The organism is Nocardia sp. CDC160, from assembly GCF_035818795.1.
Lineage (GTDB): Bacteria > Actinomycetota > Actinomycetes > Mycobacteriales > Mycobacteriaceae > Nocardia.
On the sequence record NZ_JAYKYT010000001.1, the window covers coordinates 1208776 to 1324118 of the forward strand.

The following is a 115343-nucleotide window of genomic DNA, read 5'->3' on the forward strand; positions in this document are numbered from 1 at the left end:
ACCTTGGCCTCGTCCTCGTGCCGGGTGGCCGACACGAACAGGGTGGCCTCGGCCATGCCGTAGCACGGCTTGATGGCGGTCTTGGGCAGGCCGTAGGGCGCGAACGCCTCGTTGAACTTCTTCATCGACTTGGTGGTCACCGGCTCCGAGCCGTTGATCAGGCCGATGACGTTCGACAGGTCCAGCGACTCGCCCGGCTTGGGCAGACCGCGCACGGCGGCGTGCTCGAAGGCGAAGTTCGGTGCGGCGGCGAAGGTTCCGGCGCCGTCGGAGACCGCGGCCAGCTCGTTGATCCAGCGCGACGGGCGGCGCACGAACGAGGCCGGGGACATGATGGTGATGTACTTGCCGCCCACGGCGGGCAGGATCACCGTCAGCAGACCCATGTCGTGGTAGAGCGGCAGCCAGGTCACACCGCGCGAATTCTCGGTCAGATCAAGCGCGTTCACCATCTGCAGCACATTGGTGCCGACACCGCGGTGGGTGATCTCGACACCGGCCGGGGTCCGGGTGGAGCCGGAGGTGTACTGCAGGTAGGCGATGTCGTCGACCGCGATGTCCGGGCGGATCCAGGACTCGCCGACGCTGTCGGGGATGGCGTCGACGGCGATGATGCGCGGGCGCTGGGCCGCGGGCAGCGACCGGAAGAACTGGCGCACACCGGCGGCGGAGGAGCTCGCCGTCAGGATGGCCGAGGGCGTGCAGTCGCCGAGCACGGCGTGCAGGCGATCGGTGTGGCCCGGCTCGTCGGGATCGAACAGGGGCACGGAGATGGTGCCCGCGTAGATGGCGGCAAAGAAGGAGATGACGTAATCCAGCCCCTGCGGAGCCAGGATCGCGACACGATCGCCCCGCTTGGTCACCTGCTGCAGTCGGGCGGCCACCGCGCGCAGCCGCGTGCCGAACTGACTCCAAGTGAGGTCCTGGTACTCACCGTCGCGCTCGCGTGAGTAGTCGATGTAGCGGTAGGCCAAGTCATTGGCGTCATTACCGTGGGTGTGCTTCTCGACGTAGTCGACGAGGGTGCGGCCCTCGGGAATCGTGATGTTCCCCGTTTCGTCGAGGTAATCGTCGAAAGTCTCGTCCATTCCTTCTTCTCCTCCGAGGCACACGCGGCATGGAACGGCATGCATTGCCGCTGTTACCTGTGAGGCCCCGACTCTCTTCGCCCGCGGGAGCTCCATGCGAGAGCCAACCTGCAGAATTGTGTTGCGGTCTGCGCGGTGACCGTCTAATGGCTAGATGTTCTCAAACCAGGGACATGTTACAGAGCAGCTGCCCGGCCATGCTTCGGAGCGGCCGAACATCTCCCAGCTCACACCTCTGGACTATGGGTTCACCGGCGCGAATGCCTCCAAATGGGTGGGGAGCGCCCCACATAGGACACAACAAGGACAAGGATGTGAGTTGCCGCACGTGCCGGGTCTCGGCGGTGTCGCAACCCGGAGCACTTTACCGGGTGACCCCGAAACTGGGGGGTCGGTCGGTGGGGGTCACATACGCGGCCCGGTGCCCATCAACCATGGTGCGCCCGATCGCATAAAGATCTCTGAGCACGCGCTTATGAATGTGCCGGGTGCGGAGCGTTTTCGATCAGGCCCGAGGCCCAGTTGACGGTCCACTGCGTGGCGGTCGTGCCATTGTCGTCGACCTGGTAGCCGTTGTAGAGGCTGTGCACCGGATTGCCCGCCGCGCGCACCAGGATGTTCAGGCTGCCGAGGATATTGGCCGGATTGAGCGCCTGCCGGGGGGCGTCGCAGATCAAATCGCCTGCGGCGCAAATGGTGAACGTCCGGTTGGCGAGCTTGCCGAAGCCGCCGCGCGGGCCGGTCATGGTGATGCCCGGCACGTTCAGGCCCTTGAGCGCCACCTCCGCGCCGACACCCGGTGGGGTCGGGCCGATTTCGGTGGCCTCGCCCGGATCGCCGACATCGCGGCGGCCGTCGGCGATGGTGGTCACGCCCAGCACCAGATTCTCCGGTATGGGGCCCTTGCCCGCACCGATCTGGGCGGCGATATCGCCCACGATCACGCCGCCCTGCGAAAAGCCGGTCAGCACATAGGTGGTGAGCGGACAGTGGGCGTAGGTCTTGGCCAGCTGGTCGGTGGCGCGCTTGGTGCCCTCGGAACGGCTGTTGTTGTAGGAGGATTGGCCGTCCGGCGGAATGGCGACCGGATTGGAGAACTGCGCCACGTACGGGACGGTGTAGACCTCGAGCCGGTCGTTGGGGAATTTGGCCCGAATCGGGTTGGAGATGTTCAACATCAGCGACGCCGGGTTCGCGGTCGGGTTGTAGGGGTCGTCATTGCTGTTCGACTCCCAGGTGCCCGGCACCGACAGCAGGAACACGTCCGGGCAGTCGGCGGGTTGCGACACCGGAGGGCGCGGCCCCGGCGGCTTGGGGCCGGGCAGCCGCAACCGGCCCGCCAGCAGGTACCACAGCAGCAGCGCCACCACGACCACGAGCACGATCGCGGCGATGACCAGCAGCAGGCAACCCGCCGGGCGGGACCGGCGGCGTCCGATTCGGCGTCGCGTCGTCACTTCTTGCAGTAGCTCTTCGAGGCGACGTCGTAGTAGATCTTGCCCGCCTGTTCGACCGACATCTTGGACGGATCGAAGGACGGATCGGAACCGGCGATGGCGGTCACGTAGGTGACGATCTGATCCTGCGGCGCGTTCTCGGCCATGCCCTGGCAGACCAGATTGGCCGCAGTGATGGCGATATCGGAGGAGCCGGGGGTGATGCCCGCCTTCTTCAGGTCGTCGAGGAAGCCCTTCTCCTTGTCCGACAAGGCGGGCGAGCCGCTCGGGGTGGTGATGAACTGGCTCGGCACCGGCTGCGGACGCTCGGGCGAGGAGGTCGCGGTCGCGGAATCCGGCGCGGGCGCCGGGGCCTGCTGATCGGTGGACGACGGCGACCCGGCGGCCGGGGTCGTCGGGGCGGCGGCCGCGGCCTTCGTGGTGGTCAGCGTGGGCGTGCTCTTGGCGGTGGAGTCATTGCTACCGCAGGCGGCGAGCAGTCCGGCGGCGGCGATGGCGGCTACCACGCCGACTACCTTTCCACGGGTCCCGTGCATCTATTCGCTTCCTATATCTGTCCAAGGGCAAAAGGTCGCCCCCAGGCTAGCCGTAACCCGGGTCATAGTCCCGGGCCACAACGCATCCTCACCCAGTTCTTAGGGCCAATTAGGGCCGAGCGGTCTGAAAAGTCTCAGTTGGGACGAACCTCCGGACCCAGCGCGGGGATCGGCGCGGGTGGCGGCGGCTCGGCGGGCGCGGGCTCCGGCGCGGGAGCCGGAGCCGGGACCGCGGCGGGTTGCGGTGCGGGCGTCGCGGGGGCCTGCGGTGCGAGTTGAGGCAGGGCGGGCATTCCCGGCAGCGGGAGTGCGGGCTGCTGCGCGGCGGGCTGCGGTTGCACCGGATCCGGCTTGGGCGACTCACTGCCCGGGATCACGATGGGTCGACCGTCGAGGGTGGCCGCGCTCGCCTTGCCGTCGCGAATGGTGATGGTGCCGCCCTGGAAGGTCTGCTGCGCGCCACCGGGGATCTGGCCCTCGTCCGAGAGCGGATAGCCCAGCGGGCCGTTCTCGAATCCGGTTGCGCGCCAAGCGTCCATGATCGGACCGTTGCGCACGCCCCACGCGCCCGAGAGCGGACTCCAATAGATACTGCCGCCCTCGAAGGCCGAGTAGCGGCCGAAGTCGCGCAGCGGCTGCTCCCCCGCGATCGGGAAACCGTAAGGGCTGTTCTCGAATCCGAGCTGGGCGTACTTACCCAGGATCAGACCCTGCACCAGGTGCGCGCCGGTCTTGGCGCTGAAGTACATCGGCCCGTTCTCGAAACCCTGGACCACACCGTCCTTTTGGGGCGTGCGGGTCTCCTGCCCATTGGGGTATCCGGCCGGGCCGCGCTCGTAACCCTGCTTGGCCCATTCGTCGAAGATGGCCCCGCGTACGGCCTGCGCGCCGGTCTGCGGGGTCCAGTAGACCGAGCCGTGCTGGAAGGGCTGCAAGCGCCCGCGGCCGTCGGGCAGTCCGCCCTCCCCTGCGGTCGGGAAGCCCAAACCGCTTGCCGCGCCGCCCAGTCCGGCATAGCTGCCGCCGATCGCCCCGGCCACCGGCTGCGCGCCGGTGGCCTGCGAATAGAGCACCTTGCCGCCGCGGAAGTCCTGGACCACGCCACCGGGCACCTGGTATTCGCCCGACAGGCAGTCGCCGAGCCAGTTGTTGCCCTGCACCACCCCGGCGATCGCGCCGCCCACCTTGCAGTCCAGCACGGTGGAGTCCACGCCGATCGCGGCGGCGGTCTGCGGCCAGGACTGGCGCATCTCGAAATCCCAGTACGGCCAGGTGTGGGTGCCCGAGGGGCGGTAGTTCACCGAGACCGGAATGTTCAGCTTGTTGAGCTTGGCCACGAAATTCTGGGTGGACAGCCGCGACAGCACCTCCAGGCCCAGTCCCGCGTAATTGGTGGTGATGCCGGGAATGTCGGAGAGCGGATCGGTCGTGCCCGCGACGCCATTGCCGCTGGAGACGTAGAGGGCAATGCCCTTGAGCTTGTCGGCCAGCTCGTACGGGTCGTGTTCCTTCCAGGCCGGGCTGGTCGGCGGGCCGAACATCTTGCTGGAGTCGAACCCGCCCGCGTCGTGCATGGCGAAATTTACCGCCTGCGGCATGCCGAGCGAGGTCAGGGTGAGGAACCCGGAGTAGGAGGCGGCCGAGCGGACCCAGCCGGGATTGCGGGCGGCCAGCATCATGGCCGCGGTGCCGCCCATCGAAAGTCCCGACACCGCGCGCACATCGGTGGCCCGGAACTGGCTCTCGAGCAGCGGCGGGAGCTCCTTGGTCAGGAAGGTCTCCCACATGTAGGTGCGGCCGTTGTCGGGAGCCAGCCAGTCGGCGTAGAAGCTGGACTGGCCGCCGATGGGCAGCACCACGAGGGCGTTCTTGTCGGCGTAGAACCCGGCCGCGCCCGCGTCCTTGGTCCAGCCGTTCTCGTCGTCGGTGGCGCGCAGGCCGTCGAGCATGTACATCACCGGGAACCTGGCGTCCGGCTTGGAGTTCCAGTCGCGCGGCAGCAGCAACTGCACTTCGACCGGTGCGCCGGTGGCGGGCGAGTTCACCCACAGGGCCACGCGACGGTCGGTCATCCACGTCAGTTTCTGAATGCTGGCGGGGGCGGCGGCCGGGGCCTCGGGTGCGGCCTGAGCCGGTCCGAGACCCGCGAAAGTGCCCGCGGCCAGCGGAAATACCGCCGCCGCCGCGCACGCCAACCAGCGCACACGCCCTCGTTTCATCCCACGGACAACTCCAGCCACACATGTGTTGTACCTCCGGAAGGACACGACTCCCGGTAGGACACACGGAAACCGACCGCCTTACAGCAAACGACCAGTTTTCATATGGGAGGCGGCGTGTCGCGCTACGACACCCCGAGGGCGGCCAGGATGTCGGGCCGGGCGGCGGCGAGCTGGTCCTGCCAGTAGCCCCACGAGTGGGTGCCCCGCGTCGGCAGGCTGTAGTGCGCGCCGATGCCGAGCTGGTTCATGCGGGCCATGAAGGAGATGGTGTTGACCATCGACAGGGCTTCCAGGGCAACGGCATTGACGGTATTGAACAGGCCGATCGGCGAGTCCGGGTGGTCGTGCGCGCCCAGCACGCCCCAGGAGGCGGAGATGAACATGGGCAGATTGCGCAGCTGCGGCGCGAACACGAACGGGTCCATGCGCAGCCACGCCGGGCTCCACGGCCAGGCCATCGAGTCCACATTGAAGCGGCCCGCGTCGAGCATGGCGATGCGAATGGCCTCGCGCATGCCGGGCGCGGAGATGTTCAGGTAGCCCGAGAACGAGGACGCGTGCTTGAACTGGTCGCGGTGGAACGCGGCCAGCGCCAACGCCGCCGAGCCGCCCATGGACAGTCCGGCCACCGCGTTGTTGGTGCGCGAGACGCCGTAGCCCTCGAGGAAGGCGGGCAGCTCCTCGGTCAGGAAGGTCTCCCACCGGTAGGTGTACTTCTGGCCATTGGTGCTCGAGGGCGCGCGCCAGTCGGTGTAGAAGCTGGACTGACCGCCGACCGGCATCACCAGGGTGACGTTGTCCTCGGCGAACTGTTGCAGCGCATTGGTCTCGAAGGTCCAGGCATTGAAGTCGTCGCGGGCGCGCAGACCGTCGAGCAGGTATAGCGCCGCGTCACCACCGTGGCGGGCCCACTGCACCTGCACCTTGATCGGGCCCATGCTGGACGGCACCATCAACTCCTCGAACCCGCCCTCGGGGGTGCGATGCAGCGGATGCGTGGGCAGGGCCAGCGCGGGGCCGGCCAGACCGGGCAGCGCCACCACGGCCGCGGCGGCCACCAGGGCGCGCCGCCACAGGCGTCCGACGCGAGCGCGCCGGGATTTCCGAGCCGAACCGTTCTGCGGGCATGACGAAGCGCCCTGTACTGCCATAGAGATCGATCTCCTGAACCGCAGGGGGAAGCACGCCGACGTGACGGGAGTCACGGACAACGGTGCACTCTACCGTCGGCTCGGAACCAATCGACGGGTATCCCGTTCAGCTGGCGTGTATCTCGGCCTTCCCGTCGTGGAAAACGATGGTGCCGTGTTGAAAAGCCTGTTGCACGCCGCCCTGAATGGGCGTTTCGTCGGACGTGGGAAAGCCGAGTGTGCCAGCCGGTCCCGACGCGCCCTCGTACGCGCCGCCGATCATGCCGCCCACCGAATGCGCGCCCGTGGCGGCCGTCCACAGCACCCGTCCACCCCGAAAGTCCTGTGCCACACCGCCCGCCACCTGGTACTCCGCGGTCAGGCAGTCACCCAGCCACGACTTCCCCAGTGCCACAGGCAGAATCGCGCCCGCTGCGGCGCAGTCCGGCTTGGCCGCCTCCACACCCAGCGCCGAGGCCGCCTGCGGCCAGGACTGCCGCATCTCGAAATCCCAGTACGGCCAGGAGTGGGTGCCGGAGGGCCGGTAGTTCACCTGCACCGGAATGCTCAGCTTGTTCAGCTTGGCCACGAATTGCTGAGAGGAGAAGCGGGACAGCACTTCCAGCGCCATGCCCGTCCAGTTGGTGCTGACGCCCGGAATGCCCGAGGGCAGGTCGTAGACGCCCGCCAGGCCGCTGCCGCTGGACACATACAGGCTGAGGCCCTTCAGTTTTTCGGCCAGGGCGTAGGGATCGTGCGCCTCCCATTCGGCATCGGTGGCCGGACCGTACATGGCGTCGGCGTGGTAGCCGCCCGCGTCCCGCATGGCGTACGCGATCGCCTGCGGCATACCGAGAGTCGTGAGGGTGAGCATGCCGGAGAAGGAGGCGGCGTAGCGGACGAAGCCGGGATTGCGGGCCGCCAGCTGCATGGCCGCGGTGCCGCCCATGGAGAGTCCGGCCAGGCCGCGCACATTCGTGGTGCGCCAATCACGGTCCAGCAGGGGCGGTAATTCCTTGGTGAGGAAGGTTTCCCACTTGTAGGTCTTGCCGTTGTCGGGCTGCTTCCAATCGGAGTAGAAGCTGGCCGCGCCCCCTACCGGCAGCACCACGGTGACGTTCTTGTCGGCGTAGAACGCCTCGGCCCCCGCGTCTTTCGTCCATCCGCTCTGATCGTCGGTGGCGCGCAGGCCGTCGAGCATGTAGAGCACCGGGAATTTGGCGTCCGGCTTGGCATTCCAATCCCGGGCCAGGAGCAGCTGCACCTGGATCTGGGTGCCCATGGCGGGTGAGTCCACCCACAGGGCCACCCGTCTGTCGGTGAGCCACACCGCGTTTCGAATCGCGGGTCTGGTCGGTTTGGCCGGTTCGCCCGTTGGTGGCGCCGCCCCCGGTTCGGCAGCGGCGGTCCCACCCGTCAGCAGGGCTGTCGTGGCCATCGCGAGCGCGACCAGCGTTCTGCGGCCGCCTCTCCCCCATCTACCAATTGCCACAGCTGTCACAGTAGTTTTCTACCGTGTTGCGGCGAATCATGGGGAGGCATAAAAGAACCGGCCGCCCTTTCGGGTGACCGGTTCATTCGTTTGCGCTATGGCTCGGGCGAGCCGACTGCCAACTTTTTAGGCGAGTCCCAGGGCGCCGAGAATCTGCGGGCGGGCCTTGATCAGCTCGTCGTGCCAGTAGCCCCACTTGTGGGTGCCGGTGCCGGTGAAGTCGAACTGGGCCGGGACGTTGATCTGGCCCAGACGTGCCTGGAAGGCACGGGTATTCACCATCGACAGCGCCTCGAGCGCGATCGCGTTGCCGGTGTTGAAGGCGTCGCCGAAGGAGCCGACACCGTCGTAGCGACCCGGAATGCCATTGCCCGAGGAGATGAACATCGGCAGGTTCTTCAGCTGCGGCGCGAAGACGAACGGGTCCATGCGCAGCCAGGCCGGGCTCCACGGCGCGGCCATGGAGTCCACGTTGTAGCGACCGGCATCGAGCATGGCGATGCGGATGGCCTCGCGCATGCCCGGCGCGGACAGGTTCAGGTAGCCCGACATCGAGGTGGCCTGCTTGAACATGTCGCGGTGGTAGGCGGCCAGCATGAGGGCGGCCGAGCCACCCATGGACAGGCCCGCCACGGCCACGTTGTTACGCGAAACACCGTATCCGGCAAGGAAGTCGGGGAGTTCCTTGGTCAGGAAGGTCTCCCACTTGTAGGTGAACTTCTGACCGTTGGTGTTGGACGGGGACACCCAGTCGGCGTAGAAGCTGGACTGGCCGCCGACCGGCATGATCACGTTGATGTCGTCGTTGGCGAAGATGCCGGGGGCGTCGCCCTCATTGGCATTGGCCCACGCGCTGTGATCGTCCTGGGCGCGCATGCCGTCGAGCATGTAGATCGCGGAGCTGCCGCCGTTCTTCGCCCACTGCACCTGGACCTTGATCGGGCCCATGCTGGAGGGCACCATCAGCTCTTCGAAGCTGCCGGGCGCACCGCGATGCGCGATCCCGAAGGCCGGGGCGGCATTGGCGATGGACGGGGCGGCCAGGGAGGCGGTCGGGACAGCGAGCGCCGTCGCGGTGACGGCGGCGGCGGCGAGCCGTGTGCGCCAACCACTCTGCGCACGGCGTCGCGACGACACTCCCGGCACGGCGGACCTGCCGAAACGCATGGATACTGCTCCTTCTCTACCGCAGCACTGCGCTACTGCGGTGTCTTAAGTTGTCAATCGCCGCGTCTTCCAGGCATGACGAGGACACACCTGGACATGAGCGATCAGCACTCACAGCGAATCCCGACACTTCTCTGTGAGCGAAGCGCTACCACGGGTTGGTCACACTTGCGCTCGCTGGAGGGTATTCGACCCCCCGAGCGGTTGGCAAGGTCATGCTTAATGATTGGCGGAATCCCACCATCGCATACGACCGTAATGGTGCGGTGACCATATCGCGAATCCCTCGTGATGTCGCGGCAACGCGGAAATCGCTTACGCCGCACCCGGCTTCGCGGAATGGCTCACCCGAGGTTGGCGCTCAGATCCGGCAGCATGTTGTAGACCTGGTCGGCCCAGTACGGCCAGTTGTGCACACCGTTCGCGGTGAACTGGAAGACCGCATTGTTCGCGCCCAGCGAATCCATCCGCGCCTGGAACGCGCGGGTATTCGCGAGTGCTATCGCTTCCAGGCCCATGGCATTGCCGACGTTGTAGACGTCCAGCGGGGTGTGCACGACATCCCGCTGACCGGGCAGGCCGTTACCGCTGGAGATCCAGAGCCGGGTGCCGTGGTCGCGCAACAGCGGCGCGAAAACGAAAGGATCGTTGCGCAGCCACAATTCGCTCCACGGCGGGCCCCACATGGCGTCGATGTTGTAGCCGCCCGCGTCCAGTAGCGCGGCGCGCAGACCCTCGCGCATACCGGGGGCGGAAATGTTCAGATAGCCGGAATATGATCCGGCATAACGAAACTGGTCCGGATGATAGGCCGCCAGCACCAGGGCCGCGCTGCCGCCCATGGACAGGCCGAACACGCCGTTCCCGTGCGGATTGAAACCCAGCCGGGCCGCCAGGGCATTGCGCAGATCGCGGGTCAGGAAGGTCTCCCAGGCGTACGGGACGGTCTGGCCATTCGTATTGGAGGGCGCCACCCAATCCGAATAGAAGCTGGACTGACCGCCGACCGGCATCACCACATTGATGTTCCACGCGGTCAACACCCGCTCGATATCGGTATCGATCTCCCAGCCGGAAAGGTCGTTGCGCGCGCGCAATCCGTCCAGCGCGTACACCACCCGCTGGGTATTGCCGTCCGCGGCGCGAAAGACGCGCGACTTGATCGGGCCCATGCTCGAATCGACCCAGAAGTCGGAGCCGCCCGGATCGAATGCGGCGTGCGCGGGCGCGACGCCGACCATCCCGGACAGTGAAACGGTGACCGCCGCGGCCAGTCCCACCAGAGACCGCCACAGCATCCCGCGAAGCACCCGAACAGACCGCATCGACTCGCCTTTCACGAGGCGTGGTCACCGTTGACCACAGCCGAAATGCAGAAACTGCGAACGCTGGCTCTTCTATATGCCCCCACCCGGAGCCAACCGCTCTCGAAACACCGCCCGCGACCAAACCGTGATAGATCCCAACTCTCGGGAGACTCTCAGGGGCTTTGCCCCCGAACCCCCTGAAGATCTCGGGGGCTGCGCCCCGGAACCCCCCTCGAGATTTCACCGGCTGCACCCCCAAACCTCCTCGAGATTTCACCAGCTGCGCGCCCGAACCCGTCCCCGTTCAAATGCAATGGCCGCCGCTCGGTTTCGGGCGGCGGCCATTGTCTGTTCCTGCGGCGTCAGCCGATATTCGCGGACATGTCCGGGATCATGCGGTAGGCGTCGTTGGCCCAGTTGGTCCAGGCGTGGAGGCCGTCGGCGGGGAAGTCCCAGACGACGTTCTGGGCGCCGAGGGTGAGCATGCGGACCTGGAAGGCGCGGGAGTTGGCCAGGGCCAAGGCTTCCAGGGGGGCGCCGCGGATGAGGCGGTCGGCGGCCATGCCGATCGGGATGTTCAGGTCGTCGGGCATGGGGGCGCCGCTGCCCGCGGAGACCCAGACGCGGGTGTTGTTGGCGATCAGGGTCGGCGCGAAGACGAAGGGGTCCATGCGCAGCCAGGTCGGTCCCCAAGGCAGGGCCATGCAGTCCACGTTGTAGCCGCCCGCGTCGAGCATGGCCAGCCGGATGGCCTCGCGCATGCCCGGGGCCGAAATGTTCAGATAGCCGGAGTAGGAACCGGCGTAGCTGAAGAAGTCGGGGTGGTAGGCGGCCAGGGTGAGCGCGGCGCTGCCGCCCATGGACAGGCCGAAGACGCCATTGCGATTCGGGTTGAAGCCCAGGCGATTCGCCAGTTCCCAGCGCAGGTGGTTGGTGATGAAGTCCTCCCACGCGTAGCGGTAGCTCTTGCCCGGCCCGGCCCCCAGCGCCTCGGTCGCGCCCGAACCGGTGCCGTAGGCGGAGGATCCGGTGCCCGGCGTCAGGCCGAAGAAGGAGCTGGGCGCGTCCCAGTCGGCGTAGAAGCTGGACGGGCCGCCGATCGGCATCACCACATTGATGTTCCAGTCCGCCAGCACCTGCGGCACATTGGTGTTGATCTCCCAGCCGGACAGGTCCTCCTGCGCGCGCATGCCGTCCAGGACATAGGCCACCCGCTGCGTATTGCCGTCGCGCGCACGCAGAATGCGAGTCTTGATCGGACCCATGACCGGGGAGTCGACCCAGAAGTCGAAGATGGCGGGATCGAAGGCCGCGGCCGCCGGTGGCGCTTCGATCACCGCCACCCCGACTGGCATCAGGAGGGCGGCAGCGGCGACGCCCAAGACCTTTCGTGTGAAGCCTCGCACCCGCATCGACCCAGCCCTTCTCGGTTTGAGCAGAACATTGATCACCACGCAGAACTGATCTTCGCTACGGAAGAAGTATCGGATGACCAACTGGGCGTGTCCGGTGCTCTCCGCGCGGCGAGTCGCGAAACGATCTTCACTCGGGCACGAAAAAGCCCCCGCCCGAGTGGGCGGGGGCCTCGTCGAGGGTCGCTGTTACCCGATGTTGTTGGAGAGGTCGGGCAGCATCCGGTAGACCTCGGCGTTCCAGTTGTTCCAGTTGTGGACACCGGTGGCCGGGAAGTCGTAGGTCACGTTGTTCGCGCCCAGCGACATCATGCGGGCCTGGAACGCGCGGGTGTTCACCAGCGCGAGGGCCTCCAGCGGCACACCCTGGATCACCGGCATGATGCCGGTGACGTCACCCGCGGCCGGAATGGCGCTGGCCGCGGAGATCCACAGGCGGGTGTTGGCGTCGCGCAGGCGCGGGGCGAACACGAACGGATCCATGTGCAGCCACTGCGGCCCCCACGGCGGGGCCATCGAGTCGACGTTGTAGCCGCCCGCGTCGATCATGGCCAGGCGGATGGCCTCGCGCATGCCGGGGGCGGAGATGTTCAGGTAGCCGGAGAACGAGCCCGCGAAGCTGAACTGATCCGGGTGGTAGGCGGCCAGGGTCAGCGCGCCGGAACCACCCATGGACAGACCGAAGATGCCATTGCGGGTGCGGCTGAAGCCGAGTCGGCTCTGCAGGGCGCTGGGCAGGTCCTGGGACAGGAAGGTCTCCCAGGTGTAGCGGTAGCTCTTGCCGGGACCGCCGCCGAGCAGCTGGAAGGCGCCCGAGCCCGACGAGGAGCCCGACGCCGAACCCGAGGAGGACAGCGAGGACGAGCCGGAGGAGGAGCCGCCGTCACCGACGCCGAGGACGCTGCTGGGCGCGTTCCAGTCGGCGTAGAAGCTGGACTGGCCGCCGATCGGCATGACGACATTGATGTTCGCGGCGGTCAGCGCGTGGGTGATGTCGGTGTTGATCTCCCAGCCGGACAGGTCCTGCTGGGCGCGCATGCCGTCGAGCACGTACACGACACGGCTGGTGTTGCCGTCGGCCGCGCGGAACACGCGGGACTTGACCGGGCCCATCGACGCCGAGTCGACGTAGAAATCGAAACCGCTGGGATCGAGTGCCGCGCTCGCCGTACCGGCTTCCACCACCGACACCCCGAACGGCAGTGCTACCGCCAGAGCAAGTCCGACCACGGAGTTCTTGAGCCAACCGCGGGATCTCTGACGTCTATCGCCTCGCATTGATGTGTCCGGCCTTTCCTGTCGTTCGGTCTCACCGTGTGCTCGTGACCACGGCAGAGGTCTCGGGGACCCTATCGCGTGAGTGGTAACGGAGCGTTATCGGAACGTGACAAAAGTGACCAGCGCCACGGTTTGCCAGGAATGTGGCGCAGACCAGTGCCTGATTGCGACTCGAGAGGTGATTTACGCCCCTTCAGACCCATATCCATCCGCTATTACTCCACGCAGTTGCGCTCAGCCGATGTTCTTGGACAGATCCGGGAGCATGCGGTTCAGCTCGCCCTCCCAGTTGGGCCAGTTGTGCACGCCGATGGCCGGGTAGTCGGTGACGAGATTGCCGCCGCCGAGCGCCGACCAGCGCGCCTGGAACGCCTTGGTGCCGACCAGCGCCACCGCCTCGATGCCCATGGCCTGGACCACCGTGGTGTTGATGTCGGCGAGCGAGGCGGGCAGGCCGCTGCCCGCCGAGAGGAACAGGTGGGTGCCGTTGGCCTTCAGCTTGGGCGCGAACTGGAAGGGATCCAGGTGCTGCCACTTCATGTCCTTGGGCCCCGCCAGCGCGTCCACGTTGTAGCCGCCCGCGTCGACCATGGCCACCCGAATGGCGTCGCGCATGCCCGGCAGCGACAGGTCCAACGCGCCGGACATCGAACCGGCGTAAGAGAATTGGTTCGGGTGGAAGGCCGCCAGCATGAGCGCCGAGCCGCCGCTCATGGACAGACCGAAGATGCCGTTGCGAGACGCGCTGAAGCCCAGGCGATCTCGCAGCGCGTTGGGCAGGTCCGAGGAGAGGTAGGTCTCCCACTTGTAGGTGTACGACTTGCCGGGACCGCCGGAAAGCACCTGGGTGACACCGGATCCGGACTGCTGCGAGGCGGTGCCCGCGGGCAGGCCGAGGAAGGTGCTGGGCGCGTTCCAGTCGGCGTACCAGCTGGACTGACCGCCGATCGGCATGACCACATTGATATTGGCGGCGGTCAGGGCGTGGGCGACATCGGTATTGATCTCCCAGCCGTTGAGGTCGTCGCGGGCGCGCTCGCCGTCGAGGGCGTAGACCACGCGGGCGGTATTGCCGTCGGCGGCGCGGAAGACGCGATTCTTGATCGGACCCATGGAGGAGTCGACGTAGAAGTCCATGCCGTCCGGGCTGTAGGCGGCCTGCGCGGGAGCGGCCCCGAGGACCGACACCCCCAGCGGAACCATGGTCGCCAATGCCAAGCCCAGCACGGACTTTCGCAACCAGCTTCGTGCCCCACCCTGAACCGTCACGCCCCGCATATTCGGCCTTCCGTCCGTGCGCCCCGGGCCTCCCTGTCCACCCGCCCGGGTTCGTATTGCGACAACCGTTGCGGCGCAGGTGGTTTCCGGCTGGCAACGGGAGTACTCGCGGAGCTTATCGCGAAATCAGCGCCGGGGTGTTACCAAATCGAGACAGCTTCCCATATCTCGCGTCCCTACCGTGACCAATCGGTCAAAACCCCTTTCCGACAAGAGAAAACCCCGCATCCGGTATGGATGCGGGGTCTGCTCGGAGTGCTTACTTCGGCGGTGCGGGAGCCGCGGGCGGCGGCTGCGTCGGATCGACCAACCCGCACCGCTGGATCTCGTACTTGGGCACCCGGTCGATGCGGTACTTGGCGAAGTCCAAGGCCTGCTGCAGGTTGTGCCGCCAGCGGTCGAAGGTCAGCGGCGCGCGTGAGGAGGCCAGCAGGGCCTGGGTGTCCGGGCAGGACAGGGCCGTTCGCGCCTGGGTCACCCACTTCTCGTCCAGAAACGACGGCATCCACGGGTGCTTGTCGACCATGCCGGTATCCACGACGACCCAGTCGGGGTAGAGCGCCTTGTCGTGTCCGATGCGGCCATCGGTCAACCGGTCGGTATGCGCGGCAAGCGGATACGCCAGGCCCATCTGATCGAGCACGCGCACGTCCAGCGGAACGTTCATGCTGGTCATGCCGAGATTCAGGAAGAACACGACATGTTCGGGCTTGCCGTCGCTGCCCGGCTCGGGAATCGGGGCCGGATCGAGATACCAGTTCATGAACGACGGCGAGACGATCAACAGCGCACCGTCCGGCGAGTTGTTGATATCGCGGACCATGGCCCGCATCCACGGATAGTCCAGATAGTCGCTGGCCAGGATCGGGTGATCGTGGCCGGTGCGCAGGACGTAGTAGATGCGCTCGTCCACAATGCCGTTGGCGCGGATGGTGGTGCCGGTCTTGATCGCGGTGGTGTTGGCCGCGAACAGTGCCCAACCCGCCGTGCCCACGAACGCCGCCAGGATAAAGACGAACGCCCAGTCCAGTCGGCGCGCACCGGAGGCGGCCGCGCTGGGCAGTCGAATCGGCAGCACCGACACCGGCAGCAGCAACAGGAACAGCTGCGGCAGCAGCATGCGGCCGTGCATGAAGTCACCGCCGACGCGCAGCTCGTACACGACGAGCAGCACACCGCTGCCGAGCATGAGGGTCACCACCGCGGCCGGGGTGCGCAGCCATTCGCTGAAGGCCCGAATCCGGCCGCGCCATCCCGACTTTCGGGACTCCTCGGCAACCGCGTGGCCACCCTCGGCGCGGTGCTGGCGCATCAGCACGAGTCCGGCGGCCAGCAGGAGCAGCAGCGGCAGCCACAGCCAGTACGGGCCGACCAGATCCCAGAGGTAGGTGAAGCCGTGCGACCACTTGGCGCCACCGGCGTCCTTGGCCACGGCGGTATTCGGATAGGGCAGGCCGTAGTAGCCCATCCGCCAGATCTGGTAACCGACCGGCACCAGTCCGGCGATCACCACCACCAGGGTGCGGAACAGCCAGGGGCGCAGGCGCGTCGCGGGGACGGGTGCGCAGAACAGCATGAGCAGGGCCAGCGCGCCCACGACCGACATCTCCGGCCGGATCAACGGCGCCAGCCCGGCCCAGAACACCAGGCCGAAAAAGTTTGCCGGGCGCACCTTTTCGGCCTGCGACCAGCGCATCAGCCACCACCACAGGATCGCCAGCCAGAAGATGACCAGGCAGTTCTCCAGTCCGGAGGTGGCGTAGTCGCGCGCCGGGGGCAGCGCGATGTAGACCAGGGCGCCCGCGGGCACCAGCAGCGCGGACGACGTTCCGCCCCACAGTCGGGCCGCACCCAGCATGGCGAAGACGATGGCCAGCACCGACATGCTCAGCGCGATGCCGAGCACCACGTACTCCAGCCGGGCCTGGGTCAGCCAGCTGAAGAACCAGACCACATAGGTCCAGGCCGCGCTGGTATTGGTTTCGACCCGTTCGCCCGCGTTGAAGACCGGCCCGTTGCCCGCCAGCAGGTTTCGCACCGTGCGCAGGACGATCAGACCGTCGTCGGCGATCCAGCGGCGCTGCCACGCACCGGCCGCGAACAGCGTCGCGGTCAGCGCGATCCCACCGATGAACGTGGCGCGGGATAGTCGCGAGAAGCGGCCGACGGTCGCGTCGGCACGCCGACGGGCGCGACCGACCGGCAATTGTGCCGTCGGCGCGCCCTCTTCTCGCTCTTCTCCCTCTACCACGTCAGGTGAGATAGACAGCGACACCTACCGCTCCGATCAAGGCGATTGCGAGGAACTGGAGGACCCGGTCCCCCAGGGCGATCTCTTCGGGTTCACCCGCTTCGCCGCGGTCGACATCCACCGCGTACCGCATGATGGCGATGACGAAGGGGATCATCGAGATGGCGAACCAGATGGTGTCCTTGGCGCGATCCTGCTCGAACGCCCACAGACCGTAGAACACGACGACCGCGGTGGCCGACAGGGTCCACACGAAACGCAGGTAGGTCGGCGTGTAGTACTCCAGCGACTTGCGGATCTTGGCACCGGTGTCGAGCGCGATCTTCAACTCCGCGTAGCGCTTTCCGGTCACCATGAACAGCGAGCCGAAGGCCATGATCAGCAGGAACCACTGCGACAGACGGATATCCGAGGCGACGCCACCGGCGACCGCGCGCAGCAGGAAGCCCGAGGACACGATGCAGATGTCCAGCACCGCCTGGTGCTTGACGCCGAAGCAGTACGCCAGCTGGATACCGATGTAGACCGCCATCACCACGGCCAGATGCCAATTCGCGGTGAAGGACAGCAGGATCGAGCCGAGCAGCAGCACCACCGACAGGCCGTAGGCCAGGTTCACCGGCACCACACCGGCGGCGATGGGGCGGAAGCGCTTGGTCGGATGGGCGCGGTCGGCCTCGACATCGAGCGCGTCGTTGACCAGGTAGATGCCGGAGGCGGCCATGCAGAAGACCACGAAGGCGATGGCGACATGGCCGAGGACCGACCAGTCTGTAGCCACCAGGTCACCGGCCGCCGTCTTGCCCGCGGCCAACGGCGCGGCCAGCACCAGCACGTTCTTCACCCACTGGCGCGGGCGCATGGCCTTGATCAGGCCGCCGCCCAACGTCTTCGGCGGTCCCTTGATGACCGCCTCTGCTAGGTCGGTGCTGGTGGGCTCTTCGCTCATGTCAACGATGGCTCTTTCCTGGGCGGTCATTTCGCGAGTCTCTTTTCGGCGGCGAGCACGGCGGCGGCGGATGCTGCGCCGAGCGCCGAACCCGCGAGCACGTCGGAAGGGTAATGCACGCCGAGGACGACCCGGGAGAGCAGCATCGGCGGGACGAGCACCGCAGGCAAGGGTAGCCCGGTGAGTCGGCCGAGCAACACAGCCGCCGCCGTGGTCGAGGTCGCGTGCGAGGAGGGGAAACTCAGCTTCGACGGCGTCGACACGTTGACCTGCACCGACGGGTCGTGCGGGCGCTTGCGACGCACGACGCGCTTGATCACGACACTCGCGGCGTGCGCGCCGAACGCGCCGACGGCCACGCCCGCCCACTCGCGGCGGCGCGGCTTGTCCACCAGCGCGCCGACCGCGGCGATGCCCAGCCAGCCGAGCGAGTGCTCACCGAAATGCGACATGCCGCGCGCGGCCTTGATGACGGCCGGGCTCTGGCCGATAGTGCCCTGCACCAGGTTGATGATCTTGACCTCGGCCGGGGACGCGACCGGGCCCGCGGGGGCCTGGTCGGCGTCCGGGACCACGTGCAATCCGCGGTCGGGGCCGGAAGCGGGCTGTGCAGCCGTCATTTGGGCTCGTTCCTTGATTCAGTATCGATACCGAAGACGTTCTCCCACGCGGCCTTGCTGGTGAGGTGCGAGTGCGCGCGACGGTACTGCTCGCGCACCTCCGGGAAGCGCTCGGCCAGCTCCTTGCGCAGGCGCATCGCTTCCTTGAACAGCTCCATGGCCTTTCGCGGATCCCGCTTACGGTAGACGACGCCGCGGCCGTCGGCGGTGGTAACGGTGACGCCGTCGACCTGCGAGAGCAGGAACCAGCGCGCGTCCAGCGTCGGCACGTTCAGCTGCGGGGTCTCGTGGTGCTTCGGATTGGCCTTGCGGAAGTTGTGCAGCACGCCCTTGCCCAGGCGCGCCACCTTCGCGATCGGGTTGCCCGGTTCGCCGACCGCGCCCACCTCGGCGTGCGAGGCCAGCGGCAGTTCGGTGGAGGACGGCAGGATCACCGCGTCCGGGTACTCCTTGCGCATGGCGTGCACCTTGCCCAGCGCGGTGGGGAGCAGTTCGAACAGCTTCTCCGGACCCGCCAGGTAGTCGCGAATCGCCTCGTTCTGAATGGCGACCGTCGAATACTCCAGGCACAGCAGGTGTTTCAGCGTGGCCTTGATGGTGTTGACGACCATCGGGCGGCCGTCGTTGGGGAGATGCAGGGAGGCGACCACCAGGCGGTTGCGCAGGTGGAAGTAGGCCTGCCAGTCGATGGCGTCGTCCTTGTCGGACCAGGCCATGTGCCACACGGCCGCACCGGGGAGAGTGACGGTCGGGTAGCCGTGTTCCCTTGCGCGCAAACCGTATTCGGCGTCGTCCCACTTGAGGAACAGCGGCAGCGGCTGGCCGATCTCCTCGGCGACCTGACGCGGGATGACGCAGGTCCACCAGCCGTTGAAGTCGACGTCGATGCGGCGGTGCAACAGCTTGGAGTTGTCGCGGTCGCGCAGCGGGTTCTTCGCGAAGTCGTGGTCGTACTCGACATTCGGGGCCGCGGTCCACATGAAGATGGAGCGGTCCACCACCTCGCCCATGACATGCAGGTGCGAGCGCTCCTGCAGGTTGAGCATCTGGCCGCCGGTCAGGATGGGCGACTTGGCGAAACGCGAGAACGCCAGCGCGCGCAGAATGCAGTCCGGCTCGATCTCGATGTCGTCGTCCATGTAGACGATGTACTCGGCGTCGGTGGTCTTGAGCGCCTCGTACATGACCCGGCTGTACCCGCCGGAGCCGCCGAGATTCGGCTGGTTGTGAATGGCCAGGCGACCACCCAGGCGTGCCGCGGCCTCGGTGAAGCCGGGCTCGTCCACGACCTTCTTGGTGCCCTGGTCGGGAATGATGACGGCCTTGATCTTCTCCAGCACCAGCGGATCCGAGCCCAGGGCGGTCAGCGTCTTCACCGCGTCGGTGGGGCGGTTGAAGGTCGGCATACCCACCGCGATGCTGCCCTCACCCGGGGCCTCGATGGGCGCGTACCAACCGCCGCTGCGCATTTCGACGTGGCTGTCGGTGGTGATGTCGAACCAGATCCAGCCGCCGTCCTCGAACGGGCCCAGATCCACCTCGAACTCGACGAAATCCGCGGCCGCCGCGCCGTCGCCCGGGGTGCTGAACTCGTCGCCCTGCACGTGGATGCGCGAGCCGTCCGCCTTGGAACGGTAGACGTCCACGCGGCCGTGGCCGGACAGTTCGAGCCGCAGCACCACCGACTTCAGCACGCTCCAGCGCCGCCAGTAGCTGGCCGGGACCGCGTTGAAGTAGGTGCAGAAGGAGACCTCGGACTCCGCGCCGATGGCCAGCGCGGTGCGCGTGATGGCATGCGCGCGACGGGCATTGGTCTCGGATTCCTCGAGGTACAGCTTGCGGACGTCGAGCGGCTCACCCGGCCGGGGCAGGATGATGCGCTGGAGCAGGGATACGGCGCGAGTCTCGGTGCTCATGTCTTCCCGAGTGAGTTGGGCGGTCATTCGGCGGTGTCCACCAGCGGCGCACCGGATTCCAGGTGCGGGCGCAGCACATTGTCGAACATGCTGAGCGCCGCGCCGATGGCCATGTGCATGTCCAGGTACTGGTAGGTGCCCAGGCGGCCACCGAAAAGCACCTTGGCCGAAGCGGTTTCGGCCTTGGCGCGCTCGCGGTAGGCGAGTAGCTTGGCGCGGTCGTCCGGGGTGTTGATCGGGTAGTACGGTTCGTCGCCGGTCTGGGCGAAGCGCGAGAACTCGCGCATGATGACCGTCTTGTCGGTCGGGTAGTCACGCTCGGGGTGGAAGTGGCGCGGCTCGATGATGCGGGTGAACGGGACGTCGCCGTCGTTGTAGTTCATCACCGAGGTGCCTTGGAAGTCACCGGTTTCGAGCACTTCGGTCTCGAAATCGATGGTGCGCCAGCCGAGTTCGCCCTCGCTGTAGTCGAAGTAGTGGTCCAGCGGGCCGGTGTAGACGACCGGGGCGTCCGGGTTCTGGGCGCGGATCTCGTCGCGCACCTCGAACCAGTCGGTGTTCAACCGCACCTCGATATTGGGGCTCTCCGCCATCTTCGACAGCCAGGCGGTGTAGCCGTTCTTGGGCAGACCCTCGTAGGTGTCGTTGAAGTAGCGGTTGTCGAAGGTGTAGCGGACCGGCAGTCGCGTGATGATGCTGGCGGGCAGGTCCTTGGGATCGGTCTGCCACTGCTTGGCCGTGTAGTCGCGGATGAACGCCTCGTAGAGCGGGCGGCCGATCAGCGAGATGCCCTTCTCCTCGAGGTTGGTCACGTCCTTGCTGTCGATCTCCGCCGCCTGCTCGGCGATGAGCGCGCGCGCCTCGTCCGGGGTGAAGTAGCGGCCGAAGAACTGGGACAGCAGACCCAGGCCCATCGGGAACTGGTAGGCCTGGCCCTTGTGCATGGCGAAGACGCGATGCTGATAGTTCGTGAACTCGGTGAATTCGTTGACGTAGTCCCACACGCGCTTGTTCGAGGTGTGGAACAGGTGGGCACCGTACTTGTGGATTTCGATGCCGGTTTCCGGATCCGCCTCCGAGTAGGCGTTGCCGCCCAGGTGATAGCGACGTTCGACCACCAACACCCGCTTGCCCAGCAGGTTGGCGGTGCGTTCTGCGACGGTCAGCCCGAAGAAGCCGGAGCCGACAACAATGAGATCGAAGGGGGATGCGACGGTCACGGGAGCCCAGACTACCGGCACCACCCGTGAGCGCGCGTGGGCTCCGTCGGGGTGGGTTGGCAGGCTTCGCGGCGGGTGCCGCCGAGGCTTTGCCGGGACCGGCGGCCAACTCCGCGAGGGTAGGCCGCGCAGTGACCCGCGTCATCCCGGTGAATGGGATTGGTCGCAAGTTTTTTGCGCAAAGTTCACGAAATCGCAGACAGCTCGGTCATGAGAGCTGTATTACATATCCACTCGAACTGAACGTACGACCAGTTTTTGCCGTGGGTTAACCGCGGCCGTGCCACCCGCTCGACCCGGAAGACCCCTCACCCATGCGCTTCACACGCTTCGCCCCCTTGGTGGGCGCGCTCTCGATCACCGCCGTGCTCGGCACGGCCGCCCTGGTACCCGGCGCGGCCACCGCCCGCGCCGACGAGGGCGACACCCTGGCCGCCGCCGAGATCGCCGACGCGGGCGAGGTCTGCGGCAAGCCCGGGCAGGCCACCTTCGACGACATCATCACCGCGGCCGCCAGCGCCATTCGCACGGTCGTCCCGGCCGGGCAGCAGGCCGCCTACGACCAGTCCGTCAACGACTTCCGGCAGAACATCGCCTCGGTCCACGTGCATCGACAGGGCTTCCTGCCGCTGAGCCCGGACGAGGTCAACGACCGCACCCAGTTCCTCGACGATCCGATCGTCACCTACATCGTCAACAACCTCGATGCCATCCACACCGGGCAGGTGCACCGGGCCATCGCGCTCTCGCAGCTGAAGGTGCGCGATGTGGTCGAGGTGTTCATCCTGGCCACCCGCATCGTGAAGATCCCGGCGCAGTTCGCCGCCAGCCTGGTGCCGACCGTCGGCTTCGTGCTCAAGCCCATCGTGGGCGCGCTGTTCAATGGCGTGAAATCGCTGGCGCGCGCGGTGCAGTCGCAGCTGTCGGTGGGCTGCGGCGCGAACGGCGTCTACCAGAAGCTGCAGTTGGATCTGCCCGACGAGCACGTCGACATCCCGCAGCCCCTCATCGATCTGGCCAACCAGGTGATGAAGGCCGACGGCGCGTGCACCCCGATCGCCGAACTGAAGACCGCCGATCTGGTCGAGCGCACCCGCAACTTCCTGACCACCGCGTCGCTGCCGGTCGACCCGAACGCGGTCAACGCCAATGCCGATGCCCTGCAGGCGTTCCTGCGTGACAACCGGGTCGCCGACGTCATGATGCTGCGCCGCACCGAACAGCTCGGCCCGATCGTCGACGCCCTCGACTACGGCCCGCTCACCTTCCTGGCCAACCTCGGCTTCGACATCTACGAGGGCCGCGCGCTCAATACCGTCGCGCTGGCGGATGTGAAGGTGGAGAACATCTTCGCCCTCATCACCGTCGCCCTGGACACCACGAGCCTGCTGCTCACGATCGGCAATACCATCGCGGGCTTCACCGGCGTGGCCTCCACCATCACCACTCCCATGGGCATTGCCGAGACCATCGCCTTCGCCCCCGCCACCTACGGTGCGCCGATCCTGCGCGGCGTCATGCAATCCATGTGCGCCGCCTGATTCGCCACCGCCGCCTGATTCGCCACCGACCGGCCACACGACCGCAGCCCCTTCCGGCAATGACCGGAAGGGGCTGCGGCGGTGCGGTTTCGGCTACAGCTTGGCCGCGGTGTAGGCGCGGATCGCGTCGCGGACGTATTCGGCGGTGCCTGCGCCGTGCACGTCGTAGTTCTTCGCGAACCGCGGGTCGGCCACGTACATCTCGCCCAGGTTGTTGAAGTACTGGGCGCTGATCGGGCCACCGGTGGGGGTGGCGCCGAGCCAGTCGTAGTGGCGTTGGACGATGGCCTGCACCTCGTCGCTGTCGACCGGGAGCCCGGCCGCGTGGGCGCGGCCGTAGTCGGCGGCGATATCGAGGTGTGCCTGCTGGAACGCCTTCTTCTCGGCGTCGGTCTTGGACTTCCACCAGTTGTCACCGCTCTGCCAGGCGTCCTTGCCCCAGCGTTCGATGACCTCGTCCTTGTACTGCGTGTGGTCGAATCCGTCGAATACTTCATCTGCCATCAGTTGTTCACCTGCTTCCGTCTTGCGCAATGTGGTTTGCACCGAGGCGATTTGGCGCGCGATCCGGTCCTGCTCGTTTTTCAGCAATTCCAGATGCGTGCGCAAGGCGGCGGCGGTGTCCTTTTGCCCGGCGAGGACTTCGGCGATGGCCGGGAGGCCGAGGCCGAGTTCTCGGAGCAAAAGGATGCGCTGCAACCGCACGAGGGATTCCTGGTCGTAATAGCGATAGCCATTGGATCCGATCCGGGTGGGCGGCAGTAACCCGAGGTCACCGTAATGCCGCAGCGTGCGGCTGGTGGTGCGGGCCACCTTCGCCAATTCCTGGATCGACCATTCGGCAGTCACGTTCCGGCCTTTCCTGTCCTCGCGTTCTCCTCGACGAATTCAGGATGCAAGTTGACGCAGCGTCAAGGTCAAGGATTAATTTACGCGCCGTCGGTGCACTCGGTGTAGCGGATGTGCACGGACTGCTTCGGCGCGGCCGAGCTGCCGAACATGGGCGTCGGCGACGGCATCCAGTTGGTGAGCCGGTTCATGGCGTCCTGCTCGGCCTCGGCGCGATTGCGGCCCGCACCGCCGTAGTAGTAGGTGTGATCGGCGCTTTCGGCGATCGAGCCGCAGCCGTCACGGAACTGCACCATGACCTTGCAGCCGCGGTGGCCGCACTGGCCCAGCGCGTCGGCGTCGGAGGAACCCCAGTCCGGGTAGTTCCAGGCGGCGCCGTAGAAGGTGCCGCCGTCGGTGCTCAGCGCGAGCGAGCCGTACAACGAACCGTCCGGTCCACGCTCGGCGCTCGCGGTGCCCGCCCCCAGCGACGAAACCAGCACCGCGGCAGCGGAAACGAACATGGTCAGGGCGAGTTTGCCCGAGAAAGCCATTCGAAATTCTCCCCAATTGGAAGCGGCCCGTCAGAAAGGCCACCCCGTTGCTCTCGTGGTGCGATCACCACTGTCCGGAGTTCTATCACGGGGCACCGACAGCGCCAAGTCCGTTTTGGTCACGCGGAACCGACTGGCGGGCAAAGTCTTCGGAATAGGTCGTCGTATCGGTCACCCGGGATGCGACTTGCTTCCGGGAGGAGGGCGTGACATGCTCCGCGTGCGCGCTGCCGGACTCCCGATTTCCGCGCGCGCAGGATTCGATTTTCGGGGGATGAGGAAAACCCAATGTCTTCTGCGGGCCGCGCCCGAGTTCTGCGTTGGGCGGCCATCGCCGCCACCGCTGTCAGCTCCACCCTCCTGTTCGCCGGGCCCGCGGACGCGGCCGCGCCGGTGGTGCTCGGCGGTGGATCCGGCGTGTACGTGGAGGATTTCACCTCCACCGATACGGTCAGCGACTGCACGCTGACGGCCGTCGGCTACGACAACAAGAACCAGCTCGTCGGTCTGACCGCGGGCCACTGCGGTGAGGTCGGCGCGCGCGTCGCCGCCGAGTACACCCGCAGCGGTGGCATCGGCGTCATCGCCGAGCGCAGCGATCAAATGGATTGGGCCGTCATCGTGTTCAATCCGGAGAAGGTGAACGCGACCCGTCAGGTCGCGCAGTCGGTGATCAACTCGGTCGGCGCGCCGCCGCAGATCGGCGAGAACGTCTGCAAGAACGGCCGCACCACCGGCTTCACCTGCGGTCCGGTCTGGGAGACCAAGGCCCTGACCTTCCGTAGCCAGGTGTGTGCCAACCACGGTGACTCGGGTGCGCCGGTGCTGCGCGGGGATCAGCTGGTCGGAATGGTCGTGGCGGGCACCGACTTCAAGGCCGGGCCGATCGATGTCGAGCTGCCGCTGTGCGAGGGTGGCGGAAATCTGATCCACGAGCCGGAGTTGTCGACCAATATCACCGCGGTGCTGGCCGATATCGACCGCCACGGCGGGGCGGGCGCGGGCTTCCACATCGCTTGATGTGATGCACGGCGAACGGGGCGTGACCGGATTCGGTCACGCCCCGTTTTCGCGTGTCGAGGTGTTCGGCCGTGTGCGGCAGTGCTTTTCAGTAACCGACCGTGAATCGGGTGCGGCGGTGGCGCGGCTGTTCGATCTCGTCGAGCAGCGCGATCGCCATGTCCTCCATGGAGATCGCGGAGTCGCCGTTCTCGTCGACGAGCAGCTCGTCGCGGCCGATCCGGAAGACGCCGGTCCGCTCGCCGGGTTCGAACAGGGCGGCCGGACTGATGTAGGTCCAGTCCACCGCGTGTCCGGCGGTACGGAACACCTCGAGCTGACGGTTGCCGCCCTCGGCGATGGGGAGCAGTTCGGCGGGGAAGTCGGGCTGCTCGGTGAGGAGCTTGCCGGTTCCGGCCACGGTGAGGCTGCCCGCGCCACCGATGACCACGAGGCGAATTCCGCTGTCCGCCAAGCCTTCCAGCAGGGCCGCGGCCACCTCGGGGTGTTCGTGCTCGGATCCGGACCGTGGACGGGTCGCGCCGACCACGACATCGCTACCGGCGGCGGCCTTCTCGACATCGCGGGGGTCGGCGGCATTGCCGACCCATACCTCGGCCTGCTCGGGCAGCTGGCGCAGCCGGTCCTCGTGGCGGACGACGGCCCGCACCCGGTGGCCCCGGCTCAGGGCCTCGGCGACGACTCGGCTCCCGGCGTCGCCGCTGGCTCCGAAGACAGTGATCTGCATGGTCTTTCAGCTCCTTGAAGAGAGGTCGCGGATCAGGCCGCGAGGGAGGTCTTGGTGTGCTGAGCCGCGGGCGTGGATTCCACCGCGCGGGGCGCGCTCGCGGTCTGGCCGAGCAGGGTGCCGCCCAGCACGATGACCATGCCCAGGATCTGCAGCAGGGTCAGCGACTGGCCGAGTGTGGCCCAGCCGATGACCGTGGCCGACAGCGGGCTGAGCAGGCCGAGGAACTGCACCGAGGTGGCGCTGGCCTTGGCGATGCCGCGGAACCACAGGGCGTAGGCGACCGCGGTGCCGATGAGTCCGAGGTAGAGGTAGCCGCCGATATTGCGGGCGTCCAGCGCGGGCGGCGCGCCCTCCACGAGGGCGGCGATCGGCAGCAGCATGAGCCCGCCCGCGGTCAGCTGCCAGCCCGTCATGGCCAGCGGCGTGACTCCCTCCGGGCGTCCCCAGCGCTTGGTGAGCACCGTGCCGCTGCCCATGGCGACGGCCGCGACCAGTCCGGCGATCACGCCCAGGGTGTCGAGAACCGCCGTGGCCTTGAGGACCACGAGTGCGACTCCGACCACGCCGATCAGACCCGCGGCGATCTTGCGGCCGGTGAGCCGTTCGATTCCGGCGAGTGCGGCGAAGCCGACCGCGAAAAGCGGTGCGGCCGAGGTGAGTACGGCCGCCACCCCGCCCGGCAGCCGGTAGGCGGCGACGAACAGCAGGGCCGTGAAGATTCCGATGTTCAGCACGCCCAGCACGAGCGCCCGCGAAATCCATTGGCCGTGTGGCAGTTTCCGCGTCATGGCCAGCAACAGCAGTCCGGCGGGCAGCACCCGCATGACCGCGGTGAACATGGGCCGTTCAGGAGGCAGGAAGGTAGTGGTGACAGCGTAGGTTGACCCCCACACCAGCGGCGCGAGCCCGGTGAGGGCGAGCGTCCCGGCGAGTCCGGCGGCTCCAGCGCGTGAGGTGGTCATCGGTAGCTCCTCATTGATAATCTCAACGTTGAGATAACACCATCTTAAGTACCTCACCGTCAAGTATCTCAACGTTGAGATTATTCCGAGCAGGAGGAGACCCCGTGCCCGACGCCGTCGACCAGATCACCGCCGCCTGGCGTGAGCAACGCCCCGACGTCGACACCTCCTCCATGGAGATCTTCGGCCGCCTCTCCCGCCTGGGCCGCCTCGTCGACCGCGAACTGACCGACTTCTTCCGAGGTCACGGCCTCGAACGCTGGGAGTTCGACGTGCTGGCCACCCTCCGCCGCTCCGGCAACGAAACCGGCCTCAGCGCAGGCGCTCTCAACAAGGCCGCCATGATCACCTCCGGCGCCATCACCAATCGCATAGACCGCTTGACAGCCAAGGGCTGGGTCGAGCGCGTCCCCGACCCGAACGACCGCCGAGCCATCAAGGTCGTCCTCACCGACTCCGGCCGCACCCTCGTCGACCGCCTCCTCCCCCTCCACGTGGCCAACGAAGAACGCCTCCTCTCCGCCCTCACCCCCACCGACCGCCAAACCCTCATCCCGCTCCTCCGCAAGTTCTCCGAAGCCCTCGGCGACGTCTCGCTGGATTGAGACGCGAAAAAGGCGGCGCTCCACCGGGAGCGCCGCCTTGCTCGAATCCTCAGTGCGTGAACGCGGGCGCGGTCACCTGCGGGGGCATGAAACCCGGCGCGGTCGGCGGGGTTGGGGTCGAGGCGGTGCGGGGCGCCGGGGTGGCCGTGGGGATTGCGGGGTTGAGTGGGGCTTGGGGAGTGGCGGGATTGGGGGCCCAGCGCGAGTCCGAGAGCATCGAGTTGGGGTCGGAGCTGCCGGGACTCGGAAGCGCGGGGAGGGGCGGGAGGGGGATGCCCACTCGGGTTCGGTTGTTGGGGGTGGGGCGGACCTGAGTGGGATTGCCCGGGGTGGTGGGGGTTTCGACGCCTTGGGTGCCGTCCGGGTAGGTCGGGGTGGTGGCGTCGGGGGTCGTGGGATCCGGGATGGCGGGAGCCGTGGGGGCGGATTCCGTTGGGGTGGGCTGGGATTGGGGTGCGGTTTGGAAGGGGAGGTCGGGGAGGTCCGGGGTTGCGGCGGGGAAGTCGGTGATCGCGGGGCCGACTTCCATGGCGGAGGCGGGGGTGGGGAGGCCGCCGTCGGGGGCCGCGGAGTATTCGGCACGGAGGATGTGGTTGTCGCGCACCAGGACTCGGCCCGCGGTGGCCTTTACGGCGGCGGTGGTGCGGGGGTCTTCCTTGTCGGTGCCGAGGTACATCTGGCAGTCGGTGGTGTCGCAGGTTTGGGCGTAGGAGTAGCGCTGTTCGGCCAGGGCGTAGGAGCGGGCGGCGATGGCCTGGGCGCGCAGGGCCTCGGTGCCGCCCTGGTCGGCCCAGCCGGGGACCATTTCGGCGGGGACCACGCCCTTGAGGTAGTCCTCGAGGTCGACGTCGTTGACGGTGCGGGGTGAACCGTTGTCGAGGGCCACGCCCAGGACGCCGCGGTAGGCGTTGCCGCCGCAGATTTCGAGTTGTTCGTTGGCGGGGCGGTCGGTGCCGTCGGCGACGGGGTAGGCCCAGGGGTCGTCGGTGGATCCCTCCCAGAGCTTGTTGCCGTCGCAGCCCTGGGTGATGCTGACGTCCGCGCCGGTGGCGGTGGGCGTCAAATGTGCTGCCTGGCCGGGGATTACGCGGCGACCGGCGACGTAGAAGACGGAGTCGGAGGCGATGTCGAGGGTCTTGTCGTCCTGCTCCATGAGGCGGACGCGGACCGTGGTCGGGCCGATATCGGCGAACTCGGCGCCGGAGTAGTAGTTGGCGAGAATGCGATCGGCGGTCCAGCCTTCGACGGCCTTGTCGAACGCGCCGTTCTGGCTCAGGCCGCGGCCGTGACCGGCATTCGCGGTGAAGTGGAAGGCATTGTCGGGCCAGGCCCAGAGCAGCAGGGCGGTACCGCCGGTGGTGGCCGCGACGAGCAGGGACAGGGTGAGCAGACCGCGCCGTTTTCGGCGCTGGGCTAGGTACCCGTTCGGCATGTCATACCCGTTCTGTCGAGAGCCGAAGCTACATTCGAGTTACCCAAAGCTAAGCCTCAACCATACGTTCAGGGAATGTGACAGTAGGGACTAGTGTGATCCTTGATGCGCCAAGTAGCAAGCATGTGCTCCGGGCGCGGTTAGACGGATTTACCTCGAATGGGAGATGCTCGTGCCGTATCGCAGACCGAAACACGCCATAACGCTCCCGGTTGTCACCGTCCTCGCCCTGGCCGCGCCCGTCGGCATTCTGGCCCTGAGCGATTCCCGAGATGTCCGGGTCGCGGATGAAAGCAATCTGGCAGCTATACCTGCACAAATCGCCGAAGTCGCCCTTTCCTCGGCGCCCGACATCACGCTCCCGCTGCGGGAGCTGACGGGCCTGAATCTGCCCGACCTCCACCTGTCCGATCTGCGGATGCTGCCGCTACCCAGATCGATTCCGATTCCGCCAAATCTCATACCGGGCGTCCAACTACCCAGCGAGATTCCACTACCGCGGCTGAACCCGACGCAGCCCGACGCGAAAGCGCCCGCCACCACCCGGCCCGCGACGCCCGGCGCTCCTCGGCCCGCGACACCCGGCGCGGCTCCCAGCACGACAGCTCCCGTGGCCCCCGCCGCCACTCCGAACGCGGCCCGCCCCGCTACCCCCGGATCTACGCGACCGACCAGTCCGGCCCCCGGAACCCCTGGATTCGTCGCCGAACCCGGCCCGGACGCCGCGCAGTCCCCGGCCGCCCCTGGGAACGAATCTCCGGCTCCCGCAATCGATTCCGGCGTCCCGACCCAGAATGTTGCAGCCCCCGACGCCCAGATCCCGGCGGCCGACAATGCCGAGGCCCCCGGCCCGCACGCCGTACCCGGCCTCGAAGGTGATCTCCGCACCCCCGCCCTGTCCCCCGGCGCGGTGCCCAACGACCTGATCGACAAGGTCGGCGCGCAGGTCAAGGAGCTGACCCGGGACACCCCGTTCAGCATGGTCGCGCTCACCGCGGCGGACCTGGTCGGCACCACCACCAAGATCCGCGCGCAACGTCCCGACGGCACCTGGGGTCCGTGGTACGACGCCGAGACCGAGAACGGCAAGGACCATCCCGTGGCCGGAAAGCGCACGGGCACCGAGCCGATCTACGTCGGCAATACCAAGACGGTGCAGATGCTGGTCACCCGGAAGCCGGTCTCCGCACCCGCCGAACCCAAACCGCTGGACGACACGTCGGCCGATCCGGCGCAGATCAATCTGGAGAAATTGGCCGCGGTGCTGATCGATCCGGGCCGCGGCGGCATCGACCAGAATCTGTCCTCGGTGGCGGCCCCGCTGCCGGGCGGCGGACCCAAGGTGATCACCCGGGCCCAGTGGGGCGCGGACGAATCGCTGCGCTGCGAGGAACCCACCTACGACGACGGTGTTTCGGCGATCACCGTGCACCACACGGCCGGTCGCAATGACTACACCAAGGCCGAGTCGGCGGGCATCGTGCGCGCCATCTACGCCTATCACGCGAAGACGTTGGGCTGGTGCGATATCGGCTACAACGCGCTGGTCGACAAGTACGGGCAGATCTTCGAGGGCCGTTACGGCGGTCTGGATCGCCCGGTCGAGGGTGCGCACGCGGGCGGGTTCAACATCAATACCGCCGGTGTCGCGCTCATGGGCGACTACGAGGACGAGGCCCCGACCGACGTCTCCATCCAGGCGATCGGCAAGTACATCGGCTGGCGCGCCAAGGTGGCCGGTATCGATCCCGAGGGCTCGACCACCATGTACTCCGAGGGCAGCGATTACACGAAATACGCGCTCGGACAGGCGGTCAAGCTGCCGAATATCTTCGCGCACCGCGATGTCGGCAACACCACCTGCCCCGGCGACGCGGCCTATGCGCTGATGGACAAGATCCGTCAGATTGCCGAGGACACCGCCACTGGTACGAATTCGATTGCGCCGCAAACGACTACACCACGTCCGCGGCCCGGCCAGAACGCCGGGAACTCGCAGCCCGCTCCCGCCCCCGCGCCCGACGCGAATCAGTCGAATCAGGCCGATCTGGCCGCCCTGGCGGATCTCACCCAGAAGATCCTGAGCATGCTCGACCGCAGTCCGGTGGCACGGTACTGGAACGAGCAGGGCGGTGCGAACGGCCCACTGGGACAACCGAAAGCGGAGCCGGTCGCCCTGGCCGACGGCGGCCAGTACGGGCAATTCACGAATGGCTACGTGTACTCGACCCCGTCCGGCCAGATCTTCTCGGTGGTGGGCAAGATTCTGGAACGCTTCCTGCAATTGGGCGCGGGCGCAGGCATTTTGGGTCTCCCGTCGAGCAATGAGTACCCGGTCCCCGACGGCGTCCGCACCGATTTCCAGAACGGCGCGCTCATTTTCAACAAGCTGACCGGAATCGTCACCACGGTCCTGAACAACTACGGCGCGGTCCAGGACCCCGTTCCCGCCAAATCCATCCCGGCCGCCACACCCAACTAGCTCAGGACCACCAGCGTTCGAGGGTGCGGGCCACGCCGTCGTCGACATTGGAGGGGGCGACCTCGTCGGCGGCGGCGATGGCCTCGGGGTGGGCGTTGGCCATGGCGACGCCGTGGCCCGCCATGAGGAGCATGGGGACGTCGTTGGGCATGTCGCCGAAGGCGATCAGGGAGCTGTGCTGGACGCCGAGGCGCTGGGCGACCGTGGCCAGGCCGGTGGCCTTGGTGACGCCCGGGGCGGATAGCTCGATGAGGCCGTTGTCGGTCGAGTAGGTCAGATCGGCGCGGCCGGTGAGGTGGGGTTCGAGGACCGCGCGCATGACGGCGCTGGCGGTGCCGGGCAGTCGAACCAGCATCTTGATCGCGGGCGCGGAGATGACCTCGGCGCGCGACACTTGCGTGTCGTCCGGATTCAGCCAAGCGTGCTCGTACTCCGGCGAACTCACGAACTGCGGCGTCGCCGCATCGTGCGCGCTGACCCCGCACCGCTCGGCCGCCAACCCACACCCCGGCAGCAGCCGCTCGGCCAGATCCGCGGCCCAGGTGAGCGTCTCGATATCCAGCGTGCGCGTGTCCAATACCCGATCGGCCGCGCTGTCATAGATCACCGCACCGTTGCCGCACACGCACAGGGGCGCGAACCCGAGCCCATCCACCACCGGATCGATCCACCGCGGCGGCCGACCGGTGGCGAGCACGAACGGCACCCCGTCGGCAATGAGCGCCCCGATCGCCGCCTTGGTCCGCGCGCTCACCCGCTCCTCATGGTCGATGAGCGTGCCATCGACATCGGAGGCAACCATCTTGGGTTTGGGCAGGTGAAAGAGCGTCACCTACTCCATCCTGCCTCGAGCCCCAACCCACGCGCCCGTGGATTACGGACGCCGCCGTACAAACGAGACCTTTCGGACAGACCCTCGAGACCCCCGCACCCCAACCGCCCCGACCCCCACGCCACACCCGATAACACACGGATTGCCGTCGCGTCCCCCCGACGTACCCGGCGTTTACGGTTTCCTGTCCCTATGATCTGGGGTCAGTACTCGACCCCGAAAGGGAATGATGGCCGGTTTTCTGCTGCGACGTGCGCTGAACTATGTCGTGCTGCTGGTGCTGGCGTCGTTCCTGGCGTTCACGGTGTGCGCGTACACGTTCACCCCGCTGGACCAGTTGGAACAGCGCAAGCCGCGCCCACCACAGTCGGTGATCGAAGCGAAACGGGCCGAACTGCATCTGGACGAGCCGATCCCGGTGCGCTACCTGTCCTGGGCGGGCGGCGTGGTGCAGGGCGACTTCGGCAAGACCATGGCCGGGCAGCCAGTGACGGAAGAGCTGGGTCGCCGCGTCGGGGTCAGTCTCCGGCTGCTGCTGATCGGCTCCATCGTCGGTACCACGCTCGGTGTCTTGATCGGTGCGGCGAATGCGATCCGCCAGTACAAGTTCAGCGACTACGTCAGCACGATCGTGTCCATGCTGCTGCTGTCCACTCCGGTGTTCTTGCTGGCGACGCTGCTGAAATACGGTGCGCTCGAGATCAATCTGTCCACCGGGAAGCAGATCTTCCTCTACACCGGTGAGACATCGGCGACGGCCGTGCACGGGTTGTGGAATCAGATCGTGGACCGCGCCCAGCACATGGTGCTGCCGACCCTCAGCCTGGCGCTGGGCGCGATGGCGAGTTACAGCCGCTACCAACGCAATGCGATGCTCGACGTGCTCGGCAGCGATTTCATTCGCACGGCCCGCGCGAAGGGTCTGACCCGCACCCGTGCGCTGTACAAACACGGCCTGCGTACCGCGCTGATCCCCATGGCGACTCTGTTCGCTTACGGTTTCGGCGGACTGGTCACCGGCGCGACCTTCACCGAGAAGATCTTCGGCTGGCATGGCATGGGTGAATGGCTGGTGGACTCCATCCACTCCCAGGACATCAATGTCGTGCTTACCGTCACGCTCTTCGCGGGCGTGGTGATTCTGTTGTCGGGTCTGCTCTCCGACATCGTGTACGCGATTCTCGATCCCAGGGTGCGTGTCTGATGACCGAGGTGGAAACCATAGTCCAGGGCGCGCCGCAGGTCGCCGCGGCCGGACGCCGGAAGCTGGTGTGGCGACGGTTCCTGCGCAACAAGATCGCGGTGACCGCCGCGATGGTGTTGATCCTGCTTTTCGTGATCGCGTTCACCGTGCCGCATTTCCTGCCGTACTCGTACCACGACATCGACACCACGGCGAACCTGCAGCCGCCCAATGGAAAACACTGGTTCGGCACCACCTCGCTGGGCGAGGACGTCCTGGCGCAGACGCTGCACGGCTTGCAGAAGTCCCTGGTGATCGGCTTCGGCGCGGCCCTCATCTCGGCCGTCATCGCGACGACCGCGGGATCGGTGGCGGGTCTGCTGGGCGGATGGACCGACCGGGCCATCATGTGGCTGGTCGATCTACTGCTGGTGATACCCAGCTTCATCTTCATCGCGCTGTTCGCGCCGAAGACCAAGGGCAACGACTCGGTGGTCCTGCTGGTGGTGCTGATCGCGGTCTTCGGCTGGATGATCTCGGCCCGCATGGTGCGGGGACTGACACTTACCCTGCGAGATCGGGAATTCGTCCGTGCCGCACGGTATATGGGCGCATCCAACTGGACGATCATCACCACGCACATCCTCCCGAACATCGCCTCGATCCTGATCATCGACACCACGCTCGCGATCGGCGGCGCGGTCATGTCCGAAACCGGTTTGAGCTTCCTGGGTTTCGGTGTCCAGCCGCCCGACGTCTCGCTGGGTTCGCTGATCGGCGACAACTCCAAGAACGCGGGCACCTATCCGTGGACGTTCATGTTCTCGGGCGCGTTCCTGGTCATCATCGTGCTCTCTGCGAACCTCATGGGTGACGGACTGCGCGACGCCTTCGACCCCACCGCGAAGAAGGCACGGGCCAAGCAGGCACGAAAGGCCGACAAATGACCCAGGATTCGGCGGAGACGATCGAGCGTTCCAAGACCACCGCGCCGCTGCTGGAGGTATCCGACCTGCGGGTGTCCTTCCCGGGCGAGGAGGGTCGGGTCGACGCGGTGCGCGGAGTGAACTTCACCGTCAATGACGGCGAGGTGCTGGCCATTGTCGGCGAATCAGGCTCCGGCAAGTCGGTGTCCTCGATGGCCGTGATCGGCCTGCTGCCCGAGCAGGCCCGCGTGCAGGGCTCGATTCGGCTGCGCGGCCGGGAACTGCTCGGGCTGGGCGACAGGGAGATGTCCAAGCTGCGCGGCAGCAAGGTGTCCATGGTGTTTCAGGACCCGCTGTCGGCACTGACCCCCGTCTATCGGGTCGGCGACCAGATCGCGGAAGCGTTATTGGCGCACAAGAAGCTGAGCAAGCAGGAGGCCGCCGCCAAGGCGGTCGAATTGCTGGAACTGGTGGGCATTCCGGACGCGGCCCAGCGCGCCAGGGCTTTTCCGCACGAATTCTCCGGCGGTATGCGTCAGCGCGTGGTCATCGCCATGGCCATCGCCAACGATCCCGAGCTGATCATCTGCGACGAGCCGACCACCGCGCTCGACGTGACCGTGCAGAAGCAGATCCTCAATCTGCTGCGGAAAGCACGCGACATTACCGGTGCGGGCGTCATCTTCATCACCCATGACATGGGCATCGCGGCGACACTGGCCGACCGGGTTGCCGTCATGTACGCCGGGCGGATCGTCGAAACCGCTCCGGCGCAGGAACTTTTCACCGCGCCGCGGATGCCGTACACGGTCGGCCTGCTGGGTTCCATCCCGCGCATGGACGGTCCGGCCCGTCGGCCCCTGATCCCCATCGTCGGCACTCCGCCCGCCATGCACGCGCTGCCGCCGGGTTGTTCGTTCGCGCCGCGCTGCCCGGTCTCGATCGACGACTGCCGCGCCGCAGAACCCCCGTTGCAGGACACCGGGCCCGGGCATCGCGCCGCCTGCATCCGTACCTCCGAGGTGGGCACGACGGACCTGTTCACGGCATACCGCAAGGAAATCGAGCCGCCCGAAGAGGTTGCGGCGGTGGACGCCTCGCAAGTGGTCATGCGGGTCACCGATTTGCGCAAGACCTTTCCGATCGTCAAGGGCGTGGTGTTCCAGCGCAAGATGGGCGAGGTCAAAGCCGTCGACGGCATCAGCTTCGAGGTCCGCTCGGGCCGGACGCTGGCACTTGTCGGCGAATCGGGTTCCGGCAAGTCGACGACGCTGACCCAGATCATGGATCTGGTGCGACCCGAGGGCGGCAGCATCGAGATCCTCGGGCACGACGTCGCCACCCTGACCACGCCGCAGCGCCGGGAGATCCGGCACAAGATGCAGATCGTGTTCCAGGACCCGTCCGCGTCGCTGGATCCCCGCCTTCCCATCTCGGACGCGCTGGCCGAACCGCTGCGCATCGACGGGCGCTCGCGCGAGGAAATCAACCGGCGCGTACCGCAATTGTTGGAACAGGTGGGCCTGCGCCCCGAGCATGCCGACCGCTACCCGGCCGACTTCTCCGGTGGGCAGAAGCAGCGCATCAATATCGCGCGTGCCCTGGCCCTCGACCCGGAGTTGCTGGTACTCGACGAACCTGTTTCCTCACTGGACGTCTCCATCCAGGCCGGTGTGCTGAACCTGCTGCGCAACCTGCAGACCGAGCGCGGACTCTCATATCTGTTCGTCTCACACGACCTGTCCGTGGTGCGTAATCTTGCCCACGACATTGCGGTCATGTACCGCGGGCAGATCGTCGAATACGGTCCGGCGGAACGGATTTTCGCCAGTCCAGAGCACGAATACACCCGCGCACTGATCGATGCGGTGCCGGTTCCGGTGGCAACCCGATAGGAGGGTGTCGGATGCGGATTGGACGAGCCTGCACCGCACTGGTTCTCGCGAGCGGACTCACGCTGGCGGCCTGCAGCAGTAATACTTCGGCCCCGACCGGGACCGGTGCGCTGGGCATGACGGCGGACATCAATCCGCATCCGCGCGACGACATCAAGGATGGCGGCAACCTGCGGTTGCCGACCCCGGAGATTCCGGTCAACTGGAACTCCCAACAGATCGACGGCAATGACGGCGATTACGCGGACATCGAGCGCTTCATGCTGCCGCGCGCCTTCAATACCGACGCCGCGGGCAATCTCAGCGTCAATCATGATTACTTCACCGACGTCCAGCTGACATCCACCAATCCCCAGGTGGTCACCTACACCATCAACCCCAAGGCCGTCTGGTCCGACGGCAGCCCGATCACCTGGGAAGACATTGCCTCCGAAGGCAATTCGTTGAGCGGCAAGAACAAGGACTTCCAGATCGCCATCAGCAACGGTTTCGACCGGGTGGCGAAGATCGAGCGCGGGGTCGACGACCGGCAGGCAGTGATCACCTTCGACAAGGGCTATGCCGACTGGCGCGGACAGCTGTCGGGCAACTCCATGCTCTATCCGAAATCGGTGACCGCGACACCAGATTCGTTCAACAAGTCGCTGGTCAACGGTCTGCCGGTGTCCGCCGGGCCGTTCCTGCTGCAGAACATCGACCGCACCAACCAGTTGATCACTCTGGCCCGCAATCCGAAATGGTGGGGCGACACCCCGAAGCTGGACACCGTGACCTTCCGGGTTCTCGATAGCAATGCGTGGACTCAGGATCTGCAGAACAACGAACTCGACGCCGCGCGGCTGCGCACCCTGCCCGACCTTCAGGCTGTTCGCGCAGTGCCAAATCTGTCGGTCCGGCATGCCGCATGGAACCGGTGGCGGTACTTCGCCTTCAACGGTGCGCCGGGCTCCATCCTCGCCGATCAGCAAGTGCGCGTGGCCATTTCGAAGGCCATCGACCGGCAGCGGATCGCCGACACCCTGCAGAACGGGATCGTCGACAAGCCGCGACCGCTGAACAATCACGTTTTCCTACGCGGGCAACACGGATACCAGGACAACGCCCCCGCCCTCGATCCCGACGCCGCGGCCAAGGAACTCGACGCCGCTGGGTGGGTGAAGCAGGGCGACGGTCGGTTCAAGGACGGTAAGAAGCTCGTCCTCCGGGACGTCTTCGTTCAAGACGACGCTCACCTCCAGGTTGCCAAGCTGATTCAGCAGGATCTGAGCAAGATCGGCGTCGAACTGACCATCGACGCGCATTCCCCGCAGCGCTTTTTCGCCGACATCCTGGAGACGGGCAACTTCGATGTCGCCCAATTCATCCTCTCCGGCGACGCCTTCGTATACAGCAGCCTTCCGCAGGTGTTCGGGTTGTACCCGAATGACATTCAGCTGAACTACGGCCGAATCGGATCTCCGGAGCTGAACGCACTGATCGACCAGACGCTGTCGGAAGTGGATCCCGACAAGGCCATTGCGCTGGCGAACCAGGTGGACCGCAAGGTCTTCGAAGAGGGCCACTCCCTGCCGCTGATACAGGACGAGGGCAACTTCGGGGTACGGTCCGATCTGGCCAACTTCGGATCCCCCGGGCTGGCCTCGTACGACTACACCAGTATCGGTTTCCTGAAATAAGACGACAGCCGTCTCGGCGGAAGGAGCGGTCCATGCGGATACGTTCGACCATGATTCGACTCGCGATCCCAATGGTCGCGCTCGGGATGGTTGTGACCGGGTGTAGTTCGAGCTCCACCGAGGGCGGGACGGCGGCGCTGGGGACCACCAATAAGATCAACCCGCATCCGGTCTCGGACCTGAAGGAGGGCGGCAACCTACGGTTGAGCCTGTCCTCCTTCCCCGCGTCGTTCAACGCCTTGCACGTCGACGGCAATGTGCAGGACACCGCCGACGTCGTCAGTCCGACCCTGCCGTACACGTTCAACAGCAACGCCGCCGGTGAGCTGACGGTGAATCACGACTACTTCACCGATATCCAACTGACCTCGACCAATCCCGAGGTCGTCACCTACACCATCAATCCCAAGGCGGTGTGGACCGATGGGTCGCCCATCACCTGGGAGGATCTGAAGTCGCAGTGGCAGGCCAACAACGGCACCAATAACGAGTACCAGTCGGCCTCCACCGACGGCTATGACCACATCGGCAAGGTCGAGCGCGGCGTCGACGACCGTCAGGCCGTGGTCACCTTCAGCCAACCGTACGGTGAGTGGAAGGGCGCGTTCGGGCAGCTCTACCCGAAGGCCGACACCGAATCACCGGCCGCGTTCAACGATTGGGCCCGCAACTCGCTGCCGCTCAGCGCGGGACCGTTCATGATCACCAACATCGACCGGACCCAGAATCGAATCACGTTGGGCCGCAACCCCAAGTGGTGGGGTGACAAGCCGGTACTGGACACGATCACGTTCAGCGTGCTCGACTCGATGGCGACCGTTCCCGCCATCCAGAACAATGAGCTGGACGAGGCCTACGTTTCCGGGCTCGAGGCCGTCACCGGCGCCAAGCAGGCGCCCGGCGTCGAGATCCGGCGCGCGGCGGAACCGACCTATAGCTTCATCGCATTCAACGGAGCACCCGGCTCTATTTTCGAGGACCAGAAGCTGCGGGTGGCCATCGCCAAGGCGATCGATCGGCAGGCCATCGTCAACAACGGTCAACACGGCATCGTCGATAATCCGAAGACCGTGAACAACCACGTCTACATCGATGGCCAGAAGGGCTACCAGGACAACTCGCAGGACGTCGCGTTCAACCTGGATGAGGCCGCCAAGGAATTGGATGCCCTCGGCTGGGTCATGAAGGGTGATGTGCGCGAGAAGGACGGCAAGCAGCTCGCCATCCGGGACGTCATGTACCAGCAGGACCAATGGGTGAACACTGCCAAGATCATCCAGGCCGACCTGCAGAAGATCGGCGTCAAGATGGACATCCAGACCGTCCCCGGTACCGGCCTCTTCACCAATGTGATCGATCCCGGCAACTATGACCTCGCCCAGTGGAGCCGCTCCACCAGCGTGCTGCCGATCGGCGCGCTCAAGCAGTTCTACTACTACGACCCGCACAACTGGCAGGGCAACAAGTCCCGCATCGGATCGCCGGAACTGAATGCGGTCATCGATCAGGCCATTGCCGAACTCGACCCGGACAAGGCGATCGAACTGGCCAACAAGGCCGACAAGATGATCTGGGACGAAGGCCATTCCATGCTGTTCAACCAGGCCTCCGGCACCCATGCCGTCCGCATCAACCTTGCCAACTGGGGCGCGTTCGGTCTGGCTACCCCCGACTACACCAAGGTCGGCTTCCTCAAGTAACTCGACGAAGGGAGCGGTGATGCGGATACCTTCCACCCTGATCCGACTAGCGATCCCGGTGGTTGCGCTCGGGTTGGTGGTGTCCGGGTGTAGTTCGAACAACGGTGGTGCCACCGGCAGCGGCGAACTCGGCACCACGAACGACATCAATCCGCATCCCGTGTCCGATCTGAAGGACGGCGGCAACCTTCGGTTGCCGCTGACCTCCTTCCCGGAATCGTTCAACTATCTACACGTGGACGGGACCACCGGCGATACCGCCAGTGTGATCGGTCCGCTCCTGGGCTCGCCCTTCATCGCCAACGCGGCCGGTGAATTGAGCATCGACAAGAACTACTTCACCGATGTCCAATTGACCGGCACCAATCCACAGGTGGTCACCTACACCATCAATCCCAAGGCGGTGTGGACCGATGGCAGTCCCATCACCTGGGAGGATCTGCGGTCGGAATTCCAGGCGCAGAACGGCTCCGACAATGCCTATCTCGTATCGTCGACCGATGGCTACGACCGCATCGGCACGGTCGAGCGCGGCGTCGACGACCGACAGGCGGTCGTCACCTACAAGCAGCCGTACGGTGAGTGGAAGGGGCTGTTCTCACCGCTCTACCCGAAGGCCGCGACGGAATCGCCTCAGGCCCTCAGTGATTGGGCTCGCAACACGCTGCCGGTGAGCGCCGGACCGTTCGTCATCACGAACATCGACCGCACGCAGAACCGAATCACCCTGGGCCGAAATCCCACATGGTGGGGCGATACGCCGAAGCTGGACACCATCACCCTCAGTGTTCTGGACTACAGCGCCATGCTGCCCGCCGTTCAGAACAATGAGCTCGATATTGCTCAGGCCTCGGGTCTCGAGGGCATCACGACGGCACGGAATTCGCCAGGTGTCGAGGTTCGGCGCAGTCCACCACCCGGCTACTCCTTCATCGCGTTCAATGGTGCGCCCGGATCCATCCTCGAGGACGTGAAACTGCGCCAGGCCCTCGCCAAGGCGATCGACCGGCAGACGATCGTGGAGACCTTCCTGCACGGCGTGGTCGACAACCCGAAGGCGCTGGGCAACCACGTCTACGTCGCGGGACAGAAGGGCTACCAGGACAATTCGGCGCCGTTCGCCTTCAATCTGGATCAGGCGGCCAAGGAGCTCGACGCACTCGGCTGGGTCCGCACCGGGGACATTCGCGAAAAGGACGGCAAGAAGCTGGTCATTCGCGACGTCATGTACCAGGAGGACGCCTGGGTCAATGACGCCAAGATCATTCAGGCCGACTTCCAGAAGATCGGGGCCAAACTCGATATTCAAACCGTTCCGGGACAGGGCCTGTTCACCAATGTGATCGACCCGGGCAACTACGATCTCGCGCAATGGAGCATCGGTGGAGGCCCGTTACCGATCGGGATTCTGAAGCAGCTGTTCTATTACAACCCGAGCAATTGGCTCGGCAACAAGTCGCGGATCGGGTCGCCGGAACTCAATGCCGTCATCGATCAGGCGGTCGCCGAACTCGATCCCGACAAGGCGATCGCACTGGCCAACAAGGCCGACCAGATGATCTGGGACGAGGTGTGGTCGCTGCCGTTCAATCAGCCCGCGGGCACCTACGCCGTCCGCAAGAACCTCGCCAACTATGGCGCGTTCGGCATGGCAGACAAGGACTACACCAAGATCGGCTTCCTTAAGTGACCCTTCGGATGCGACATCCGCTGGCCTATCCGGCGCTCGTGACGATCGGGGCTCTGGCGATGACGCTCGTCTGGGTCCCGTTCGCCGATTCGGATCAGATCGCCATGCTCGGGACGATCTCCTTGATCATCCTGGGCTACAGCGGGTTTCGGTTTGCGGTTGCGAGTGGTCTGCTTCCGGCGGGGTTGCCGAAGGACAGTCGCGAGGTGGCGGTGCGGCGGGTGCGGCAGCAGCATCGGCTGGTGAGTCGGTCGTGGCTGGAGTTCACGGTCGGGGGTAAGAATCGTTGGCTGCCGGTGTTTTTCGATTCGGCGCTGGTGACAATGACACAGGACACGGCCGAACTGGAGGGGCGGGCGGTGTCTGTTGGCGGGGTTCGGATGTATCCGTCCGGGCGGCTGCGCGATTCGGAGCCGATAGGCAAGCTCATCGACAATCCAGCACGCCCGGATCCAGAGGCCTTGGGCCGCACCGGGATCGGGCGCAGGCTGCTGCTGGACGCGCAGTCGGCCGTTGTCGGGCCGTTCGCGGGATTGCTGTGGGTATACACCTCCGGCGGCGGCTGGGTTGCCTTCGCAGTCGCAACCGTCGTCGCCGCAGCGGCCGCAACCTGGCTGACCGCCATCCGCGGCTCCGACCCAACCTGATCCCGAGATCGCCGAGCCCGTTAGGTTTGGCGGCGGGCGAGGATGAGGCCGCCGAGGGGGCTTTCGGGGGAGGTCGTGGTTTTGGTTGCCTCGAGGGTGAAGTCGGCGTCGGTGAGCCATTCGCGCATGCGGCTGTGCTGGCGGCGGTGGACGTGTAGGCGGATCGGGTGTCCGCCGTAGCCCTGGGTCTTCAGCTCCGAGTCGTCTCCGACGTGGAAGGCGAGTAGCAGTGGCGCGGCTGGGCGGAGCACTCGACGGAAGTGGGCGAGGACGGAACCGAGCTCGTCGTCGGGGATGTGGATGAGCGAATACCAGGCGACCAGGCCCGCCAACGAGGCATCCGCGAGGGCGAGGTCTGTCATGGAGCCGACTTCGAATCGGAGACCAGGGTGCTCGCGGCGGGCGACGTCGATCATCCCGGGCGACAGGTCGATTCCGAAGGCGTCCACACCCAGCTCACGCAGGTGAGCGGTGATCCGCCCCGCCCCACAACCCACATCCGCAACCAGTCCCCCGCCCTGGGCGCGCACCCTATCGGCGAAAGACGCCAAGGCTGACCGCTCTTCGGGAGTCTCATCCAAAAGATGACGCGTGACATCCGCATAGGTAACCGCGACGGAATCATAGGACCTCCGCGTGTCATCCAGCCAGTCCTCGGAGTTCAGACCCATCCCCACGGCCGCAGACTACCCAAGAACCGAGCGAGACAGCCTCAAGCGCACGCGATGGGCCAATCCCTGCACAAATCGCTGCCGGAGAACAGTTTCCTGCCAATTCCACTGCCATAGTGCAGGTTTAGGCCCAAGATCATCATGGACTGGACGCGGCGGGTGGCCCCGCCCCAGGACAACCCGCCGATTATGGCCGCTCGAACTCACCGTTCCGGACGCCTGCCGTGAAGGCATCCCATTCGCTGGGTGTGTAGACGAGGACGTGTCCGTCCTTGGCCTTCGAATGACGCACTGCGACAGCGCCGTCGGATAGGAAGGCCACCTCTACGCAGTCGGGTCCGTTGCCGCTCTTGCTGCTCTTACGGAAGTTGGCGTTTCGAACCCGGATGTCCGTTCCGGACAGGTTGTACATCGTGCGCTATCCCTTCGGTCTTGCGTTCTTGCCGATCTGCCGCAGCAGCGTGCGGGTACTGACTTCGTCCAGCGCTGCCGCTCGGAGTGAATCGATTGCGGCGGTGTGGGTTGCGATGCTGTCCGAGTCTTCGAGGCACGCGGCTCCGACCAGTGAATCGAAGTACACGACCGGCTGCTGATCGATGCCGCCGGAGGGCTTCATCTCGATGATCGTGAATGATCCGACGGCCGTTCCCAGTGGGTGCCCGGCACTGAAGGGAACGACTCGCAGATTGATATTGGCGCGTTTGCTCATCTCGACGAGATGTTCGATCTGGGCTTCCATCACCTTCGGTCCGCCGACCTGTACCCGGACCGCCGCCTCGTGCAGGATCGCTTGCACGGCAATCGGTTTGGTCCTTCGAGTGATGAAGGTTTGACGTTCCAGTTTGAGTTGGAGTCGGCGGTCGAGAACGGTCGGCGGATCATTCTTGAAATAGATGCGATCCAATTCCCGAGCGTACTCGGGTGTCTGAAGCAGACCGGGCACAATGTTGCTGTTGTACATGGTGAGCCGCTGCGCGCAGGCTTCCATGTCCGCGTAGATGCGAAAGCCGCTGTGGACCACGTCGCGGTACTTGTACCACCAGGACTTCGACGCAGCCTGCCTGACCAGGGCGATCAAGTTAGCGTGGGCGTCTTCGTCCATTTCGAGGATCTTCGCGAGCAGATCCACCTCCGGGAGACTGATTCGGCCGGACTCGCCACGCTCGATGCGACCTAGCTTGCTGATGCTCCACCCCGGCCCGATCTCGTCGACGACATCCTTGAGATCAAGGTTCGCCCTCTCGCGCGCCTCGCGCAGCTGCATGCCGACCTGCTTGCGTGCGACCGAGGTTGGCGCTGGGTTCGCATTCGCCACGACCACTACCCCCTCATGCGTATGAAGAATGGCAACCGCGTGAAGCCATTTTGGCAATGTTCCAGGGCTTTCGGGGCAGTTTCGCGGGTTTGCCGTATTGCCAATGCCACCCTCTGAGGCGAGGCGTCTGCTTGAGATACGTCCGGTACCAATCGAATCGAGGGATGTCGAAATGCCTTTGGAAATATGGACTTTTCTGCTTACTGCCACCTCGTTCCTCGCGCTCGTCGCGGGAGTCCACTGGACTGTTGGCGAGGATCGGGGTCAGGCTCCGCCTGGGGGTGGGGCTCCGCTGGTTGTTGCCGGTGGGGTTGCGTTGCGGCGGGTTCCGCCGGGGACTCGGTATCGGGTACACGGTCGGCATCGGGCCGGGTGAGGGCATGACGAATCCGTATATCGCTCCCGAGGAATTCCCGAGGCGCGATTATTCCGATCACTCCGAGGGAAGGGGTGCGGGCGTGAACAGGCTGCCGGAGTGGGCCAAAGCGGCTGCGGCCGTGCGGTTTCGGGCTACCGGGCGGGATGCGGTCGAGTGTTGGATCGATCAGGCCACCGATCGGGGGATCGTGCTGTCGAACGGGGAGCGGTTCGGGATCGGGCATCTGCGGCGGGGAAACAGCGATGATGCCAGCTACTTCGAGAAATACGACGCCCGCGCCCGCGTCCGGAAGACCGCACGACGGGCGTAAGACACCGGCGCGGCCGGAGCACTCGACGAACAAGACACGGCCTGCCCCGGGGGGCTCTACCCCGGAACAGGCCGTATGTCGTTCAGCGAGAGGGCTATTCGCCGGATTTCTCGGCGCGGCGGGCGGCCTTCTCCTCAGCTTCGGCGGCATCCATGGCGTTGGCTTCCTCCAGCGTGGGGGCGCTGCCGCCGAGGCGGGCGGGGACCCAGTAGGCGCCGGGCTCGTGGACGTAGTCCTGCTGCAGGTCCAGGAGCATGGTTTCCATGGTTTTGTGCAGTTGCGCGGTGAGAGCGGAGGCGGGCTCGTAGGGAGCGATGGGCTCGCCTACCGCGATGGAGATGGGAGTGTTGGTGCGGCCCAGGCGTTTCGGGAAGCCCTTGGTCCAGACGCGCTGGGCACCCCAGATGACCATGGGGATGATGGGGACGTTGGCCTCGATGGCCATGCGGGCCGCGCCGGACTTGAATTCCTTGAGTTCGAAGCTGCGGCTGATGGTGGCCTCGGGGTAGACGCCGACCAGTTCACCGGCCTTCAGGCGGTTGACGGCCTCGTGGTAGGACTCCGCACCCGCCGCGCGGTCGACCGGAATGTGCTTGAGGGCGCGCATGATCGGGCCGGAGACGGGGCTGTCGAAGACCTCCTTCTTGGCCATGAAGCGGATGTAGCGCTTCGTGGTGCGCGCGGGCAGACCGGCGTAGGTGAAGTCCATGTACCCGGTGTGGTTGATCGCGATCACCGCACCACCGGTCGCCGGAATATTCTCGTCACCCTTGACGGTGAACTTCAGGCCCTGCAGCGCGAAAATGGTGCGGGCCAGCCCGATGACGGGGTAGTAGACGGGTTCCACAAGTCCGCTAGCGTAGTCGCTGCCCGCGCGGCATCCAGTGATCCAGGCAACACCTTCTTGATAGATGTGACTTCCAGACACTGAAAGAGGTTCGCAGGAGTGGAGTACAGCCGGACAGCGCTGCGTGTACATCTCCGCAAGGGGCTGGTCGGGACGGTGTTATCGATCGCGGCGTGCGTGGGCGCGGGGTGTGATTCGCGGGTCGGGATCGAGGGGACCGATTGGCACGCGGACGCCGGTGCGGCCACCGAACCCAGCGTCGATACCCAGGCGGCGACCGCGACGGCCACCGAGGGCGTCGGCGCGGTGCCCGGGAAACCCGAGGCCGCGGTGGCGGTCGCACGGTGGGCGGCGGATCTGCGCGGGCACGGCGTCGATGGGCTGGCCGATCGGTGCTGGACCATGGCCCCGGGCAATGTGCGAACCATGTACGCGGATCCGCAGGCCGTGCTCGTGGCGCTCGCCGGGCCGGGCGTGCACAGCGGCAGCGCGTCCACCTGGCAGAACGGCATCCTCACGGTCACCGCGCAGGATCGCGATATCGCGAGCGGATACGCGTGCCCGCGCGTCTTCACCACCGGCGGCGATATCGGATTCAATGACGCCGACGCGCGACACACCGTGCGGCGCTTCCTATCCCGTGCCGTGGGCCGACCGCTGGATCCCAGCGACCGGGAGGACGCCTACCCGCTGGTCTGTGCCGCGGGCCGCACCTGGGATCCGGACGGGTCGGGCAAACCGGCCAATGCGCCGCTGGCGGTGAACCCGTCGAAGCCGGGCACGGTAAGGACCTTCGTGGACGAGTCCATCAAGTCCGAGTGGCCGCGCGGCGGGTACATCACCGTGTCGGTGCCGGTCACCACCGGGACGGGTAATCAGACAAAGCAGATATACACCTTGAAGTCGGGCTCCGAGGGTTACTGCATCGGCGACGTCTCCGGCTAGTCGGTACTCTGGGTGGCTGGTAACGGTCCAGGGAGGAATGAAGCTCGTGCAGATCACCAGCGTCGGACACGCCGGATTCCACATCCGAACCGCGGCCGGGACGATCCTCTGCGATCCCTGGGTCAACCCCGCCTACTTCGGATCGTGGTTCCCGTTCCCCGACAACACCCAGCTGGACTGGGACGAGCTCGGCAACTGCGATTTCCTCTACGTCTCGCACCTGCACCGCGATCACTGGGACGCCAAGCACCTCGCGGACAAGGTGAACAAGAACGCCACCGTCCTGCTGCCCGACTATCCGGTGCCGGACCTCAAGCGCGAACTCGAGAAGCTGGGCTTCACCAAGTTCGTGGAGACCGAGGATTCGGTCAAGACCACGGTCACCGGTCCCGGCGGCGATCTCGACATCATGATCATCGCCCTGCGCGCGCCCGCCGACGGGCCCATCGGTGACTCCGCCCTGGTGGTCGCCGACGGGGAAACCGTGTGCTTCAACATGAACGACGCGCGGCCGGTCGACATGGATGTGCTGCACGACAACTTCGGGCACGTGGACATCCACCTGCTGCAGTACTCGGGCGCGATTTGGTACCCGATGGTCTACGACATTCCGACCAAGACCAAGGCCAACTTCGGCAAGCAGAAGCGCCAGCGCGGCATGGACCGCGCCCGCTCCTACATCGAGCAGGTCGGGGCCACCTGGGTCGTTCCGTCCGCGGGCCCGCCGGTCTTCCTCGACGACGAGCTGCGCTACCTCAACGACGATCACGGCGACGAAGGCAATATCTTCCCCGACCAGATCGTCTTCCTGGATCAGATGAAGATCCACGGCAGCGAGGGCGGGCTGCTCATGATTCCGGGCTCGACCGCGGATCTGCGTGGCAAGGAACTGCTTTCGCTCACCCACCCGGTCGATCCGGACACCATCTACGGCGACAAGGCCGCCTACATCGAGGCCATGGCCCAGCGCATGGCTCCGGTGCTGGCCGCCGAGAAGGCCACCTGGGCTCCGGCCGAGGGCGAGCCGCTGCTGCCCGCGCTGAAGGCCAAGTTCGAGCCGATCATGGCGCAGAGCGATCTCATCTGCGACGGCATCGGCTACCCGGTCAGTCTCGTCATGGGTGACGAGACCGTGGTGCTCGACTTCCCCAAGCGCGTGGTGCGCGAGCCCATCGAGGGAGAGGGCAAGCACCGCTACGGATTCCGCATCGCGCCGGAACTGGTGCGCACCGTGCTGCGTGACGACGAGCCGGACTGGGTGAACACCATCTTCCTGTCCACGCGCTTCACCACCTGGCGCATCGGCGGCTACAACGAATTCCTCTACACCTTCTTCAAGTGCCTCACCGATGAGCGCATCGCCTACGCCGACGGCTGGTTCGCCGAGGCGCACGACGACTCCGCCTCCACCGAGCTCGACGGCTGGGAAGTGCAGCGCCGCTGCCCGCACCTCAAGGCGGATCTGTCGAAATTCGGTGTGGTGGAAGGCAATACGCTGACCTGCAACCTGCACGGCTGGCAGTGGGACCTGGAGTCGGGTCGCTGCAAGACCTCCAAGGGGCACGAGCTGCGCTCGAAGAAGCTGGTGTGATCGCCGAGTGCGGCCGATCCCGAGTATCGGCCGCACTCACTGTGCCGCGGTATCAGTTGCCGATCTCGGACTCCTGCAGTTCACGGGTGAGCCGCGAGGACCACGGACACCAGAAGCATCCCGGCAGGAACGCGCCGCAGGCCTCGTCGAGATGGTCTTCGAGGTAATCGATACTGGCGTCACAGACTTCGATGGCGATGGTGAAGAAGGTGATGGTGTCGGGATCGAGGAAGAAATCCCAGCCCGGGTTGTACGGGGCCTTCTGCTTCCGAATCCTGCCCATCACATGGGTGGACATCGTCTCTTCGCCGGACAGGATGCGGCGCGCTTCCTCGATGCGCTGCGGATTGCGCAGCTCGAAGACGAATTCCTTGCCGGAGTAATCGGAAAAAGCGAAGTAGGCCATGGTGGTTCCCTTCGACGGAGCGATCGGGTGGGGCAGGACCTGCTTTTCGATGGTAAAGCTCGCAAACCAGGTGAAACGCTGAATTCGATTGCGTACCAGTTGGTTTAGAGAACCGCCCCGTTTGTTGCGGGGTTATGCGGTTTACCAGTCCGCTTCGCCTGAACAATCAAGTCACGCACCGCCATCGCACCGCGCGCCACCGGAGCCGCCACTCGGCCCTGCTCATTGATGAGCACACCGGACGGCGTGCCGCGTACCCGATACCGCAGCGCCGCCTCGTTCCCCTGCTGCACCAGCACCGGGATATCGCCCAGCCCCTGTTCCTCGCCCCACTTCGCATGCTCGGCCACATCGCCATTGCCCAGCAGAGCGATGGTCAGCGCATCGGCGGAACGGGCCTGCCAGCGCGGCAGTTCCCGCGCCAGCGCGGCGCACATCTCGCATCCCGGATGGACGAAGACGAGCAGCAAGGACTTTCCCGGCGAAAGCAATTCATCCAGACCGGTCCGTCCGCCGCCGGTCTTCAGCACCTCGAATTCCGGGGCTACCGCGCCGGGCGGCAGACCCTCCGCGCCCAGGGTCGAGAGCACCTGCTCGTCCAACCGCCGTCGCAGGGCGCGCAATTCACCCCACAGGGACACCAGGATCGCGGCGAAGACCGCGGCGGTGCCCATTGCGATCGCGTGGTCGACCGGGAGGACGCCCGGCACCTGGGGTTCCGCCAGCGTCGCGACGGTTGTCCACCCGGCCAGCGCGATCAGGGCGATATTGCGAATCACCGTGCCTCGGCCGATAGGTGCGGCGCTGGCGGCCCCGAAACACGAACAGACCGGCCGCTTTCCCTGGCGCAGGAGCCGCACCACCGCCCCGGTGAACATACCCAACAGGAGGATCGCGATCAGACCCGCACCGGCCGCCGTCCACGGCAGCACGACCGCGACGGCCACCACGGCCTCCACCGTCGGCAACCCCCAAGCCACGCTCGGCACCCACGACAGTGGAATCCCGAACTCCCCCACCGCCTTCCGCGTACCCGACGCATCGGCGAACTTCCCCCACGCCGAAAGCCCGAACACGACGGCCAGCACCAGCCGCGCGGCCCACACCACGTAGTCGACAGCCATAGTCGCACCATCGCACACCGATATGGACAGCGAATTACGAATCAGCCGAACAGTTTTGATGGGCGAGATGGCCGGAACCGCCACCGGCAGCGCACACCCGTGCACGAAAGGCCGTAGGACCGGACTAGCCCATGGCCGGATCACCGCATGTCCAGGCCGCCGGGGCAAGGGCGGTGCTCACGCCAGCGGCGGGAAGTGAGCGCCAGCAGGCCTCTGCGATCCAGAGCGTAGGGTTCCGCAATCCGAGCGGTGCCACGGCGACATCAGGGCCCGCCAGCCCCGGCGACCGGATCAGCCGCGGGTACGGGCCGCCAGCGCCACGGCCACGAAGGTCAGCGCGCAGCCGATGACAGCCAGGCTCGAGACGCCTGCGCCGGTGGGGGCGACCAGGTCGAGCACCACCGAGGCGAGGAGCTGTCCCGCGACCGAGGTCAGGCCGAGCAGCAGCACGCCGATCCACCGGACCACCGCCACGGCCAGCGCCACGAACGAAATGCCGATCAGCCCACCGACATACAGCCACGGTTCGCTGGGCAGCGGTGCGAGCCCACCGCGTCGAACCAGCACCACGGCTTCGACGGCCACCAACGCGGCGGTGCCGGTCGCGAAATTGGCGAGCGTCGCCGTCAACGGTCCGCCGACCGCGCCCACGCGACCGTTCACCGCCTGCTGCCAGGCCACCAAGATGCCCGCGACAAGCGGCAGCACCACCAGCAGGGCGGATGCCCCGGCGTGCCCACCCGGGATCGAATCGCCGCCGTTGCGCCCCACCACAGCGAGCAGCACCGCGACCAGGCCGAGCAGCGCCGCGCCGACCCGCCACGCGGTGACCGGCGTCCGCCCGCCCGGCCCCCAACCGAGCCGATCCACCACCAGACTGCTCACCAATTGCCCGGCCACCGCCGCGACCGTGAAGGCGGTGACCCCGATGGTCGCCACGGTAAGCCCTTGGCAGGCCACGAAATACCCGCCGGACAGCCCGCCCATGAGCTGCCCCCACCGCAGCTCCCCGCTGGCCAGCGCGGCCCGCACCCGCCCGACCCCCGCCCGCAACCGCCCACTGCACGCGAACACCACGGCGAGCATGAGCAACCCACTCCCGAAACTGATGGTCGCCGCCGCGATCCCATCGTGCAGCCGCGCCCCGAGTTCCCCATTGATCCGCGACTGCGTGGCCACGGCAGCCCCAATAGACCCCCCGAACACCAACCCCAGCCACCGCCGCACCGCCACGGCTAGATTCTGCCCTCACCCCCACCCCCCACGACCGACCGCCCGTCGAGCTCGCTCATGGCCGCCAATCTGCCTCAGGGTGCCGACATCTCGCCGAGGGCAGCCAGGTGGGGGCCAGGACCGCGGCCAGGAGGAGTGGCACGCCGAGCGAGGCCACCACTACCGGCAGCGACAACCAGGTCGTCGCCAGTGCGGCAAATCCGAAGACCAGCAGGGCGATCACTTCGGTGACGACACCGGACACCGAGGTCACGGTGGCGCGCGCCGGGCCCTCGATGGCGTCCTGAAGGCGAGCACCGGCGATGACATCGGCGTTGTAGTCGATGCCGTACGCGATGCCGACCGCCGAAAAGCCCACGGCCGTCAGCACATACATCGCATTCGGATGGTGCGCGGCAAGCCCCGCCAGCAACGCGCCACCGATGAACAGCACACCGGCCACACCGAGCGCCATCGCCATGACCCGAGCGGAGATCCCCTCGGTCCGCCCCGCCAGCGTCGCACCGGCCAGCGCACCCGCAACCGTGACCCCCACCAGCACCGCCGCCAGGGACGGCCCCGCCCCGGCATGCTCGGCCAGCAGCGCGAAATACTCATCGAACGCGGTGATCCCGTTCAAGAGCGCCACCAGAACCACCCCGCGCCGTACTGCCCGCACGCGAACGGCTTCACGGAGACCGACGCGCAGCATGGCGAGGTATCCGCGCGAATCTTGCTCCAACGCAGCGGTACCGGATACCGACACAGCCCCGTCGGGGATCGACTCCGCCCCGCCGATCCGATCACCGGAGCGGTCGTCCCGGTGGCGTGAATTCGACTGCGAGACAGGGCTGTCCGCCGAGACCTCGGCGAGATCATCCGCTGCGTCCTCCAGGTCGTCGATGTCGGCCGCGGAGACGGATTTCGGCGCGCTCGGGAGTAGGAAGGCGGTCAGGGTGTGCAGGGTGGCGATGGCGACGCTGGACCAGGCGACGAGGGGGTAGCCGCCCCACGCGTAGAGCGGGGCGGCGGCGAGAATGCCTGCCAGGGCGGCGGATTCGCTCGCGGCTCGGACGTAGCCCATGAGGCGGGGATAGTTGCCGGTGGCGGCGCGGGCATGCAATTCGTCGTAGATCAGCGCCTCGAACGTGCCCGACCGCAGCGAGCCGGAGGTACCCCACAGCACGAAACCGGCGGCGAAACCGAGGTAGGACGGCCACAGCGTCCACACCGCGAAACCCGCCGCCAGCAGCGCACCCGACAGCATCAGCAGCCCGCGGCGCGAGACCGTATCGGCCCAGGCACCCGATGGAATCTCCAGCAGGAACGAGGTGGCCGACCAGATGGCGAACAGGGACGAAATCTGCGCCGCGTTCAGGCCGTGGTCGGCGAACAGCAAGGCGTAGATGGCGTAGAGCGGAATCAGGTCGGCCGTGAACGCGAACGCGACCGCGCGCAGTGTCAGCCCACGGGTGCCGTGCTGCACCAACGCATGAGTGCGGCGCTGCATCAGTCCACTGATGAAATGCTGCGTCAGCGCACGAGCGACGCGCTGCGTCAGCGCAGAGTGGATGCGCGGAGTCGATGCGCGGGTGGAGAGTGCCGTGCTGGAGGATGCGTGTTTCGGGGCCGCGCGGTCGGCACGAGCCCGGGTCAGGGCACTACGGAGGACGAATCAACAGGCGTAGATCAGCAGCCGCATGCGGTCAACTCTGCGCGCCGGGGCCATTGCCGTCAAGCGGATTGTCCAGGGGGATCCAGCCGTTGGTGGACGGCTCACCCTCCGAGATCGACGCGCCCACCAGGCCGTGGCGGTCGTTGAGGTCGTTGATGAGCTCGGAGACCGGGTGGGAGTCGCTGTAGTGGTAGCCCTGGGCCAGGGCGAAACCGAGTTCGGTGAGGACGGCGGCCTGGTATTCGGTCTCGACGCCCTCGGCGATGACCTGGAGGTCCAGGGACTTGCTCAGTGCCGCGATCACGCCCAGCAGTGGCGGGGCGGGGGAATCGGAGCGGATGGCCGCCACGAAGGACTGGTCCACCTTGAGGATGTCCGACGGCAGCGTGGCCAGGCGGCTCAGCGAGGAGTAGCCGGTGCCGAAATCGTCGATGGCGATGCGCACGCCGCGCTCGCGCAGCTTGTGCAGATTGGCGATGGCGGTCTCGGATTCGGCGGCCAGCTCGGACTCGGTCACCTCGAGCACGAGTTGCTCCGCGGGCCAACCGGTTTCGGTGAGAATGCCGGAAACCCGGTCGGCGTACTCGGTTTCGGCCAGCTCGAGCCCGCTCACATTCACATTGAGGGTCAGATCGAGCTGGGCGAAGGTCTCCTGGAGGCGGGCGGCATCCGCGCAGGCGCGCCGCAGCACCAACTCGTCCAGGTCGGAGATGAGGTCGTATTCCTCGGCGACGCGGATCAGGCCCTCGGTGGTGACATCCGGCTGCGCGTGAGAAGACCAGCGCAGCAACGCTTCCACACCCACCGCGCGGGTCGCGCCGTCGGAGAGCGAGACGATCGGCTGGTACTGCACGTCCAAGGTGCCCCGGTCGATGGCCTCGCGCAGCTCCACCGCCAAGGGCAGCTGCCGCGACGACTCCAGCACCGTACGATTGCGGCCCGCCTGCTTGGCCCGGTACAGGCCCACATCCGCGCGCGACACCAGCAGCGACCCGGATTCGCCCGGCTGCCAGGACGTCACACCCGCCGAACAGCCGGTGGTGACGGCGGCCCGCAACTCCTCGGTCAGCAGAATCGCGGCCTGCTCGGTGGTGCCGGGCAGCAACAGCGCGAAGGCGTCGCCGCCGTAGCGGGCCAGACGCTGATCCGGCGCAAGCAGTTTCGACCAGGTGTCGGCCACCCGCTGCAACACGGCGTCACCGGCCCGGTGCCCGAGATGGTCATTGATCTTCTGGAAGCGGTCCAGGTCCACCAGCACCAGCGCCAGCCCCTGCCCGGTGCGGGTGGCGTGCGCGATGGCATTGCTGAGCGCGCGATCGAAACCGCGCCGATTCAGCAGACCGGTCAATACGTCGATATCGGCGTCGGAGGCCATGCGGGTCAAAATGCCGACCACAATGCCGATTCCGAAGGTGATGCCCGCCGGAATCAGACCCGACCACCACGGCAACCCGCGCGAGGGCACCACCCACAGACAGCAGGCGATAGCGAAGGCGATATGCGCGCTCAGCCACCGCCAGGAGAAGAAGATGGCGGCATCACAGGCGACGAACACGTAGAACGCCGCCAGGCTGATCGCGCCGACCGTGTTCGGAAACCAGTGCACCGCAACGGTCACCAGCACGGTCGCGGTCGCCACATAGGCGTGATGCACCGAATGCGGCAGCCGCGGACCCCAAATGAGCAGGCTGATACCCAGCAGCAGCGCTATGAACGCCGCCGCGCCCACCAGCGGCCGATTCCCCTCGTTACCCGGGGCGACCGCCGTCAGGATCAGACCCAGCAGCCCACCCATGACGTAGAACGCCCCGGTGGTCCGAGCCATGACCATTGCCGTCGCCAGCGCCGATGCCGCCCGCACCCGGGTTCGGGTATCGCCGCGAGACCCGATTCCTCGCACGCTGCCTAGCCTAGACATAAGCCCAGCCAGCGGTAGACACAACCGGCGGAATAAGCCACGCCGAGTAGCGAATTCTCAGCGCGGTACCAGCACGTCGGTGCCGACGAAAGGCACCAGCGCAGCGGGCACCCGCACCGAACCGTCGGCTTGCTGATGGTTTTCCAGCAGGGCGACAATCCAGCGCGTCGTGGCCAGGGTGCCGTTCAGCGTGGCGGCGATCTGCGGCTTGCCGTTCTCGTCGCGGTACCGGACATTGAGGCGGCGGGCCTGGAACGTCGTGCAATTCGAGGTCGAGGTGAGCTCGCGGTAGGTCTGCTGGCTGGGAACCCAAGCCTCGCAATCGAATTTGCGCGCCGCCGAGCTGCCCAGATCACCGGCGGCCACATCGATGACCCGGTAGGGCACGTCGATGGCGGCCAGCATGTCCTGCTCCCAGGCCAGCAGTCGCCTGTGCTCGGCGTCGGCCTGGTCCGGGGTGGTGTAGACGAACATCTCCACCTTGTCGAACTGGTGCACGCGAATGATGCCGCGGGTGTCCTTGCCGTAGCTGCCCGCCTCGCGGCGGAAACACGACGACCAGCCCGCGTAGCGCTTGGGCCCCGCGCTCAGATCCAGGATCTCGCCCGAGTGATAGCCCGCCAGCGGCACTTCCGAGGTGCCGACCAGGTACAGGTCGTCCTCCTCCAGGTGGTAGACCTCGGCGGCGTGCTGGCCCAGGAAACCCGTGCCCTGCATGACCTCCGGGCGCACCAGCACCGGCGGGATCATCATGGTGAAGCCGTTGGCGGTGGCCTTCTGCGCGGCCAGCTGCAGCAGACCCAGCTGCAGCAGCGCGCCGTAACCGGTGAGGAAGTAGAAGCGCGAGCCCGAGACCTTCGCGCCGCGCTCCATATCGATGATGCCCAGCGATTCACCCAGGTCCAGGTGGTCCTTGGGTTCGAAATCGAATTCGCGCGGGGTGCCGACGTGTTCGAGCACGATGTAGTCGTCCTCGCCACCCGCGGGCGCGCCCTCCTGCACCACGTTCGACAGCGCGCGCTGGGCGGCGACCATCTCGGCGTCGGCGGTGTTCTCGGCCGCCTCGGCCTCCTTCACCTTCGCCGACAGCTCCTGGCCGTGCTTCAACAGCTCGGCGCGCTCCTCCGGGGAAGCCTTGCCGACCTTCTTGCCCAGCGCCTTCTGCTCGGCACGCAGATTGTCGGCCGTCGCGACCGCGGCGCGACGGGCGGCATCCGCCTCGAGCAGGGTGTCCACCAGAGACGGGTCCTCACCGCGAGCACGCTGCGACGCACGAACCGCTTCCGGGTTTTCCCGCAGGAATCGAAGGTCGATCATGCGGTTCAGCCTAGTGGGCGGCCGCCACCGAATTTCGGATAGGTCGGCGCTCACTATTTGATCTTGATCGGCTCAATTGCGCCTCCCGATCCCGCTCATCCGGCCCACGACCGGGCGATTTCCGACCTAGGGTTAGCCGCATGGGACGGCAGGGAGTCCGGCAGCGGCTCCGCCGTGGTCTTTGACGAGGAGTCACCATGCCCCAATACACCCCGCACACCGCCGATTTCGTCGTCATCGGGGCCGGATCCGCGGGGGCCGCCGTGGCCGCACGACTGAGCGAACGACCCGGCGTCAGCGTCGTGGTCCTCGAAGCCGGTGGCGAGGACAGCGACAAATTCGCCCACATTCCCGCCGCGTTCAACCAGCTCTTCCAGGGGCCCTACGACTGGAACTACCACACCGAACCGCAGCCCGAACTCAGCGACCGCAAGGTGTACTGGCCGCGGGGCAAGATGCTCGGCGGCTCCTCCTCCATGAACGCCATGATGTGGGTGCGCGGGTTCGCCGCCGACTACGACGAGTGGGGTCGCTACGCGGGACCCGACTGGTCCTACGAGAACGTGCTGCCCTACTTCCAGAAGATCGAGTCCGTCGAGGAGGCCAGCGAACCCGGCGAGGGCCGCGGCGGGCCGCTGCACATCTCCCGCCAGCGCAGCCCGCGCGCGCTCACCCACACCTATCTGCAGGCCGTCACCGAGGCCGGATATTCGGTGGAACGCGCGAACAGCGCTCGGCCGCAAGGGTTCTCGCAGACCATGGTGACCCAGAAGCGCGGGGCGCGGTGGTCCACCGCCGACGCCTACCTGCGGCCCGCCCGGCAGCAGGGGCGCAATCTGACCATCGTCACCGAGGCGCACGCCACCCGGATCCTGTTCGAGGGGACGCGGGCGATCGGGGTGGAGTACCGGATCGGCGGGGAGACCAAGCAGATCACCGCCAAGCGGGAGGTGGTGCTGTCGGGCGGGGCCATCAACAGCCCGCAGCTGCTCATGCTGTCCGGGATCGGCGACGGACATCGGCTGCGGGAGCTGGGGATTCCGGTGGTGCGGGATCTGCCCGAGGTCGGGCGCGGGCTGCGCGATCACCTCGCCGCGCCCATCGTCTACCGCACCCGGGCGGGCAGCCTCTACGGCGCGGACAAGAACCTGCTCGAACTCGCCAATTACCTGGTGCTGCGGCGCGGACAGCTCACCTCCAACATCGGTGAGGCGTACGGGTTCACGCGCAGCCGCGACGATCTGGAACTGCCGGACCTCGAACTCATCTTCGGACCCGCGCCGTATATCGCGGAGGGACTGGGCGATCCGGACGGGCACGCGCTGACCTTCGCAGCCATCCTGCTCAAGCCGGAATCCATCGGCAGCATCACCCTCACCTCGCCCGACCCGTTCACCGCGCCGCGCATCAACCCGCGCTACTGCGCCGAACCCGCCGACCGGGCCGCGCTGATGGCGGGGCTGCGGCAGTGCGTCGAACTGGCACACCAGCCTTCGATGAAGGAGCACATCGGCGAGCTCATGCAGCCCGCCGTGCCCTCGGACACCCCGATGGAGGAGGTGCTGCGCCGCTGCCTCGAGGACCACTCGCACACCCTGTACCACCCGGTCGGTACCTGTGCCATGGGCAAGGACGAGACCAGCGTGGTGGATCCGCAGTTGCGGGTGCGCGGCATCGAGGGCCTGCGCGTCGCCGACACCTCGGTCATGCCGATCATCACCCGCGGCCACACCCACGCCCCGGCGGTGCTCATCGGCGAGAAGGCGGCCGACCTGATCATGTCGTAAGCGCTCTGGGGGTGCGAAGATCGGGCGGAAGGCCGGTGGTTCGTGGCGGACGTGGGAGGGCGCTGCAATGATGGGTCGCGATGCCTGAGCAGAAGAGCCCTCCGCAGTGGCCCGCGCCGCCGAGTTCGCAGCGCCCCGGGTCACCCAACCGTCGGAAACCGACGGCGCTGGATCGATTGCTGGCACCGTTGCGCGCGGTCGAGTCGAAGCTGGACAAGAACGGTCCACTATCGGCGTCGACCGTGCGATGGGGGTTGCTGGCGATGGCGGTCGGCGTCACGCTGGCCGTGCTCATCACCATGTTCGTCTCCAACGGGTTCGACTCGAATCGGGTGAAGGCACACGCGCCGGGGGCCGCGCAGCCCACCGGCGCGGTCGCGGGCGCGGCCTTCGGCACCGCCAAGGAGGGCGACTGCCTGACCTGGTCCAAGAGCAATGCCTCCGACCTGACCAAGGTCGACTGCGGCAGCAAGCACCTGTTCGAGGTGACCGCCGACATCGACCTGAGCAAGTACCCGGGCAAGGAGTTCGGTCCCGGCTCGCGCTTCCCCGACTCGCTGCGCTTCTCCGAACTGCGCGACGAGCACTGCGTCAGCGCCGCCCAGGAATACCTCGGCGGCAAGCTCGACCCGCGCGGCAAATTCGTTGTCGGCCTGATCAATCCGGGCGAGGCGGGCTGGAAGGCGGGCGAGCGCACGCTGCGCTGCGGCCTGCAGGTCTCGGGCAGCCAGGGCATCGCCACCAAGCCGATCACCGGCAGCGTGCGGGAAATCAACCAGTCCAAGGTCTATGACGTGGGCACCTGCATCGGCATCAAGTCGAACCTGCCCACCGATCCGGTCGACTGCACCCAGCCGCACGCCTTCGAGATCGTCTCCACCGTGGACCTCGCCTCCCACTTCAACGGCGGTCCGCCCTCGAAGGACGATCAGGACAAGTTCATGGAAGACCAGTGCGCCAAGGACGCCGCCGACTACCTCGGCACCCCGGACGCGCTGCGCAACAAGACCTTGACCCTGTTCTGGGACGCCCTGGACGCCCGCAGCTGGCTGGCCGGATCCCGCAGCCTCAACTGCATGGTGGGCAAGGGCGCGGATCAGGGCTTCGCCACCATTACCGGATCGGCCAAGGGCGATATCCAGATCGACGGCCAGGCCCCGGTCCCGCCGCCCAACAGCGGCCGCTACACCCCGCCGCCACTGCCCGGCGCGGCCCCGCCGGTTATCCCCCAGCCACGCTGAGTCGGCGATAGCGAAAACGCATGCCCGTCTCGATGTCCGACGACCGCTTCGAGGAGCTCGTCGGTGACGCACTCGATCTGATTCCGCCGCAGCTGTCACAGGCGATCGACAATGTGGTGATTCTCATCGAACCGCGCAATGCCGAGGAACCGGACCTGCTCGGGCTCTACCACGGCATTGCGCTCACTGACCGGGACTTCAGCCACTACGGCGGCGCGCTGCCCGACACCGTCACCATCTATCGCGACGCCATCCTCGAGATGTGTCACAGCGAAGAAGAGGTGGTCGAAGAGGTGGCAATCACAGTGATTCATGAGATAGCGCACTATTTCGGGATTGACGACGAGCGCCTCCATCAGTTGGGATGGGGCTGACAGCGGCGCTGGGAACCGATCAGCAAACCTCTGCGTCCAATCTTCATAACCGGGGTGGAACGTAGAAGGGAGCCCGATCATGGTTGGCCACGTCCTCGTGCAGCCCGAGGTGATCCTCGCGGCGGCCCTCGAGCTCGACCTGCTCGCCGAACGGCTGGCCGCGGCCGCGAGCGCGACGGCACCCGCCACCCACGTGCTCCCCTCCGGCACCGAAGAGGTGTCCTTCCTGGCGGCGGCACATTTCAACAATGCCGCCTTCACCCATGACCACGCGGTCGCCCAGGGCATTCTCGAGCTGCATCACGCCGCGGCCACCCTGCGCAGCCAGCTGGCCCAATATCTGGCCCAGGACGCCCTGCGCGCCGCCGGTATCGCCGCGATCCAGGTGTAGAAGGGGAGATACACATGACGCTGGGAATCACCGGGGTGTTCTGGCTGCCCCGCATGGCCGAGATCAATTCCATTTCGCTCAATGCCGGGACGCACGCCATCCCGCTGGTGGCCGCGAACAGTGCGTGGAGCGCGCTCACCGCCTCCTGGGTCGACGCCACCACCACGGTCGCGCGGGTCATGGCCGAGATCGGCGTCGGACTCGAAGGGTTGAACGGCATCAATGTGCTGGCGCGGCTCGGCGTCTTCACCGGCTGGGCCGAACAGCAGGCCGTGATGGCGGGCATCATGGCGGGCAAGGCCGCCGCCAATGCCACCGCCTACACCGTGGCCAGCATCGCCATGCCGAGCCTGCCGGAGATCGCGGCCGTGGAGGCCGCGCGGGTGGCCGCCTACTCCAGCGGCGGCGCGCTCAACGGCACGGCCGAAGCGGCCGAGGCCGCCAAGCTGGCCCTCGACATCCGGGCCGCGCTGGTGATGGAAACCTATGAGGCCGCAACGAGTTTGATGGTCGCCACGCCCGGCCAGTTCCTCATGCCGCCGCCCATCGCCATGGGCGCGGGCTCGGCCAATGCGGGCGGCGACGCCTTCGCCAACAGCAGTGATCCGGTGCAGGCGGCACTCGGCGCGGCCGCCGCGCTGGCCCAGAATCCAGCCGTCACCAGTGCCCTCTCACAGGCCGCTCAGGTGGCGGGGATGGTGGTCACCAGCGGTGTCAGCAGCGCGGGGAACGTTGCGAGCACGGCGGTTACGGCCATCGCGAACGCGGTGACGCAGACCCCGGCACTGCCCACTTCGAGCCTGCCGGTAATGGCGGGCGCGGGTGCCGCGACCGTCGGCGCGGGCGGCGCGGCACTGGCCACGCAGGCAGTGTCCTTCAACGGCGTGGGCACCTCGGTGAACATCGGCAATGGCGGCGGAACCCTTCGGCTCCCCGACGGTTGGGGCACCGGCCTCGGAACACCCGGTGGCGCAACGCCTTCCGCCGCGCCGATCGCCGAGCCGATGAATGTGGCGACCGCTCCGGCCGCCACCACCCCGGTTCGCTCCTCCGGCACCGGCCCGCTGCTGGGCAGCCAGGGCAGCGACGAGGAAGAGACACACCGTGGCCACGACTATGGCCGTTCGGTCGAGGTGTTCGCCGACGGCCGGGTCATCGCGCCCGCGGTCATCGGCGGCGACCCGCTGACCGACCGGTGACCGTGCCCGACGCGGACCACGGGGTGCTCGGCTCCGGCGCCGGAGTCGGCTCGGGCCAAGGGATTCCCGGCTCCGGCCAAGGCAGCCGCGGCGCGGGCGATGGAGTGCTCGGCGCGAGCGGCGGGGTTCTCGGGGCGGGGCGTGGGCCTTCGCTACTGGGGTCGGTGACGCTGTCGCTCGATGAAATGCAGTATCTCCAAGAGGCATTGGAGATCGACGAGCTGCCCGTGGTGTTGAATGCCATGGGGCGCTACGACAATGCCGCCGAGCACGATGCCGCCATGGCCGCCGCGGCCGCGAGCCTGGCCGAACGCGAGCTGCTCGACGACGATCAGGTGCATCCCGAACTGGCCGAACGCCTGCGCGTGCTCTACCGGCCGCATTGGGTGCTGGCCGTGCGCTGGTATGTCGGAGGCCAGGTCAACCGGCTCTGTCTGGCCAAGGGCTCGGACTTCGAGGTAGTGGCGCTGCGCGGTCCCGGCTCGTACGTGATCGACGAGGCGAGCAACGATCTCGCGGGCACCGTGCTGGCCGCGCTCGGACCGTGCGAACCGCTGGAACTGGCCGGAATGAACGCGCCCACCGAGGATCTGGTGCCGATCTTCGACGATGCGGGCGACGCGGCCACCACCGCCGCGCGATTGACCAAGGTGTGCAATCCGGCCCGCGACGCGCAAACCCTCGCTTCGGCTCTGGTGCAGGTGAATTCGCACGCGGAGATCGTCGGCGTGCTCTACGGGGACGGCTCGCGCGACCAGGCCGACAGTCACGTGGCCGTGTACAACACTCGGCACGGCCGGTTCCTCGCCATTACGACGACGGCCAGCGACGGCACCAAGTGGACGTCCTTCGCCAGCGGCACCCCGGCCCGCTTCCGTACGGCACTGCAGGATCTGCTCGAATCACTGCCGCTGCGTAGCGAATTCCCCGGCCCGAGCGGAAACGCCTAACCCATCGGGTCGTCGCCGGTCGGCTCGATGGCGTCGGCGAACGGGGCCGGATAGCGGCCCCAGCGGGTGCACTCCCAGAGATTGTTCTCGAACGGGAGCAATTCGATGGTCTCGGTATTGTCCAAGTGGTTGTTGGCCGCGAAAAGCCTTGGCACACCGGTGAGTTCACGGGATACCAGGCGCATGGCCGCACCGTGGCTGACCAGGATGACATCCCCGGCGTCGGGATCGGTGAGGTATTCGTCGCGAATACGCTGCAGGGCGGGGATATAGCGGGCGAGCACCTCCGCGCCGGATTCACCACCCGGCACCCGCAGATCCAGATCGCCGAAATGCCACGCGTGGTAGACCTTCTGGAATTCCTCGTGCGCCGCCCGGGTGCTCAGGCCCTCGAGCTCGCCGAGCTGCACCTCCTGCAGATCCTCGAGCACCTCGAGCGGGACGCCGGTGGCGGCTTCGATGTAGCCGCCGGTCTGTCTCGCGCGTAGGGCGGCCGAGGAGAACAGGCGCTGCGGTGGGGCGGCCAGGTTCGCGCCGAAGGTCTTCGCCTGTGCCACACCGCGTTCGGTCAAGGGTAGGCCCGGGAGCCGGGTGTCGAGGATCTTGCCGACATTGCCCTCGGTCTCGCCGTGCCGGACCAGGATGAGTTTGCCGCTCACAGGTCGGCCACCCCCTTCTTCAGATCGGCCAGCCAGGCCGCGGCGGGTGCGTCGGGCGGCGGCGGTGTGCCGGTGGCCGAGACGGCGGGCCAGGAACCGAGGAAACGGATCCGGGCGGCGGTGCGGTGCAGGGCCTTGAGCGCCTCGGCCACCGCGGTGTCGTCGATATGGCCGACACAGTCCAGGTAGAAACGGTAGGTGCCCATGCCCGTACGGGTCGGGCGGGATTCGATGCGGGTGAGATCGATACCGCGGGTGGCGAATTCGGCGAAGGCGCGCATGAGCGAACCGGGCTCGTTGGCCAACTCCAGCACGATGGAGGTGCGATCCACCCCGGTGCGCGGCGGCGCGGGTTGCGGCGCGGTGACGAGGACGAAGCGGGTGACGGCTCGATCGACGTCGGCGACACCGGAGGCCAAGGTGGTCAAGCCCAACCGCTCGCCAGCCAAGGCGGTCGAGACCGCAGCCTCGGCGTGCCCGGCCGCGACATCCTCGGCGGCCGCGGCATTGGAGGCGGAGGTGTAGAGCTGCGCCAGCGGCATGTTCACCGCGAGCCACATGCGGACCTGGGCGGCCGCGACCGGATACGCGGCAATGCGACGCACCTGAGCGAGCTCGACGCCCGGGCGACCCAGGATGGTGAAGGCCACGTCCAGATCCGTCTCGGCCATGATCTGCAGCCGGGGACCGACGGCCAGCGCGTCCAGCGTGGGCGCGATGGAACCCTCGACGGAACTCTCGATCGGCACCACCGCGCCCGCCGTCTTCCCCGTCCGCACCAGCTCGATCGCCGCGCCCTGGCTCGGGGCCGGGACACGCTCGACCGGCCCATCGAAGACTCCGGTGGACTCCAGTTTGGCGAGGGCCATCTCCGTAAAGGTTCCCGACGGCCCGAAGTAGGCGATGCGCGGCACGGTTACGACATTACTTGCGTGCGCGCGGTCCCCTCCCGCTTTGGCCAACTCCCGGGTAACTTCGCACCCCCGACCGGGGGATCAGCCGCCCAGCATCAATGAATCGGGCAGTGGCACCGACAGGTCAGCCGCCCGCACCCGGGGGATCAGCCGCCGAGCACCGACAGCGCGGCGGTGACGGCGGCGACGTCATCGGTCTCGATGGCCAGCAGCACATCCCGGAAGGCCTCGACGGCGGGCGGCTTCAAACCGGTGAGGAAGTCGAGGTCCGGGGCGGCCAACGCCGCCCGAATGTCCTCGCCGATGAGCGCGGCCACGGTCGCGGCAATCGCCGCCACGGCCCGTTCCCCCGAGGCTGCACGAGCCACGAAACCGCTGTCCCCGTGGACGATTCGCACCAGAAACTCCGAGATCGCCTCCTCGTCGAGCCCCATATCCAGCATCTCGACCCCCGGATCGGCCGAGGTCGGGCGGACCAGCCCCTCGACGAGACCGCGCGCCGGACGCGGCGGGACGGACAGGGTGAGCGCGACCGGCTCGGGCGCGGGGGACGAATCGTGCGGCACGCCTTCACCGTAGCGATCGCGGCTGCCCCGGAGGGCAGGGCCTTGCGGGAGCGATCCGGATCACTTAGCTTAGGTTTACCTAATTCCGAATCCGGAGGTGTGTATGCCATACGCGGCCCAGGTCGTCGCACCCACTACCGCCGAACGCGTGCACAGCGCCTGCGCTCACGCCGACAGCGCGATGCTGGCCCTGCCCGGCCTCGACCCCGTGCCCACCTCGGTGCATCTGCTGCGGCAGTGCGGCGACATGGTGATGGCGGTGTCGGCCACCTCCACCGCCGCCGGGCTGGTATTCGGCTGCGGCACAAGCGGATCCCCGGCGGTGCTCGAGCTCACCGACCAGGCTCCGCTGCAGCTCCGGGAACGGGTGCGGGCCCTGGTGTGGCTGCGGGGCTGGGTGTACACCGTCCCCGCGCACGCCCAGCGCGCGCTGGCCGGGGCGGTCGCCGCCGACCACCCGCATCCGGCCCTGCTCGATGTGGGCCACGGTTCGACGCTGCTGCGGCTGGTCATCGACTCCGCCGTCGTCGCCGACACCTCCGGTGCCGCCGCGGCCGACCGCGAGCAACTGCGCGACGCACGCCCCGACCCGTTCTGCGCCATGGAAGCGGGCTGGCTGCAACACCTTCAGGCCGACCACGCCGACGTCATCGACCGACTGGCCCGCCGTCTCCCGCACGCCCTGCGCCGCGGCGCGCTCATCCACCCGCTGGCCATCGACCGCTACGGCGTCACCCTGCGCGTCGAGGCCGTCGAGGCCGACCACGACATCCGCATCCCCTTCGAAACCCCCGCCGACGACATCGAATCCCTGAGTCGCGAGGTCCACGCCTTGGCGGGCAACCCCTTCCGCCGCGGCCTGCACCGCATCTGACACCCCGGCCGCACGCCACCGCAGCGTGCCGGGCCGGATCGGGTCGGCGGGCCTAGATTGGCGAGCATGGTTTCCGCTGATCGTGCGCCCGCGTGGCCCGCGCCCGAGTCGTCCGAGCAGGAGCGACGGGCGATCAAGCTCGAGATCGCGGTGGTGCTGGTCGTCACCTTCGGGTTGAGCGGGGCCAATGCGGCGCTGTCGCTGGTGGAGAGCGCGCTCGCACCCGGTGGGGTGGGCGGGCAGACGGTGGCGTTGAACGCGTCGCGGGCGGCGCAGTCCACCATCGACCTGCTGTTCCAGTTGTTGGGCGTGGCCCGACTATTGGGATGGGCCGCGTTGGGGCTGTATCTGTTGTGGCGCAGCGGAATCGCGCCGCGAGCGGTCGGACTGGTGCGGCGGCTGCGCTGGCGCGCCGACGTACTGCCGGGACTGGTGCTGGCGGCGGTGATCGGAATCCCCGGGCTGGGACTGTATTTGGCGGCGCACGCGCTCGGGGTGAGCGTCACCATCGTGCCCAGTTCGCTCGAGCACTGGTGGCGGCTACCGGTGCTGGTGCTGTCCGCCTGGGCGAATTCCGCGGCCGAGGAAGTACTGGTCGTCGCCTATCTGATCGCCCGACTGCGCTCGCTCGGCTGGACGGAGCATCGCTCCCTGCTGGCCTCGGCGCTGCTGCGCGGCAGCTACCACCTCTACCAGGGTCTGGGCGGGGGCCTCGGAAACGTGGTGATGGGGTTGATCTTCGGCCGCTATTGGCAGCGCACCAATCGACTGTGGCCACTATTACTCGCGCACGCGCTCATCGACACGATCGCCTACGTCGGCTACACATTTCTGCGCGGACACGTCTCCTGGCTGCCCTGATGCCGGGAAGTAATGTAATCGGAACGAGCCACGCGGGCGTCGCGGTCGGTACTGTTTCTGGTGATGAACGGCGACGACCCCCAGCACTTTGCACGGATGCGCCGGGAGCCGCCGCCGGGACGCCCGGGCGAGCACCCGGCGTATCCCCCGCGACCCATGGCGAATCCTGGGCAAGCGCAGAGACCTTCGTCTCACCACCCCGACGGGGACGGCGCGGCCGTTAACGACGGGGCACCCCGGATAGAACCAACCCAGGTGATCCGACGCAATGAATCCGGTCCGGCCCTGGCCTATTCGCAGGTGCCGCCGACCCGACGGCCCGCGCCGCCGCAACGGCCGCCGGGTAATCGGGTTCCCCCGCACGGCGATCGGATGCCGCAGGGAAATCGAGTACCGCAGGGCAATCGAGTGCCGGTGCGGGAACCCGCGGCCAGCGCCATGGGTTACGCGCCCACCCAACAGCCCGAACCCTTCCACGACGAACCGCCCCGCACTCCCCCGCCGCCGCTGCCCCCGGGCAAGCGCCGCGGCGGTGGCGGTGGCGGCCGCCCGCCGCGCGGGTCGCGGCCGCGCAAGAAGCGGCACTGGTTCCGCTGGATCCTGTCGCTGCTGGTGGTGCTGCTCATGCTGCCGATCGCGGCGGCCATCTACGTGGACACCCACATCACCCGGATCGACGCGCTGGCCAACTATCAAGGCCGGGTCGGCGACACGCCCGGGACGAATTGGCTTCTGGTGGGATCCGACAGCCGCGCGGGACTGACCAAGGAACAGGAACAGCAGCTGTCCACCGGCGACTCTTCCGATGTCGAGGGCGAGCGCACCGACACCATCATCCTGGTGCACATCCCCAAGTCGGGGCGGCCGACGCTGGTCAGCCTGCCGCGCGACTCCTACGTCAGCATTCCCGGCGTCGGCAAGGACAAGCTCAATGCCTCCTTCGCCGTCGGCGGCGCGCAACTGCTGGTCAAGACCGTGGAGGGCGCTACCGGGGTGCACATCGACCACTACGCGCAGATCGGCTTCGGCGGCTTCGCCAATATCGTCGACGCGGTCGGCGGCATCCAGATGTGCCTGGACTCGCCCATGAAGGATCCGCTGGCCGGAATCGATCTGCCCGCGGGCTGCCAGACCCTCAACGGCCCCGAGGCCCTGGGCTTCGTGCGCTCGCGCGCCACCCCGCGCGCCGACCTGGACCGCATGCTGCACCAGCGAATGTTCTTGAGCGCCTTGCTGAAGAAGGCCGCCAGCCCCGCCACCCTGGCCAATCCGTTCCGATCCTGGCCGCTGGTGCGGGATCTGACCGATGCGCTCAAGGTCGACAAGGGCGCGCACATCTGGAACCTGGCCACCCTCGGGCGGGCGCTGAACGACGATCCGATCACCACCACGGTGCCGGTCGGCGGCTTCGAGGACGTGTCGGGCAGCGGCAATGTGCTGCTCTGGGACAAGACCAAGGCGAGTGCGTTCTTCGACGCCTTGGCCAAGGATCAACAGATCCCGCAGGACTTGATCACGACCGTGGGCAGCTAGCAATTATTAGGCAACACTAGCCTCAATTAGGTTGTGCTCAATAAGGTTGCACTTGGATGACACGCGGTTTGACCAGGGTTAATGTCGTCCGCATGTCCACCCGAACCCAGACGAAACGCAGCAAGTTCCAGGGCCTGCTCCAGGATCAGATCCGCAACGAATTCAGCGCCGAACACCAGTACATCGCCGTCGCGATGTGGTTCGACAGCGCCGATCTGCCGATCCTGGCCAAGTATTTCTACAAGCAGGCCGTCGAAGAACGCAATCACGCGATGATGATCGCGCAGTACCTGATCGATCAGGACATCGCTGTCGAAATGCCCGGGATCGAAGCCGCCACTTCGCAATTCGCGAATGCCAAGGAGCCCATCGCACTGGCGCTCAAGCAGGAGCAGACGGTCACCGAGCAGATCGTCCAGCTCGCCAAGACCGCCCGCGAAGAGGGCGACTACCAGGGCGAGCAATTCATGCAGTGGTTCCTCAAGGAGCAGGTCGAAGAGGTCGCCACCATGCGCACCCTGCTCACCGTGGCCGAGCGGGCCAGCAACAATATGTTCGATCTGGAGCGTTTTGTGGAACGCGAAATGAGCGGCCCGAAGGACGCTTCCGGCGCGCCGCACGCCGCGGGCGGCTCGCTCTAGACAATCGAATCCGTAGGGGCCGAATGATATTCGGTTCCCCTGTGTCGTGCGCGGTGGATTCGACACGACAGGCCCGGTCCCTTGCGCTGGACCGGGCCTGTCTCGTGTGCTCGATATGCCGGGACGTATACCCGCCTTTTCTTACTTCATGGGCACCTGAACGTTGCCGGTGGAGTTGGCGGACATAGTGGCCGACAGCGTGCTGAACATCGATTTGACCAGGGACAGAATGGCATCCATGGCATCCTCCTCATCTGAACATCAAGGATGAGGAGAACCTAGCCGAGCCATCCGTCCGAAACATGCATTTTTCAGAAAACTCTCGCAAAGAATTCGGGCCGTTCACCGAGGCGGCGATCCACCCGGCGAACGGCCCGAAAGCCTTCCGCGCCGAAACTCAGCGCAGCGTGGCCGAAACTCAGCGCAGCGTGACCTGACGCGACCGCAGGCCGTCGCGGGAGCGGCGCTCCTCGGAGGTCAGCGGGGCATCCGACTGCACGGCCGCCGCCAGCTTCGCACCGAATTCGCGTGCGGGAGCCTCCCATTCGCTGGCGTGCTTTTCCGGATCCAGGTCGAAGACCGGCACCAGCAAACCGTGGGTGCGGAACGAGCCCGCGAACCGCGAGCCCTCGCCCAGGTGCAGGTCACCGGCCGCGTGCAGGCGGGCCAGGGCCAGCATGAGCCGATCCTCGTCCTCCGGCCGCACCCAGCGAATGTGCGCCTTCTCCCCGGCGTCCACCCACCAGGCCGCGCCGATGCCGTCCGCGCCCAGCTCCAGGCGGGCCGAGGGCATGATGGCCTGATTGGCCTGCTCGATGGTGGCCGCCACCTGCGGATCGGGGGTGACGCCCGCGGGCACCCACCAGTTGAAGTCCTGGTGCACGGTCAGGTCCAGGGCCGCGCCCGGATCCAGCACCTCCGAAAGCCGCGGCGCGCCTTCGACATCCGCGGTGCTCAGCGATTCGCCCGGCGCGGCGGCCTGGGTCCACAGGATGGCGGCGGCCAGATCCGCGGCGGGATCGGCGGACTGGAACTGCACCTGCGTACCGACGAAACCGACCGGCTCGTCACCGGCCCGCACCAGCGCGGCGACCGCACCCGGCAGCACGGTGGCGAGGGTGACCGACCGCTCGGCCGAAACGCTCGGCGACAGCTTCAAGGTGGCGGTCGCCGACGGCACGAACTCCCGGAGCGCGACCAGATCGCACTCGGCGGCCAGACCCTCGAACGGCCGCGTCACGGCCTGCGCCGCCGCCTCCTGTGCGGCGCGGCGGGCGGCCAGCTTCTCCGCGCGATTGCTGTCCGGCTTGGGACTGTTGCGCTTGCTCTTACCCATGAGTGGCAAACCTACTGTGTTTGATGCCCTCCGCTTCGCTCCGGGCGGGTTTGCGGCGCTGAAAGTCTCGTTCTTCTGGTTCAGGCGGTGGTGAGAACGGCTTTGGTGCGGGCCGGGTAGTTGGTGGCGACCCAGTCGACGCCGAGGTCGGCGCACAGTTGGACGTCTTCGGGGGCGTCGCAGGTCCAGACGTAGGTGGCGCGGCCCGCGGCGGCGGCCTTGTCGACCAGATCCGGGTGCTCGCGCAGGGTGCGCACCGACGGGCCGATGGCCGTCGCGCCGACCGTGTGGGCCGCACCGCCGGTGAGGTAGAGCGAGGATTCGCCGAGCAGGACCGTCGGGAGCAGGGGGGCGGCGCGGCGAATGCGCCAGACCGCGGTGGCGGCGAAGGACATGACCACCGCGCGGGAGTGATCCGCCGACGCGGGCGCGCCGATCCCGTAGCGATTCAGCTCGGTCAACAGCGAGGTCTCCACCAGCGCGCCGTAGCGGACCGGATGCTTGGTCTCGATGAAAAGCTTGGTGGGACGGCTCTTCCAGTCCAGCACCAGCTCGATGAGCTCGGCGAGGGTGAGCACGCCCTCGGGTTCGTCGGCGGTGCCGAAGTTCAGCGCCTTCAACTCCTCGAGGGTCAGCTCGCTGACCGCGCCCGTGCCGTTCGAGGTGCGATCCACGGTGCGGTCGTGCACGCAGACGAGGTGCCCGTCACGGGTCAGCCGGATATCGCATTCGACACCGTCCGCGCCCTCCCGCAGGGCGAGATCGTAGGCGGCGAGGGTGTGTTCGGGTCGCGCCGCCGACGCCCCCCGGTGCGCTACCACGAACGGCGCACGACTGGCCCGGCTCACTTCGCCACTACCTCCTGTTGTTCCGCGGTGACCTCATCATTCCCGACCGCGACCGCGGGCGCGCGCTCGGCGGACTCCGTCACACCAGGGCGCTCCGTCACACCCGGGCGCACCGGTTCGATCACCGGCCGCGCGGGCGCGGTGGCGATCACCCAGCGCCGCAGCGTCTTCGGCCGACCCCGCAGATCCAGACCCGCGAAGGCGCGCACCAGGGCCAGCGACGCGAGCGCGACACCGGCCGCGACCAGGTCGGTCCACATGCTGAACAGCACCCCGTCGGCCTGCGCCTGCAGCGAACTCGCGAACCTGTAGAGCACCGAGACCAGCACCAGAACCGCGTTCAACAGCCAAGCCGCCCACCAGATTCGGACCGCGCGCAGCAGCCGCGGGTCCGCGCCGTCGGCGATCCGCAAGCGGGCCGCCTCGGTCAGGAACACCCCGGGCCACACCAGATTCACCACCGGCACAACACAACCCAGCACCAGGGCGCGCAGCGTGCGCGGATCGGTCTCCCCCAGGCTCGCGTAGGCGGCGCGGCGGGTCTCGGTGAGCCAGCCGACCAGCGCCACCGCCGCCGCCAGCGCCACCGCCAGGGCGGCAATGGCGGAAACGGTCACCGCCCCATCGGAAATCCACAGCAGCCAGGGCTGGATCAGCCGGGTGCGATTGCGCAGCAGAATCCCGTAGCGGCCCAGTTCGGCGAGGGCGGCGAGCACGAAAAGGCCCGCGGTGAGCGGGATCAGGACACCGATTCGATCGCTCAACGCGGCCAGCGGACGGCGCGGGGCGACGGCCTCGGCCGGGGGACGATCGTGCAAGCCCCATTGCGGAATCTGGTGATAGCGCGGCGTCGCCGCGGCGACCGGCCGCCGGACGGGGTGCGCGGCAGCCGATTTCCGGCCCGGCGGGCGCGCCACCCAGCGGTAGTTGCGGCGGTCGGCGGGCGCGTCGACGGGGGCGGGTGAGAGCAGCACGCCGTGGCAGCGCGGGCACCAGTGCAAGGGCTTGCCCTGTACGGCCCAGCGCGCGCCGCAGCGGGCGCAGGGCTGCACGACGGCGGATCGCGATCGGCCCACCTGTCCCCCGTTCATCGCTCCACCTCTCCGCACCTAGTCGATCGTCGCCTAGTAGATCTTCGCCTCGGGACCGTCACCGATGAGCGGCCGCCCGGTCTGCTGCCAGGCCACCATGCCACCCGCGACATGGACGGCGTCGTAGCCGATCTGGTTCAAGTACTGCACGACGGTGATGGACCGACCGCCCTGTCGACAGATCACGTAGATCTCCGCGTCGATATCCAGTTCGTCCAGGCGGGCGGGCACATCGGTGATCGGGATGTGCAGGGCGCCGGGCGCGCGGCCGAGCTGCCATTCGTCGTCCTCGCGGACGTCCAGGAGCTGGGCGGGTGCGGGCGACACGGAACCCCAGCCGTCGGCGGCATCGAATTCCGCGGGCACCGCGTCGATCGGCACCGTGGGTACGTCGGGGTTCGTCACGGTTTCGATCCTGCCACGCGGGCGCGAGGGTGGTGGAGTTCCATACCTGCGCGAGGTTGGTTTCGGGAGTTATCCACATAATCCACAACCTGATCCACAGGTTGACAGCCGACCGAATAGTCCGTGTTTCCCGCGGTCGGCCGATCCGGAAGTCCCCTCCTCGTTCCGGAGCGGCCGACCCGAGCCCTCTGTCCCAGAAGGCCCCATCCAGTCTGACGCCGCAGGTCGGCCCGCGGTTCCGTTCGGAAAGGAAAAAAACGACAACACTACCGAAAAACGGAAATCCTGGGCCCGGCCAGGCAAGATCGGTAGCCTGGCGCTATGACTGTGAGCAGGGGGCTACTCGACGGCCTGGACATCAAGGGACTCAACCTCGCACTGTCGGAGGCGACGTGCCTCGGCATCGACGTGGACACCGCGGCGGGCACGCTACGGCTGGAACTCGATGTGCTGACCCTGCCCGAGGACGGCCCGCCGCCCGCCGACTGCGATATCTATCTGACCCTCACCGGGGTCAGCCGGGTCGCCTGTTCGCTGCGCCGCCAGCGCTGGGACGACCTCGAACCCGTTGTGCTCCCCCTCACCCTCGAGGGCCTGCACGACGCCGTCAACAGCTTCGGCGGCGGCGCGCTGCACGGCTGGGACTTCCTCGATCTGAGCGACAGCTCCTGGAGCCAGTGGCGCAAACTGCTCAGCTTCGACACCCGGCTGCGCGACACCGAGGGCGCGCACATGATGGAGTTCTCCCAGGAAGAGGGCATCGACCCGCGCGAACTCGATGTGCGCGTGTGGTTCGACGGCGCGGAGGTCCACGACAAGGCGGGCAATCCGATTCCCTTGCAGGAGTTCATCGCCGGTGGTGTCCGCTGGTGGCAGGCGCACGACGCGGGCGACCCGCGCACCCAGCGCCCGGACGTGGTCCCGCCGCTGTAGACAGCCGATCACACACGTAAAAGGGGTTCGGGGACGATGTCCCGGAACCCCTTTCGATTGCCTCGAGCGAAGGACCTACGCGCCCAAGCCGATCGGACAGGCGATGCCGGTGCCGTGGTCGGGGCAGTAGCCGCCGGGGTTCTTGGCCAGATACTGCTGGTGGTAGCCCTCGGCGTAGAAGAATGCGGAAAGGTCGGGCAGCGGGGCGATCTCGGTGGTGATGTCGCCGAATCCGGCCGCCGTCAAGCGTTCCTGATACATCCCCCGGGTCTCCTCGGCGACCTTGAACTGTTCGTCGTCGAAGGTATAGACGGCCGACCGGTATTGGGTACCGCGGTCATTGCCCTGCCGCATGCCCTGGGTTGGGTCGTGGTTCTCCCAGAATTGTTTGAGAATTCCCGGGTAGTCGATCACCTGCGGATCGAAGACCACCAGCACCGATTCGGTGTGCCCGGTGCGGCCCGAGCAGGTCTCCTCGTAGGTCGGGTTCGGTGTGTACCCGCCCGCGTAGCCGACCGCCGTGCTGTACACGCCCTCGAGCTGCCAATACCCCTTCTCCGCACCCCAGAAGCAGCCCATGGCCACCACCGCGAGCCGCATGTCCGCCGGGAAGGGCGGTTTCAGCGGGTGGCCATTGAGGTAGTGCTTCTCCGGAATCACCAGGGGCTCGGAACGACCGGGCAACGCTTGCTCGGCTGTGACCATGGTCGGTTCCGGTAGTCGCAAACGCCCAACGAACTCGTCGTACCACGACATGGCTCGATGCTACGGGACCCGGCGAGACCGCCGACGAAGTTGGGATCGCCAGGATTCCAAACGTTGGGAAAGATATACATCGGCCGGAATGTGGGGGCACGCAGCCCGGTTGCAGACGAGCGGGTGTACGAATGATGGTTGGGTGCGCCTCGGACCATGCCGAGGGCACACGGCCCCGACACTGAAAGGGACATCGTGGCTGTTTACACGCTGCCTGAACTTGATTACGACTACTCGGCCCTGGAGCCCTTCATCTCCGGGCAGATCAACGAGATCCACCACACCAAGCACCACGCGGCCTACGTCGCCGGTGTGAACGCCGCCCTCGAGAAGCTGGAGGAGGCGCGCGCCAAGGACGACCACGCCGCCATCTTCCTCAACGAGAAGAACCTCGCGTTCCACCTCGGCGGCCACGTCAACCACTCCATCTGGTGGAAGAGCCTGTCCAAGGACGGCGGCGACAAGCCGGTCGGCGACCTGGCCTCGGCCATCGACGAGGAGTTCGGCTCGTTCGACAAGTTCGTCGCGCAGTTCTCGGCGGCCGCCAACGGCCTGCAGGGCTCCGGCTGGGCGTGGCTGGGCTACGACACGCTGGGCAACAAGCTGCTCACCTTCCAGCTCACCGATCAGCAGGGCAACGTGCCGCTCGGCATCATCCCGCTGCTCGGCCTGGACATGTGGGAGCACGCCTTCTACCTGCAGTACAAGAACGTCAAGGCGGACTACGTCAAGGCGTTCTGGAACGTGGTGAACTGGGCCGAAATCCAGGACCGCTACAGCAAGGCCGTCAACCAGGGCAAGGGTCTTATTTTCGGCTGATGCCGGTGGGGGCTACGCCCCCACACCCCCAAAGGGATATTCGGGGGCCCAGCCCCCGAACCCCCGAGGACTCGAGGGTGTCTGCCCCGTACGCCCGATGCGTGGCCCGCGAACCGACTGGTTCGCGGGCCACTCGCATTTCAGGGCCACTCGCATTTCAGAGGCCCGGGTGCTAGCACTCTTTGGTACTTGTGTGCCAGTTCTGCTCTGGTACAACCTGGTGTTCCCAGTGGCAACAATGGGAACAGCTATAGCGACAACACCGGGCACAGCCGCCCCCTGGGAGGGTTCGGGAGGCATTCATGAATGGTCAGATCGGCGTCATGCCGTTCCACGCGGGCGGTTCGCTGCAAGGGTTCGTGATCTCCGGGCGCTGGCCCGACTCCACCAAGGAATGGGCGCAGGTGTTGGTGCTCGCGGTGCGGGTGGCGAGTCTGCCGGGGTTGTTGCCCACGTCCACGGTGTTCGGGGCGCGGGAGGAGCTTCCCGACGATCCGGATCCGGCGATGGTGGGTCTGGTCATCGCGGAGGGCACGGTATTGGGCGCGGAAGCCTTGCAGCCCGGTCAGTTTGCCGAACGTGTGCCACCCGCCCTGATCATGCTGCATCCGCCGCGCGAGACGCGGCCCTCGCTGCCCGAGTGCGCGGGCGCGGCGTCGGGCTGCCTGCTGCTGCCGGGGCTGCCGCACCTGGGGCTCGAACATCGGGCGGCCTGGGTGGAGACCGATAGCGACGGCTCGGTGACCTCGATGGTTTCGCGGGTCGGGGTGGATCCGATCAGCGATCCCGACACCGCGGTTCTGGCCATGCTGCTGGCGGCGTAAGGGTAACCGAAACCTTTCGGCAGTATCGCCAAACTTATTGTGCGCATTGCGATTTGGGCGACAGTCGTTTGCACGCGCCGGGTTTGCCGGAGTAGAGTGGCCCCGAGCGAAGGGGAGTAGCCCCCAATCACGCCGTCGACATACTGATCCTTCCCGGGTCCGGCGCGTGAACCGGAAACCTCCGGTGGGCGAGACCTTCGGCCGACAACAAACCAAACCGATTGACCGGTGCGGTGTCGGCTGAAGCGCCCCCGCATTCAGCCGACAGGCCGGAGACCTGGGAGCTGACCTTCATGATCGCCACGATATTGCTGAGTTTCGGCGTGCTCTTCCTCGCCGAACTGGGCGATAAATCGCAGCTCATGGCACTGACATTCGCGCTGCGCTACCGCTGGTGGGTGGTGCTGAGCGGCATCACCGTCGCGAGCGTGCTGGTCAATCTGATCGCCGTCGGTGTCGGCCACTTCGTCGGCGCGGCGCTGCCGACCGGTGTCATTTCGCTGTTGGCCGCGGCCACCCTCCTCGGCGTCGGCCTGTGGACCCTGCGCGAGACCCTGCCGGTGACCGCCCCGGACGACGAGCCGCAGATCGCGGCACAACCCAAGTCTCGCAACGCTTTCCTGGTCGTACTCTCGGCGTTCCTGTTGGCCGAACTCGGCGACCGGACCATGTTCGCCACCATGGCCCTGGCCACCAACAACGGCTGGGTCGCGGTGTGGATCGGCTCGGTGGCGGGCATGGTGGCCGCGGGCGGGCTGGCCATTCTGATCGGAGTGACCGTCGGCAAGCACATTCCGGAGCGGTTCATCGCGGTCTGCTCGGGCCTGCTGTTCCTGTACTTCGGCGCGCTGACCCTGCTGGAGGCCTTCGCACACGGCCTCGGCACTCCCGTCGCCGCCGCGCTGGCGCTGATCCTTCCCGCCCTCGCGGGCGGCGTGCTGTACCTGCTGCGCCGCCGCGCGCTGGATACCGCGGCCCGGCGTTCAGTCGCCGAGGACCGTGCTGCCGAACAGATCTCCGCTGCGCCGCACGAGGTCCAGTAGCGGCTCCCGCAGCGCGCGCAGGCCGTCCAGATCGCCGACCGCGATGCGCGCGGTGACCATGGCGCTCAACGCCGCGACGAGGGTCTGGCAGGCGAAGCGCTGCGGCTCGGTGTCCGCGCCCAGCACATCGGCGACCATGGCCACGAAGGTCTCCTGCAGGGCCGTGCGGCGCGCGATGGCCTCGGGACCGACGGCGTAGACCTCCACGAGAAACAAACGGGCATAGGCGGGTTGGCCCGCGAGCGCGTCCAGGTAGGCGCCCAGCACGCGCTCGATGCGCTCGGTGCGGGACTCGCCGTCGAACTCCGCGCCGGTGGCGGCCAGAATGCCCGACAGCATGAGTTCCGCGGCGCGCTCGTAGGCGGCCTCGAAACAGTCCTCCTTGGAACGGAATTGCTCGTAGAAGGTCTCGCGGGAGACACCGGCGCGCTTGATGACCGCGGCGACCGGCGTTCCGACATAACCGTTCTCGGTCATCGCCTCGGCCATGGCGAGCAGGATGCGGTCGCGTTGAGCCGCGACCACGGCTTCACGGGGAAGGCCGTGGCGGCCACGGGGCAGTTGGCGAGTTGCCGATTCGGGCATGTGGACTCCGTTGGCCGAGCAATCAGGGGGCGATCAGGCGAGCCTTCTCATTCTGCGGGGTCGAGCCGGTTGTTCGGTGGTGAAGCCCGTCGGTTCGGTGCGGGCGATCTCCAAACCACCGGCCACCCCGCCGCGGAGCGAGTAGTCGACCAGGCGCTGGGTCAGCGGGCGACACCACAGCGCCATGCTCACCCAGTAGGGCGAGACGATGCGGCGGGAGCGGCGGGCCAGCGCGTGTTCGCAGGCGTCGATGGCCGGGCCGAGCGGGGCGATGCCGGACACGGTGGTGCGGCCCAGAATGCTGCGCGCCGCCTCGGTGCCGAAGCCGCGGCTGGTCATCTCGGTGTCGAGTTCGGCGAAGTAGGCGATGCCGACCTTGGCTCCGGTGTGGCGCAATTCGATGCGCAGGGTGTCGCCCAGTGCCTCGACCGCCGCCTTGGAGGCGCTGTAGGCCCCGGCCAAGGGTAGGTGGATGGCCGCGGCCAGCGAGGAGATGAGCAGGACGTAGCCGTCGCGGTGCGCGAGGTGGGGCCCGGCGGCGCGCAGCGTGTAGTAGACGCCGAGGACATTGACGGTGAGGGTCTCCTCGAGCACGGTCGGATCCCCACCCAGGAGCGAAAGCTGCCGCGCGATACCGGCATTGCACACCACCGCGTCCAGACCGCCCAGTTCGGCGGTGAGGGAGTTGACGACTCGCTGCACCTGCGCCGGATCACCGATATCGCAGTACCGCCACGGGGCATCGCCGCAGTCGGCGGCGACCTGGGCCAGCAGCGACTCCTCGATGCCGAGCAGTGCCACGTGCGCGCCGTGCTGATGCAGCTGCCGGGCCAGCGCGGCCCCTATCCCCCGCGCCGCGCCAGTGATCAGGATGCGTTTGCCCGCGACTCGCGGGGTCTTTCGGCGGAATCCACGGAAGGCCCGGGCCGGGCTGGCATTCATGTATGCGAAACTACCACTTAGACGAACATTCGTGTTCGCAAACTTTGCGAGCACCCCTCGCAGGGGCCGCACCGAACCCCGCTAGGGTGCCTATTGACGGAGGGCCAGTGAGAGGGCCCTCCACCGTCGAGAGGACCAATCACCGTGGAGATTTCGGGCTCCGCCGCCATTGTCACCGGAGGTGCGTCCGGCCTGGGTGCGGCTACCGCCAAGCGCTTCGCCGACGCGGGCGCGACCGTCTTCGGCCTGGATCTGGCCCAGTCGATCGAGCGTGCGGGTGACAGCGTCCCCGCCGGTGTCACCCTCATCCCGACCGATGTCACCAGCGGTGACGAGGTGGCCGCCGCGGTCGCCACCGTCGTGGAATCCGGTGTGCCGCTGCGCATTGTCGTCAACTGCGCCGGTGTGGGCTGGGCGGGACGCATCCTGTCCAAGAACGGCCCGCACGATCTGGAGCTGTTCCGCACGGTGATCACCGTGAACCTGCTGGGCACGTTCAATGTGATGCGCCTGGCCGCCGACGCCATCGCCAAGACCGATCCGGTCGACGAGTACGGCTCGCGCGGCGTCATCATCAACACCGCCTCGGTCGCGGCCTTCGAGGGGCAGATCGGGCAGATCGCCTACTCGGCCTCCAAGGGCGGCGTCGCCGGTATGACCATTCCGGCCGCGCGTGACCTGGCGCAGTTCGGCATTCGCGTGAACACCATCGCGCCCGGCATCATCGACACCCCGATGCTGGCCGGTGTCACCGAGGAGTACCGCAAGGGGCTCGAGGCGGGCGTGCCGTTCCCGTCGCGCCTGGGCCGCCCGGACGAGTACGCGCAGCTGGCGCAGTACATCACCGAGCACGACTACCTCAACGGCGAGACCATCCGCATGGACGGCGCGCTGCGTATGGCTCCGCGCTGACGCCGGGTCCGGATACGACAAAGCCCGCGCCGGAAAACCGGTGCGGGCTTTGGTTATTCAAAAGTGGGCGGCGTGGGTTGAGTCACCCGCGCCCGACCTACCGAATTAGTGGGCGCGGACCGCAGCGGCCTGCGGGCCCTTCTTGCCCTCGGTGATCTCGAACGACACGGCCTGGCCCTCTTCGAGCTGACGGTAGCCGTTGCCCTCGATCTCCGAGTAGTGGACGAAAACGTCGGGGCCGTCTTCGCGGGCGATGAAGCCGTAGCCCTTCTCCGCGTTGAACCACTTGACGGTGCCCTGAACCATTACCTTCTCCTGACGAGGTGTTTCCTTGGTGCGTGGGTGACGCGGCCGCGGCACCCGGGGTCGATCAGAAGGCGGCTTGCAACTTGCTTCGCAAGGTGAAGCGACGCCCGCACAATGTTCCGCGCGAGCATGTTGAACACGAACACGAAAAACTTACGACCAAGACGTACAACGTACGCGTCCGCGAGGAGTTCCCGAAATCGCCGCGAGATGCGAACCATCACATTCGGGATAAATCGGGTATGACCAATTCCCGCTTGCTATAGGTCGGGCTCCTGCGGAAACACCGCAGGAGCCCGATCAGCCTTCGACGCCGAAGCGTCCGGGTGAGCCCTGAGAGTCGGTAGGAACTCAGAGCGTCCGGGTGAGGCGGTCGGCCAGCACCCGGGCGAAGTGCGCCGGATCCTTCAGCTCGCCGCCCTCGGCGAGAACCGCCGTGCCGTAGAGCAATTCGGCGGTCTCGGTGAGCTCCACCGGCTTGTCCGCCTCGCCGGACACCTTCGCGAACGCGTCGCGCAGGCCGGTGACCAGCGGGTGCGTCGGATTCAGCTCGAGAATGCGCTTGCTGTGCGGCAATTCCTGACCCGAGGCGCGATACATGCGTTCCAGCATCGGGGTGAAATCGAACACATCACCCACGATGCAGGCCGGGGAGGTGGTGAGCCGGTTGGTCAGGCGCACCTCCTTCACGTCCGCGTCCAGGGTTTCGCGCAGCCACGTCAGGACGTCGGCGAAATCCTTCTCCTGCTGCTCGCGCAGGGCCTCGGATTCCTTCTTCTCGTCCTCGGTCTCCAGATCCACCTCGCCCTTGGCGATGGAGACGATCGGCTTGCCCTCGAACTCGGTGACCGAGCCCACCCACATCTCGTCGACCGGGTCGGTCAGCACCAGCACCTCGAGGCCCTTGGCCTTGAACGCCTCGATGTGCGGGGAGTTCTCGATCTGCTGACGGGTCTCGCCGGTCATGTAGTAGATGGCCGACTGGGACTCCGGCATGCGCTCGACGTACTCGGCCAGCGAGGTCAGCTCGGTCTCGGAGTGCGTGGAAGCGAAAGACGAGACGCCCAGGATGGTTTCGCGGTTGTCGATGTCCGACAGCAGGCCCTCCTTGAGGACCCGGCCGAATTCCTTCCAGAACTCCTGGTACTTGGTCTTGTCCTCGGCGTTGCGCAGATCCTTGACCGTGGACAGCACCTTCTTGACCAGGCGCTTGCGGATCATCTGGATCTGCCGGTCCTGCTGCAGGATCTCGCGGGAGACATTGAGCGAGAGGTCCTGCGCGTCCACCACGCCCTTGACGAAGCGCAGGTACTCCGGCATCAGCTCTTCGCAGTTGTCCATGATGAACACCCGGCGCACGTAGAGCTGGACACCGCGCTTGTGCTCGCGGGTGAACAGGTCGAACGGCGCGTGCGACGGAATGAACAGCAGCGCCTGGTATTCGAAGGTGCCCTCGGCCTTCATGGGGATGATCTCGAGCGGATCGTCCCAGGCGTGCGAGACGTGCTTGTAGAACTCCTTGTACTCCTCGTCGGAGACCTCGGAGCGCGGGCGCGTCCACAGCGCCTTCTGCGAGTTCAGGGTCTGGGTCTCGACCAGCTTCTTCTCGGTCTTCTCCTCGCCCTCGCCGTCCATGACGGTGCGCTCGACATCCATGCGGATGGGCCAGGCGATGAAATCCGAGTACTTCTTGACGATCTCGCGGAGCTTCCACTCCTGCGTGTAGTCGAAGAGGTGGTCCTCGTCGTCGGAGGGCTTGAGGTGCAACGACACCGACGTGCCCTGCGGGGCCGCGTCCAGCTCCTCGATCGTGTAGGTGGAGCTGCCCGCCTCGGATTCCCAACGGGTGCCGGTGGTCTCGCCCGCCTTGCGGGTGGTCAGGGTGACCTTGTCGGCGACCATGAAGGTCGAGTAGAAGCCGATGCCGAACTGGCCGATCAGCTCCTCGGCCTGCTGCTGGTCCCCCGCCTTCGCCTCGAGCAGCTGCTTGCGCAGCTGGGCGGTGCCGGACTTGGCGAGCGTGCCGATCAGGTCCACGACCTCCGCGCGCGACATGCCGATGCCATTGTCACGCACGGTGAGCACGCGATTGTCGCGGTCGACCTCGAGCTCGATGTGCAGATCGGAGGTGTCGGCCTGCAGATCCTTGTCGCGGAAGGTCTCCAGCCGGAGCTTGTCGAGCGCGTCGGAGGCGTTCGAGATCAGCTCGCGCAGGAAGGTGTCCTTGTTCGAATACACCGAGTGGATCATCAGCTCCAGCAGCTGATGCGTCTCGGCCTGAAACTCCAGGTGTTCGATGTGTTCGCTCACGACGCGATATTACGACGGGCGAAGTCGGCGATGGCGGGAACCTCGGCGTCCGCGCGATCGGTCATCCAGTCCCGCAAGACCTTCGTGGCCTGCACATCGTCCTCGTTGTACTCGAGGATGCGGGTGCGCTGCGACAGGTCCGGCTCGCCGCCGTCGTAGGCGACGGCCAGGCGATACCAGGCCATGGACGCCTCGCCCCCGGCTTCCGCGTCGCGCCAGTGGAATCCGGCGACCGGCGCGATCTTCTTCAGGCCCTTGCCGTTCGGGCAGATAAACTGCTCGGACACCGCCTGGAACATGTCGACCCACTGCGGGCCGTCCACGAACTGCTGGATCTCGCGCTCGGTGGGTATGCCGGGACGACCGGCGAACCGGCGGGCCGACTCGTAGAGCCACTTGTCCTCGGCGGTGCGGGAATAGCAGTAGGCGGCAAAGGTTTTGCCGTCCACCGCGGCCTGGGCGCGCACCGCCATGAGCCAGCCCCAGAACTCGGCGAAGGAGCGGCCCTCGTCCTCGGTGGGCAGCGGATCCCAGGTGACGAACGGGCGGTAGACGCCGTCGAGCAGGGTGCCCCACAGGTACGCGCCGTGCTCCTGGAAGCTCTCGAGATCCACATCCACCTCGACGTCGGCGCGGGTGACGCGTACCCGGTCGACCCGGCGGACCAGGGGCGCACCGGTGGCCCAGGCGCGGGCGGTGACGACCGTCTCGGTGAAGGGCTCGTACTGCCAGTCGTCGGGTTCGTCGCCGTTCCAGGCGGCCAGGTCGTCGATGGTCTCGACGCCGTGGCGACGCAGCGTCTCCGCGCGCGAGCCCGGGGCCACCAGGCTCTCACATCGCGATGCTCGGCCAGCCACTGCTCACAGCTGCGGCCGCCCTCCTCCGGGGCCCGGGTCCACCAGGGGCACTGGCGGCATTCGGGGACTTTCGAAGGGACGGTGGGCAATTCGCCGCGGACCACCGCGATGCGGTCGGCGTAGCGAATGTCGTAGTCGGCCAGGATCGGGCCCAGGTCGTGCACGAGGATGCGGTCGAAGTGGTAGCCGATGGCACCGCCGACCAGGGCCGGACTGGCCAGGCCGTGGCGCTGCAGCATGCGGTAGAGGTGCGCCAGGCGCTGCTGATCGCGGGGCTGCGGGCGGGTGCGAACATGCCTGTCCGGCTTGGGATTCCACTCGTACAGATCGCTGGTGGTGGGGTGATAGTCGGCCGGGTCCGGCTGGCGGGGATCGCTGACCTTGTGGTTCACCACGATGATCGGGATATAGCCGCCGCGATCGTCGTCGCGCCAAAGGATTTCGCAGCCACCGCGACGGCCGGTGTCGGCCTCCTGCGGCAGCAGCCCGCCCCAGATGCGTTCGGCCCCGGCCGCGAGGGCGGCCATGGTGGCGGCGGCCCGCTGCTGCGCGGGCTGCTGGGGATCGATGACGGTCCACCGCTCGGGCGCGGCCCCAACCAGGGTGTCGCGCACCTGCAATCGATGCGCGGCCGCGGCCTCACGCCGCTGCTGCACACCGGCATCCTCGGCCACACCGGTCAACACGCCGGGATGGCTGGCGTCGAGGTGAAGCCGGTGCCGACATCCGATCAGCGACCGCGCGTCCAAGAACGCAGCCCGCTCGCCATGGTCACCGATGCCCGAATACACGCCAGCCAGTATGGCCTCCACCCCCGACATTCCTACGAACTGGCACCGAAACCGCCCGGCACTCGCTGTGCGGCGAGCCCACCCGTTAGGGTGATTCGCAAACTGTGTTTCATGGGCGGACAGGCAAACCCCCCGGCCCTGTGCTGCCATGGCGAACCAGCATGACGGAGGCCATTTATGGGGTTGTTCGGCAAGCGCAAGAAGAAGGTGAGCCGCCGAGCCGAGGCGAAAGCCCTCAAGCACAAGGCTGGCATGGAGGCCAAGCTCGCCGCGCGCAACGAGCGCAAGCGCAACCGTGCCGAGGCGCGTACGCACAAGCAGGTCGCCAAGGCGGAGATCGCCAAGCTGCAGGCCGAGGAGAAGGCCGCGAACAAGCTCGCCGCCCGGGCCGAACGGGATCCGTTCAGCGCGGCCTCGATCCGCAAGTATCTGGGCGTGGCGCGCATCCTGGTGCCGGTGCTGGCCCCGCTGGCCTACCGCGCCGCGACCTTCGTGCGCGGACAGCTCGACACCCGCCGCGCCCAGCAGCTGGGCGTCGGACTCGAGCAACTCGGCGAGTTCTCCGGTCCCGGCGCGAAGCTGCAGGCCCGCATCGCGAGCGCGGAATCCACGCTGTCGGATATCGAAGCCAAGCACTCCGACGCCGAGACCAAGAAGTTCGTGACCGCGAGCCGCGATCGGCTCGACAGCCTGTCCGCGGCCGTGCGCACCGCGGCCCAGATGCCGGTGCAGCGTCGCCGCGCCGTGCACGCCTCCATTTCCAACGAGCTCTCCGGCCTCGAGGCCGATGTGCTCGCGCGTCTCGGCGTGAACTGAGTACCCCATGAGCTCGGTGCGCGGTGGACTGGCAGGCGTCGCCATGGCGACACTGGCGGTCGGCGCGCACGGGTTCGCGGGCGGCGGCTATCCCGGCTCCTCGGGACTCATGCTGCTGGTGCTGGTGACGGCCGCGCTGGGCGCGCTGGCCGCCGCCATCCGCCCGCGCGCCGCGCTGCCGGTGCTCATGGTGGCGGGTCAGCCCGCCTGCCATATCGCGCTGAGCGGTCTGGTGCAGCACGGGCATGCCGCGCACGCAATGGAATTCGCCAGCCACGGCCCGATGGTGGCGGCGCACGCGGTCGCGGCCGTCGGCTGCGCCTTCCTGATCCTGGTCGCCGAGCGGCTCTACGGACTCGTCTCGCAGGCGGTCCGGGCGGTGCTCACCCGGCCCGAGGAATTCGTGACGGGGCACGCGCGATCGCGCCGCACCCGTTCGATCTGGACCCCGAAAACCCTTCTCGCACTGGGCGCGGGCGGACCGCGCGCGCCACCGGTTACGGCGTAACCCCGCTCCCTAACTTCCCGTAACCCTTGTCAGAGAAGGCAACCCACTTCATGAACACCTCTCTTTCGCGCGCCCTCGTCACCGCCGCGGCCGCGTCCGGCCTGCTGCTGTCCGCGGCGGGCATCGCCTCCGCGCACGTGGTGGTGGACGCCCCGGGCGCGACCCAGGGCGGCTACGGCGTCGCCACCTTCCGGGTGCCGGACGAGTCCGACACCGCCTCCACCACCAAACTCACTGTCGCGCTGCCGAATCTGAAGAGCGCGCGCACCGAGCCGATCGCCGGATGGACCGCCACGGTCGAGAAGAACGCCCAGGGCGAGATCACCTCGGTCACCTGGACCGCCGCACCGGGCAACCCGGGCATCGCCCCCGGCCAGTTCCAGCGCTTCCCGCTGTCCATCGGCCCGCTGCCCAAGCAGGACAAGGTCAGCTTCAACGCCACCCAGACCTACAGCGACGGCAAGGTCGTCGAATGGAATCAGCCGATGAACGGCGACGGCTCCGAGCCCGAGCATCCCGCGCCGACGCTCACCCTGGCCAAGAGCAAGGGCGGCGATGACGACGCACCCGCCGCGGCCGACTCCGACACCTCCGACAAGGGCACCGACAACACCGCGCGCTGGCTCGGCGGCGTCGGCCTGGCGCTGGGCGCGCTGGGCGCGGCCCTCGGTCTGGGCAGCGTGCTGCGGGGACGCCGGTCATGACCCGCAAGCTGCTGGCCGGTCTGGTGACCGGCCTGCTCGCCCTCGGATTCGCGCTGCTGGGCGGCGGTGTCGCGAACGCGCACTCGGCGCCCATTTCGTCGAGCCCGGAGAACGGCTCCTCGATCGACACCTCGCCCGCGACGGTCAGCATCACGTTCAACGAGAACCTGCAGCCCGCCTACCCGTCCATGACGGTCACCGGTCCCGACAAGAACCTGTGGTCGAAGGGACAGCCGAAGGTGGAGGGACCGACCATCAGCATCGAGGTCGGTGAGCTGGGACCGGTCGGTGAGTACACCATCGCCTATCGCGTCACCTCCGCCGACGGGCACCCCGTCAGCGGTAAGCGGACCTTCACACTCACCAAGGCGGGCAATGGAACTCCCGGCCCGAAGGCCGACGCCAATGCCTCCTCCGGCGGCTCCGACGGCGGCGGCGTGCCGCTGTGGGTGTTCATCGTGGGCGCGGTGGTGCTCTTCGGCGGCGGCCTGGCCTTCGCCCTGTTCGGCGGACGGGGCAAGCAGCGCAAGTGAATCGGCCCGACCGCACCGATCGTCGCCGAGAGCGCGGGACGACCGGCGGCAGCAGCTCACCGAGATGGCTACTGCTGCTGGTCATCCCGGTCGCCCTCGACGGTGCGGCCCTGGCCTGGATCCTGGCCGGAAGCGATCCGGTCCAGGCCGAGGCCCCGGTGCGGGTGTTGGCCGACTGCGCGGGCGCGGCCGTGCTCGGGCTGGCGGCGCTGCCGCGACTGTGGCACCGGTTGGCACCGCGCTGGCGGCTGCTCACCCTGCTCGCCGCGGTCTGGGGGGCAATGGAATTCGGCATGCTGGTGCTGGAAGCCGCCGAGGTGCAGGGGGTCGCGGAACAGCGGATGAGCGCCGCGCAGTTCGGCGACTACCTGGCGCATGTGAGCGGCGGGCAGATCGGCATCGCCATTCTGCTCGGCTGCGGGGCCGTCACGGCCTACAGCGCCTTCGGTTTTCGCAATCCGGACCGCGCCAGCGCGGATCTGGTGCTGGTCTTCACGGCCGTGACGCTGACGCTGCGGCCGATCACCGGGCACATGTCCCAGCAGACCCTCGGCTCGGTGCTGGCGGCGGTGCACGCGCTGGCCGCGGCGGCCTGGTTCGGGGTGCTGCTGGCGCTGGCGCTGACCGTGCGCACCCGGGGCGAATGGGCGACGCTGCTGCCCCGATACTCGAATTGGGCGCTGCCGCTGGTGGTTACGGTGCTGTGCACCGGGGTGATCAACGGGCTGGTGCGGATCGGTGGGCTGTCGCCACTGGTGCATTCCGGATACGGGCGCATTCTGCTGGCGAAGACCGTGGTGCTGTGCCTGCTGGTCGTCACCGGTTGGTGGTGGCGGCGCACCTGGGTGCCGCGGGCCGCCGACCATCGGCTGACGGCGGACGCGTCACTGCGTCGCGCGATCGTGGAGGTGCTGGTGATGGCGCTGGTCTTCGGACTGGCCGGAACGCTGGCCATCACCGCCTGATAGATGGCATGCATCACAAGATCTGCGAATGAAATTGGAACCCGTTACTGTGGCGCGCATGACCGAAGTCAAGATCGTCGCAGACTGCGCCGCCTCGGCCGAATCCGCTTTCGCCTACGTCAACGATTACCGGCACCTGCCGAAATTCATCAATGAGATCAGCGCCTTCACGCCGCTGACCGATCAGGTCGAGGGGGTGGGCGCCACCTTCGACGGCACCATCGCGCTGGGTCCGATCACCCTGCATTCGACCATCCAGATCGTGCGGCACGAGCCCGGATACGCCATTGGCGTGAAGTCGATCAAGGGTTTCGAGATCGAATCCACCTTCCTCTTCCACGACAAGGGCGAGGAATCCTGCACGATCGACGCCATTGTCGACTACCGGGTGCCGGGCGGCATCGCGGGCAAGATCCTCGGCAAGACCATCGAGCCGTTCGTCAAGATCGCCGTGAAGAGCTCGACCCACAACCTGGTCACCCAGGTCTCCGAGTTCCACACCGTCCGCACCAACGCCTAGCTGCCCGGGGTCGCCAAAGCCGCCGACCCCTGTGTCCCCGGTCTCCATTCGACCTCCGTGACGTGCCGGAGGAATAGGCTCGAAGTGAGAGTTATTCGGCTTCGGGTTCGATGGAGAACCAGATGGAACCTCACTGGGCGGCAGCGTATTACCTCGCGAGTGATGCCGATCGAGAGCGGGCGATCGAGGCGCTCAAACAGAATTTTCAGGCCGGGCGGCTCACCGTCGAAGAGCTGTCGGATCGCATTGGGACGGCGCTGAACGCGCGAACCTTCGCGCAACTCGATGTGGTCATGGCCGGATTGCCGTGGCAGCGGGCCAGTCTGCCGGTCTATCCGAATATGCCGCCCTATTCTGCCGCGCCTTTGTATTACGCGCCCGCCGCGCCGCGTTCCAAGGGGATGGGGATCACCTCGTTCGTGCTCGCGGTGCTCGGCTTCTTCTGCGGGCTGACCGCGGTCCCGGCCGTGATCCTCGCACTGGTGGCGCTCACCGACGGCGAGCGGCGCGAGGACCGGGGCTTCGCCATCGCCGGGCTCGCGGTGTAAGTCATGTGGATGACGATCTTCGCCTGGGTGTTCTTCCGTTGAATCTCGCTGTGGCCCTTGCACCCTCACCATAGCCCCGGGCTAGGCCGAGACCGCGCGCTCGAACGCGCGCAGATCCGCCTCGGTCTGACGGAACAGCCAGTAGTCGCCCAGGAAGCCGAGCACGCCCACCACGCACAGGCCGTAGATCGGAACCAGCGCCAGCGACACCTCCTCGGCATTCAGGAAGATCAGGCTGGAGATGACGCCGATCAAGGGAATCGCCACCGCCACCGCCAGATACCGGGTGCAGCGGCGGCTCAGGGCATGCAGCGCGTCGCGATCGCGGGCCGTCTCCCCGTGGGTCAGCAGCCGCGGATAGAAGCAGCGCACCACGAAGAAGGTGACCACGAAGAACGGGTAGGCGACCGATATCGCGCCCGAAACCAGCATCGTCGCAACGAGATTCACAATGTGACCGGGCGGCGCACCGGTGAACACCACCAGCGCGATGGCCGATACCGCGGCCGCGAGCGCCCACCAGGCGAAGGCGACCAAGGCCACCCGGTCACCGTCGACGAGGGCGTCCCGGCGCGCTCGCGACAGCGCCACCGGATCGTAGACGCGGCCGCGCCGCACACCCCGCCAGACTATGAAGGCGCGGCGGCACAGATAGTTGGTCAGCACGACGGCGGCCGGAGTCGCGGTGAGCGCCAAGAGATTTCCGACCACCTGCAGCCGAGCCCGCTCCCCCGGCGAGAACCACAGCGCCCACAGCCCGTGATTGTGCAGGTTCGCGTAGGCCATTCCGAGCAGGTCGCCCAGGAAAGTAGCCACCGTGATCAGGGCCAGCAGCGACCACGGTCCGACCCGGGCCCGCCAGCTGTGCTCCGGCGGATCCACCAGATCGCGGGCGCGCTGATCCAGGCACAACTCCAGCTGCTGAGCCAGGGCCGCACCGGTCGGCCAGCGGTCCTCCCGGTCGGGGGCAAGGCATTTCAGCAGCACCCGGCGCAGCGTGGGCGGGCAGTCGGGCGGCAGGTCGTCGAGATAGCGCGGATCGATCTCGTGCCCGCGCAGCCGCAGCATGCGCTCCAGCGAGGACTCCGAATCGCCCGCGCGGTTCTCGTCGTCGAAGGGGCGACGGCCGGTGAGCAGCTCCCACAGCACCACGCCGAGGGCGTAGATATCGCTGCGGCCGTCGAGATCCTCGGCGGTTTCCGGCAATTGGGGATGACAGGCCGCCAATTGCTCGGGCGACATGTAGGCCAGGGAGCCGCCGAAGTAGGCCAACGGGCTGGTACCCGCCACGTGCAGGCTGAAACTGATATTGAAGTCCGCCAGCTTCGGGCTGCCGTCGGCGGTGAGCAGCACATTGGCGGGCTTGATGTCCCGGTGCAGCACCCCGTTGTCGGAGGCGTAGTCCAGGGCGCGGGCCAACCGACCGCCCAGCCACGCCACGGTTTCCGGCCAGGTCCGCTCCGCCACGGCGGCACGGGTGGGCGATTCGCCGGGTACCAGCCCGCCCTTGTCGCGCATGGCCGCGTCCACGGCCTCCAGCAGCAGCCCGCCGTCGCGCTCCCCCGGCTCCCGGGAACGCACCAGCGCCAATACCTTCGACAGGGTGCCGCCCGGAAGATATTGCATGTACAGCAGTTTCAGTTCCCGCTCGGCCAGCAGCCGCTGATCGAAGACCCGCACGATGTGCTCGTGGTCGAGCTGGGCCAGGGTCTCGGACTCGGTGCCGTGATTCTGCGAGATCTTCACCGCCACCAGGCGTTGCATGGACCGCTGCCGGGCCAGAAACACCCGCGCGAACGCGCCGCTGCCCAATTCCACCAGCAGATCGAAATCGTCCACCCGATCGCCGACCTCGATGCCCTCCAACGCGTGCTGGGCGCGCGGGCGGGCCAGCAGGGTGCTGCGGTAGTCGCGCTCGGCCCATTCGGTGGCGGCGGCCTCGGTCGGATAGCAGCTCACGTCCAGGGCGAAGCCGGAGCGACGCAGCGCGTGGAATTCCTCGTAGGCCAGATCCGGGGGCAGTGGGCCGGAACGCAATTCGTCGAATTCGGCTCGATACTCGGCGAGCCGTTTGGGGAAGTCGTAGCGGATCCAGCGATATTCCAGATCCACCTTGATCAGTTCGATGAGCGCGAGCCGCCGGATCTCCGGTGCGCGCGGCAGGAATTCGGCCAGCCGCGGCGGCGCGCCCGCGTCCTCCCACGCGGCGGTGAATCTCGCGATCACCGACGCCAGCAGGGAGCGGGTCTCGTCGACGGCACCCGAGTCGATCGCCGGTTCCACCTTCATGTCCTCCCCCGACCTGGACTCATCGGGTGCCGTCAGTATGCGCCCGCGACTCCGACTGCACGGTTGAATGCCTCTTGTGGATAGATCGCCGAGCAAGCACGGAGCGCATCGCGCCGACCGCACACGGCCGGTCGCGGGGCCACTAGAGTCGCGGTATGAGTGAGCAGTTTCCGGAACGGATCTGGGGTTCCCGCACGAGTCTCCTTGGCCGGATGGCCAGTTCGTTCGCCGCGACCAAGGTCGGCTCCGCGGTCGTGCGCGCGGTGACCCCGCTGGATCGGAAGGTGCTGGAGCGCACCGCGTGCAAGTACACCGTGCTCGGCCCGATCGGCGCGCCCGTCATCCTGCTCACCACCATCGGCCGCAAGTCCGGGCAGCCGCGCACCACACCCCTGCTGTATGTCCACGACGGCGACACGCTCTATGTGGTCGGCTCCAATTTCGGTCAGGCCCACCACCCGGCGTGGACGGGAAACCTGCTCGCCAATCCGGCCGCCGAGGTCACCATCGCGGGACAGCACATTCCGGTCACCGCCACCCTGGTCACCGATGAGGATCGCAAGCGGGCGATCTTCGAACGCTTCGAGGAGACCACCGAGGCGTACACCGCCTACCGCAATCGCACCGCCCGCGACTTGCGGATATTCGCCCTGACAAGATAGATCGCGTGACCGAATCCGCAGAGACCATCGCGACTGCCGACCTAGCCGACGAGATCGGCCCCAAGATCCGCAGCTGCGACACCCAGTTCATCCAGTTCGGTGGCCGCGAGGCGTTCTCCGGCCGCATCGTGACCATCAAGACGTTCCAGGACAACCTGCTGGTCAAGCAGACCCTCGGGACGCCCGGCGAGGGCCGCGTGCTGGTCGTGGACGGCGGCGCGAGCGTGCACACCGCGCTGGTCGGCGACATCATCGCGGGACGCGGCGTGGACAACGGCTGGGCCGGTGTCGTCGTCAACGGCGCGGTCCGCGACTCGGCCATCCTGCGCACCCTGCCCATCGGCATCAAGGCGCTGGGCACCAATCCGCGCAAGAGCACCCAGATCGAGGGCAATGCCGAGAAGGATGTGGTCGTCGAATTCGGCGGCGTCACCTTCGTGCCGGGCGAGATGCTCTACAGCGACCACGACGGCATCGTGGTGCGCAGCGAGAACTGAGAAAACTCTCGGGAAGTTCGCAGCGGCTGCGGGCGATCACCACCCAGAATGGGAACCCGTGTGCCTTCAGCCGCTCGTGACCCGGGCCTTGTGCCCGGCCAACGCCACCACATCCCCGGCGTGTAGCTGCCGCCCGCGGCGCAGCTCCACCTCGTCGTTGACGCGGACCAGGCCCTGGGCGATCACCGTTTTGGCTTCCGAACCGGAATCGATGAGGTTCGCCAGCTTCAGGAACTGGCCGAGTCGAATGACATCGTCCTCGATCGGGACATCGACAGGATCCGACATGGGGTACATCCTTACCCGCGGCCGCCCCGAGACCAAACGCCGCCCCCACCACCAGCCGCTCCACCGCGGCAATGACCATAGGCCGCACCGCGACAATGACCACCGGCCGCACCGCGGCGACGAGACACGAACCGGGTTCTGAGTGCACATGGGCAAGGGCAACATTCACACTGGTGCGGTGACTTCCACGCAGGACCGGCCGCAGCACGACTCCGACCCGAGACCGGAGCCGCGGTCGCCGGAGGTCCCGCATCGCGGGCACGGCCGCCTGCGCGAGGTACCGCACATCGCGGGCACCGCGCTGGGCGTCTTCTCCGTGCTCTGCTTCGCCTGGTCGATCTCGCCGGGCCTACGCTTCCTGACCTCGCACCTACGCCACTTCGTCGACACCTACTACTTCGACGCACCCGATACCTCGCTGGTGTGGGCGCTGGTGGTGGGGCTGCTCGCGGGCGCGACCGCGAGCCGCAAGCGCATCGCCTGGTGGCTGCTGATCGGCTACATGGCGGCCTACGCCCTGGCCAATTCCCTCGACTTCGCCTCCGAGGGCGACGTCAACGCCTTGGTGGCGTTGATCGTTCACCTCGTGGTGATCGGCGTGCTCATCGCGTCGTGGCCGGAGTTCTACACCCACGTCCAGCGCGGCGCGGTATGGCGCGCACTGGGCGTGCTCGTCGGCGGGCTGACGCTGGGCTGCCTGGTCGGCTGGGGTCTGGTCGAGCTGTTCCCGCACACCCTGCCCGATCACACCGAACGCGCGCTGTGGGCGGTGTCGCGGGTGACCGGCGCGATCCTGGTCTCCAACGACGATTTCGACGGCCGCGCCCCGCATCCGGTGAACCTGCTGCTCGGCCTGTTCGGCGCGATCGCGCTGCTGGCCGCGGTGATCACGCTGTTCCGCTCGCAGCGCTCCTCCAACGCGCTGACCGGGCTCGACGAATCCGCCATTCGCGGGCTGCTGGAACGCTCCGACGTCGAGGACTCGCTGGGCTACTTCGCCACCCGCCGCGACAAGGCCGTGGTCTTCGCGCCCAATGGCAAGGCGGCGCTGACCTACCGCGTCGAACTCGGCGTCTGCCTGGCCTCGGGCGACCCGATCGGGCAGAAGGAGTCCTGGCCACACGCCATCGACGCCTGGCTGCGGCTGGCCGACCAATACGGTTGGGCCCCGGCCGTCATGGGCGCGAGCGAACTCGGCGCGACCGCCTACCGGCGGGCCGGACTCTCGGCGCTGCGCCTGGGCGACGAGGCCATCCTCGAGACCCGCAACTTCTCCCTCGCGGGCGCGGAGATGAAACCGGTCCGGCAGGCCGCCAACCGACTCGCCAAGCAGGGCATCACGGTTCGCGTCCGCCGCCACAAGGAGATCTCCGCCGAGGAGATGCAGGACGTCATGCGCCGCGCGGCCGCCTGGCGCGACACCGAGACCGAACGCGGCTTCTCCATGGCGCTGGACCGACTCGGCGATCCCCTCGACGGCGACTGCCTGCTGGTCGAGGCGGTGGCCCCGAACGGGCAGGTGCTCGGCATGCTGTCGCTGGTCCCGTGGGGCCGCACCGGCGTCTCCCTCGACCTCATGCGCCGCGACCGCACCGGCCCCAACGGGCTCATGGAACTGATGATCTCGCGGCTGGCGCTGAACTCCGACCAGTACGGCATCACCCGAATCTCGTTGAACTTCGCGGTCTTCCGCGCGGTCTTCGAGGAGGGCGGCCGGATCGGCGCGGGACCCGTGCTGCGCCTGTGGCGCGGCGTGCTCATGTTCTTCTCCCGCTGGTACCAGCTCGAGGCGCTGTACCGCTCGAACGTGAAATACCAGCCCGAATGGGTGCCGCGCTTCTCGCTGTTCGAGGAGCGCCGCCACCTGCTGCGGGTGGCCATGGCCAGCGCCCTGGCCGAGGGGTTCCTGCCCCGCATCGGCCGCGACCACGACGCCTCCGCGCACACCGGTCTGCGACCGTCGGTGCCGCCCACCATGACCGGGCTGCACGCCGACGGCAGCACCCCCGACCTGCCACCCGAGGAACTCGAGGAGACCGGCCCGCGCCGCCCCGAACAGGTGCGGGTGCGCATGGACAAGCTGGAGAAACTCCAGGAATCCGGCGTCGAGGCCTATCCGGTCGCCTACCCGCCCACCCACACGGTGGACGCCGCGCGCCACTCCCCGCAGGGCACCACGGTGCGAGTCTGCGGGCGGCTGTTGCGGATTCGCGATTACGGCGGCGTCATCTTCGCCGTGCTGCGCGACTGGTCCGGCGACATCCAGCTGCTCATCGACCGCGGCCGGGTGGGCGCGGAACGCAGCCGGGAGTTCACCGAGTACTTCGACCTCGGCGACCTCATCGAGGTGAGCGGTCAGATCGGGCGCAGCCGCCGCGGCGAACTGTCGCTGCTGGCGCAGGACTGGCGGATGATCGGCAAATGCCTGCACCCGCTGCCGGACAAGTGGAAGGGTCTGGCCGACCCGGAAGCCCGCGTGCGCCAACGGTATGTCGACATGGCCATCAACACCGACATCCGCGAGGTGATGACCAAGCGCAGCGCCGTGGTGCGCTCCCTGCGGGACACGTTGCACGGCTGGGGATTCCTGGAGGTCGAGACCCCCGTGCTGCAGCAGGTGCACGGCGGCGCCAACGCCACCCCGTTCACCACCCACATCAACGCCTACGACCTGGACCTGTACCTGCGCATCGCCCCCGAGCTGTACCTCAAGCGACTGTGCGTGGGCGGCATGGAGAAGGTCTTCGAACTCGGCCGCGTCTTCCGCAACGAGGGCGTGGACTACAGCCACAATCCCGAGTTCACCATCCTGGAAGCCTATGAGGCGCACAGTGATTACGAGCGCATGATGCACGCGTGCCGCCAGCTCATCCAGGAGGCCGCGCTGGCCGCCAACGGCAAGATGGTGGCGCTGCGGCCGGGACCCGACGGCGGCGTCGTCGAGGTGGACATCTCCGGCGACTGGCCGGTCAAGACCGTGCACGGGGCGGTCTCCGACGCCATCGGCGAGACCATCACCCCCGAGACCGACGCCGAACGGCTGCGGCTGCTCTGCGAGAAGGCGGGCGTGCCGTTCCAATTGGGTTGGGACGAAGGGCAGCTCGTGCTCGAGATGTACGAGCACCTGGTGGAGTCGGCGACCCAGGAGCCCACCTTCTACATCGACTTCCCCACCTCCGTCTCCCCGCTCACCCGCGCCCACCGGCACGTCCGCGGCGTCACCGAGCGCTGGGACCTGGTGGCCTGGGGCGTCGAATTGGCCACCGCCTACAGCGAATTGACCGATCCGGTGGAGCAGCGCCGCCGCCTCACCGAACAGTCCATGCTGGCCGCGGGCGGTGACCCGGAGGCCATGGAACTCGACGAGGACTTCCTGCAGGCCCTCGAACACGCCATGCCGCCCACCGGCGGTCTCGGCGTCGGCGTGGACCGGGTGGTCATGCTGCTGATCGGGCGCAGCATTCGCGAAACCCTGCCGTTCCCGCTGGTGAAACCCCGTAACGCGGCCCTGTGATTCCGGGCAAGACCGGGGAAAACCCTGATTGCCGGGGCCGAATCGCCAGCTAATCTGGGACTCGGCCCGGCGTCGGGCACATCGGACGATTGGGGGAATCCCATGTACTACCTAGATCTCATGACCCAGGCGACGCTGCTGGACCATCACGTGTGGACCCACCCGGACACCTGGAACGCCGCCCTCGAGAACACCGCGGCCCGACGCTCCAGCGGTCGGCGCGGCATGGGCTTCTGGGGCTTCCTCGGGGTCTGCTGCATCGGCATCGTGGTGCTGGTGCTGGGCATCGTCTATCTGATGCGCCGCCGGAACAACTGACCCCGACAGGCCGGTGCGGGCGGGGTACGGCACAGTGGTGCTGTGCAGTTGATCCTCGTCCGCCATGCCCAGCCGGAACGCCTCGTGGGATCCACCGGCCCGGCCGACCCGGATCTCACCGCCCTCGGCGTCGAACAGGCGGGCCGCGTCCCCGCCGCCCTGGCCCAGCACCGGATCGCGCGGATCGTGAGCAGCCCGCAGCTGCGGGCGCGCGAAACCGCCCGGCCCACCGCGGAGAAGCTGGGGCTGGACATCGAAATCCTCGACGGGCTGGCCGAATACGATCGCGACCTGCCCCTGTACATCCCGATCGAGGACGCCCAGCGGGAATTCCGCGAGACCTACGAGCGCATCAAGGCCGGATACCTGCCCGAGCAGATCGACGGCGCGGCCTTCGTGCGCCGCGTGTACGCCGCCGTCGACGGCATTGTCGCGGCCGCCGATCCCGGTGAGACCGTGCTGGTGTTCGCGCACGGTGGCGTGATCAATGTGCTGCTGCAGGACGTGCTCGGCCTGGCCCGGCCGCTCACCTTCCCCATCGACTACTGCTCGATCACCCGAATCCTGTACTCACGCACCGGCACCCGCACCGCGGCCACCATCAACGAGAACGGCCACGTCTGGGACCTGCTGCCGCGCGCGCAGCGCCCACGGACCTGAGCCACGGCCCCTACCGAAAGCCGCTCCCGCTTCGAAGCACATCCCCCAAAGCTCTTGGGGAACACCAACTTCTCACTTCTCGCACCGAGGGCCGCTCCCGTCAGGGAGCGGCCCTCGAGATCAAGAGTCCTTCTTACGCGTTGGTGGCGATCCAGTTGTGCATCCAGGTGAGGGCGGTCTGGCCGCCGCCGACCTGGTAGCTGCCGTAGCTGGTGTGGGTGCCGCTGCGGTAGAACTGCTCGAGCTGGTGGGCGTACTCGCTGTCGGTGCCCTCGGCCAGCTGCGCCTGCAGCGTCGGCAGACCGCCCTGGGCCATCAGGTCGTTGATGATCGACCCGAGCTGCAGCTGGGTCTGCCAGGGGTTGAAGTTGTTCGGGTTGCTGGCCTGCGCCAGGAAGCCCGCGAAGCGGGTGACGAAGTCGGTCTGCTCGGTGGAGCAGTACAGATCGCCGATGGCGCACACGGTCCGCACCTTGTCGCTGACCCAGCCGAAGCCGCCCACGCGCGCCCCGGCCGCACCCGTACCCGGGGCGATCGCACCGATCTGGGCGTCGCTGGGTGAACGGCTCGGATCGGAGATCAGCGCCACGGCCGCGATGCGATCCGGCGGGACCACGCCGTGGCCCGTGCCGATCTCGGCGGCGAGGTCACCGGCCGCGTGGGCACCCTGGCTGTAGCCGGTGATGGCGATCTTGGTGCCCGGGCACCGCTCGCCCATGGCCTGCACCAGGCCGCGGGCATTGTCGACGGCTTCCTTCTTGGATTCGGCGTAAACCGCACCCTCCCAAGGGAAGGCGCGGGCCGCGTAGGTCACATAGTCGACCTCACCGGGCAAGCCATTGGTTACCGCGGCCAGCATGCCGGGCTTGGGATCCTGGTCGTGACCGGTTTCCCAGGTGCCCGGAATGGCCACCGTGTAGAGCGACGGGCACCCGGCGCCCGGGTCGGCCGTAACGGGACCGCTGCCCAGGACGATTCCCGACATGAGCACGCTCGCCGCTGCCCCCGCAGCCGCGACAACATTCTTCAACCGCATACTGCTCCAGTTCACGCTTTGTGCCGGGACCTCTTGCTCGTCCCGATTCCCGATCATGGTGCGATCGCCGGATGACAGTCCGGTGCACTGCGGGTTAACCCAGGTAACCGCCCCGTATGAGTTGCCCGAAACAGACCGTTTGACGAGATCAGCGACACACCGCCGACAAGCATAAAGGGGCCTATGCAGCCGTGCCATACGAGTTCGCGAACTCGTCCGATTTCCGGATCGAAGTTCGTCTCCCGGCCAACTTCCGGCACTCAGTTCTGTAATGCCGCCTCGAGCATCGGCCAGGACCGATGCAGCGCGTCCTGCCAGTACGGCCACGAATGCGTTCCGGCAGGCCGGAATTCGATGTCGGCGGGGATGCCGAGCTCGGTCAGACGGTCGGCGAGGCGATGGGTGCAGCCATTGGTGGCGGCCTCGATGGTGCCGCCCAGGATCAGCCGATCGACCAGCGTGGCCGGACGCCCGGCGATCGCCGGTGCGTCGAGGGTGTCGAACTCGCCGGGCAACCCGGTCGAGCTGGAGATGAACAGTGCCTTGCCGCGCAGACCCTCGGCATTGAGGACCGCGTCGTGCTCCTGCCAGGCAGGGTCGTCCGGGTCACCCCACATATTGCGGATGTCGGCGTCGCCGCGGTCGAGGACCTGCTTGATGTACTGGCGACTGGTCGGGTCGGCGGTGCTGGCGCAGCCGCTGTAGGAGCCGACCGCTCGATACAGATCGGGGGCGTGAATGGCCAGATCCAAGGCCGCGCTCGCGGACATGGAAACGCCCGCAATCGCATTCGCACCCGAGGTGTGCAGCGCCGAATCGATGAGGGGCGGGAGTTCCGAAGTCAGGAAGGTCTGCCATTTGTAGCGACCGAGTTTCGGGTCGTCACGTTCCCAATCGGTGTAATAGGAGAATTTCCCACCGACCGGCGACACCACATTCACATTCTTGTCCGCGAAGAAATGCACGATATCGGTCTGCCGGTACCAGGTGGCCGAATCCTCGCCGCCGCCCGCGCCATTGAGCAGATACAGCGTGGGCCGGGGCACGCTGTTGTCGTACGGGGTGATCACCTGCAGCGTGATCGCCCGATCCATGGCGGCCGAGTAGACGGTGATCTCCTCCTGCCGCTGACCGGGCCGATCGATCGAAATCAGGTGGGCCCCGGCGGGATCCGCCACGGCCGTACCGATGCTCCCGGACGACAGGGTCGCGGTGAGCGCGAGCGCCGACAGCGCGGCCAGCGCCGCGAGTTTACGGGTGAACATCGTTGTCCTATCGATCGATTCGGCCCGGGGCCGCACTCAGCTGCCGATGTACTTGCGGATCGCGTCCGAGAGGATCGTGCTCAGCGAACCGGTCGAGCTGAGCTGGCCGTCGGCCGAGCCGAGACCGTTGTTGCCGAGGCTGCCCAGCACGTCCTCGCCGACGGTGTTGGCGCGGGCGGTGAAGCAGGCGGTCAGGTTGGGCAGTTCGTTGCTCACCCCGACCGTGCCCGCGACGCCGACGCCACCGCTGGTGACCTGTTGGCCCGCGGAGAGATTCGTGGGCACCGGGTAGGTGATGGTGTAGGTCAGCGGGTTGCCGGAGTTCACGAACCAGCCCGTATTGGTGACCTTCCAGCCGCCCGCGTTGGGCTCGGGGGTGACGTCCTCGGTGCGCTCGCCGAGCGCCGCGTGGTAGGCGGTGATGGTGGCCTTGGTCGGGGCGGCGAAGCCGGAGGGCGGGAAGTCGGTGATGGTGTTGACGTACGGATTGCCGATGCCCGTGGTGCCGATGACGATCTTGTAGGTCACGGTGGTGCCGACGCCGATCGAGTCCAGATTGGCGGACTTGTCGTAGGTCATCGTGATGCCCAGCGTGCTGATGTCGTTCTTGGTGGCGTGCGAGCTGATGGCACAGGTCCCATCCGCTGACGCGACTCCGGTTTCCAGAGTGGTGACGCTCAGGCCCGCGGAGACCAGGGCGGCGGCGCTGATGATCGCGGCCGCGCGGCGGTTACGGAACATATTTCTCCTCCAAGTGTCCCGGCAGGTTCTCGGGACCGATCCAGACTTACCGAGCGCTGCGGACGACTCGGAGGTGGATTCCACACGGGGAGTAAGTAAACAGGTGTAACTGGGCCGCTGTCCAGGTTTTGGAAAAACTACTGACTAGTTCTTATTTCACATGCGTTTCGGTCATGAGAAAAGCGCCCCCGGACCGAAGTCCGAGGGCGCTCTTCAGGTTTCAGCTCAGTGCTGATTCACCGATCGACTCAGCGCTGGGCGACCATGGTCGGGGTGATCGGGGACGGCAGCGCCGTCTCACCCTCCAGGTACTTGTCCACCGCGGCGGCCGCGGCGCGACCCTCGGCGATGGCCCACACGATGAGCGACTGGCCGCGGCCCATGTCACCGGCGACGAAGACGCCGGGAACCGTGGTGGCCCAGTCCTTGTCGCGCATGACATTGCCGCGCTGGTCGTAGCCCACGCCCAGACCCTCGAGCAGACCGTGCTTCTGCGGTCCGACGAAGCCCATGGCCAGCAGCACCAGATCGGCCTCGAGGGTGAAGTCGGTGCCCTCGACCTTCTCGAAGCGACCGTTGACCATGGTCACCTCGTGCGCCTGCAGCCCGGTGACCTTGCCGTCGGCACCGATGAAACGCTCGGTGTTGACGGAGAACACGCGCTCGCCGCCCTCCTCGTGGGCCGAGGAGACGCGGTACATGAGCGGGTAGGTCGGCCACGGGGTGGACGCGGCGCGCTCCTCCGGCGGACGCGGCATGATCTCGAACTGGTGGACCGACGCCGCGCCCTGCCGGTGCGAGGTGCCCAGGCAGTCCGCGCCGGTGTCACCGCCACCGATGATGACGACCTTCTTGCCCTTCGCGTTGATGCGCGGCAGGCCGTTCTCGTCGGTGATCGGGTCGCCCAGCTGCACGCGGTTGGCCAGCGGCAGGAACTCCATGGCCTGGTGGATGCCGTCCAGATCGCGGCCCGGGATGGGCAGGTCGCGCGCGATGGTCGCGCCACCGGCCAGCACCACCGCGTCGAACTGCTCGCGCAGCTGCTCGGCGGTGATGTCCACGCCCACGTTCACGCCGGTCTTGAAGATGGTGCCCTCGGCCTCCATCTGCGCCAGACGGCGGTCGATGAAGCGCTTCTCCATCTTGAATTCCGGGATGCCGTAGCGCAGCAGGCCGCCGATGCGGTCGTCGCGCTCGAACACGGTGACGGTGTGGCCCGCGCGGGTCAGCTGCTGGGCGGCGGCCAGACCGGCAGGTCCGGAACCGACCACGGCGACGCGCTTTCCGGTGAGGCGGGTCGGGTAGACCGGGGTGACCCAGCCCTCGTCGAAACCGTTCTCGATGATCTCGACCTCGACCTGCTTGATGGTCACCGGATCCTGGTTGATGCCCAGGACGCAGGACGCCTCGCACGGAGCCGGGCACAGGCGGCCGGTGAACTCCGGGAAGTTGTTGGTCGCGTGCAGACGGTCGAAGCCTTCCTTCCACGCGCCCTTGTACACCAGGTCGTTCCACTCGGGAATCAGGTTCCCGAGCGGGCAGCCGTTGTGGCAGAACGGAATACCGCAGTCCATGCAGCGGCTGGCCTGGGTCTGGAGGGTCTCGTGGGAGAACTTGTCCTCGTAGACCTCCTTCCAGTCCAGCAGGCGAAGCGGCACCGGGCGGCGCTTCGGCAGTTCCCGGCTGGTGTGCTTCAGGAAGCCTTGTGCGTCACCCATTTACGTACTCCTGGTTAGTGCAGTGGAGGTCAGCCACGAGCGGCCTCCATGATGGCTTCGTCCACGTTCCGTCCGGCCTTCTCGGCCTCGGAGATGGCGAGCAGGACCTTCTTGTAGTCGCGCGGCATGACCTTGACGAACTTGGTCACCTGCTGCGCCCAGTCGCCCAGGATGGCGTCCGCCACGGCCGAATCGGTCTCCTCGCGGTGCTGCGCGACGGTGTCCTTGAGCCACTGCGCGTCCTCGGCCGAGAGCTGCTCGATATCGACCAGTTCGGTGTTGAGGTTGGCCTCGAAGGTGCCGTTCGGGTTGTAGACGAACGCGATACCGCCCGACATACCGGCGCCGAAGTTGCGGCCGGTCTCGCCGAGGATGACCACGCGGCCACCGGTCATGTACTCGCAGGCGTGGTCGCCCACGCCCTCGACCACGGCGGTGGCACCCGAGTTGCGGACGGCGAAGCGCTCGCCGACCACACCGCGGATGAAGGCCTGGCCCGAGGTCGCGCCGAACAGCATCACGTTGCCCGCGATGATGTTCTGCTCCGCCACGAACTCGGCGGGCGCGTCGGCCGACGGGCGCACGATGATGCGGCCGCCCGAAAGGCCCTTGCCCACATAGTCGTTGGCGTCGCCGGAGACCCGCAGGGTGATACCGGCCGGGACGAACGCACCGAACGAGTTACCGGCGGAACCGGTGAACGTGATGTCGATGGTGTTGTCCGGCAGGCCGACTCCGCCGTAGAGCTTGGTCACCTCGTGGCCGAGCATGGTGCCGACCGTGCGGTTCACGTTGGTGATCTTGGTTTCGATCTTGACCGGCTTGCCCCGCTCCAGCGCGTCCGCGGCCTCCGCGATGAGCTGGTTGTCCAGCGCCTTGTCCAGGCCGTGGTCCTGGTCCTTGGTGCGGCGACGGTCCTGGAACATGAACGCGGTCTCGACGTCGTCCAGGATGGGCGACAGATCGAGCTTGGCGGCCTTCCAGTGCGCCTTGGCGGCGGTGGTGTCGAGCAGGTCGACCCGGCCGATGGCCTCGTCGAGGGTGCGCAGACCCAGCGACGCCAGCAGCTCGCGGACCTCCTCGGCGATGTAGAGCATGAAGTTCTCGACGAACTCCGGCTTGCCCGTGAAGCGTTCGCGCAGAACGGGGTTCTGGGTCGCGACGCCGACCGGGCAGGTGTCGAGGTGGCAGACGCGCATCATGATGCAGCCCGAAACCACCAGCGGCGCGGTGGCGAAGCCGTACTCTTCCGCACCCAGCAGCGCGGCGATCATGACGTCGCGGCCGGTCTTCATCTGACCGTCCACCTGCACCACGATGCGGTCGCGCAGACCGTTGAGCAGCAGGGTCTGCTGGGTCTCGGCCAGGCCGAGCTCCCAGGGGCCGCCCGCGTGCTTCAACGAGGTGAGCGGCGAGGCGCCGGTGCCACCGTCGTGGCCGGAGATCAGCACCACGTCGGCGTGCGCCTTGGAGACGCCCGCGGCGACGGTGCCGACGCCGGGCTCCGCGACCAGTTTCACGTGAATCCGCGCCTGCGGGTTCGCGTTCTTCAGGTCGTGGATCAGCTGCGCCAGATCCTCGATCGAGTAGATGTCGTGGTGCGGCGGCGGGGAGATCAGGCCGACGCCGGGCGTCGAGTGCCGGACCTCGGCGACCCACGGGTACACCTTGTGGGCCGGAAGCTGGCCGCCCTCACCGGGCTTCGCGCCCTGCGCCATCTTGATCTGGATGTCGGTGCAGTTGGTCAGGTAGTGCGCGGTCACACCGAAGCGACCCGAGGCCACCTGCTTGATCGCGGACCGACGCCAGTCGCCGTTCTCCTCCGGCTCGAAGCGCGCCGGGTGCTCGCCGCCCTCACCGGAGTTCGAGCGACCGCCCAGGCGGTTCATCGCGATGGCGAGCGTCTCGTGCGCCTCGGCCGAGATGGAGCCGTAGGACATCGCGCCCGTGGAGAAGCGCTTCACGATCTCCGACGCGGGCTCGACCTCGTCGATCGGAATCGGGTTGCGGCCCTCGGACTTGAACTTGAACAGACCGCGCAGCGAGGCCAAGCGCTCCGACTGATCGTCGACGAGCTTGGTGTACTCCTTGAAGACCTTGTACTGGCCCGAGCGGGTGGCGTGCTGCAGCTTGAACACCGTGTCCGGGTTGAACAGGTGGTACTCGCCCTCACGCCGCCACTGGTACTCGCCGCCGACCTCGAGCTCGCGGTGCGCGCGCTCATTGCGGTTCTCCAGGAACGCGATTCGATGCCGCTGCGCGACCTCGTCGGCGATGTCGTCCAGGCCGATGCCGTCCAGCGGGGACTTCAGGCCGGTGAAGTACTCGTCGACGAGCTCCTGCGCCAGGCCGACGACCTGGAACAGCTGCGCGCCACGGTAGGAGGCGATGGTGGAGATGCCCATCTTGGACATCACCTTCAGCACGCCCTTGCCCGCGGCCTTGTTGTAGTTGTAGACGGCCTTCTTGTAGTCGGCCGCGAGATCGCCGGTGCTGCCCGGCATCTTCAGCGCGCCGCGCTCGAGCATGTCCTCGATGGACTCGAAGGCCATGTACGGGTTGATGGCCGCCGCGCCGAAGCCGACCAGCATGGCCATGTGGTGCACCTCGCGGGCGTCACCGGCCTCGACCACCAGGCCGACCTTGGTGCGGGTCCGCTCGCGCACCAGGTGGTGGTGCACCGCGGCGGTCAGCAGCAGCGACGGGATCGGGGCCAGCTTCTCGTTCGACTCGCGGTCGGACAGCACGATGATGCGCGCGCCGCCGTCGATCGCGGCCGACACCTGGCGCTGCACGGCCTCGATGGCCTTGCGCAGCCCCTTGCCGCCCTTCTTCACGGGGTAGAGACCGTGCACCACCACCGAACGCAGGTCGGGACGCGACCCGTCGTCATTGATGTGGATGAGCTTGGACAGCTCGTCGTTGTCCAGGATCGGCTGGGTCAGGGTGATCTGACGACAGGACTCCGGGCCCGGGTTCAGCAGGTCGGCCTCCGGGCCGATCATGCTGCGCAGCGAGGTGACGACCTCTTCGCGGATGGCGTCCAGCGGCGGGTTGGTGACCTGCGCGAACAGCTGCGAGAAGTAGTCGAACAGCAGGCGCGGACGCGACGACAGCACCGCGATCGGGGTATCGGTGCCCATCGAGCCGAGCGCCTCGCCACCGGTCTGCGCCATCGGCGAGACCAGCAGGTTCAGTTCCTCGGTGGTGTATCCGAAGATCTGCTGACGGATCAGCACGCGGTCGTGCGACATGTGCACGTGCGGGCGGTCGGGCAGATCGCTCAGCTTGATCGGGCCCTCGTCCAGCCACTGCTGGTACGGGAACTCGGCGGCCAGCGAGGACTTGACCTCGTCATCGGAGATGATGCGGCCCTGCGAGGTGTCGACCAGGAACATGTGGCCGGGCTGCAGGCGCTTCTTGTAGACGACCTTGGCCGGGTCGATGTCCAGCACGCCGACCTCGGAGGCCAGCACGACCAGACCGTCCTCGGTCACCCAGATGCGGCCGGGGCGCAGGCCGTTTCGGTCCAGCACCGCGCCGACGACCGTGCCGTCGGTGAAGCACACGGAGGCCGGGCCGTCCCAGGGCTCCATGAGGAAGGAGTGGTAGCGGTAGAACGCGCGCTGCTCCGGGCTCATGGACTCGTGGCGCTCCCACGCCTCCGGAATCATCATGAGCACGGCGTGCGGCAGGCTGCGCCCGCCCAGGTGCAGCAGCTCGAGCACCTCGTCGAAGCGCGCGGTGTCCGACGCGCCGGGGGTGCAGACCGGGAAGATCTTCTCCAGGCGGTTGTTGCCCTCGGAGTCGGTGCCGAACACATCGGAGTTCAGCAGCGCCTCGCGAGCGCGCATCCAGTTCTCGTTGCCGGAGACGGTGTTGATCTCACCGTTGTGGGCGACGCGCCGGAAGGGGTGCGCCAGCGGCCACGACGGGAAGGTGTTGGTGGAGAAGCGCGAGTGCACGATGCCCAGCGCCGACTCGACCCGGTCGTCCTGCAGGTCCAGGTAGAAGGCCCGCAGCTGCGGGGTGGTGAACATGCCCTTGTAGACGAAGGTCTCACCGGACAGCGACGGGAAGTAGACCGATTCCTTGCCGGTCGCGCCCTCACCGGCGCCCGCCTTGCCGAGCTCGTGCTCGACCCGCTTGCGGATGACGTAGGCGCGCCGCTCCAGGTCCATGCCGGAGAGCTGCTCGGCGGAGTCCTTGGGCGAGGCGATGAAGATCTGCCGGAAGGTCGGCATGGCGTCGCGCGAGAGCGCGCCCAGCGACGAGTCGTCGATCGGGACCTCGCGCCAGCCGAGGACCTCGAGGCCCTCCTCGCGCACGATCTTCTCCACGCCGTAACCCGCGCGGGCGGCCTCGCGGCGGGCCTGCGGGAGGAACGCGATACCCGTGGCGTACGAACCTTCGGCGGGGAGCTCGAAGTCGACGACAGCACGGAAGAACTTGTCCGGGAGCTGGATCAGAATGCCCGCGCCGTCACCCGAGTTGGGTTCGGCACCGGCAGCGCCACGGTGCTCCAGGTTCAGCAATGCCGTAATAGCCTTGTCGACGATGTCGCGGCTGCGGCGGCCGTGCATGTCGACGACGAAAGCGACGCCACACGCGTCGTGCTCGTTCGCCGGGTCATAGAGCCCGATGGAACGGTGACCGTAGCCGGCACCGCCGGCGGGGGACCCGTGGCCAGGAAGTTGCGTCATGCCTCTGCCTTCACAAAAAACAGGCCTTCGAAGAAAAAGGGCCTTCGTCGAACGCCTCCGGTAGGGACTGCGCCCGGACGTTTCGGAGACCAGCGGCGCTGATGGTCACTCCGTGCAGTCAACTTTGCAGTTGTCGACCCGCTTCGATTACCTAGTCGGGTGCTCGGTGGTAACGGAACTCTTACGCGTTCGCCACACACCGCGCCGTTCTCGCCCGCTAGGCTGAGCACCGATCGGGCCTCTGACCGTATGGGGAGTTGTGCCGAATTTGTGTAGTTCGGCGTAAGAGCAAACGATAAGTCAGGACTGGAGCCCAACCAACTTAGGTTGCGCTAATTCCAGCTTCTAGCTGGGCTTCTTCATCGGTCCTCCAACACACGCGCGTTCTCCAGTGTAAAGCAGGGGTGCACGCGCGTTTCAGTTGAGTTCACCACTGCATCGCACGCGCGCGAGGACCACCGACGACCGCTCCGACGCAGCTCCGGACGGCCTCTCACCTGCAATGGAACAGATTTCCCCACAATGGGATCCGGCAAACCGGGCGTTAGGCGGCTAACTTTCCGGACAAGTTCCGTCGCCGCGGTGGCCGCCGGGCCGACATGACCGCACTACCTGCCGACCGTACGGAATTTTTCCTGATTGTGGGATTCAGCACACGCTCAGCAAACCGTAAAACGGTCTCCGGACAGGATTTTCGACTCCGTTCGAGCCGGTCCGCGCGTGATCAACGCCACGTCATACGCCCGAAACATGCCACTGTGAGCCTGGCCACATCCCAGCCGCCGCGGTCGATGGAACCGCGCCGAGCCTGTCACGCTGAGACAACGAATCAGCGACGGTTCAGCGATGGCACGGCGCGAAGCCGAATCACTTGGGACTTAAAGGGATGTGAGTTCCCATGACTGACAAAGCCGCCGGACTCGGCGCGCTGCTGGTCTGGCTGGGCGGGGCACAGCCGCGACTCACCGATCGAGACGACCGCGGGGGCTATACGGTCACCGGCGCGGTGGTGGCGCTGTTCGCGATCACCTCGGGCGTGGTCACGGCCGTGGCCGTGGGTGCCGCGAAGTGGCCCGTCCTCGCCCTGGTGGCGGTCGCGCTCATCGCGACCCTGCTGGTCGGGGCCATCGGCCGGGCGCTGGCCACCGCCGCCACCCCCGATCGGCGTGAGAACCACAGAGCCGTGGCGGAATTCGCCGGTCGCATCGCGGTGGCGGTGCTGGCCGGTGTGGTCATCGCCGAATTGGCCGCCACCGTGGTGTTCTCCGGCACCGTCGACCGCCTGCTCGACGAAACCGCCCAGCGCACCGTGGAATCCGCGCCCGCCGTGGTCACCGCGCGCACCGAGTTCGATCGGGCCAAGACCGATCGCGGCGCGCTGGACCAGCAGATCGTCAAGGCGCAGGCCGATGTCGCCACCGCGCTGAAAATCGCGCGCTGCGAATACAACCCGAGCCAGGACTGCGTCGGCGTCCCGACCACGGGCGTGCCCGGGCGCGGACCCGAGGAACGCACCGCCAACCAGATGCTCGACGACGCGCGTGCCCAACTGACCGCGGCGCAGGCCAAGGTGGACGGGCTCGACGCCAAGGTCACCGAGAAGGACAAGGCCCTCGCCACCGCCCGCAAGGACGCCTACACCGAGGGCGACCGCGGCCTCGGGGCGCGCTGGGTCGCCATGAACGACTACACGACCGGGCACGCCGGACCGCTGGCGCTGCGCCTCGCGCTCGCCGTGCTCACGATCGTGCTGGCCCTGCTGCCGCTGCTGCTGCGCTGGTGGCGGGGCGAGACCGCCTTCGACCGCAGCGTCGCGGTCCGCACCGCCACCGACCGCGTCGACCAGGCCGCCACCACCGCCATTGCCGTCAAACAGGCGCAGGTGCGGGTGGAGACCGAAAACCTGCGCGCCGAACAACAACTCACCGCCGCGCGGCTGGCCGCACACGCCGACACCGCCATCGACCGGGAACGGCAGCGCACCCGCATCATCGCCGCCATCGGCAATCTCGAGATCGGCATCACCGAACCCGCGCAGCGCGCGGTCGCCGAATTCGACAGTGCCACCAGACATGAACTCCCGGCCGCGGCCGGGGATCGAAAGGACAGCACCGTGTCCCAGGAGGGGAACGTGACACAGTCGCCGAATCTGCCCGCCGCACTGACGTCCGGGGCGCTGGCCCCGCTGCCGCCCGGTGGCGCGCTCGCGCCGCACACCCCGGTCGCCGCGCCCGCGTCGGCGAACAAGGGTGGGGGCCTGGAGCTTCCGATCATCGGCACGGTGCCGTTCACCGATACCGCGGCCCGCTGGATCCGGCCGCTGGTTCCGTCCTTCGTGGCCAATGCCATCGACACCGCCACGCACCCGCTGCGCACGGTGCGGCAGGCCTTCGAGGAGGCGGAGGAGATCACCTTCACGCTGCGCCGCACGCGCAAGGTGACGGTGGATTCCCAGGATTCGGCGCAGCCGCAGCAGGTGTACGCCCAGCCGCAGTACGGATATCAGCTGCCGCCGGGTGCACCGCAGCAGGCGCACGCGCAGCGCGTGGCCTCGACCGTGGTGGATCAGCCCTACGCCCAGTACCCCTCGTATCAGGCGCTCCCGCAGGGGCAGGTGGTCGAGCCCGGCCATCCGCTGCCCGCCGGGCCGCGGCAGGACGCGCTGCCGGGTCGCCGCGACCCGGAACTGGACTACCGCAGCCCGCGCGAACTGCCGCCCGGCACAGGCGATTAGGACCGCTTCCCGGTGGCCGCGCGGTAGGCGACGACCGCGGTCAGCAGCAGGATGGCCGCCGTGGACGTGGCCGCCAGATGAATGCCGCTGACGAAGGCGGAGTGCGCCGAATTCAACAGCTCACCGGCCGCGGGTTGCGGTAGGGCACGGGCGGTTTCGACCGCGCCGCCCAGCGACTCGCGCGCCGCGTCCGCCTGGGTGGACGGCACGTGCGACAGGTCCAGGCCGTGGCGGAAGGCCGCCATGACGGCACTGCCCAATACCGCGACACCCAGGGCGATGCCGGTCTCCATGGCCGTCTCGGAGATGGCGGCGGCATTGCCCGCGCGGGCCTCGGGCGCGGTGCTCACGATCATGTCGGAGGACACCGTCAACGCCACACCCTCACCCAGACCGATCAGCAGGAAGCCCACCACGAACGGCGTGACCGAACCCTGCGGATCGGTGGGCAGCAGCCAGTAGAGCGTCGCACCGGCCGCGACCGTCACCAGCGCACCCGCCAATACCGTTGCCGGACGCCACCATCGGACCAGCCAGGCCGCGGCCAGCGCGCCCAGCATGGAGCCGATCGTGCCCGGGATCAGCAGCAGACCGGCCTCCAGCGGCGACTTGCCCAAGACCAGCTGCAGGTACTGCGAACCGAAGAACAGCACACCGGCCAGGGCGAACACCGACAGCAGGTTGGTGAACACGGCGGCCCGGAACAGCGGCATCCGGAACAGGTCGAGGTCGATCAGCGGGGACGCGAGCCCGCGCTGGCGGCGCACGAACACCACACCCGAGACCACGCCGACGGCGGCGATGAACACCAGGTTCAGGCTCGGGCCGTGGGCCGCGAACTCCTTGACCGCGTACACGATCGGGATCAGGGCCAGCATGGACAGTCCGGCACTGATCAGGTCGAAGCGGCCCGGGTTGGGGTCACGCGACTCCGGCACCAGGAACGGGGCCAGCACCAGCAGCAGCGCCATGACCGGCAGGTTCACCAAGAACACCGAGCCCCACCAGAAGTGCTCGAGCATCCAGCCGCCCAGCAGCGGACCGAAGGCCGCGCCGGACGCGGCCATCGCGCCCCAGACGGAAATGGCGAGGGTGCGCTGACGCGCGTCGGCGAACATGGCGCGGATCAGGCCCAGGGTGGCGGGCATCAGGGTCGCACCGGCGACACCCTGCAGAACGCGTGCGGCAATGAGCATTTCGGGATTGACCGCCCAGGCCGCGAGCGCCGAGGCCGCGGCGAAACCGGCCGCGCCGATGAGCAGCAGGCGGCGCCGTCCGATGCGGTCGCCGAGGGTGCCCATGGTGACCAGCAGACCCGCGAGCACGAACGAGTAGACGTCGATGATCCACAGCAGCTGCGGCGTGGTGGGCGTGAGATCCGCGGTGATCGACGGGACCGCGAGATCGAGCACCGTGGCGTCGACGGCGATCAGCAGCAGGGCGAGCGCGAGCACACCGAGCCCGGCCCAATCCCTGGGCCGGGCCTTCGGTGCGGGCGCGGTGCGCCCGGTGCTGGTCACGGGGGTTCCGGAGCGTGCGGTGGTGGTCATCGGCTTTCTCTCTCGAGGTCGTGAACCGTCCAGACGGTACAGTAGGAGTCTGAACCGTCCAGACGGTACAGTCAAGTCTCGTGACCACCCGTGACCCCGCCGGGACCCGTGACCGGATCCTGGACGCGCTCGAAACCCTGCTGCTCGACAAGGGCCTGTCCCAGGTGACCCTGGAGAACGTGGCCGCCACCGCGGGCGTCTCCAAGGGCGGACTGCTCTATCACTTCAAGAGCAAGGACGCGCTAATCGCCGGACTGCTGCGCCGCGTCGGCGACCGCGCCGACGAGCAGGTTCGGCACGCGGTGGCGCAGGGCCGGTCGGTGGCCGAGTGGTACCTGCAGGCCCCGCACCCCGAGGACGAGACCGACGCCGTCGAACTCGCGCTGTATCGATCCATGCTGGCCGCCATGCGGACCGTCGACGCACCCCGCGACACCCCGCAGGCGGAGACCGACCGGGCGCTGACCGAGGTATTGGCCGCCTGGAAGACGGCCCTGGACAACGAGATCGACGATCCGGTCCAGGCCGAGATCGTGCGGCTGGTCGGTGACGGCGTCTATTTGCGTGCCCTGCTCGGCATGCCGCCCATCGACCCGGAGCTGTATCGCCGCGTGGTGGCGCGGTTGCTGTCATCGGGCGACCGAACGCGCTGGTCGGGATAGACTCGGGCGCGTGTTGCCGACCGCCGCCGACTCCGTCGGTTCGCCGACCGGCTCGGTGGGGGGACCGACTTCTACCGAACCGGTGGTTCCGATTCGCCCGATGCAGTTCCGGGAACTGCTGGATCTGCCGTTCGCACTGATCCAGGCGCGGATCAAGACCTTGGCGGCGCTGCTCGGCGTCGCGGTCGCGGTGGCGTCGGTCGTGGCGGTCGCGGGCACCGTGGCGGCGGCGGCGATCACCGACGATTCCGATAGCGGAACCTTCTGGGGCGCACTGCTGGTGACCCTGCTGTGCGCGTGGGCATTGCGCTTGTTCGTACGCGGTGTGACCGTGTCGATCGGACTGTCGGTCGTGCATCGGACATCGGTGAGTTGGCGCGGCGCGCTCGGGCAGCTGACGTCGAAAATCGGTCCGCTGCTGAGCTATCAGGTGATGTACACGCTCATCGGCGTGGGCGTGCTGGCGCTCGGCACTCCCCTGCTCATCACCATTCCGTTCGCGGTGATCTGGCTGGCCTGGCTGCGCGGACGACGCTGCACCCTGGTGCCCCTCGTTTTCGACACCGCCACGGGCTACCGAGCCGCCGCCCGACGCGCCAAAACGCTTGTCGGCGGCACGGAATGGCAGCTGGTCGGTCTCTGGCTCTACCTGCGCGGCCTGCTGCTGGTGCTGCTGGTTCCGGTGCTGGCGCTGCCGCAGTTCATCGCCGACTTCTCCGGTACCCACCGCTGGACGGTGACCGTCCTGATCATTACCGCCGCACTGCTCATGGTGGCGCTGGGCGAGCTGGTGGAATCCGCCACCCAGGTCGTCACCTATGTGGACCGCCGCTGCCGCCGTGAAGCCTGGGACATTCCGGTACCGACCGGGGGCGGCCGATGACCGAGACCGACCGGATTCCGGTCCCGCCCAAGCCCACCCTGGGCCCGGCCGCCGCCCACCTGGCCGCCGCCGAGGAGGCCGCCCGGCGCGGCGATTTCGGTGCGGCACTGCGCGAACGGTATCGCGCGGTCACCCGGGGCCTGGAACAGCGCGGGCTGCTCGCGGAGGAACGGGCGCGCACCGCACGCGAGACCGCCCGGGCCGCCGCCACGTCCGTGCCGGACGCGGGCGAATTGCCCACGGCCGCGCACAGTTTCGACGAGGTCGTCTACGGCGGGCGGTTCGGCACCGAGGCGGAGTACCGGCAACTCGAACGGGCGGACCGGTATTCGATCGCGCCGCCGCCCAAGGACGGCCCGGTCGAGATCACCGAGAAACGCCGGACGCGCAAAACCAAGGCCGCCAAGCAGAAGTCGAAGCGGGAACGCCCGGAACTACCGGAGCTGCTGCGGGATTGGCGGTTCTGGGCCGTCGTCATCGGCATCCTGCTGGTCGTGCTGCTGGTGTACGCGCTGTCGCAGCTCGGGCCCGCGCCCTCGATGCCGCATCCGTCGACCGAGATGCCGAATCCGCCGAGCACACCGCCGCAGCGGCCCGAGGTGCCGCCGCCGAACTTCGGCGAGGGCAGCGATTCCATCTTCCGGACGCTGCCGAACTGGCTCGCCTTCGGCGGCCTGCAATTCCTCATCGCGTGGGCCGCGGTGCTGTGGTGGCGCGGGCGGCGACGCGGCGCGATCGTGCGCGAACCGCTGCCCGTGGAGGCCCCGGCGCAGGAACTGCTGGCCGGACAGGCCGGGCTGTACCGGAAGTCCCGCGACCACGAACACGTGGCGGCCAAACTGCGGGCGGCGTCGCTGCGGCGGCTGCGGCCCGTGCTCGGGCTCACCGCGGAAACCCCGGCGGAGCTGGTGGTGGGTGCCGTGAGCGCGCGCACTGGCATGGACCCGATCGCGGTCCGCGCCGCCCTTTTCGACCCGGTCACCGATCGGGGCACCCTGGAACTCGTGGCCGCACAACTCGAATGGATCGAAGCGGAGGTCTTGTGACCGATCTGACCGAAAACGCCGTGGACAGCACCACCAAGGTCGACGCGGCGGCGCCGACCGCGCAGGACGCGCACCAGGCGCTGCTGGCCCTGCGCGCCGAGATCGGCAAGGCGGTGGTCGGCAACGACCACGCCGTCATGTTCCTGGTGCTGGCCCTGCTGTGCCGCGGTCACGTGCTGCTGGAAGGCGTTCCGGGCGTGGCCAAGACGCTGCTGGTGCGGGCGCTGGCCACCGCGCTGGACCTCGAGCACACCCGTATTCAGTTCACCCCGGACCTGATGCCGGGCGATGTCACCGGATCGCAGATCTACGATCCGCACTCGGCCGAATTCACCTTCCGCCGCGGCCCGGTCTTCACCAATCTGCTGCTGGCCGACGAAATCAACCGCACCCCACCGAAAACCCAGTCCGCGCTGCTGGAATCCATGGAGGAGCGCCAGGTTTCGGTGGACGGTGTGCCGCAGCCGCTGCCGGACCCGTTCGTGGTGGTCGCCACCCAGAACCCGATCGAGCAGGAGGGCACCTATCCGCTGCCGGAGGCGCAGCTGGACCGGTTCCTGTTCAAGGTGGACGTCCAATTGCCCGGGCGCGACGACGAATTCCGGATTCTGCAGCGTCACGCCGCCGGATTCGACCCCCGGGACCTGAACGCGGCCGGACTGCGCCCGGTGGCCACGGCCGCGCACATCGCGGCCGCCCGCGCCGCCGTCGCCCAGGTGGCCATCAGCCCCGAGGTGCTCGCGTACACAGTGGACATCTGCCGGGCCACCCGCACCTCCCCCGCCGTCGCGCACGGCGCGTCCACCCGCGGCGCGACCGCGCTCATGGCGGCCGCGCGCGCCTTCGCCTGGCTGAACGGGCGCGCCTACGTCACCCCCGACGATGTGAAAGCCGTTGCGACCGCGGTGCTCCGGCACCGGCTGCACCTGCGGCCCGAGCACGAGGTGGAGGGCGTGACCGCCGAGGGCGTCATGGCCTCGCTGCTGATGTCCGTCCCCGTTCCGGTCTAGGCCGTGGTCGTCACCGGACGGCTGGCCGCGGCGGCGGTGCTCGCGGCCCTGTTCGTCACCCTGGTGCTGCCGTCGTGGCTCGGCGTCGGCGTGGCCACCCTGGCGCTGGCCGCGCTCATCGCCGTCGATCTGGCCGCCCTGGGATCACCGGGCGCACTGGAGCTTTCGCGGGAGCCGATCACCACCGTGCGCACCGGCCGCAGCATCGAGGTGGAATTGGCGGTGCTCAATACCGGTACACGCACGGCACGCGGCACGCTGTGGGACGACTGGCCGCCGAGCGCGCACGCCCGCCACCGCACCCACGCGCTGAATCTGCCGCCCAACACCAGGATTCGCGTGCACACCGAGTTGACCCCGGACTATCACGGCGACCGGGTGGCCGGTCCGGTGACGCTGCGCCTGCTCGGCCCGCTGGGCGTGGCCGGACGCCAGGTGCGCCGGGAGGTGCCCGCGCGGCTGCGGGCGCTGCCCCCGTTCCGCAGTGAGCGGCTGCTGGCCTCGAAGGTCCGGCAGCTGCAGCAGCTGGAGGGCCGCAACACCACCACGATTCGCGGCCAGGGCACCGAATTCGATTCGTTCCGTGAATATGTGGCGGGCGACGACGTCCGCACCATCGACTGGCGGGCCACCGCGCGCGCCCATGACGTGCTGGTGCGCACCTGGCGGCCGGAGCGCAATCGCCACGTGGTCATGGTGCTGGACACCGGCCGGGTGAGCGCGGGCCGGGTCGGCTCCGCGGGGACGGGCGGCGGTGCGGGCACCCGCCTGGACGCCAGCATCGAGGCGGCCCTGCTGCTGGGCGGGCTCGCGGCCGCGGGCGGCGACTCGGTCGACCTGCTGGCCTACGACCGCCGGGTGCGCACCGAGGTACGCGGCATCGGCGGAAAACGCCTGCAGGTCAAGCTCATGCACGCGCTGGCCGGACTCACCCCCGAACTGGTCGACACCGACTACCAGGGCCTGCTGCGGGCGACGCTGCAGCGGGCCCGCCGCCGCAGCCTGGTGGTCTGGTTCACCCACCTCGATGCCGCGACCGTCCAGGAGGGCCTGCTCCCGGTGCTGCCGGTGCTGGCCGAACGCCATCGCGTGCTGGTGGTCTCGGTGACCGATCCGGAGGTGGCGGCCGCCGCGAACCGGCGCTCGGGCCTGGACGACCTGTATGCCGCGGCCGCCGCCGAGAATGTCATCGCCGAACACGCCGTGGCCCGGGAAACCCTGCGCCGCAGGGGCGTCCGCGTCATTGCCGCCGCACCCGACCGGCTGCCCGAAGCGCTGGCGGACGAATACCTAGAACTCAAGCAGACCGGAGCGCTGTAGCCGGGAGTCCGGGGGGCGCTGACGCCGCCGGGGGACGGGACTGAATCGCCCGGCGCTGCCGCTCGGCCAGCACCGCGCCCAGAATGTGCAGGGGCGGATATCCGTTCGGCGGCGGCGTGCACAGCCGCGCGCACACCGCGATCACCAGTGCCCGCCCCAGCTGATCCTGGACCTCCGGGGTGAGGGTCCGGAAGCGCAGCAGGTACTTGCGCATCGACAACGCCAAATCATCGGGGAGACCGGACATATCGAGCTGCCGCGCCCACCCCGCCAGCCACGGCGGCGGCGCTGCCAGCGCGGCGAAGGGCAGGCGGCTGCGATCGTGCACCACCACGGTCCCCGCCAGCGCGTCCCCGACCCGCCGCGCCTGCGGTGAGCACATCGACACCACGATGGCGATCAGCCCCGTGCCCAGCATCCAGAAGTCCACGATTCCGGCCAGCCCCCGCGTCACCGCGTGCCGGAAGTCGATGGGCCCACCGTCGACGCGCACCACGCGCAGCCCGACCGCCATCTTCCCCACCGACCGCCCGCGCGAGAACGTCTCGAACAGCACCGGATACCCGATCAACGCGCTCACCCCGGCCACCAGCACCGCGGCATCGCGCCACGCCGAATCCGCGCCCGCCCACACCAGCAGCGCGATGAACAGCAGCGTCAACAGGATTCCGATGATGAGCTGGAGGATGAGATCGAGCAGGAACGCGGCCGCCCGGGTCGGAATCCGCGCGATGGGCAGTTCGACGGCGACGGCCTCGCCGGTGGTGAACAAAGCCATGGGTCGTCTTCCTCCGCCGGGTGAGATCGCGATGGATAGCATTCTGTCAGCGTCAGCGCAGGAGGGGTACCGATGGATCTGGACGCCTACACGTTCGTGCACAAGCCCGAATGGGATCGGCTCGACCAACTGGCCTCGCGCGGCAAGCGACTCACCGGCGCGGAGGCCGACGAGCTGGTGCGGCGGTACCGGCTGGCGTCGCAGCAGCTGGCGCGCCTGCAGACCCGCGAGGCGGATCCCGAACTCATCGCCGGACTTTCGGCCGTGCTGACCCGGGCACGGGGTCGCATACTGAGCGCCCGCATCGACACCCTGCGGGAGATCGGCTACTTCTTCACCCACCGCTTCCCCGCCGCCGTGTACCGGGCCTGGTCCTGGTGGGTGTCGGTGGCGTCGGTGTTCCTGATCGGTTCGGCCGCGCTCGGGGCCTGGGTGGCCAATTCCGAGGCCGCGCGCCGACATCTCGGACTGGACACGGATACAGATGCCTTGACACGCCCCGGTGGCGAATTCGAGACCTACTACTACGAGCATTCGCACGACGCGTTCGCCGCCAAGGTGTGGACCAACAACGCGTGGGTGTCGGCCACG

At 67.5% G+C, this 115343-nt stretch carries 100 protein-coding genes and 2 pseudogenes (2 of these 102 only partly in view); 48 read left to right on the forward strand and 54 right to left on the reverse strand.

From position 1 onward, the window contains the following. From fadD32 to glf, 16 genes and pseudogenes are all read right to left on the reverse strand, one after another. Positions 1 to 1088: the 5' portion of a long-chain-fatty-acid--AMP ligase FadD32 gene (fadD32, locus tag VMT40_RS05380; RefSeq protein ID WP_326356817.1), read on the reverse strand. It extends 835 nt beyond the left edge of the window; 1088 of the gene's 1923 nt are visible here — the first part of the coding sequence; its start codon is at positions 1086 to 1088; its stop codon lies beyond the left edge, outside the window. 473 nt (positions 1089 to 1561) lie between these two features. Then, positions 1562 to 2545 (reverse strand): cutinase family protein, encoded by a 984-nt coding sequence (locus VMT40_RS05385; RefSeq protein ID WP_326356818.1) that lies wholly within the window; start codon positions 2543 to 2545, stop codon positions 1562 to 1564. Continuing rightward, positions 2542 to 3051, reverse strand: a complete 510-nt coding sequence (locus VMT40_RS05390) for a DUF732 domain-containing protein (RefSeq protein WP_326356819.1) — start codon at positions 3049 to 3051, stop codon at positions 2542 to 2544. Before VMT40_RS05390 ends, VMT40_RS05385 begins: the two co-directional genes overlap by 4 nt. A gap of 164 nt (positions 3052 to 3215) precedes the next feature. Then, positions 3216 to 5300 (reverse strand): alpha/beta hydrolase-fold protein, encoded by a 2085-nt coding sequence (locus tag VMT40_RS05395; protein ID WP_326356820.1) that lies wholly within the window; start codon positions 5298 to 5300, stop codon positions 3216 to 3218. Positions 5301 to 5425: 125 nt separating this feature from the next. Continuing rightward, positions 5426 to 6454 (reverse strand): alpha/beta hydrolase, encoded by a 1029-nt coding sequence (locus VMT40_RS05400; RefSeq protein ID WP_326356821.1) that lies wholly within the window; start codon positions 6452 to 6454, stop codon positions 5426 to 5428. A gap of 145 nt (positions 6455 to 6599) precedes the next feature. Continuing rightward, positions 6600 to 7871: pseudogene (locus VMT40_RS05405) on the reverse strand (alpha/beta hydrolase-fold protein); the annotation flags it as partial. Positions 7872 to 8051: 180 nt separating this feature from the next. Next, the gene (locus VMT40_RS05410) at positions 8052 to 9092 is read right to left on the reverse strand and encodes an alpha/beta hydrolase (RefSeq protein WP_326356822.1); all 1041 of its coding nucleotides are present in this window, start codon (positions 9090 to 9092) and stop codon (positions 8052 to 8054) included. A 344-nt stretch (positions 9093 to 9436) separates the two neighbouring features. Further along, positions 9437 to 10417 carry an alpha/beta hydrolase gene (locus VMT40_RS05415; RefSeq protein WP_326356823.1) on the reverse strand — a complete coding sequence of 327 codons (981 nt, stop codon included), beginning with the start codon at positions 10415 to 10417 and terminating at the stop codon, positions 9437 to 9439. A gap of 344 nt (positions 10418 to 10761) precedes the next feature. Further along, on the reverse strand, positions 10762 to 11811 hold the full coding sequence (locus VMT40_RS05420) for an alpha/beta hydrolase (protein WP_326356824.1): 1050 nt from the start codon (positions 11809 to 11811) through the stop codon (positions 10762 to 10764). Positions 11812 to 12000: 189 nt separating this feature from the next. Continuing rightward, complete coding sequence (locus VMT40_RS05425) at positions 12001 to 13089, reverse strand: alpha/beta hydrolase (RefSeq protein ID WP_326356825.1); 1089 nt, start codon at positions 13087 to 13089, stop codon at positions 12001 to 12003. A gap of 234 nt (positions 13090 to 13323) precedes the next feature. Beyond that, the gene (locus tag VMT40_RS05430; protein ID WP_442789906.1) at positions 13324 to 14367 is read right to left on the reverse strand and encodes an alpha/beta hydrolase; all 1044 of its coding nucleotides are present in this window, start codon (positions 14365 to 14367) and stop codon (positions 13324 to 13326) included. Positions 14368 to 14626: 259 nt separating this feature from the next. Further along, positions 14627 to 16618, reverse strand: coding sequence for a flagellar motor control protein ZomB (gene zomB / locus VMT40_RS05435; RefSeq protein ID WP_442789907.1), 1992 nt, complete (start codon positions 16616 to 16618; stop codon positions 14627 to 14629). 1 nt (position 16619) lies between these two features. Further along, entirely contained in the window at positions 16620 to 17567 is a 948-nt protein-coding gene (locus VMT40_RS05440) for a decaprenyl-phosphate phosphoribosyltransferase (RefSeq protein WP_326356827.1), read from the reverse strand. A 26-nt stretch (positions 17568 to 17593) separates the two neighbouring features. Further along, complete coding sequence (locus VMT40_RS05445) at positions 17594 to 18187, reverse strand: phosphatase PAP2 family protein (RefSeq protein WP_326356828.1); 594 nt, start codon at positions 18185 to 18187, stop codon at positions 17594 to 17596. Next, the gene (locus VMT40_RS05450; protein ID WP_442789908.1) at positions 18184 to 20103 is read right to left on the reverse strand and encodes a glycosyltransferase; all 1920 of its coding nucleotides are present in this window, start codon (positions 20101 to 20103) and stop codon (positions 18184 to 18186) included. Before VMT40_RS05450 ends, VMT40_RS05445 begins: the two co-directional genes overlap by 4 nt. A gap of 23 nt (positions 20104 to 20126) precedes the next feature. After that, positions 20127 to 21323, reverse strand: a complete 1197-nt coding sequence (glf, locus tag VMT40_RS05455; protein WP_326356830.1) for a UDP-galactopyranose mutase — start codon at positions 21321 to 21323, stop codon at positions 20127 to 20129. Positions 21324 to 21637: 314 nt separating this feature from the next. On the opposite strand from glf, the gene VMT40_RS05460 reads away from it, so the two are divergent. Further along, positions 21638 to 22864, forward strand: a complete 1227-nt coding sequence (locus VMT40_RS05460; protein WP_326356831.1) for a hypothetical protein — start codon at positions 21638 to 21640, stop codon at positions 22862 to 22864. A gap of 93 nt (positions 22865 to 22957) precedes the next feature. Here the strand turns inward: VMT40_RS05460 and VMT40_RS05465 are convergent, their stop codons facing one another. Both VMT40_RS05465 and VMT40_RS05470 read right to left on the reverse strand, forming a co-directional pair. Then, positions 22958 to 23713, reverse strand: a complete 756-nt coding sequence (locus tag VMT40_RS05465) for a MerR family transcriptional regulator (RefSeq protein ID WP_326356832.1) — start codon at positions 23711 to 23713, stop codon at positions 22958 to 22960. A gap of 80 nt (positions 23714 to 23793) precedes the next feature. After that, complete coding sequence (locus VMT40_RS05470; protein WP_326356833.1) at positions 23794 to 24246, reverse strand: DUF4189 domain-containing protein; 453 nt, start codon at positions 24244 to 24246, stop codon at positions 23794 to 23796. A gap of 288 nt (positions 24247 to 24534) precedes the next feature. On the opposite strand from VMT40_RS05470, the gene VMT40_RS05475 reads away from it, so the two are divergent. Then, a complete protein-coding gene (locus VMT40_RS05475) occupies positions 24535 to 25266 on the forward strand; it encodes a S1 family peptidase (protein ID WP_326356834.1) in 732 nt (243 codons plus the stop codon). A gap of 88 nt (positions 25267 to 25354) precedes the next feature. On the opposite strand, the gene VMT40_RS05480 is transcribed toward VMT40_RS05475, so the two are convergent. Then, positions 25355 to 25993 (reverse strand): NAD(P)-dependent oxidoreductase, encoded by a 639-nt coding sequence (locus tag VMT40_RS05480; RefSeq protein ID WP_326356835.1) that lies wholly within the window; start codon positions 25991 to 25993, stop codon positions 25355 to 25357. A gap of 32 nt (positions 25994 to 26025) precedes the next feature. Beyond that, positions 26026 to 26958: an EamA family transporter gene (locus VMT40_RS05485; RefSeq protein WP_326356836.1), complete on the reverse strand. Its 933-nt coding sequence runs from the start codon at positions 26956 to 26958 to the stop codon at positions 26026 to 26028. Between the two features lie 104 nt (positions 26959 to 27062). Between VMT40_RS05485 and VMT40_RS05490 the strand changes: the two genes are divergently transcribed. Next, on the forward strand, positions 27063 to 27563 hold the full coding sequence (locus VMT40_RS05490; protein ID WP_326356837.1) for a MarR family winged helix-turn-helix transcriptional regulator: 501 nt from the start codon (positions 27063 to 27065) through the stop codon (positions 27561 to 27563). A 49-nt stretch (positions 27564 to 27612) separates the two neighbouring features. Here VMT40_RS05490 and VMT40_RS05495 read toward each other — a convergent pair whose 3' ends face one another. Further along, positions 27613 to 28995, reverse strand: a complete 1383-nt coding sequence (locus VMT40_RS05495; RefSeq protein WP_326356838.1) for a SpoIID/LytB domain-containing protein — start codon at positions 28993 to 28995, stop codon at positions 27613 to 27615. A 172-nt stretch (positions 28996 to 29167) separates the two neighbouring features. Here VMT40_RS05495 and VMT40_RS05500 point away from each other — a divergent pair, with 172 nt between their 5' ends. Further along, the gene (locus tag VMT40_RS05500; RefSeq protein ID WP_442789909.1) at positions 29168 to 31477 is read left to right on the forward strand and encodes an N-acetylmuramoyl-L-alanine amidase; all 2310 of its coding nucleotides are present in this window, start codon (positions 29168 to 29170) and stop codon (positions 31475 to 31477) included. Between the two features lies 1 nt (position 31478). Here VMT40_RS05500 and VMT40_RS05505 read toward each other — a convergent pair whose 3' ends face one another. Further along, on the reverse strand, positions 31479 to 32279 hold the full coding sequence (locus VMT40_RS05505; RefSeq protein WP_326357208.1) for an HAD family hydrolase: 801 nt from the start codon (positions 32277 to 32279) through the stop codon (positions 31479 to 31481). A 259-nt stretch (positions 32280 to 32538) separates the two neighbouring features. On the opposite strand from VMT40_RS05505, the gene VMT40_RS05510 reads away from it, so the two are divergent. From VMT40_RS05510 to VMT40_RS05540, 7 genes are read left to right on the forward strand one after another with little or no spacing between them, the layout of a single operon-like run. After that, positions 32539 to 33513: an ABC transporter permease gene (locus VMT40_RS05510; protein ID WP_326356840.1), complete on the forward strand. Its 975-nt coding sequence runs from the start codon at positions 32539 to 32541 to the stop codon at positions 33511 to 33513. Continuing rightward, positions 33513 to 34439 (forward strand): ABC transporter permease, encoded by a 927-nt coding sequence (locus tag VMT40_RS05515; RefSeq protein ID WP_326312638.1) that lies wholly within the window; start codon positions 33513 to 33515, stop codon positions 34437 to 34439. The genes VMT40_RS05510 and VMT40_RS05515 overlap by 1 nt, the downstream gene beginning before the upstream one ends. After that, positions 34436 to 36313: an ABC transporter ATP-binding protein gene (locus tag VMT40_RS05520; RefSeq protein ID WP_326356841.1), complete on the forward strand. Its 1878-nt coding sequence runs from the start codon at positions 34436 to 34438 to the stop codon at positions 36311 to 36313. The genes VMT40_RS05515 and VMT40_RS05520 overlap by 4 nt, the downstream gene beginning before the upstream one ends. Before the next feature lie 11 nt (positions 36314 to 36324). Continuing rightward, positions 36325 to 37989 carry an ABC transporter family substrate-binding protein gene (locus tag VMT40_RS05525; protein ID WP_326356842.1) on the forward strand — a complete coding sequence of 555 codons (1665 nt, stop codon included), beginning with the start codon at positions 36325 to 36327 and terminating at the stop codon, positions 37987 to 37989. A gap of 32 nt (positions 37990 to 38021) precedes the next feature. Continuing rightward, positions 38022 to 39689 (forward strand): ABC transporter family substrate-binding protein, encoded by a 1668-nt coding sequence (locus VMT40_RS05530; RefSeq protein ID WP_326356843.1) that lies wholly within the window; start codon positions 38022 to 38024, stop codon positions 39687 to 39689. Between the two features lie 19 nt (positions 39690 to 39708). Next, the gene (locus tag VMT40_RS05535; protein WP_326356844.1) at positions 39709 to 41379 is read left to right on the forward strand and encodes an ABC transporter family substrate-binding protein; all 1671 of its coding nucleotides are present in this window, start codon (positions 39709 to 39711) and stop codon (positions 41377 to 41379) included. Between the two features lie 38 nt (positions 41380 to 41417). Beyond that, entirely contained in the window at positions 41418 to 42026 is a 609-nt protein-coding gene (locus tag VMT40_RS05540) for a hypothetical protein (RefSeq protein ID WP_326356845.1), read from the forward strand. Between the two features lie 20 nt (positions 42027 to 42046). Here VMT40_RS05540 and VMT40_RS05545 read toward each other — a convergent pair whose 3' ends face one another. The 3 genes from VMT40_RS05545 to VMT40_RS05555 all read right to left on the reverse strand — a co-directional run bounded on the left by VMT40_RS05545 (position 42047) and on the right by VMT40_RS05555 (position 43961). Beyond that, a complete protein-coding gene (locus VMT40_RS05545) occupies positions 42047 to 42697 on the reverse strand; it encodes a class I SAM-dependent methyltransferase (RefSeq protein WP_326357209.1) in 651 nt (216 codons plus the stop codon). A 187-nt stretch (positions 42698 to 42884) separates the two neighbouring features. Next, positions 42885 to 43109 (reverse strand): DUF397 domain-containing protein, encoded by a 225-nt coding sequence (locus tag VMT40_RS05550; RefSeq protein ID WP_326356846.1) that lies wholly within the window; start codon positions 43107 to 43109, stop codon positions 42885 to 42887. Between the two features lie 6 nt (positions 43110 to 43115). Further along, a complete protein-coding gene (locus tag VMT40_RS05555) occupies positions 43116 to 43961 on the reverse strand; it encodes a helix-turn-helix domain-containing protein (RefSeq protein WP_326356847.1) in 846 nt (281 codons plus the stop codon). Between the two features lie 509 nt (positions 43962 to 44470). On the opposite strand from VMT40_RS05555, the gene VMT40_RS05560 reads away from it, so the two are divergent. Then, on the forward strand, positions 44471 to 44701 hold the full coding sequence (locus tag VMT40_RS05560) for a hypothetical protein (protein WP_326356848.1): 231 nt from the start codon (positions 44471 to 44473) through the stop codon (positions 44699 to 44701). A gap of 94 nt (positions 44702 to 44795) precedes the next feature. On the opposite strand, the gene VMT40_RS05565 is transcribed toward VMT40_RS05560, so the two are convergent. After that, positions 44796 to 45548, reverse strand: a complete 753-nt coding sequence (locus tag VMT40_RS05565) for a lysophospholipid acyltransferase family protein (protein ID WP_326356849.1) — start codon at positions 45546 to 45548, stop codon at positions 44796 to 44798. Between the two features lie 99 nt (positions 45549 to 45647). Here VMT40_RS05565 and VMT40_RS05570 point away from each other — a divergent pair, with 99 nt between their 5' ends. Further along, complete coding sequence (locus VMT40_RS05570; RefSeq protein WP_326356850.1) at positions 45648 to 46493, forward strand: hypothetical protein; 846 nt, start codon at positions 45648 to 45650, stop codon at positions 46491 to 46493. A gap of 46 nt (positions 46494 to 46539) precedes the next feature. Next, positions 46540 to 48084: a Rieske 2Fe-2S domain-containing protein gene (locus VMT40_RS05575; RefSeq protein WP_326357210.1), complete on the forward strand. Its 1545-nt coding sequence runs from the start codon at positions 46540 to 46542 to the stop codon at positions 48082 to 48084. Positions 48085 to 48136: 52 nt separating this feature from the next. Here VMT40_RS05575 and VMT40_RS05580 read toward each other — a convergent pair whose 3' ends face one another. The 6 genes from VMT40_RS05580 to serS all read right to left on the reverse strand — a co-directional run bounded on the left by VMT40_RS05580 (position 48137) and on the right by serS (position 55736). Further along, positions 48137 to 48490, reverse strand: coding sequence for a BP74-related protein (locus tag VMT40_RS05580; protein ID WP_326356851.1), 354 nt, complete (start codon positions 48488 to 48490; stop codon positions 48137 to 48139). A 104-nt stretch (positions 48491 to 48594) separates the two neighbouring features. Next, positions 48595 to 49614: a MauE/DoxX family redox-associated membrane protein gene (locus VMT40_RS05585; RefSeq protein ID WP_326356852.1), complete on the reverse strand. Its 1020-nt coding sequence runs from the start codon at positions 49612 to 49614 to the stop codon at positions 48595 to 48597. Positions 49615 to 49905: 291 nt separating this feature from the next. Beyond that, positions 49906 to 50847 carry a DMT family transporter gene (locus tag VMT40_RS05590; RefSeq protein ID WP_326356853.1) on the reverse strand — a complete coding sequence of 314 codons (942 nt, stop codon included), beginning with the start codon at positions 50845 to 50847 and terminating at the stop codon, positions 49906 to 49908. 55 nt (positions 50848 to 50902) lie between these two features. After that, positions 50903 to 52336 carry an MFS transporter gene (locus VMT40_RS05595; RefSeq protein WP_326356854.1) on the reverse strand — a complete coding sequence of 478 codons (1434 nt, stop codon included), beginning with the start codon at positions 52334 to 52336 and terminating at the stop codon, positions 50903 to 50905. Positions 52337 to 52532: 196 nt separating this feature from the next. Further along, positions 52533 to 54401 carry a putative bifunctional diguanylate cyclase/phosphodiesterase gene (locus VMT40_RS05600; RefSeq protein WP_326356855.1) on the reverse strand — a complete coding sequence of 623 codons (1869 nt, stop codon included), beginning with the start codon at positions 54399 to 54401 and terminating at the stop codon, positions 52533 to 52535. 75 nt (positions 54402 to 54476) lie between these two features. Then, a complete protein-coding gene (gene serS, locus VMT40_RS05605; protein ID WP_326356856.1) occupies positions 54477 to 55736 on the reverse strand; it encodes a serine--tRNA ligase in 1260 nt (419 codons plus the stop codon). Between the two features lie 197 nt (positions 55737 to 55933). On the opposite strand from serS, the gene VMT40_RS05610 reads away from it, so the two are divergent. The 6 genes from VMT40_RS05610 to VMT40_RS05635 all read left to right on the forward strand — a co-directional run bounded on the left by VMT40_RS05610 (position 55934) and on the right by VMT40_RS05635 (position 61678). Next, a complete protein-coding gene (locus tag VMT40_RS05610) occupies positions 55934 to 57523 on the forward strand; it encodes a GMC family oxidoreductase (RefSeq protein WP_326356857.1) in 1590 nt (529 codons plus the stop codon). 80 nt (positions 57524 to 57603) lie between these two features. After that, positions 57604 to 58764, forward strand: a complete 1161-nt coding sequence (locus VMT40_RS05615; protein WP_326356858.1) for a septum formation family protein — start codon at positions 57604 to 57606, stop codon at positions 58762 to 58764. Positions 58765 to 58784: 20 nt separating this feature from the next. After that, on the forward strand, positions 58785 to 59138 hold the full coding sequence (locus tag VMT40_RS05620) for a metallopeptidase family protein (RefSeq protein WP_326312657.1): 354 nt from the start codon (positions 58785 to 58787) through the stop codon (positions 59136 to 59138). Positions 59139 to 59217: 79 nt separating this feature from the next. Next, positions 59218 to 59529 (forward strand): PE domain-containing protein, encoded by a 312-nt coding sequence (locus tag VMT40_RS05625; protein ID WP_326312658.1) that lies wholly within the window; start codon positions 59218 to 59220, stop codon positions 59527 to 59529. Positions 59530 to 59543: 14 nt separating this feature from the next. Continuing rightward, complete coding sequence (locus VMT40_RS05630) at positions 59544 to 60728, forward strand: PPE domain-containing protein (RefSeq protein WP_326356859.1); 1185 nt, start codon at positions 59544 to 59546, stop codon at positions 60726 to 60728. Next, positions 60725 to 61678: an ESX secretion-associated protein EspG gene (locus tag VMT40_RS05635; protein WP_326356860.1), complete on the forward strand. Its 954-nt coding sequence runs from the start codon at positions 60725 to 60727 to the stop codon at positions 61676 to 61678. The genes VMT40_RS05630 and VMT40_RS05635 overlap by 4 nt, the downstream gene beginning before the upstream one ends. On the opposite strand, the gene VMT40_RS05640 is transcribed toward VMT40_RS05635, so the two are convergent. The 3 genes from VMT40_RS05640 to VMT40_RS05650 form a co-directional block, all read right to left on the reverse strand. Continuing rightward, positions 61675 to 62337, reverse strand: a complete 663-nt coding sequence (locus VMT40_RS05640; RefSeq protein ID WP_326356861.1) for a histidine phosphatase family protein — start codon at positions 62335 to 62337, stop codon at positions 61675 to 61677. The genes VMT40_RS05635 and VMT40_RS05640 overlap by 4 nt on opposite strands. After that, a complete protein-coding gene (gene pheA, locus VMT40_RS05645; RefSeq protein ID WP_326356862.1) occupies positions 62334 to 63251 on the reverse strand; it encodes a prephenate dehydratase in 918 nt (305 codons plus the stop codon). The genes VMT40_RS05640 and pheA overlap by 4 nt, the downstream gene beginning before the upstream one ends. Positions 63252 to 63397: 146 nt before the next feature. Beyond that, positions 63398 to 63817, reverse strand: a complete 420-nt coding sequence (locus VMT40_RS05650; protein WP_326356863.1) for a hypothetical protein — start codon at positions 63815 to 63817, stop codon at positions 63398 to 63400. 103 nt (positions 63818 to 63920) lie between these two features. On the opposite strand from VMT40_RS05650, the gene VMT40_RS05655 reads away from it, so the two are divergent. The 4 genes from VMT40_RS05655 to VMT40_RS05670 all read left to right on the forward strand — a co-directional run bounded on the left by VMT40_RS05655 (position 63921) and on the right by VMT40_RS05670 (position 67726). After that, positions 63921 to 64691 carry a DUF2470 domain-containing protein gene (locus tag VMT40_RS05655; RefSeq protein ID WP_326356864.1) on the forward strand — a complete coding sequence of 257 codons (771 nt, stop codon included), beginning with the start codon at positions 63921 to 63923 and terminating at the stop codon, positions 64689 to 64691. A gap of 66 nt (positions 64692 to 64757) precedes the next feature. Then, a complete protein-coding gene (locus VMT40_RS05660) occupies positions 64758 to 65552 on the forward strand; it encodes a CPBP family intramembrane glutamic endopeptidase (RefSeq protein WP_326356865.1) in 795 nt (264 codons plus the stop codon). Positions 65553 to 65807: 255 nt separating this feature from the next. Beyond that, entirely contained in the window at positions 65808 to 67085 is a 1278-nt protein-coding gene (locus VMT40_RS05665; protein WP_442789910.1) for an LCP family protein, read from the forward strand. Positions 67086 to 67177: 92 nt separating this feature from the next. Beyond that, on the forward strand, positions 67178 to 67726 hold the full coding sequence (locus tag VMT40_RS05670) for a ferritin (protein ID WP_326312964.1): 549 nt from the start codon (positions 67178 to 67180) through the stop codon (positions 67724 to 67726). A gap of 418 nt (positions 67727 to 68144) precedes the next feature. On the opposite strand, the gene VMT40_RS05675 is transcribed toward VMT40_RS05670, so the two are convergent. From VMT40_RS05675 to VMT40_RS05690, 4 genes are all read right to left on the reverse strand, one after another. Further along, a complete protein-coding gene (locus VMT40_RS05675; protein ID WP_326356867.1) occupies positions 68145 to 69062 on the reverse strand; it encodes a DUF5926 family protein in 918 nt (305 codons plus the stop codon). Between the two features lie 80 nt (positions 69063 to 69142). Further along, positions 69143 to 69910 carry a glycerophosphodiester phosphodiesterase gene (locus VMT40_RS05680; RefSeq protein WP_326356868.1) on the reverse strand — a complete coding sequence of 256 codons (768 nt, stop codon included), beginning with the start codon at positions 69908 to 69910 and terminating at the stop codon, positions 69143 to 69145. Further along, positions 69907 to 71001: a DUF4328 domain-containing protein gene (locus VMT40_RS05685; protein WP_326356869.1), complete on the reverse strand. Its 1095-nt coding sequence runs from the start codon at positions 70999 to 71001 to the stop codon at positions 69907 to 69909. The genes VMT40_RS05680 and VMT40_RS05685 overlap by 4 nt, the downstream gene beginning before the upstream one ends. Positions 71002 to 71034: 33 nt before the next feature. Further along, the gene (locus tag VMT40_RS05690) at positions 71035 to 71406 is read right to left on the reverse strand and encodes a rhodanese-like domain-containing protein (protein ID WP_326356870.1); all 372 of its coding nucleotides are present in this window, start codon (positions 71404 to 71406) and stop codon (positions 71035 to 71037) included. Positions 71407 to 71727: 321 nt separating this feature from the next. On the opposite strand from VMT40_RS05690, the gene VMT40_RS05695 reads away from it, so the two are divergent. Beyond that, positions 71728 to 72339: a hypothetical protein gene (locus tag VMT40_RS05695; protein WP_326356871.1), complete on the forward strand. Its 612-nt coding sequence runs from the start codon at positions 71728 to 71730 to the stop codon at positions 72337 to 72339. 75 nt (positions 72340 to 72414) lie between these two features. On the opposite strand, the gene msrA is transcribed toward VMT40_RS05695, so the two are convergent. Next, on the reverse strand, positions 72415 to 73095 hold the full coding sequence (gene msrA, locus VMT40_RS05700; RefSeq protein ID WP_326356872.1) for a peptide-methionine (S)-S-oxide reductase MsrA: 681 nt from the start codon (positions 73093 to 73095) through the stop codon (positions 72415 to 72417). 195 nt (positions 73096 to 73290) lie between these two features. Between msrA and VMT40_RS05705 the strand changes: the two genes are divergently transcribed. The 3 genes from VMT40_RS05705 to VMT40_RS05715 all read left to right on the forward strand — a co-directional run bounded on the left by VMT40_RS05705 (position 73291) and on the right by VMT40_RS05715 (position 75781). Continuing rightward, positions 73291 to 73914 (forward strand): superoxide dismutase, encoded by a 624-nt coding sequence (locus tag VMT40_RS05705; RefSeq protein ID WP_326312672.1) that lies wholly within the window; start codon positions 73291 to 73293, stop codon positions 73912 to 73914. A gap of 302 nt (positions 73915 to 74216) precedes the next feature. Beyond that, positions 74217 to 74738, forward strand: a complete 522-nt coding sequence (locus VMT40_RS05710; protein ID WP_326356873.1) for a peptidase — start codon at positions 74217 to 74219, stop codon at positions 74736 to 74738. Between the two features lie 293 nt (positions 74739 to 75031). Continuing rightward, entirely contained in the window at positions 75032 to 75781 is a 750-nt protein-coding gene (locus VMT40_RS05715; RefSeq protein ID WP_326356874.1) for a TMEM165/GDT1 family protein, read from the forward strand. Here VMT40_RS05715 and VMT40_RS05720 read toward each other — a convergent pair. Both VMT40_RS05720 and VMT40_RS05725 read right to left on the reverse strand, forming a co-directional pair. Then, complete coding sequence (locus VMT40_RS05720) at positions 75722 to 76366, reverse strand: TetR/AcrR family transcriptional regulator (RefSeq protein WP_326356875.1); 645 nt, start codon at positions 76364 to 76366, stop codon at positions 75722 to 75724. The genes VMT40_RS05715 and VMT40_RS05720 overlap by 60 nt on opposite strands. Before the next feature lie 33 nt (positions 76367 to 76399). After that, positions 76400 to 77308 (reverse strand): SDR family NAD(P)-dependent oxidoreductase, encoded by a 909-nt coding sequence (locus VMT40_RS05725; RefSeq protein ID WP_326356876.1) that lies wholly within the window; start codon positions 77306 to 77308, stop codon positions 76400 to 76402. A 144-nt stretch (positions 77309 to 77452) separates the two neighbouring features. Between VMT40_RS05725 and VMT40_RS05730 the strand changes: the two genes are divergently transcribed. Further along, the gene (locus tag VMT40_RS05730) at positions 77453 to 78220 is read left to right on the forward strand and encodes an SDR family NAD(P)-dependent oxidoreductase (protein ID WP_326312677.1); all 768 of its coding nucleotides are present in this window, start codon (positions 77453 to 77455) and stop codon (positions 78218 to 78220) included. A gap of 105 nt (positions 78221 to 78325) precedes the next feature. On the opposite strand, the gene VMT40_RS05735 is transcribed toward VMT40_RS05730, so the two are convergent. The 3 genes and pseudogenes from VMT40_RS05735 to VMT40_RS05745 form a co-directional block, all read right to left on the reverse strand. Further along, entirely contained in the window at positions 78326 to 78526 is a 201-nt protein-coding gene (locus tag VMT40_RS05735; RefSeq protein ID WP_326312678.1) for a cold-shock protein, read from the reverse strand. Positions 78527 to 78877: 351 nt separating this feature from the next. Beyond that, positions 78878 to 80836, reverse strand: coding sequence for a molecular chaperone HtpG (gene htpG, locus VMT40_RS05740; RefSeq protein ID WP_326356877.1), 1959 nt, complete (start codon positions 80834 to 80836; stop codon positions 78878 to 78880). Further along, positions 80833 to 82530: pseudogene (locus VMT40_RS05745) on the reverse strand (TM0106 family RecB-like putative nuclease). Before VMT40_RS05745 ends, htpG begins: the two are co-directional and overlap by 4 nt. Positions 82531 to 82661: 131 nt before the next feature. Here VMT40_RS05745 and VMT40_RS05750 point away from each other — a divergent pair. From VMT40_RS05750 to VMT40_RS05780, 7 genes are all read left to right on the forward strand, one after another. Then, complete coding sequence (locus VMT40_RS05750; protein ID WP_326356878.1) at positions 82662 to 83300, forward strand: DUF6474 family protein; 639 nt, start codon at positions 82662 to 82664, stop codon at positions 83298 to 83300. A gap of 7 nt (positions 83301 to 83307) precedes the next feature. Next, entirely contained in the window at positions 83308 to 83808 is a 501-nt protein-coding gene (locus tag VMT40_RS05755; RefSeq protein ID WP_326356879.1) for a hypothetical protein, read from the forward strand. Between the two features lie 50 nt (positions 83809 to 83858). Further along, entirely contained in the window at positions 83859 to 84512 is a 654-nt protein-coding gene (locus VMT40_RS05760; protein ID WP_326356880.1) for a YcnI family copper-binding membrane protein, read from the forward strand. Beyond that, the gene (locus VMT40_RS05765) at positions 84509 to 85045 is read left to right on the forward strand and encodes a copper resistance CopC family protein (protein ID WP_326356881.1); all 537 of its coding nucleotides are present in this window, start codon (positions 84509 to 84511) and stop codon (positions 85043 to 85045) included. The genes VMT40_RS05760 and VMT40_RS05765 overlap by 4 nt, the downstream gene beginning before the upstream one ends. Next, positions 85042 to 86010, forward strand: a complete 969-nt coding sequence (locus tag VMT40_RS05770) for a copper resistance D family protein (RefSeq protein WP_326356882.1) — start codon at positions 85042 to 85044, stop codon at positions 86008 to 86010. The genes VMT40_RS05765 and VMT40_RS05770 overlap by 4 nt, the downstream gene beginning before the upstream one ends. A gap of 58 nt (positions 86011 to 86068) precedes the next feature. Then, positions 86069 to 86530, forward strand: a complete 462-nt coding sequence (locus VMT40_RS05775) for an SRPBCC family protein (protein WP_326356883.1) — start codon at positions 86069 to 86071, stop codon at positions 86528 to 86530. A gap of 122 nt (positions 86531 to 86652) precedes the next feature. Next, complete coding sequence (locus VMT40_RS05780) at positions 86653 to 87078, forward strand: DUF1707 and DUF4190 domain-containing protein (RefSeq protein ID WP_326356884.1); 426 nt, start codon at positions 86653 to 86655, stop codon at positions 87076 to 87078. Positions 87079 to 87159: 81 nt separating this feature from the next. Here VMT40_RS05780 and VMT40_RS05785 read toward each other — a convergent pair whose 3' ends face one another. Then, the gene (locus VMT40_RS05785) at positions 87160 to 89367 is read right to left on the reverse strand and encodes a serine/threonine-protein kinase (protein ID WP_326356885.1); all 2208 of its coding nucleotides are present in this window, start codon (positions 89365 to 89367) and stop codon (positions 87160 to 87162) included. 155 nt (positions 89368 to 89522) lie between these two features. On the opposite strand from VMT40_RS05785, the gene VMT40_RS05790 reads away from it, so the two are divergent. Together VMT40_RS05790 and rraA are read left to right on the forward strand one after the other, a co-directional pair. Further along, a complete protein-coding gene (locus tag VMT40_RS05790; protein ID WP_326356886.1) occupies positions 89523 to 90029 on the forward strand; it encodes a nitroreductase/quinone reductase family protein in 507 nt (168 codons plus the stop codon). A 5-nt stretch (positions 90030 to 90034) separates the two neighbouring features. Further along, positions 90035 to 90526 carry a ribonuclease E activity regulator RraA gene (gene rraA / locus VMT40_RS05795; RefSeq protein ID WP_326356887.1) on the forward strand — a complete coding sequence of 164 codons (492 nt, stop codon included), beginning with the start codon at positions 90035 to 90037 and terminating at the stop codon, positions 90524 to 90526. A 66-nt stretch (positions 90527 to 90592) separates the two neighbouring features. Here rraA and VMT40_RS05800 read toward each other — a convergent pair whose 3' ends face one another. Further along, positions 90593 to 90814 carry an RNA-binding S4 domain-containing protein gene (locus tag VMT40_RS05800; protein WP_040802261.1) on the reverse strand — a complete coding sequence of 74 codons (222 nt, stop codon included), beginning with the start codon at positions 90812 to 90814 and terminating at the stop codon, positions 90593 to 90595. A 178-nt stretch (positions 90815 to 90992) separates the two neighbouring features. Here VMT40_RS05800 and lysX point away from each other — a divergent pair, with 178 nt between their 5' ends. The 3 genes from lysX (at position 90993) to VMT40_RS05815 (ending at position 95306) form a co-directional block, all read left to right on the forward strand. Further along, on the forward strand, positions 90993 to 94328 hold the full coding sequence (gene lysX, locus VMT40_RS05805) for a bifunctional lysylphosphatidylglycerol synthetase/lysine--tRNA ligase LysX (RefSeq protein ID WP_442789911.1): 3336 nt from the start codon (positions 90993 to 90995) through the stop codon (positions 94326 to 94328). Between the two features lie 102 nt (positions 94329 to 94430). Continuing rightward, a complete protein-coding gene (locus VMT40_RS05810; RefSeq protein WP_326356888.1) occupies positions 94431 to 94646 on the forward strand; it encodes a hypothetical protein in 216 nt (71 codons plus the stop codon). 42 nt (positions 94647 to 94688) lie between these two features. After that, positions 94689 to 95306 (forward strand): histidine phosphatase family protein, encoded by a 618-nt coding sequence (locus tag VMT40_RS05815; protein ID WP_326356889.1) that lies wholly within the window; start codon positions 94689 to 94691, stop codon positions 95304 to 95306. Positions 95307 to 95439: 133 nt separating this feature from the next. Here VMT40_RS05815 and VMT40_RS05820 read toward each other — a convergent pair whose 3' ends face one another. From VMT40_RS05820 to gltB, 5 genes are all read right to left on the reverse strand, one after another. Further along, positions 95440 to 96342 carry a cutinase family protein gene (locus tag VMT40_RS05820; RefSeq protein ID WP_326356890.1) on the reverse strand — a complete coding sequence of 301 codons (903 nt, stop codon included), beginning with the start codon at positions 96340 to 96342 and terminating at the stop codon, positions 95440 to 95442. Positions 96343 to 96602: 260 nt separating this feature from the next. Then, complete coding sequence (locus tag VMT40_RS05825) at positions 96603 to 97607, reverse strand: alpha/beta hydrolase (protein WP_326356891.1); 1005 nt, start codon at positions 97605 to 97607, stop codon at positions 96603 to 96605. A 36-nt stretch (positions 97608 to 97643) separates the two neighbouring features. Continuing rightward, a complete protein-coding gene (locus tag VMT40_RS05830; protein ID WP_326356892.1) occupies positions 97644 to 98348 on the reverse strand; it encodes a hypothetical protein in 705 nt (234 codons plus the stop codon). Between the two features lie 248 nt (positions 98349 to 98596). After that, positions 98597 to 100066 carry a glutamate synthase subunit beta gene (locus VMT40_RS05835; RefSeq protein ID WP_326356893.1) on the reverse strand — a complete coding sequence of 490 codons (1470 nt, stop codon included), beginning with the start codon at positions 100064 to 100066 and terminating at the stop codon, positions 98597 to 98599. 29 nt (positions 100067 to 100095) lie between these two features. Continuing rightward, a complete protein-coding gene (gltB, locus tag VMT40_RS05840) occupies positions 100096 to 104769 on the reverse strand; it encodes a glutamate synthase large subunit (protein ID WP_326356894.1) in 4674 nt (1557 codons plus the stop codon). 898 nt (positions 104770 to 105667) lie between these two features. Between gltB and VMT40_RS05845 the strand changes: the two genes are divergently transcribed. Then, positions 105668 to 107503 (forward strand): DUF4407 domain-containing protein, encoded by a 1836-nt coding sequence (locus tag VMT40_RS05845; RefSeq protein WP_326356895.1) that lies wholly within the window; start codon positions 105668 to 105670, stop codon positions 107501 to 107503. Here VMT40_RS05845 and VMT40_RS05850 read toward each other — a convergent pair. After that, positions 107500 to 109053 carry an MFS transporter gene (locus VMT40_RS05850; RefSeq protein WP_326356896.1) on the reverse strand — a complete coding sequence of 518 codons (1554 nt, stop codon included), beginning with the start codon at positions 109051 to 109053 and terminating at the stop codon, positions 107500 to 107502. The genes VMT40_RS05845 and VMT40_RS05850 overlap by 4 nt on opposite strands. Before the next feature lie 80 nt (positions 109054 to 109133). Here VMT40_RS05850 and VMT40_RS05855 point away from each other — a divergent pair, with 80 nt between their 5' ends. The 5 genes from VMT40_RS05855 to VMT40_RS05875 are packed head-to-tail and all read left to right on the forward strand — an operon-like array spanning position 109134 to position 113974. Next, a complete protein-coding gene (locus VMT40_RS05855; RefSeq protein ID WP_326356897.1) occupies positions 109134 to 109715 on the forward strand; it encodes a TetR/AcrR family transcriptional regulator in 582 nt (193 codons plus the stop codon). 10 nt (positions 109716 to 109725) lie between these two features. Next, positions 109726 to 110598 carry a hypothetical protein gene (locus VMT40_RS05860; protein ID WP_326356898.1) on the forward strand — a complete coding sequence of 291 codons (873 nt, stop codon included), beginning with the start codon at positions 109726 to 109728 and terminating at the stop codon, positions 110596 to 110598. Continuing rightward, positions 110595 to 111644 (forward strand): DUF4129 domain-containing protein, encoded by a 1050-nt coding sequence (locus VMT40_RS05865; RefSeq protein ID WP_326356899.1) that lies wholly within the window; start codon positions 110595 to 110597, stop codon positions 111642 to 111644. Before VMT40_RS05860 ends, VMT40_RS05865 begins: the two co-directional genes overlap by 4 nt. Before the next feature lie 20 nt (positions 111645 to 111664). Next, entirely contained in the window at positions 111665 to 112654 is a 990-nt protein-coding gene (locus tag VMT40_RS05870) for an AAA family ATPase (RefSeq protein WP_442789923.1), read from the forward strand. 3 nt (positions 112655 to 112657) lie between these two features. Continuing rightward, positions 112658 to 113974 (forward strand): DUF58 domain-containing protein, encoded by a 1317-nt coding sequence (locus VMT40_RS05875; protein ID WP_326356900.1) that lies wholly within the window; start codon positions 112658 to 112660, stop codon positions 113972 to 113974. Here the strand turns inward: VMT40_RS05875 and VMT40_RS05880 are convergent. Then, entirely contained in the window at positions 113952 to 114752 is an 801-nt protein-coding gene (locus VMT40_RS05880; RefSeq protein ID WP_326356901.1) for an RDD family protein, read from the reverse strand. The two genes, VMT40_RS05875 and VMT40_RS05880, sit on opposite strands and share 23 nt — an antisense overlap. 72 nt (positions 114753 to 114824) lie before the next feature. On the opposite strand from VMT40_RS05880, the gene VMT40_RS05885 reads away from it, so the two are divergent. Next, positions 114825 to 115343, forward strand: partial view of a stage II sporulation protein M gene (locus VMT40_RS05885; RefSeq protein ID WP_326356902.1) — the 5' portion only. The gene runs 513 nt beyond the window's last position; 519 of the gene's 1032 nt are visible here — the first part of the coding sequence; it begins with the start codon at positions 114825 to 114827; its stop codon lies off the right edge, out of view.

Coding starts and splice junctions, on each gene's coding strand:
- VMT40_RS05585 (WP_326356852.1), bottom strand. CDS start 49,614: ATGGCTGTCGACTACGTGGTGTGGGCCGCGCGGCTGGTGCTGGCCGTC.
- VMT40_RS05535 (WP_326356844.1), top strand. CDS start 39,709: ATGCGGATACCTTCCACCCTGATCCGACTAGCGATCCCGGTGGTTGCG.
- msrA (WP_326356872.1), bottom strand. CDS start 73,095: ATGTCGTGGTACGACGAGTTCGTTGGGCGTTTGCGACTACCGGAACCG.
- VMT40_RS05440 (WP_326356827.1), bottom strand. CDS start 17,567: ATGAGCGAAGAGCCCACCAGCACCGACCTAGCAGAGGCGGTCATCAAG.
- VMT40_RS05820 (WP_326356890.1), bottom strand. CDS start 96,342: ATGCGGTTGAAGAATGTTGTCGCGGCTGCGGGGGCAGCGGCGAGCGTG.
- VMT40_RS05550 (WP_326356846.1), bottom strand. CDS start 43,109: ATGTACAACCTGTCCGGAACGGACATCCGGGTTCGAAACGCCAACTTC.
- VMT40_RS05830 (WP_326356892.1), bottom strand. CDS start 98,348: ATGTTCCGTAACCGCCGCGCGGCCGCGATCATCAGCGCCGCCGCCCTG.
- VMT40_RS05865 (WP_326356899.1), top strand. CDS start 110,595: ATGACCGAGACCGACCGGATTCCGGTCCCGCCCAAGCCCACCCTGGGC.
- VMT40_RS05480 (WP_326356835.1), bottom strand. CDS start 25,993: ATGCAGATCACTGTCTTCGGAGCCAGCGGCGACGCCGGGAGCCGAGTC.
- VMT40_RS05615 (WP_326356858.1), top strand. CDS start 57,604: ATGCCTGAGCAGAAGAGCCCTCCGCAGTGGCCCGCGCCGCCGAGTTCG.
- VMT40_RS05710 (WP_326356873.1), top strand. CDS start 74,217: ATGAATGGTCAGATCGGCGTCATGCCGTTCCACGCGGGCGGTTCGCTG.
- VMT40_RS05880 (WP_326356901.1), bottom strand. CDS start 114,752: ATGGCTTTGTTCACCACCGGCGAGGCCGTCGCCGTCGAACTGCCCATC.
- VMT40_RS05580 (WP_326356851.1), bottom strand. CDS start 48,490: ATGGCCTACTTCGCTTTTTCCGATTACTCCGGCAAGGAATTCGTCTTC.
- VMT40_RS05685 (WP_326356869.1), bottom strand. CDS start 71,001: ATGAACGGGGGACAGGTGGGCCGATCGCGATCCGCCGTCGTGCAGCCC.
- VMT40_RS05515 (WP_326312638.1), top strand. CDS start 33,513: ATGACCGAGGTGGAAACCATAGTCCAGGGCGCGCCGCAGGTCGCCGCG.
- VMT40_RS05850 (WP_326356896.1), bottom strand. CDS start 109,053: ATGACCACCACCGCACGCTCCGGAACCCCCGTGACCAGCACCGGGCGC.
- VMT40_RS05475 (WP_326356834.1), top strand. CDS start 24,535: ATGTCTTCTGCGGGCCGCGCCCGAGTTCTGCGTTGGGCGGCCATCGCC.
- VMT40_RS05755 (WP_326356879.1), top strand. CDS start 83,308: ATGAGCTCGGTGCGCGGTGGACTGGCAGGCGTCGCCATGGCGACACTG.
- VMT40_RS05395 (WP_326356820.1), bottom strand. CDS start 5,300: ATGAAACGAGGGCGTGTGCGCTGGTTGGCGTGCGCGGCGGCGGCGGTA.
- VMT40_RS05410 (WP_326356822.1), bottom strand. CDS start 9,092: ATGCGTTTCGGCAGGTCCGCCGTGCCGGGAGTGTCGTCGCGACGCCGT.
- VMT40_RS05595 (WP_326356854.1), bottom strand. CDS start 52,336: ATGCAGCGCCGCACTCATGCGTTGGTGCAGCACGGCACCCGTGGGCTG.
- VMT40_RS05785 (WP_326356885.1), bottom strand. CDS start 89,367: ATGAAGGTGGAACCGGCGATCGACTCGGGTGCCGTCGACGAGACCCGC.
- VMT40_RS05760 (WP_326356880.1), top strand. CDS start 83,859: ATGAACACCTCTCTTTCGCGCGCCCTCGTCACCGCCGCGGCCGCGTCC.
- VMT40_RS05810 (WP_326356888.1), top strand. CDS start 94,431: ATGTACTACCTAGATCTCATGACCCAGGCGACGCTGCTGGACCATCAC.
- VMT40_RS05695 (WP_326356871.1), top strand. CDS start 71,728: ATGACTGTGAGCAGGGGGCTACTCGACGGCCTGGACATCAAGGGACTC.
- VMT40_RS05715 (WP_326356874.1), top strand. CDS start 75,032: ATGATCGCCACGATATTGCTGAGTTTCGGCGTGCTCTTCCTCGCCGAA.
- VMT40_RS05620 (WP_326312657.1), top strand. CDS start 58,785: ATGCCCGTCTCGATGTCCGACGACCGCTTCGAGGAGCTCGTCGGTGAC.
- VMT40_RS05675 (WP_326356867.1), bottom strand. CDS start 69,062: ATGGGTAAGAGCAAGCGCAACAGTCCCAAGCCGGACAGCAATCGCGCG.
- VMT40_RS05445 (WP_326356828.1), bottom strand. CDS start 18,187: ATGACGGCTGCACAGCCCGCTTCCGGCCCCGACCGCGGATTGCACGTG.
- VMT40_RS05735 (WP_326312678.1), bottom strand. CDS start 78,526: ATGGTTCAGGGCACCGTCAAGTGGTTCAACGCGGAGAAGGGCTACGGC.
- VMT40_RS05415 (WP_326356823.1), bottom strand. CDS start 10,417: ATGCGGTCTGTTCGGGTGCTTCGCGGGATGCTGTGGCGGTCTCTGGTG.
- VMT40_RS05510 (WP_326356840.1), top strand. CDS start 32,539: ATGGCCGGTTTTCTGCTGCGACGTGCGCTGAACTATGTCGTGCTGCTG.
- VMT40_RS05470 (WP_326356833.1), bottom strand. CDS start 24,246: ATGGCTTTCTCGGGCAAACTCGCCCTGACCATGTTCGTTTCCGCTGCC.
- VMT40_RS05670 (WP_326312964.1), top strand. CDS start 67,178: ATGTCCACCCGAACCCAGACGAAACGCAGCAAGTTCCAGGGCCTGCTC.
- VMT40_RS05400 (WP_326356821.1), bottom strand. CDS start 6,454: ATGGCAGTACAGGGCGCTTCGTCATGCCCGCAGAACGGTTCGGCTCGG.
- VMT40_RS05495 (WP_326356838.1), bottom strand. CDS start 28,995: ATGCCGAACGGGTACCTAGCCCAGCGCCGAAAACGGCGCGGTCTGCTC.
- VMT40_RS05505 (WP_326357208.1), bottom strand. CDS start 32,279: ATGGTTGCCTCCGATGTCGATGGCACGCTCATCGACCATGAGGAGCGG.
- VMT40_RS05655 (WP_326356864.1), top strand. CDS start 63,921: ATGCCATACGCGGCCCAGGTCGTCGCACCCACTACCGCCGAACGCGTG.
- VMT40_RS05545 (WP_326357209.1), bottom strand. CDS start 42,697: ATGGGTCTGAACTCCGAGGACTGGCTGGATGACACGCGGAGGTCCTAT.
- VMT40_RS05630 (WP_326356859.1), top strand. CDS start 59,544: ATGACGCTGGGAATCACCGGGGTGTTCTGGCTGCCCCGCATGGCCGAG.
- VMT40_RS05525 (WP_326356842.1), top strand. CDS start 36,325: ATGCGGATTGGACGAGCCTGCACCGCACTGGTTCTCGCGAGCGGACTC.
- VMT40_RS05835 (WP_326356893.1), bottom strand. CDS start 100,066: ATGGGTGACGCACAAGGCTTCCTGAAGCACACCAGCCGGGAACTGCCG.
- VMT40_RS05425 (WP_326356825.1), bottom strand. CDS start 13,089: ATGCGAGGCGATAGACGTCAGAGATCCCGCGGTTGGCTCAAGAACTCC.
- serS (WP_326356856.1), bottom strand. CDS start 55,736: ATGATCGACCTTCGATTCCTGCGGGAAAACCCGGAAGCGGTTCGTGCG.
- VMT40_RS05520 (WP_326356841.1), top strand. CDS start 34,436: ATGACCCAGGATTCGGCGGAGACGATCGAGCGTTCCAAGACCACCGCG.
- VMT40_RS05450 (WP_442789908.1), bottom strand. CDS start 20,103: ATGAGCACCGAGACTCGCGCCGTATCCCTGCTCCAGCGCATCATCCTG.
- VMT40_RS05765 (WP_326356881.1), top strand. CDS start 84,509: ATGACCCGCAAGCTGCTGGCCGGTCTGGTGACCGGCCTGCTCGCCCTC.
- VMT40_RS05460 (WP_326356831.1), top strand. CDS start 21,638: ATGCGCTTCACACGCTTCGCCCCCTTGGTGGGCGCGCTCTCGATCACC.
- VMT40_RS05610 (WP_326356857.1), top strand. CDS start 55,934: ATGCCCCAATACACCCCGCACACCGCCGATTTCGTCGTCATCGGGGCC.
- VMT40_RS05530 (WP_326356843.1), top strand. CDS start 38,022: ATGCGGATACGTTCGACCATGATTCGACTCGCGATCCCAATGGTCGCG.
- VMT40_RS05720 (WP_326356875.1), bottom strand. CDS start 76,366: ATGCCCGAATCGGCAACTCGCCAACTGCCCCGTGGCCGCCACGGCCTT.
- VMT40_RS05485 (WP_326356836.1), bottom strand. CDS start 26,958: ATGACCACCTCACGCGCTGGAGCCGCCGGACTCGCCGGGACGCTCGCC.
- VMT40_RS05790 (WP_326356886.1), top strand. CDS start 89,523: ATGAGTGAGCAGTTTCCGGAACGGATCTGGGGTTCCCGCACGAGTCTC.
- VMT40_RS05625 (WP_326312658.1), top strand. CDS start 59,218: ATGGTTGGCCACGTCCTCGTGCAGCCCGAGGTGATCCTCGCGGCGGCC.
- VMT40_RS05845 (WP_326356895.1), top strand. CDS start 105,668: ATGACTGACAAAGCCGCCGGACTCGGCGCGCTGCTGGTCTGGCTGGGC.
- VMT40_RS05750 (WP_326356878.1), top strand. CDS start 82,662: ATGGGGTTGTTCGGCAAGCGCAAGAAGAAGGTGAGCCGCCGAGCCGAG.
- VMT40_RS05780 (WP_326356884.1), top strand. CDS start 86,653: ATGGAACCTCACTGGGCGGCAGCGTATTACCTCGCGAGTGATGCCGAT.
- VMT40_RS05725 (WP_326356876.1), bottom strand. CDS start 77,308: ATGAATGCCAGCCCGGCCCGGGCCTTCCGTGGATTCCGCCGAAAGACC.
- VMT40_RS05800 (WP_040802261.1), bottom strand. CDS start 90,814: ATGTCGGATCCTGTCGATGTCCCGATCGAGGACGATGTCATTCGACTC.
- gltB (WP_326356894.1), bottom strand. CDS start 104,769: ATGACGCAACTTCCTGGCCACGGGTCCCCCGCCGGCGGTGCCGGCTAC.
- VMT40_RS05430 (WP_442789906.1), bottom strand. CDS start 14,367: ATGCGGGGCGTGACGGTTCAGGGTGGGGCACGAAGCTGGTTGCGAAAG.
- VMT40_RS05555 (WP_326356847.1), bottom strand. CDS start 43,961: ATGCAGCTGCGCGAGGCGCGCGAGAGGGCGAACCTTGATCTCAAGGAT.
- VMT40_RS05775 (WP_326356883.1), top strand. CDS start 86,069: ATGACCGAAGTCAAGATCGTCGCAGACTGCGCCGCCTCGGCCGAATCC.
- VMT40_RS05660 (WP_326356865.1), top strand. CDS start 64,758: ATGGTTTCCGCTGATCGTGCGCCCGCGTGGCCCGCGCCCGAGTCGTCC.
- VMT40_RS05825 (WP_326356891.1), bottom strand. CDS start 97,607: ATGTTCACCCGTAAACTCGCGGCGCTGGCCGCGCTGTCGGCGCTCGCG.
- VMT40_RS05420 (WP_326356824.1), bottom strand. CDS start 11,811: ATGCGGGTGCGAGGCTTCACACGAAAGGTCTTGGGCGTCGCCGCTGCC.